General features: G+C 69.1%; 106 protein-coding genes, 1 pseudogene and 1 riboswitch (1 of these 108 running past the window's edge). Of the genes and pseudogenes, 50 read left to right on the top strand and 57 right to left on the bottom strand.

The window, feature by feature from the left end; all coding sequences use genetic code 11:
- Positions 1-765 carry the 3' portion of an MBL fold metallo-hydrolase gene (locus tag ABZV91_RS08030; RefSeq protein WP_355237190.1) on the top strand. The gene continues 42 nt to the left of window position 1, outside the view, so the window shows 765 of its 807 coding nt (coding positions 43-807); the start codon falls outside the window, past its left edge; the stop codon is at positions 763-765.
- Here ABZV91_RS08030 and ABZV91_RS08025 read toward each other — a convergent pair.
- Complete coding sequence (locus ABZV91_RS08025) at positions 749-1,561, bottom strand: GNAT family N-acetyltransferase (protein WP_355237187.1); 813 nt, start codon at positions 1,559-1,561, stop codon at positions 749-751. The genes ABZV91_RS08030 and ABZV91_RS08025 overlap by 17 nt on opposite strands.
- Positions 1,562-1,707: 146 nt before the next feature.
- Here ABZV91_RS08025 and ABZV91_RS08020 point away from each other — a divergent pair, with 146 nt between their 5' ends.
- The 5 genes from ABZV91_RS08020 (at position 1,708) to ABZV91_RS08000 (ending at position 7,941) form a co-directional block, all read left to right on the top strand.
- Positions 1,708-3,024, top strand: coding sequence for a ferric reductase-like transmembrane domain-containing protein (locus ABZV91_RS08020; RefSeq protein ID WP_355237184.1), 1,317 nt, complete (start codon positions 1,708-1,710; stop codon positions 3,022-3,024).
- Positions 3,025-3,234: 210 nt separating this feature from the next.
- Positions 3,235-4,770 (top strand): ABC transporter substrate-binding protein, encoded by a 1,536-nt coding sequence (locus ABZV91_RS08015; protein WP_355237181.1) that lies wholly within the window; start codon positions 3,235-3,237, stop codon positions 4,768-4,770.
- Entirely contained in the window at positions 4,755-5,696 is a 942-nt protein-coding gene (locus ABZV91_RS08010; protein ID WP_355237178.1) for an ABC transporter permease, read from the top strand. Before ABZV91_RS08015 ends, ABZV91_RS08010 begins: the two co-directional genes overlap by 16 nt.
- Positions 5,697-5,701: 5 nt before the next feature.
- Positions 5,702-6,496 (top strand): ABC transporter permease subunit, encoded by a 795-nt coding sequence (locus ABZV91_RS08005; protein WP_355237175.1) that lies wholly within the window; start codon positions 5,702-5,704, stop codon positions 6,494-6,496.
- Positions 6,493-7,941 (top strand): ATP-binding cassette domain-containing protein, encoded by a 1,449-nt coding sequence (locus ABZV91_RS08000; protein ID WP_355237172.1) that lies wholly within the window; start codon positions 6,493-6,495, stop codon positions 7,939-7,941. The genes ABZV91_RS08005 and ABZV91_RS08000 overlap by 4 nt, the downstream gene beginning before the upstream one ends.
- A gap of 128 nt (positions 7,942-8,069) precedes the next feature.
- Here ABZV91_RS08000 and ABZV91_RS07995 read toward each other — a convergent pair whose 3' ends face one another.
- From ABZV91_RS07995 to ABZV91_RS07985, 3 genes are all read right to left on the bottom strand, one after another.
- Positions 8,070-9,536, bottom strand: a complete 1,467-nt coding sequence (locus ABZV91_RS07995) for an aldehyde dehydrogenase family protein (protein ID WP_355237169.1) — start codon at positions 9,534-9,536, stop codon at positions 8,070-8,072.
- Positions 9,537-9,711: 175 nt separating this feature from the next.
- Positions 9,712-10,893, bottom strand: a complete 1,182-nt coding sequence (locus ABZV91_RS07990; RefSeq protein ID WP_355237166.1) for a 4-hydroxybenzoate 3-monooxygenase — start codon at positions 10,891-10,893, stop codon at positions 9,712-9,714.
- The gene (locus ABZV91_RS07985) at positions 10,890-12,131 is read right to left on the bottom strand and encodes an aromatic acid/H+ symport family MFS transporter (protein WP_355237163.1); all 1,242 of its coding nucleotides are present in this window, start codon (positions 12,129-12,131) and stop codon (positions 10,890-10,892) included. Before ABZV91_RS07985 ends, ABZV91_RS07990 begins: the two co-directional genes overlap by 4 nt.
- Positions 12,132-12,255: 124 nt before the next feature.
- Between ABZV91_RS07985 and ABZV91_RS07980 the strand changes: the two genes are divergently transcribed.
- A complete protein-coding gene (locus ABZV91_RS07980) occupies positions 12,256-13,164 on the top strand; it encodes a LysR family transcriptional regulator (RefSeq protein ID WP_355237160.1) in 909 nt (302 codons plus the stop codon).
- Positions 13,165-13,189: 25 nt separating this feature from the next.
- On the opposite strand, the gene ABZV91_RS07975 is transcribed toward ABZV91_RS07980, so the two are convergent.
- Positions 13,190-13,846, bottom strand: coding sequence for a CoA transferase subunit B (locus ABZV91_RS07975; protein ID WP_355237157.1), 657 nt, complete (start codon positions 13,844-13,846; stop codon positions 13,190-13,192).
- Positions 13,843-14,589, bottom strand: a complete 747-nt coding sequence (locus ABZV91_RS07970) for a CoA transferase subunit A (RefSeq protein WP_355237281.1) — start codon at positions 14,587-14,589, stop codon at positions 13,843-13,845. The genes ABZV91_RS07975 and ABZV91_RS07970 overlap by 4 nt, the downstream gene beginning before the upstream one ends.
- 148 nt (positions 14,590-14,737) lie before the next feature.
- On the opposite strand from ABZV91_RS07970, the gene pcaH reads away from it, so the two are divergent.
- From pcaH to ligD, 7 genes are all read left to right on the top strand, one after another.
- The gene (gene pcaH, locus ABZV91_RS07965) at positions 14,738-15,460 is read left to right on the top strand and encodes a protocatechuate 3,4-dioxygenase subunit beta (RefSeq protein WP_355237154.1); all 723 of its coding nucleotides are present in this window, start codon (positions 14,738-14,740) and stop codon (positions 15,458-15,460) included.
- Complete coding sequence (gene pcaG, locus ABZV91_RS07960) at positions 15,453-16,079, top strand: protocatechuate 3,4-dioxygenase subunit alpha (RefSeq protein WP_355237153.1); 627 nt, start codon at positions 15,453-15,455, stop codon at positions 16,077-16,079. Before pcaH ends, pcaG begins: the two co-directional genes overlap by 8 nt.
- Before the next feature lie 9 nt (positions 16,080-16,088).
- Positions 16,089-17,441 carry a lyase family protein gene (locus ABZV91_RS07955; RefSeq protein ID WP_355237150.1) on the top strand — a complete coding sequence of 451 codons (1,353 nt, stop codon included), beginning with the start codon at positions 16,089-16,091 and terminating at the stop codon, positions 17,439-17,441.
- Positions 17,442-17,477: 36 nt separating this feature from the next.
- Complete coding sequence (gene pcaD / locus ABZV91_RS07950) at positions 17,478-18,710, top strand: 3-oxoadipate enol-lactonase (RefSeq protein WP_355237148.1); 1,233 nt, start codon at positions 17,478-17,480, stop codon at positions 18,708-18,710.
- Entirely contained in the window at positions 18,707-19,486 is a 780-nt protein-coding gene (locus ABZV91_RS07945; protein ID WP_355237146.1) for an IclR family transcriptional regulator C-terminal domain-containing protein, read from the top strand. The genes pcaD and ABZV91_RS07945 overlap by 4 nt, the downstream gene beginning before the upstream one ends.
- 18 nt (positions 19,487-19,504) lie before the next feature.
- Positions 19,505-20,716 carry an acetyl-CoA C-acetyltransferase gene (locus ABZV91_RS07940; protein ID WP_355237143.1) on the top strand — a complete coding sequence of 404 codons (1,212 nt, stop codon included), beginning with the start codon at positions 19,505-19,507 and terminating at the stop codon, positions 20,714-20,716.
- A gap of 315 nt (positions 20,717-21,031) precedes the next feature.
- Positions 21,032-22,060 (top strand): non-homologous end-joining DNA ligase, encoded by a 1,029-nt coding sequence (ligD, locus tag ABZV91_RS07935; protein ID WP_355237140.1) that lies wholly within the window; start codon positions 21,032-21,034, stop codon positions 22,058-22,060.
- 22 nt (positions 22,061-22,082) lie between these two features.
- Here ligD and ABZV91_RS07930 read toward each other — a convergent pair whose 3' ends face one another.
- Positions 22,083-22,298 carry an abortive infection family protein gene (locus tag ABZV91_RS07930; protein WP_355237278.1) on the bottom strand — a complete coding sequence of 72 codons (216 nt, stop codon included), beginning with the start codon at positions 22,296-22,298 and terminating at the stop codon, positions 22,083-22,085.
- A gap of 197 nt (positions 22,299-22,495) precedes the next feature.
- Here ABZV91_RS07930 and ABZV91_RS07925 point away from each other — a divergent pair, with 197 nt between their 5' ends.
- Positions 22,496-22,768, top strand: coding sequence for a hypothetical protein (locus ABZV91_RS07925; protein ID WP_355237138.1), 273 nt, complete (start codon positions 22,496-22,498; stop codon positions 22,766-22,768).
- A gap of 276 nt (positions 22,769-23,044) precedes the next feature.
- On the opposite strand, the gene ABZV91_RS07920 is transcribed toward ABZV91_RS07925, so the two are convergent.
- From ABZV91_RS07920 to ABZV91_RS07865, 12 genes are all read right to left on the bottom strand, one after another.
- Positions 23,045-23,173, bottom strand: a complete 129-nt coding sequence (locus tag ABZV91_RS07920) for a hypothetical protein (RefSeq protein ID WP_355237135.1) — start codon at positions 23,171-23,173, stop codon at positions 23,045-23,047.
- 711 nt (positions 23,174-23,884) lie between these two features.
- Positions 23,885-24,325 (bottom strand): DUF1931 family protein, encoded by a 441-nt coding sequence (locus ABZV91_RS07915; protein ID WP_355237275.1) that lies wholly within the window; start codon positions 24,323-24,325, stop codon positions 23,885-23,887.
- Positions 24,326-24,338: 13 nt separating this feature from the next.
- Positions 24,339-26,066 (bottom strand): FAD-dependent oxidoreductase, encoded by a 1,728-nt coding sequence (locus ABZV91_RS07910; protein WP_355237132.1) that lies wholly within the window; start codon positions 26,064-26,066, stop codon positions 24,339-24,341.
- Complete coding sequence (locus tag ABZV91_RS07905) at positions 26,044-26,310, bottom strand: UBP-type zinc finger domain-containing protein (protein WP_355237129.1); 267 nt, start codon at positions 26,308-26,310, stop codon at positions 26,044-26,046. The genes ABZV91_RS07910 and ABZV91_RS07905 overlap by 23 nt, the downstream gene beginning before the upstream one ends.
- Positions 26,307-26,759, bottom strand: coding sequence for a thioredoxin (trxA, locus tag ABZV91_RS07900; RefSeq protein WP_355237126.1), 453 nt, complete (start codon positions 26,757-26,759; stop codon positions 26,307-26,309). The genes ABZV91_RS07905 and trxA overlap by 4 nt, the downstream gene beginning before the upstream one ends.
- 13 nt (positions 26,760-26,772) lie before the next feature.
- Complete coding sequence (gene clpB, locus ABZV91_RS07895) at positions 26,773-29,406, bottom strand: ATP-dependent chaperone ClpB (protein WP_355237123.1); 2,634 nt, start codon at positions 29,404-29,406, stop codon at positions 26,773-26,775.
- Positions 29,388-29,717 carry a chaperone modulator CbpM gene (locus ABZV91_RS07890; protein ID WP_355237121.1) on the bottom strand — a complete coding sequence of 110 codons (330 nt, stop codon included), beginning with the start codon at positions 29,715-29,717 and terminating at the stop codon, positions 29,388-29,390. The genes clpB and ABZV91_RS07890 overlap by 19 nt, the downstream gene beginning before the upstream one ends.
- A complete protein-coding gene (locus ABZV91_RS07885) occupies positions 29,714-30,634 on the bottom strand; it encodes a J domain-containing protein (protein ID WP_355237272.1) in 921 nt (306 codons plus the stop codon). Before ABZV91_RS07885 ends, ABZV91_RS07890 begins: the two co-directional genes overlap by 4 nt.
- A 6-nt stretch (positions 30,635-30,640) precedes the next feature.
- Positions 30,641-31,165: a nucleotide exchange factor GrpE gene (locus ABZV91_RS07880; RefSeq protein ID WP_355237118.1), complete on the bottom strand. Its 525-nt coding sequence runs from the start codon at positions 31,163-31,165 to the stop codon at positions 30,641-30,643.
- A gap of 8 nt (positions 31,166-31,173) precedes the next feature.
- Entirely contained in the window at positions 31,174-33,054 is a 1,881-nt protein-coding gene (gene dnaK / locus ABZV91_RS07875; RefSeq protein ID WP_355237117.1) for a molecular chaperone DnaK, read from the bottom strand.
- A gap of 1,499 nt (positions 33,055-34,553) precedes the next feature.
- Positions 34,554-35,387, bottom strand: a complete 834-nt coding sequence (locus ABZV91_RS07870) for an acyl carrier protein (protein WP_355237115.1) — start codon at positions 35,385-35,387, stop codon at positions 34,554-34,556.
- A 374-nt stretch (positions 35,388-35,761) separates the two neighbouring features.
- Positions 35,762-37,051, bottom strand: a complete 1,290-nt coding sequence (locus ABZV91_RS07865) for an erythromycin esterase family protein (protein WP_355237112.1) — start codon at positions 37,049-37,051, stop codon at positions 35,762-35,764.
- A gap of 337 nt (positions 37,052-37,388) precedes the next feature.
- Between ABZV91_RS07865 and ABZV91_RS07860 the strand changes: the two genes are divergently transcribed.
- Both ABZV91_RS07860 and ABZV91_RS07855 read left to right on the top strand, forming a co-directional pair.
- Positions 37,389-38,135 carry a histidine phosphatase family protein gene (locus ABZV91_RS07860; protein WP_355237109.1) on the top strand — a complete coding sequence of 249 codons (747 nt, stop codon included), beginning with the start codon at positions 37,389-37,391 and terminating at the stop codon, positions 38,133-38,135.
- 58 nt (positions 38,136-38,193) lie between these two features.
- A riboswitch (FMN riboswitch) is annotated at positions 38,194-38,359 on the top strand.
- A gap of 75 nt (positions 38,360-38,434) precedes the next feature.
- Positions 38,435-38,881 carry a 6,7-dimethyl-8-ribityllumazine synthase gene (locus ABZV91_RS07855; RefSeq protein ID WP_355237106.1) on the top strand — a complete coding sequence of 149 codons (447 nt, stop codon included), beginning with the start codon at positions 38,435-38,437 and terminating at the stop codon, positions 38,879-38,881.
- Positions 38,882-38,948: 67 nt separating this feature from the next.
- Here ABZV91_RS07855 and ABZV91_RS07850 read toward each other — a convergent pair whose 3' ends face one another.
- Complete coding sequence (locus tag ABZV91_RS07850) at positions 38,949-39,023, bottom strand: hypothetical protein (RefSeq protein ID WP_355237269.1); 75 nt, start codon at positions 39,021-39,023, stop codon at positions 38,949-38,951.
- Positions 39,024-39,046: 23 nt separating this feature from the next.
- Between ABZV91_RS07850 and ABZV91_RS07845 the strand changes: the two genes are divergently transcribed.
- Positions 39,047-39,274, top strand: coding sequence for a hypothetical protein (locus ABZV91_RS07845; RefSeq protein ID WP_355237103.1), 228 nt, complete (start codon positions 39,047-39,049; stop codon positions 39,272-39,274).
- Between the two features lie 36 nt (positions 39,275-39,310).
- Here the strand turns inward: ABZV91_RS07845 and ABZV91_RS07840 are convergent, their stop codons facing one another.
- Positions 39,311-40,414, bottom strand: a complete 1,104-nt coding sequence (locus ABZV91_RS07840; RefSeq protein WP_355237100.1) for a spore photoproduct lyase family protein — start codon at positions 40,412-40,414, stop codon at positions 39,311-39,313.
- Between the two features lie 163 nt (positions 40,415-40,577).
- Between ABZV91_RS07840 and ABZV91_RS07835 the strand changes: the two genes are divergently transcribed.
- Both ABZV91_RS07835 and ABZV91_RS07830 read left to right on the top strand, forming a co-directional pair.
- Entirely contained in the window at positions 40,578-41,036 is a 459-nt protein-coding gene (locus ABZV91_RS07835) for an SRPBCC family protein (RefSeq protein ID WP_355237097.1), read from the top strand.
- 163 nt (positions 41,037-41,199) lie between these two features.
- A complete protein-coding gene (locus tag ABZV91_RS07830) occupies positions 41,200-41,505 on the top strand; it encodes a hypothetical protein (protein WP_355237094.1) in 306 nt (101 codons plus the stop codon).
- A gap of 74 nt (positions 41,506-41,579) precedes the next feature.
- On the opposite strand, the gene ABZV91_RS07825 is transcribed toward ABZV91_RS07830, so the two are convergent.
- From ABZV91_RS07825 to ABZV91_RS07810, 4 genes are all read right to left on the bottom strand, one after another.
- The gene (locus ABZV91_RS07825) at positions 41,580-41,825 is read right to left on the bottom strand and encodes a 3-hydroxyacyl-CoA dehydrogenase family protein (RefSeq protein WP_355237091.1); all 246 of its coding nucleotides are present in this window, start codon (positions 41,823-41,825) and stop codon (positions 41,580-41,582) included.
- Between the two features lie 92 nt (positions 41,826-41,917).
- Entirely contained in the window at positions 41,918-42,829 is a 912-nt protein-coding gene (locus tag ABZV91_RS07820; RefSeq protein ID WP_355237088.1) for a serine hydrolase, read from the bottom strand.
- Positions 42,830-42,940: 111 nt separating this feature from the next.
- A complete protein-coding gene (locus ABZV91_RS07815) occupies positions 42,941-43,399 on the bottom strand; it encodes a hypothetical protein (protein ID WP_355237085.1) in 459 nt (152 codons plus the stop codon).
- A gap of 332 nt (positions 43,400-43,731) precedes the next feature.
- Positions 43,732-44,757, bottom strand: a complete 1,026-nt coding sequence (locus tag ABZV91_RS07810; protein WP_355237083.1) for a YafY family protein — start codon at positions 44,755-44,757, stop codon at positions 43,732-43,734.
- 63 nt (positions 44,758-44,820) lie between these two features.
- On the opposite strand from ABZV91_RS07810, the gene ABZV91_RS07805 reads away from it, so the two are divergent.
- Entirely contained in the window at positions 44,821-47,067 is a 2,247-nt protein-coding gene (locus tag ABZV91_RS07805; protein ID WP_355237080.1) for an ATP-binding cassette domain-containing protein, read from the top strand.
- 81 nt (positions 47,068-47,148) lie between these two features.
- Here ABZV91_RS07805 and ligA read toward each other — a convergent pair whose 3' ends face one another.
- Both ligA and ABZV91_RS07795 read right to left on the bottom strand, forming a co-directional pair.
- Positions 47,149-49,140 carry an NAD-dependent DNA ligase LigA gene (gene ligA, locus ABZV91_RS07800; protein ID WP_355237078.1) on the bottom strand — a complete coding sequence of 664 codons (1,992 nt, stop codon included), beginning with the start codon at positions 49,138-49,140 and terminating at the stop codon, positions 47,149-47,151.
- A gap of 97 nt (positions 49,141-49,237) precedes the next feature.
- Positions 49,238-51,070 carry a GAF domain-containing protein gene (locus ABZV91_RS07795; RefSeq protein ID WP_355237075.1) on the bottom strand — a complete coding sequence of 611 codons (1,833 nt, stop codon included), beginning with the start codon at positions 51,068-51,070 and terminating at the stop codon, positions 49,238-49,240.
- Between the two features lie 191 nt (positions 51,071-51,261).
- Here ABZV91_RS07795 and ABZV91_RS07790 point away from each other — a divergent pair, with 191 nt between their 5' ends.
- The 6 genes from ABZV91_RS07790 to ABZV91_RS07765 all read left to right on the top strand — a co-directional run bounded on the left by ABZV91_RS07790 (position 51,262) and on the right by ABZV91_RS07765 (position 58,123).
- Entirely contained in the window at positions 51,262-52,749 is a 1,488-nt protein-coding gene (locus ABZV91_RS07790) for an aldehyde dehydrogenase family protein (protein WP_355237072.1), read from the top strand.
- Between the two features lie 99 nt (positions 52,750-52,848).
- Positions 52,849-54,258, top strand: coding sequence for an MFS transporter (locus tag ABZV91_RS07785; protein WP_355237070.1), 1,410 nt, complete (start codon positions 52,849-52,851; stop codon positions 54,256-54,258).
- Positions 54,255-55,445, top strand: a complete 1,191-nt coding sequence (locus tag ABZV91_RS07780; RefSeq protein ID WP_355237067.1) for an FAD-dependent monooxygenase — start codon at positions 54,255-54,257, stop codon at positions 55,443-55,445. The genes ABZV91_RS07785 and ABZV91_RS07780 overlap by 4 nt, the downstream gene beginning before the upstream one ends.
- 29 nt (positions 55,446-55,474) lie before the next feature.
- A complete protein-coding gene (locus tag ABZV91_RS07775) occupies positions 55,475-55,936 on the top strand; it encodes a hypothetical protein (protein WP_355237064.1) in 462 nt (153 codons plus the stop codon).
- A complete protein-coding gene (locus ABZV91_RS07770) occupies positions 55,933-56,916 on the top strand; it encodes an amidohydrolase family protein (protein ID WP_355237061.1) in 984 nt (327 codons plus the stop codon). Before ABZV91_RS07775 ends, ABZV91_RS07770 begins: the two co-directional genes overlap by 4 nt.
- A 52-nt stretch (positions 56,917-56,968) precedes the next feature.
- A complete protein-coding gene (locus ABZV91_RS07765) occupies positions 56,969-58,123 on the top strand; it encodes an NADH:flavin oxidoreductase/NADH oxidase (RefSeq protein WP_355237058.1) in 1,155 nt (384 codons plus the stop codon).
- Between the two features lie 191 nt (positions 58,124-58,314).
- Here the strand turns inward: ABZV91_RS07765 and ABZV91_RS07760 are convergent, their stop codons facing one another.
- Positions 58,315-58,962 carry a LysE family translocator gene (locus ABZV91_RS07760; protein ID WP_355237055.1) on the bottom strand — a complete coding sequence of 216 codons (648 nt, stop codon included), beginning with the start codon at positions 58,960-58,962 and terminating at the stop codon, positions 58,315-58,317.
- Between the two features lie 110 nt (positions 58,963-59,072).
- On the opposite strand from ABZV91_RS07760, the gene ABZV91_RS07755 reads away from it, so the two are divergent.
- Complete coding sequence (locus ABZV91_RS07755) at positions 59,073-59,318, top strand: hypothetical protein (protein ID WP_355237052.1); 246 nt, start codon at positions 59,073-59,075, stop codon at positions 59,316-59,318.
- Between the two features lie 109 nt (positions 59,319-59,427).
- Here ABZV91_RS07755 and ABZV91_RS07750 read toward each other — a convergent pair whose 3' ends face one another.
- The 3 genes from ABZV91_RS07750 to ABZV91_RS07740 all read right to left on the bottom strand — a co-directional run bounded on the left by ABZV91_RS07750 (position 59,428) and on the right by ABZV91_RS07740 (position 63,632).
- Positions 59,428-60,543 carry a GGDEF domain-containing protein gene (locus ABZV91_RS07750; protein ID WP_355237049.1) on the bottom strand — a complete coding sequence of 372 codons (1,116 nt, stop codon included), beginning with the start codon at positions 60,541-60,543 and terminating at the stop codon, positions 59,428-59,430.
- A gap of 267 nt (positions 60,544-60,810) precedes the next feature.
- A complete protein-coding gene (locus ABZV91_RS07745) occupies positions 60,811-62,211 on the bottom strand; it encodes a wax ester/triacylglycerol synthase family O-acyltransferase (protein WP_355237046.1) in 1,401 nt (466 codons plus the stop codon).
- Entirely contained in the window at positions 62,208-63,632 is a 1,425-nt protein-coding gene (locus ABZV91_RS07740) for a wax ester/triacylglycerol synthase domain-containing protein (protein WP_355237043.1), read from the bottom strand. Before ABZV91_RS07740 ends, ABZV91_RS07745 begins: the two co-directional genes overlap by 4 nt.
- 308 nt (positions 63,633-63,940) lie before the next feature.
- On the opposite strand from ABZV91_RS07740, the gene ABZV91_RS07735 reads away from it, so the two are divergent.
- Entirely contained in the window at positions 63,941-64,837 is an 897-nt protein-coding gene (locus ABZV91_RS07735) for a universal stress protein (RefSeq protein ID WP_355237040.1), read from the top strand.
- A 308-nt stretch (positions 64,838-65,145) separates the two neighbouring features.
- Here ABZV91_RS07735 and ABZV91_RS07730 read toward each other — a convergent pair whose 3' ends face one another.
- Positions 65,146-66,126, bottom strand: coding sequence for an NAD(P)H nitroreductase (locus tag ABZV91_RS07730; protein ID WP_355237037.1), 981 nt, complete (start codon positions 66,124-66,126; stop codon positions 65,146-65,148).
- Between the two features lie 288 nt (positions 66,127-66,414).
- Between ABZV91_RS07730 and ABZV91_RS07725 the strand changes: the two genes are divergently transcribed.
- The 5 genes from ABZV91_RS07725 to ABZV91_RS07705 all read left to right on the top strand — a co-directional run bounded on the left by ABZV91_RS07725 (position 66,415) and on the right by ABZV91_RS07705 (position 72,029).
- Entirely contained in the window at positions 66,415-66,684 is a 270-nt protein-coding gene (locus ABZV91_RS07725) for a hypothetical protein (protein WP_355237034.1), read from the top strand.
- Between the two features lie 31 nt (positions 66,685-66,715).
- Positions 66,716-69,013 (top strand): phosphoenolpyruvate synthase, encoded by a 2,298-nt coding sequence (gene ppsA / locus ABZV91_RS07720; RefSeq protein ID WP_355237031.1) that lies wholly within the window; start codon positions 66,716-66,718, stop codon positions 69,011-69,013.
- Positions 69,010-70,524, top strand: a complete 1,515-nt coding sequence (locus tag ABZV91_RS07715) for an AAA family ATPase (protein ID WP_355237028.1) — start codon at positions 69,010-69,012, stop codon at positions 70,522-70,524. Before ppsA ends, ABZV91_RS07715 begins: the two co-directional genes overlap by 4 nt.
- Positions 70,521-71,552: a 1-phosphofructokinase family hexose kinase gene (locus ABZV91_RS07710; RefSeq protein ID WP_355237025.1), complete on the top strand. Its 1,032-nt coding sequence runs from the start codon at positions 70,521-70,523 to the stop codon at positions 71,550-71,552. Before ABZV91_RS07715 ends, ABZV91_RS07710 begins: the two co-directional genes overlap by 4 nt.
- Before the next feature lie 219 nt (positions 71,553-71,771).
- On the top strand, positions 71,772-72,029 hold the full coding sequence (locus ABZV91_RS07705) for a DUF1918 domain-containing protein (protein ID WP_355237022.1): 258 nt from the start codon (positions 71,772-71,774) through the stop codon (positions 72,027-72,029).
- Here the strand turns inward: ABZV91_RS07705 and otsB are convergent.
- Complete coding sequence (gene otsB / locus ABZV91_RS07700; protein WP_355237019.1) at positions 72,008-76,036, bottom strand: trehalose-phosphatase; 4,029 nt, start codon at positions 76,034-76,036, stop codon at positions 72,008-72,010. The genes ABZV91_RS07705 and otsB overlap by 22 nt on opposite strands.
- 134 nt (positions 76,037-76,170) lie before the next feature.
- Positions 76,171-77,154: a hypothetical protein gene (locus tag ABZV91_RS07695; protein ID WP_355237017.1), complete on the bottom strand. Its 984-nt coding sequence runs from the start codon at positions 77,152-77,154 to the stop codon at positions 76,171-76,173.
- Between the two features lie 319 nt (positions 77,155-77,473).
- Here ABZV91_RS07695 and ABZV91_RS07690 point away from each other — a divergent pair, with 319 nt between their 5' ends.
- A complete protein-coding gene (locus ABZV91_RS07690; RefSeq protein ID WP_355237014.1) occupies positions 77,474-78,340 on the top strand; it encodes a universal stress protein in 867 nt (288 codons plus the stop codon).
- An 82-nt stretch (positions 78,341-78,422) separates the two neighbouring features.
- Here the strand turns inward: ABZV91_RS07690 and ABZV91_RS07685 are convergent, their stop codons facing one another.
- Positions 78,423-79,418 carry a zinc-binding alcohol dehydrogenase family protein gene (locus ABZV91_RS07685; RefSeq protein ID WP_355237266.1) on the bottom strand — a complete coding sequence of 332 codons (996 nt, stop codon included), beginning with the start codon at positions 79,416-79,418 and terminating at the stop codon, positions 78,423-78,425.
- An 11-nt stretch (positions 79,419-79,429) separates the two neighbouring features.
- Positions 79,430-79,879: a pyridoxamine 5'-phosphate oxidase family protein gene (locus ABZV91_RS07680; RefSeq protein ID WP_355237263.1), complete on the bottom strand. Its 450-nt coding sequence runs from the start codon at positions 79,877-79,879 to the stop codon at positions 79,430-79,432.
- A 405-nt stretch (positions 79,880-80,284) separates the two neighbouring features.
- On the opposite strand from ABZV91_RS07680, the gene ABZV91_RS07675 reads away from it, so the two are divergent.
- The 8 genes from ABZV91_RS07675 to ABZV91_RS07640 all read left to right on the top strand — a co-directional run bounded on the left by ABZV91_RS07675 (position 80,285) and on the right by ABZV91_RS07640 (position 90,433).
- Entirely contained in the window at positions 80,285-81,151 is an 867-nt protein-coding gene (locus ABZV91_RS07675; protein WP_355237011.1) for a GyrI-like domain-containing protein, read from the top strand.
- A 141-nt stretch (positions 81,152-81,292) separates the two neighbouring features.
- Entirely contained in the window at positions 81,293-81,937 is a 645-nt protein-coding gene (locus tag ABZV91_RS07670; protein ID WP_355237009.1) for a response regulator transcription factor, read from the top strand.
- Between the two features lie 57 nt (positions 81,938-81,994).
- Positions 81,995-83,734, top strand: coding sequence for a GAF domain-containing sensor histidine kinase (locus ABZV91_RS07665; RefSeq protein ID WP_355237006.1), 1,740 nt, complete (start codon positions 81,995-81,997; stop codon positions 83,732-83,734).
- Between the two features lie 359 nt (positions 83,735-84,093).
- Complete coding sequence (locus tag ABZV91_RS07660; protein ID WP_355237003.1) at positions 84,094-85,125, top strand: hypothetical protein; 1,032 nt, start codon at positions 84,094-84,096, stop codon at positions 85,123-85,125.
- A 260-nt stretch (positions 85,126-85,385) separates the two neighbouring features.
- Positions 85,386-86,093: a DUF2267 domain-containing protein gene (locus tag ABZV91_RS07655; protein ID WP_355237000.1), complete on the top strand. Its 708-nt coding sequence runs from the start codon at positions 85,386-85,388 to the stop codon at positions 86,091-86,093.
- Positions 86,090-87,031, top strand: a complete 942-nt coding sequence (locus ABZV91_RS07650) for a universal stress protein (protein WP_355236997.1) — start codon at positions 86,090-86,092, stop codon at positions 87,029-87,031. Before ABZV91_RS07655 ends, ABZV91_RS07650 begins: the two co-directional genes overlap by 4 nt.
- 10 nt (positions 87,032-87,041) lie before the next feature.
- Positions 87,042-89,738, top strand: a complete 2,697-nt coding sequence (locus ABZV91_RS07645; RefSeq protein WP_355236994.1) for a cation-transporting P-type ATPase — start codon at positions 87,042-87,044, stop codon at positions 89,736-89,738.
- 131 nt (positions 89,739-89,869) lie between these two features.
- Entirely contained in the window at positions 89,870-90,433 is a 564-nt protein-coding gene (locus ABZV91_RS07640) for a CBS domain-containing protein (protein ID WP_355236991.1), read from the top strand.
- A 15-nt stretch (positions 90,434-90,448) separates the two neighbouring features.
- Here ABZV91_RS07640 and ABZV91_RS07635 read toward each other — a convergent pair whose 3' ends face one another.
- The gene (locus ABZV91_RS07635) at positions 90,449-90,856 is read right to left on the bottom strand and encodes a DUF302 domain-containing protein (RefSeq protein WP_355236988.1); all 408 of its coding nucleotides are present in this window, start codon (positions 90,854-90,856) and stop codon (positions 90,449-90,451) included.
- A 31-nt stretch (positions 90,857-90,887) separates the two neighbouring features.
- The gene (locus ABZV91_RS07630) at positions 90,888-91,154 is read right to left on the bottom strand and encodes a metal-sensitive transcriptional regulator (RefSeq protein WP_355236985.1); all 267 of its coding nucleotides are present in this window, start codon (positions 91,152-91,154) and stop codon (positions 90,888-90,890) included.
- A gap of 277 nt (positions 91,155-91,431) precedes the next feature.
- Here ABZV91_RS07630 and ABZV91_RS07625 point away from each other — a divergent pair, with 277 nt between their 5' ends.
- Positions 91,432-92,034 carry a disulfide bond formation protein DsbA gene (locus ABZV91_RS07625; RefSeq protein ID WP_355236982.1) on the top strand — a complete coding sequence of 201 codons (603 nt, stop codon included), beginning with the start codon at positions 91,432-91,434 and terminating at the stop codon, positions 92,032-92,034.
- Here the strand turns inward: ABZV91_RS07625 and ABZV91_RS07620 are convergent.
- The 8 genes from ABZV91_RS07620 to ABZV91_RS07585 form a co-directional block, all read right to left on the bottom strand.
- On the bottom strand, positions 92,007-92,519 hold the full coding sequence (locus tag ABZV91_RS07620; RefSeq protein WP_355236979.1) for a hydrogenase maturation protease: 513 nt from the start codon (positions 92,517-92,519) through the stop codon (positions 92,007-92,009). The genes ABZV91_RS07625 and ABZV91_RS07620 overlap by 28 nt on opposite strands.
- Positions 92,516-93,808 (bottom strand): nickel-dependent hydrogenase large subunit, encoded by a 1,293-nt coding sequence (locus ABZV91_RS07615; protein ID WP_355236976.1) that lies wholly within the window; start codon positions 93,806-93,808, stop codon positions 92,516-92,518. The genes ABZV91_RS07620 and ABZV91_RS07615 overlap by 4 nt, the downstream gene beginning before the upstream one ends.
- On the bottom strand, positions 93,792-94,565 hold the full coding sequence (locus ABZV91_RS07610) for an oxidoreductase (RefSeq protein ID WP_355236974.1): 774 nt from the start codon (positions 94,563-94,565) through the stop codon (positions 93,792-93,794). Before ABZV91_RS07610 ends, ABZV91_RS07615 begins: the two co-directional genes overlap by 17 nt.
- Positions 94,562-95,371, bottom strand: a complete 810-nt coding sequence (locus ABZV91_RS07605) for an FAD/NAD(P)-binding protein (protein WP_355237260.1) — start codon at positions 95,369-95,371, stop codon at positions 94,562-94,564. The genes ABZV91_RS07610 and ABZV91_RS07605 overlap by 4 nt, the downstream gene beginning before the upstream one ends.
- A 41-nt stretch (positions 95,372-95,412) precedes the next feature.
- The gene (locus ABZV91_RS07600; protein WP_355236971.1) at positions 95,413-95,904 is read right to left on the bottom strand and encodes a cyclic nucleotide-binding domain-containing protein; all 492 of its coding nucleotides are present in this window, start codon (positions 95,902-95,904) and stop codon (positions 95,413-95,415) included.
- Positions 95,891-97,000, bottom strand: a complete 1,110-nt coding sequence (locus ABZV91_RS07595; protein ID WP_355236968.1) for a 4Fe-4S dicluster domain-containing protein — start codon at positions 96,998-97,000, stop codon at positions 95,891-95,893. The genes ABZV91_RS07600 and ABZV91_RS07595 overlap by 14 nt, the downstream gene beginning before the upstream one ends.
- A gap of 100 nt (positions 97,001-97,100) precedes the next feature.
- Positions 97,101-97,295 (bottom strand): hypothetical protein, encoded by a 195-nt coding sequence (locus tag ABZV91_RS07590; RefSeq protein ID WP_355236965.1) that lies wholly within the window; start codon positions 97,293-97,295, stop codon positions 97,101-97,103.
- 99 nt (positions 97,296-97,394) lie between these two features.
- Positions 97,395-97,976 (bottom strand): CBS domain-containing protein, encoded by a 582-nt coding sequence (locus ABZV91_RS07585; RefSeq protein WP_355236962.1) that lies wholly within the window; start codon positions 97,974-97,976, stop codon positions 97,395-97,397.
- A 269-nt stretch (positions 97,977-98,245) separates the two neighbouring features.
- Between ABZV91_RS07585 and ABZV91_RS07580 the strand changes: the two genes are divergently transcribed.
- Positions 98,246-98,497, top strand: a complete 252-nt coding sequence (locus ABZV91_RS07580) for a hypothetical protein (protein WP_355236959.1) — start codon at positions 98,246-98,248, stop codon at positions 98,495-98,497.
- A 168-nt stretch (positions 98,498-98,665) separates the two neighbouring features.
- Here ABZV91_RS07580 and ABZV91_RS07575 read toward each other — a convergent pair whose 3' ends face one another.
- The 7 genes from ABZV91_RS07575 to ABZV91_RS07545 form a co-directional block, all read right to left on the bottom strand.
- A complete protein-coding gene (locus ABZV91_RS07575) occupies positions 98,666-100,702 on the bottom strand; it encodes an erythromycin esterase family protein (protein ID WP_355236956.1) in 2,037 nt (678 codons plus the stop codon).
- A 56-nt stretch (positions 100,703-100,758) separates the two neighbouring features.
- Positions 100,759-101,670, bottom strand: coding sequence for a universal stress protein (locus ABZV91_RS07570; protein ID WP_355236953.1), 912 nt, complete (start codon positions 101,668-101,670; stop codon positions 100,759-100,761).
- Positions 101,667-102,062, bottom strand: coding sequence for a hypothetical protein (locus tag ABZV91_RS07565; RefSeq protein ID WP_355236950.1), 396 nt, complete (start codon positions 102,060-102,062; stop codon positions 101,667-101,669). Before ABZV91_RS07565 ends, ABZV91_RS07570 begins: the two co-directional genes overlap by 4 nt.
- Before the next feature lie 162 nt (positions 102,063-102,224).
- Positions 102,225-103,625, bottom strand: a complete 1,401-nt coding sequence (hydA, locus tag ABZV91_RS07560) for a dihydropyrimidinase (RefSeq protein WP_355236948.1) — start codon at positions 103,623-103,625, stop codon at positions 102,225-102,227.
- Positions 103,622-104,008 (bottom strand): gamma-glutamylcyclotransferase, encoded by a 387-nt coding sequence (locus ABZV91_RS07555; RefSeq protein WP_355236945.1) that lies wholly within the window; start codon positions 104,006-104,008, stop codon positions 103,622-103,624. Before ABZV91_RS07555 ends, hydA begins: the two co-directional genes overlap by 4 nt.
- A 16-nt stretch (positions 104,009-104,024) precedes the next feature.
- Positions 104,025-105,173 (bottom strand): FAD-dependent oxidoreductase, encoded by a 1,149-nt coding sequence (locus ABZV91_RS07550; RefSeq protein ID WP_355236942.1) that lies wholly within the window; start codon positions 105,171-105,173, stop codon positions 104,025-104,027.
- A complete protein-coding gene (locus tag ABZV91_RS07545) occupies positions 105,163-105,684 on the bottom strand; it encodes a dihydrodipicolinate synthase family protein (RefSeq protein WP_355236939.1) in 522 nt (173 codons plus the stop codon). Before ABZV91_RS07545 ends, ABZV91_RS07550 begins: the two co-directional genes overlap by 11 nt.
- 26 nt (positions 105,685-105,710) lie before the next feature.
- Here ABZV91_RS07545 and ABZV91_RS07540 point away from each other — a divergent pair.
- Positions 105,711-105,977 (top strand): annotated as a pseudogene (locus ABZV91_RS07540) (ectoine/hydroxyectoine ABC transporter ATP-binding protein EhuA); the annotation flags it as partial.
- 76 nt (positions 105,978-106,053) lie between these two features.
- On the opposite strand, the gene ABZV91_RS07535 reads toward ABZV91_RS07540, so the two are convergent.
- Together ABZV91_RS07535 and ABZV91_RS07530 are read right to left on the bottom strand one after the other, a co-directional pair.
- Positions 106,054-108,342, bottom strand: a complete 2,289-nt coding sequence (locus ABZV91_RS07535; protein WP_355237257.1) for a heavy metal translocating P-type ATPase — start codon at positions 108,340-108,342, stop codon at positions 106,054-106,056.
- Positions 108,343-108,472: 130 nt separating this feature from the next.
- On the bottom strand, positions 108,473-108,703 hold the full coding sequence (locus ABZV91_RS07530) for an SHOCT domain-containing protein (protein ID WP_355236936.1): 231 nt from the start codon (positions 108,701-108,703) through the stop codon (positions 108,473-108,475).
- Positions 108,704-109,080: 377 nt separating this feature from the next.
- Between ABZV91_RS07530 and ABZV91_RS07525 the strand changes: the two genes are divergently transcribed.
- Together ABZV91_RS07525 and ABZV91_RS07520 are read left to right on the top strand one after the other, a co-directional pair.
- Complete coding sequence (locus ABZV91_RS07525) at positions 109,081-110,331, top strand: Nramp family divalent metal transporter (protein ID WP_355236933.1); 1,251 nt, start codon at positions 109,081-109,083, stop codon at positions 110,329-110,331.
- A 58-nt stretch (positions 110,332-110,389) separates the two neighbouring features.
- Positions 110,390-111,007: a GNAT family protein gene (locus ABZV91_RS07520; protein WP_355236930.1), complete on the top strand. Its 618-nt coding sequence runs from the start codon at positions 110,390-110,392 to the stop codon at positions 111,005-111,007.
- Positions 111,008-111,083: 76 nt separating this feature from the next.
- Here ABZV91_RS07520 and ABZV91_RS07515 read toward each other — a convergent pair whose 3' ends face one another.
- Positions 111,084-111,500: a hypothetical protein gene (locus tag ABZV91_RS07515; RefSeq protein ID WP_355236928.1), complete on the bottom strand. Its 417-nt coding sequence runs from the start codon at positions 111,498-111,500 to the stop codon at positions 111,084-111,086.
- 252 nt (positions 111,501-111,752) lie between these two features.
- On the opposite strand from ABZV91_RS07515, the gene ABZV91_RS07510 reads away from it, so the two are divergent.
- A complete protein-coding gene (locus ABZV91_RS07510) occupies positions 111,753-112,430 on the top strand; it encodes a class I SAM-dependent methyltransferase (RefSeq protein WP_355236925.1) in 678 nt (225 codons plus the stop codon).
- Between the two features lie 11 nt (positions 112,431-112,441).
- On the opposite strand, the gene ABZV91_RS07505 is transcribed toward ABZV91_RS07510, so the two are convergent.
- Positions 112,442-112,708 (bottom strand): hypothetical protein, encoded by a 267-nt coding sequence (locus ABZV91_RS07505; protein WP_355236922.1) that lies wholly within the window; start codon positions 112,706-112,708, stop codon positions 112,442-112,444.
- Between the two features lie 544 nt (positions 112,709-113,252).
- On the opposite strand from ABZV91_RS07505, the gene ABZV91_RS07500 reads away from it, so the two are divergent.
- A complete protein-coding gene (locus ABZV91_RS07500; RefSeq protein ID WP_355236919.1) occupies positions 113,253-113,591 on the top strand; it encodes a glycine zipper domain-containing protein in 339 nt (112 codons plus the stop codon).
- Positions 113,592-113,933: the final 342 nt, after the last annotated feature.

Below are 113,933 nucleotides of genomic sequence, written 5' to 3'. Positions count from 1 at the left end.
CGTTCGGCGATCTTCATCGGCCACGGCCACTTCGACCACGCCGCCGACGCGGGGCGCGTCGCCCAGGCCTCCGGCGCGGTCGTGCACGGCACCGCCGAGCACTGCGCGAATATCGCCGCACAGGTCACCGGCCCGGCGTTCCCGACCGTCGCACACGGTGACGCGGGCACCCCGATCGGCACCCGGGAAGACTGCACCGTGGGCGAGGTCGAGGTGACCGTAGTGCGCCACCTGCCTTCCGCGCGCACCCCACCCGACCCCGTCGACGGATCACCCCGCTTCTTTCCCCGCCCGGAACCGGGCATCGTGTTCACCCACCCACCGGCGCTGAGCGGCCTGCTACAGAATTGGCCGCGCCTGCGCGATCCCGAAGGCGGGGTCCTGCTGTACCAGTTCCGGGTGCCGGGCCTGCGCCTGGTGTGGCACGACTCCACCGGGCCCCTCACCGAACGTGCCCCGCAGGTGTTCGACACGCTCGCCGCGCTACCGGCCACCGATATACAGATCGGCGCGGTACAGGGCTACAACCAGATCAGTAACGGCCTGCGCGATCCGCGCACCTATATCGAAGCGCTGAGGCCGGGGCTGTTCGTCCCGAGCCACCACGACAACTGGCTCCCCGGGCTCACCGCGAGCGCGGCGACCTACGACGCCCCGCTGCGCGCGGAACTGGAACGGATCGCGGCGCCACGGCGACCGGAGCTGCGCGCCCTACACGACCCGGAGGACCACCTGCGCCCGCAGCGGCTCACCTTCGCGCTGTGAGCGCGTCCACGCCACCGGCCGGGGACGGCCCCGACCACACGCGAGCAGCCCGACCGGCACCACCCGCGCGGGGCCAGGGGGTGCGGTACCCCCGGAAGGTCACGGACACCCGAGTCCGGAATCCGAGCCGCTCGTAGAGGTCGATCGCACCCGTATTCCCTTCGGCGACATGCAGGAAAGGCCGTTCGCCGCGGCCCTCGATACGGGCGACGAGTGCACGCACCAGGTGCGCCGCGTAGCCCTTCCCGCGCGCCTCGGGGGCGGTGCAGACCGCGCTGATCTCGGTCCACCCCGGCGGCCGGAGCCGTTCACCGGCCATGGCCACCAACCGGCCGTTGTCGCGGATACCGAGGTAGGTGCCGAGTTCCCGGGTGCGCGGCCGGAACGGGCCGGGCCGGGTGCGTTCGACGAGGTCGAGCATTTCGGGCACGCTGTCCGCGCCCAGCTCGACCGTGTCGTGATCGAGCGGCGGCGCGGGCAGGCCGGCGCCGGAAAGGATCATCTGCCGGCCCGCGAGTGTGAAGACCTCGGCCCAGTCCGCCGGCGGCGGCGCCGGACAGCTGAACAGGTCGGCGAGTTCGCCCGGACCGAGCAGTTGTGCGAGATCACTCCAATCCCGCGGATCCGGGTCCCTGCCGACCGCGGCGAAGGTCGCGACTTCGGGCAGGTAGGTGACGGCTCGCCCGGCCCGGCGGGCCAGATCCGCATGGTGTCCGCGCAGCGATCCGCCCACCGGGTCGTCCAGCTCGGCGGTGTCCGGGGCCACCGCGGTACCGCATATCTCGTCGTTCGCCACCTGCCGAGTATGCCGGGACCGCTCACCACGACCGCGGGGGCCCGGACACGCAGAGAGCCGTGACACCCGGATCGGCGCCCGGAGGGGGCTAGCGTGGGATCGCGTGCCGGCGGGCACAGCGGAACGCCCTTCGACGGGAGGTAGCGGTGTCTGTGGTGGTTCGGGGGATCGGATGGATCGCGCTGTACGTGGCGGTGGCGGTGGTGCCGCTGGTATTCGCCGTGATCGGACCGGTCTCGGGCGGCCGGGGATTCTGGGTGGAGTTCTCGGTGGCGCTGGGCTTCGTGGGAATGTCGATGCTCGGCGCCCAATTCGCGTTGGTCGCCCGTTTCCGGGCGGTCGCGGCACCGTTCGGCGAGGACGCGCTGGTGCAGTTCCACCGGCAGGTCTCCTATGTGGCACTGGCGTTCGTTCTCGCCCACCCGATACTGCTCCAGATCGGTGGGGTCGACATCGTGGCACTGCTGAACCTCGCCGAGGCGCCGTGGCGGGCCCGCTGCGCGGTGGCTTCCACGGTGCTGCTGCTGATCGTGGTGGTGACCTCGGCGTGGCGGCGGCGGCTGCGGATCCGCTACGAGGTGTGGCAACTGGCGCACGGCGTGCTCTCGGTGGCGGTGGTGGGCCTGGCGTTGGGGCATATGCTGCTGGTCGGCTATTACCTCGACGCCACCTGGAAGGTGTGGTTGTGGACGGTGATGACCCTCGCGCTGATCGGGCTGCTGGTGTGGGTGCGCGTCGTCGCGCCGGTCCGGCGGCTGCGGCGGCCGTGGCAGGTCGAGCAGAACCTCGCCGAACGGGGTGACGCCAGGACGCTGACGCTGGCCCCGGCCGGACACGACGGCCTGCGGTTCCGGCCGGGACAGTTCGGGTGGCTGACCGTCGGCCGATCCCCCTTCGCCGTCACGGCGCATCCCTTCTCGTTCTCCTCCAGCGCCGAAGACCCCGGCCGCGTCCGGATCACCATCAAAGCGCTCGGCGATTTCACCTCCACCGTCGGCGACATCACGCCGGGCACTCGCGCCTTCCTCGACGGCCCCCACGGCGTGTTCACCCCCGACCGTCACGAGGGCCCGGGATTCGTCCTGATCGCGGGGGGTATCGGTATCACCCCCATGGTCTCGATCCTGCGCACCATGGCCGACCGCGGCGACCGCCGCCCGTTCCTGCTGTTCTACGCGGTCCGGACCATGGACGAACGAACCTTCGACAGCGAGATCGAGATGTTGGCCGGGCGCCTGGATCTCACCGTGGTGCCGGTGCCACAGGACCCGCCACCGGAGTGGGACGGCGAGCGCGGGTTCGTCGACCGCGCACTGCTCCGGCGTCACCTGCCCGACCGGTACAGGCACAGGCAGTATTTCGTCTGCGGACCCGCACCCATGGTCACCGCTACCGAGGACGCACTCACCGCCCTGGGTGTACCGGCCGATCGACTCCACACCGAGCGCTTCACCTTCGTCTGATCCGGAGACCGACTGTGCGACATACCTACACGACCCGTGCCGTATGGGCGATCACCCTCGTCCTGCTCGCCGCCTGCGTCTGGTTCGCGCTCGCGCTCGCCTGAGTCCGCACCGGCCGACCGAAGCTGTTGTCCCGGTACGGATAGCGCGATAACCTCAATCGAGTTAGCGGAGGCTAACCTCTGATCGAGCAGGCGGACGGGGTCGGGTATGGATATCAACAGGCGCCGACTGTTCCGGGCGGGCCTCGGTCTCGGTGCGATCGTGGCGGTCGCCGCATGCGGAAGTGGCTCTCCCGGTTCGGGCGAGAGCGCCGGTGGTCCGCCCAGACGGGGCGGAACGCTACGCGTCGGCGCGCTCGGCACATCGTCCAAGATCGAGCGCGACCCCCATGCCACCTTGAGCAACGACAGCGATTTCCTGATCATGTCGCTGCTCTACGATCCGCTGACCGTGCCCGGCGCCGACCCCAATGTGGTGCCACGGCTCGCGGCTCGGTGGGACGCGGACACCGAGCAGCGGACCTGGACCTTCACCCTCGCCGAAGGCGCGCGTTTCCATGACGGACGGCCGGTCACCTCGGCCGATGTGGTGTGGTCGCTGCGCCGATTGCGCGAGATCGCCGGGGAGACCAAGGTTCCGGTGTCCTCGGTGGCCGATATCCGACCCGCGGGTCCGAATGCGGTGGTGCTGACCTGCGCGGCGCCGAACAGCCAACTGCCGCTGCTGCTGCGGATGATGACCTTCGTGGCGCCCGCGGGCACCACCGATTTCACCAGAGGCGTGGGCAGCGGGCCGTTCCGGCTCGAATCCTTCGACCGCGGCAATGCGCGACTGGTGCGCAACGAGGCGTGGCACGGCGGCCCGCCGCTGCTCGACGCGATCGAGGTCACCCTGTTCGAGAGCCCGGAGTCGCTGTCGAACGCGATCATGGCCCGCCAGATCGATCTGGCCTCCAGCGTCGGCGCGGTGGCCGGGCGCACGGCCGAACGCCGGGGTGATCTGAAGGTCGTCCGGCGGCCCGACGATGTGGCGGTGGCGATCGCGATGCGTACCTCCGATGGGCCGTTCGCCGATCCGCGGGTACGGGAGGCGCTGCGCCTCATCGTCGATCGCGACGCCATGGTGGCCCAGGTCCTCTCGGGTTACGGCACGGTCGCCAACGATGTGCTGGGTACCGCGGATCCGAGCTTCGATACCACCCTTCCGCAGCGGGCACGCGATCTCGACCGGGCGAGGACGCTGCTGGCGGAAGCAGGATTCGACACCTCGAAGACCTACGAACTGGTGACCAAACAGGAGGCCGCCGGCGAAGTCGAGTCCGCCCGGGTCTTCGCCGCCCAGGCCGGGGACGCCGGCCTGAAGATCGAGGTCGTAGTCCAGGAGGCCAACGACTTCTACGACCGGACGTGGCTACAGGCGCCCTTCTACACGGTCAACTGGGGCACCAACGATTCGGTGGTGTTCTTCGCCAGCAAGGTCATGACGTCGCGGACCGCCTGGAACGAGACCCATTTCGAGGACCCCGCCTTCGACAGGGCCTACGCCCGGGCCCTCGCCGCCCCCGGCGGTACCGAGTTCGTCGCAGCGAGCCGGGAGATCCAGCGAATCCAGTACGAGCGCGGGGGGTACATCGTGTGGGGTATGGCCGACGGTATCGATATCGCCGCCGGCTCGGTTCAGGGGCTGCCCGACCTCGGCGGGTACGGCCGGGTGCAACTCGAACGAGCGTGGTTGTCGAATTGAGGAAGGTCGCCGGTCCGGTGGCACGCCGGCTCGCTCTGCTGTTCGTTCTGCTCGCCCTGGTGTTCCTGGTGGTCGATCTGCTGCCGGGCAACGCCGCACGGGCCGTGCTCGGGCGGGACGCGGACGCGGACCGAATCGCCGCCAAAGAACACGAACTCGGTCTCGACCGCCCTCTCCCCGAGCGTTTCCGGTCCTGGCTCACCGGTGCGGTGACGGGCGATTTCGGTACCACCGCGCATGGGCAGTCGGTGAACGAGTTACTCGCCGCGCACTTCCCCCAGACGCTGCTCCTGGCCTCGATCGCCATGCTGGTCACCGTGGCGGTCGCCCTGCTGTGCGGAATGTGGTGGGCGGCGCGACCTTCCGGTCTCGCGGCCCGGGTACTGCCGCCGGGCACGGCTTTCGTCACCGCGATCCCGGAATTCGTCGTGGCGATCGTCATGGTGCTGGTGTTCTCACTGTGGCTCGGCATCCTCCCCTCGGTGACCTTCACCGATCGGGCGGGATATCCGGCGAGCGCGGAGATGCTGGTGCTGCCGGTCGCCGCGCTGGCGATACCGCAGGCGGCCTGGAACACCCGAGTCGTTCGGGGCGCGCTGCTCGACGCGGCGACGGCACCCCATGTCGACAACGCGCTGTTGAACGGAACACCGGAGCGGACGGTCCTGCTCCGGCATGTGGTGCCGTTCGCGCTGCCGGCCATCGCGGCATCCTTCGCCACGTCCGTGGGCACCTTGTTCGGCGGCGCCCTCGTCGTGGAGACGATATTCAACTACCCCGGTGTGGGCGCGCTGATCGCCGGCTCCGTCGCCGACCGCGATACCGCACTGGTCGCCGCGATCGTAGCGCTGACCGGCACAACGATCATGTGTGTCCTCCTCGCGGCCGATGGAATCCGCCTCTGGGCGAATCGGGGCCGGCGATGATGCCCGTGCTCACTCGCCACCGCGTCGTGGTGGCCGTAACCCCTGCCGTACTGGTCGCCGTGCTCGCGGCGACCGGTCCCTTACTCGCGCCGCATCCGGTCGATTATCCGGTGGGCATCGCGTTCGAGAAGCCCGGCGGTGGCGCCTGGCTGGGCGGTGACCGCCTCGGCCAGGACGTCACCAGTCAGTTGCTGCACGGCGGCTGGGGGTTGCTGGTGCTCGCCGCGCTCATCGCCGGGCTGGTCACCACCTGTGCGGCGGTCCTGGGTTCGACGGCGGCGCTGCACCCGCGCGCCGGCGCGTGGATCGAACGCGCCACGGACCTGTGCATGCTGCTGCCACCGGTGCTGGCGATTCTGCTGTTCATGCTGTCGTGGCCCGAATCCGGCACCGCGGGAGTGATCACCGTCGCGGTGGTGGCGGGAACGCCGTATTCGGCGCGCGTATTCGCCGCGGCCGCGAGTGGTGTCGCGCGCACCGGCTTCGTCGAAGCCGCCCGGGCACGCGGGGAACGGCTGGGCTACCTGGTGTTCCGCGAATTGCTGCCGAATCTGCGTCATACACTGCTCACCCAGCTCGGTCTGCGGTTCGTGGAGGCCATCTACATCGTCAGCACCGTGTCGTTCCTGCAGTTGCCCACCTCGCTGGGCGCCGCCAACTGGGCGGTCATGGTCCGGGAGAACGCGCCGGGCATCCTGCTCAATCCCGCAGCGGTGCTGGCCCCAAGTCTGGCCATCGGTCTGCTGGCGGTGAGCGTCAACAGCGCCGTGACCGTGTTCGCCGGGGAGCGGTCGTCATGAGCGGCGGCGTAGTCGTCGACGATCTGTCGATTCACGCACTGTCCGGCGCCGAGCTACTGGCACCGATTTCGCTGCGCGTGCCGCCGGGGGCGGTGACCGCGTTGACCGGCCCGTCCGGGACCGGCAAGACCACGCTCATGCGGGCTCTGCTCGGGCATCTGGGCCCCGGCACCACCCGAACGGGCGGCACCGTGCACATCGCCGGTCGGGATGTCTTCGCCTTGAGTCCTGCCGCCCGGCAGGCGTTCCGGCGCCGCACCATCGCGTTCGTCGATCAGGATCCCGGCGCGGCACTCAACCCCACCATGCGGGTGCGCACCCTGCTCCGGGAAGCCGCGGCCCGGCCGAGCGACAGCACGCTCCGTGCCGCCCTCGCCCGGGTGGACCTGCCCGAATCCTTCCTGCGCCGGCGCCCCGGCGAATTGTCCGGCGGCGAACAGCGACGTGTCGCGCTCGCTGTCGCGCTCGTGCGCGAGGTGGGTGTCCTGGTCGCCGACGAACCGCTCGCCGGTCTCCACGGGAACCTGCGCAATGCCATCGCCGACCTGCTGCGCTCACTGGCCATCGACGACAAGATCGCGCTGGTGGTCTCCGGGCACAACACCGGAATCCTGCACCGGCTCGCCGACGACGTCGTCGAACTCGGTGCACCGCCGCGGTCCGCACCGGCCCGGATCGCCGCCCGCGCCACAGAGCAGCCGGCCGCCGGGCCACCCACCCTCGAAGCCACCGCGATCTGCGCGACCGCCGGGCGCGCACACCTGCTCCGCTCCGTGGATCTCACGATCCCGGCCGGAGGATCGGTGGCACTGGCCGGCCCGTCCGGGGCCGGGAAAACCACACTGGCACGGGTACTCACCGGGATCCACACCGAGGCCGGCGGAACCCTCGTGGTCGACGGCCGGCCGCTGTCCGTCGGCCGGGCCCGCCGCAACCGGCGCGACCGGCGCCGCGTCCAGTTGGTCCCGCAGAACCCGCTGTCCACGCTGAACCCGAAACACACGGTGCTGCAGACGCTCTCGCGACCACTACGCCTGAACGGGAGCACCGCCCGTTCCGAGGTCGCCGAGCGCGCGGCCGGGCTGCTGCGCAGCGTCGACCTCGAGCCCGACCTGCTGCACCGCTACCCCGGCGCACTGTCGGGTGGCCAGCGCCAGCGCATCGCCATCGCGCGTGCACTCGGCGCCGAGCCCGATATCCTCATCTGCGACGAGATCACCTCCGCGCTCGACGACCGGACCGCCCGCTCGATCATGGATCTGATCGAGCGCACCCGGCACACCCGCGGTATCGGCACACTCGTCATCAGCCACGATATGGCCGTGGTCGCCGCCTACTGCCCCCGGATCGTGGTTCTCGGCGACGGCGCGGTCGTCGAACAGGGCCGCACCGCCGACGTCCTGTCCGCCCCGCACGCACTGGAGACCAAGGCGCTGCTCGCCTGATATCCCCGGCGCCGGGTACCGGCCGGGGCGCGGCGCCACCTTCGGCCCTGCGTCGATCCCGGGTCCGACGGAACCCGGCCGGCACCGCGCCGGCCGCCGACGGTCGGTGGCCGGCCCGCGCGGCACATTCAGAACGGGTACCGTTGAATCTCGGATTGCACGGTGATCCACTGGGTTTCGGTGAACGTATCCAGATTGGCGGTCGGCCCGCCGAATCGGCCGCCGACTCCGGAGGCCTTCAGACCGCCGAACGGGATCGGCGCCTCGTCGTCCACGGTTTGATCATTGATGTGCACGGCGCCCGCGACGATCCGGTCGGCGAGTTCGTAGGCACGGAAGGCATCGCCGGTGAGGATGCCCACGGAGAGCCCGTATTCGGAGGCGTTGATGATATCGACGGCTTCCTCGACAGTGTCGTAGACCAGCACCGGCGCCACCGGACCGAAGATCTCCTCGGTCCATGCGGGGTTGTCCGGGGTGAGGCCGGTGAGCACGGTCGGCCGATAGAACAGATCCGTGAACCGACCGCCCGCGGCCACCGTCGCCCCCGCCTCGACAGCGGCGGTGACCAGTCCGTGCACCCGGTCGCGCTGGCCTACGTCGATGATCGGGCCCAACGCGTTGTCCGGGTCGGCAGGGTCGCCCACCGGAATGTGGCGCGCTTTGTCCGCCAAGGCGGCCACGTACTCCTCGGCGACGGACCGGTGCACGAGATGCCGGCCGGTGGTCATGCAGATCTGTCCCTGGTGCAGGAACGATCCCCAGGCACCCGCCGACGCGGCCGCCTGCACATCCGCATCGGGTAGCACCAGCAGCGCGTTGTTGCCGCCCAGCTCGAGATGCACTTTCTTGAGCAGCGGCCCGGCCGCCGCGGCGATCCTGCGCCCCGCCGCGGTGGAACCGGTGAAGGACAGGCACGGGATCCGCGGATGTTCGACCATCGCCGCGCCCAGTGCACCACCACCGGGCAGCACATGCAGCACCCCGGCGGGCAGTCCCGCGTCCCGCAGCAGTTCGGCCAGGACCAGCCCGCCCGAGATAGGAGTCCGCGGGTCCGGTTTGAGGATGACCGCGTTGCCCAGGGCCAACGCCGGCGCCACCGAGCGCATCGACAGGATGGCGGGGAAGTTGAACTGCGAGATCACCCCCACGACCCCCACCGGGATGCGGCGGGCCATCGACAGGCGCGGTTTCCCGGAGCGCAGCATCTCTCCGTACGGGTGCGCGGCCAGGGCCGCGGACTCCTGCAGTTCGCTCGTCACCAGGCCGACCTCGAACGCCGCCTTGCCCTGCCCCGAACCGGCCTCGGCGACCAGCCAGGAACCGAGCCGGTCCGGGTTCTCGCCCAGCGACTGCGCCGCGCGCAGCAGCACGGCCACCCGCTCGTCGTAGGTGCGGGCCGCCCAGTCCCGCTGCGCCGCTGTCGCCGCGCGCACCGCTGTCTCCAGTTCGGCGGTGCCGGCTTCGCCCACGGTGTCGAGCACCGTGCCGGTGGCGGGCGAGAGCACGGGCAGCGTGCGGGAGACGGGGCGGAAGGTGCCGTCGAACAGCGCGTCGCGCCACGCGGTGGTGGCCGAATCGGCGGTGGTGGTCATAGGGGGACTCCTGAAGTGCGGTGTCGTGCGTAGGAGAGAGTGGCCGCGAGGACGAGTATCCTCGCCGCACCCGCCGGCTGTGTCGATTGCGCTACATCCGGCGCCGCGGGCCGGGCCCGGCCCGCGCTCGCGCGGAAATCCGGCAGCGGCGGCCCGGATGGGCGAGCCCCCGGGATCAGGCCGCCTGCTGCCACCCGGTGTACGCCTCCGCCAGGTAGGCGGCGCCGTGCCGAGAACCGGTGACCAGCTCGAGTTCGCCCCGCTGCCGCGCTGTATCGAACGGCGACGCCCCCTCCACGGAGTGGAGCATGGTGGTCATCCAGTAGGAGAAATGCTGAGCCTTCCATACCCGGTCCAGAGCCCGGTCGGTGTAACGGTCCAAGGCCTCCTCCCCGGCGCCCGCCAGGAAATCGGTGATCGCCTCGTGCAATACGCGGACATCGGCGAGCGCCAGGTTGAGCCCTTTGGCGCCGGTCGGCGGTACGGTGTGCGCGGCATCGCCGGTGAGCAGCAACCTGCCGTGGCGCATCGGGGCGGTGACGAAGGAGCGGAACGGAAGCACCATCTTCGCGCTGATCGGCCCCTCGTGGATCTCGAACCCGTTCCCGTTGACGCGGCGGCGCATCTCCGCCCAGATCCGGTCGTCGTCCCAGTCCTCGGGCCGTTCGCCGGGCGAGCACTGGAAATACATCCGCTGCATGGTGGGCGTGCGCTGGCTCACCAGCGCGAAACCGTGCTCGGACTGCGCGTAGATCAGTTCCGGATGCGAGGGTGGCGCCTCGGCGAGGAACCCGAACCAGGCGAACGGGTACTCACGGAACCACTCACCGCGGGTCCCGGCCGGGAAGGCCTTGCGGCAGATGGACCGGGAGCCGTCGGAACCGACCACCAGGTCCGCCTCGATTCGGCCGTGGCGCCCCGCGGAATCGAGGAAGGTCACCACGGGCCGCATCCCGGAGATGTCGACCGCGGTATCGGACACGCCGTAGCGCACATCGCCGCCGTCGGTCTCGCGGCGGGCCGCCAGGTCGGCGAAGACATCGTTCTGCGGGTACAGCCAGACGGATTCGCCGACCAGCTCCTGGAAGTCGATGCGGTGGTTCTCGCCGCCGAACCGGAACACCACACCGTCGTGCCGGTCGCCGTCGGTGATCACTCGATCCGACACCCCGGTATCGACCAGGGTGCGCACCGAGCCCGCCTCCAGGATTCCGGCGCGGATGGTGGTGGCGATATCGTGCCGGCTGCGGATATCGATGACCACCGAGTCGATTCCGGATCGGTGCAGCAGATGGGAGAGCAGCAGCCCGGCCGGGCCCGCGCCGACAATCGCTACCTGGGTCCGAGTGGTGGTCACAGTGCGTACTCCTTCGTCTCGCCGGGTCCGGTGAGGGGTGCGGGGGCCGAGGATTCGGTGTGCCGGGCGGCCAGGCGGGGAACCGTCGCCAGCGCGAGCAACCCGATCGCGGCGACCACCGCGAAGAAGTAGAAACCCCACGGATGGGCGGAACCGGCCACGATGAGCGCACCGGTGATACTCGGCCCGAAGATGGCACCGAGGCGGCCGACCGCGGAGGCGAGACCGAGCGCGGTGGCGCGGACCTCGGCCGGGTAGGCCTGCGTGACGTAGGCGTAGACGAGCACCTGAGCCGAGAAGACGAAGATACCGGTCACCAGCACCAGGGCGTTGAGCAGCACGGTATTCGGCACCTTGATGCTCAACAGCGCGAGCAGCACCGCGGCCGCGCCGAACCAGATCAGGATGGTCGGTTTGGTGCCGCGCCGGTCCGCCAGTGTCCCCGCGACGATCAGGCCGATGATGGCGCCGATATTGAGCACCAGCAGGAGGGTCAGCGACGTGGACATGTTGTATCCGGCGTCGCGCATCAGTTTCGGCAGCCAGGTGTTGAGTCCGTAGACCAGCAGCAGCCCCATGAACGAACCGACCCACACGCCGAGGGTGGTGCGCAGGTACCTCGGCTGCAGGACCACGGTGGGGCCGACGCGTTCGGTTGTGCCCTGGGCCGCGAGATAGGCATCGGATTCGGGCAGCTTCCACCACATGAGCGGGAGCAGCAGGAATCCGGCGATCCCGCCGGCATAGAACAGGATCTCCCAGTTCGGCACGAGCCAGAGCGCGAACAGCGAGGCCAGGACCGCGCCGAAGTGGTAGCCGGTCATGGTGAATGTGCTGGCGAACGCCCGGCGTGAGGCGGGCATGTGCTCGGCCATGAAGGTGAGCGCGGTCGGCATACAGGCGCCGAGCCCGAGCCCCGCGAGCAATCGGAAGGCGGCGAACACGGCCACCGATCCGGCCCACGGCACCGCGATGGTGAATACCGAGAACAGGGCGATCGAGGCCAGCAGGACCGAGCGGCGGCCGTAGCGGTCGGCGAGCGGACCGGCTCCGGCGGCGCCGATGGCGACGCCTACCAGGGAGATGGTCGCGGCGAAGGTCGCGCCCGAGGCGGTGAACCCGGCGTGGTTCTCGTCGATCAGTGTCGGAATGACCGCGCCGAGGACGACGAGGTCGTACCCGTCGAGGAGCACGGTGAGCCAGCACAGCGCGGCCGGCCACGACAGCAGTTTGTTCATGATGGGGTTCTCTTCTGATCTTCGGGTCGCCACGATGCGACCCGGACTGTGGCGGCACTCACGCTAAGCTCCGCTTCATAAGAAATCCAATAGATGATTTTCAGAAGTGGAATAGAGGAGATCTATGACATCCGAGGTGGACCTGAACCTGGTGCGGACATTCGTCCTGCTCTACGAGACGCGCAGCGTCACCGCCGCGGCCGATCTGCTGGGCGTGACCCAGCCGACCGTCAGCTACGGACTGGGCAAATTGCGGAGGCGGCTCGACGACGAACTGTTCGCCCGGGGGCCCGGCGGCCTGGTGCCGACCTCGGAATCCGAGCGGCTGTACCCGCCGCTGCGCGCGGCACTGGCGGAGGTCACCGAAACACTGGGCGCGGCGACGGAGTTCGACCCGGACCGGCCCACCCGTTTCACCCTCGGGCTTTCGGACCTGGGTGAGGTGACGGTGCTCCCGCTGGTCCTGGCGAAGCTGACGGCCCAGGCGCCACGGGCGGGCCTGCGGGTGCAGGCGTTCGACCTGGATACCGCGACCGACCGGCTGGCGCGCGGCGAGATGGACGCCATCGTGGCCAGCCCGGTCCTCGATTCGCCCCGGTTGCGGCGCACACCGTTGTTCACCGAGGGATACGCGGGGATGGTCGCCGCCGACCATCCCCGGCTGCGCACCGGCACTCCGGCGCACGCCGATCTCGAGCGAGAACGGCATGTGGTGGTGGACGGGGCCAGTGGGCATCCCGGACCACGCCGGGCACTGGTCGAACAGCGGCTGGAAAGTCGCATCGCGGTCCGGGTCACCCGGTTCGCGACTCTTCCGTACGTGGTGCAGGACAGCGAACTCGTCGCGATCGTCCCGGAGCGGGTCGCCCGCGCGCTGGCCCGGACCCATTCCGTGCGGATCTTCGCGCTGCCCTGGCCCATCGAACCGGTCGAGGTGGCCGCCTACACCCGGCACGCACCCGGACGCAGCGCCGCGCAGCGCTTCTTCCTGGAGGTGATCCGGACGGCCATGGGCAAGCTGCCGGCCCTGTGAAGAGGCCGGAGCCAGGACATCGTCCTCAACCGACCCGTTCGGCCAGTGCGGCGTCCACCTCGACAGCCGCACCCGTGGCCGCCCGGACCTCGGCGACGGTCACCCCAGGAGCGGTCTCCACCAGCACCAGTCCGCGTTCGGTCACGTCGAGCACGGCCATATCGGTGATGATCCGGTTCACACAGCCGAGGCCGGTCAGCGGCAGGGTGCACTCGTCGACGATCTTGGGCTCCCCCGACCGCGAGACGTGCTCCATCATCACGATCACCTGCCGGGCGCCGTGCACCAGGTCCATGGCGCCACCCATCCCCTTGACCATCTTGCCCGGAATCATCCAGTTCGCCAGATCGCCGCGAGCGCTGACCTGCATGGCACCCAACACCGCCACATCGACCTGGCCGCCGCGGATCATGCCGAAGGACTGCGCGGAATCGAAGAACGAGGCGCCGGGCAGCACGGTGACGGTTTCCTTGCCGGCATTGATCAGTTCGGGATCGAGTTCGTTCTCGGTCGGATACGGGCCCACCCCGAGGACACCGTTCTCCGAATGCAGCACGACGGTGATGTCGCCGGGCAGATAGTTGGGCACCAGCGTCGGCATGCCGATGCCGAGGTTGACGTACTGGCCGTCTTCGAGTTCGGCGGCGACCCGGGCCGCCATCTGTTCGCGGGTCAGCGTCATGCGCGCACCGTCCTGTTCTCGATTCCTACTTCGACCTTGCCGACGGGTACGACCCGCTGAACCTGGATCCCCGGGGTGTGTACCTGATCGGGGTCCAGTTCGCCGGGTTCCACCAGGTGCTCGACCTGGGCGATGGTGATCCGGCCCGCCGCGGCCGCGGGCGGGTTGAAGTTGCGGGCGCTGGCCCGATAGACGAGGTTGCCGTGCCGGTCGCCCTTCCAGGCGTGGACCAGCGCGTAGTCGGTGACGATCCCCCGCTCGAGCACATAGGTGACACCCTCGAACACCCGGGTCTCCTTCGGCGGCGAGGCCACCGCGATCCCACCCGCGCCGTCGTAGCGCAACGGCAGTCCCCCCTCGGCGACCTGGGTTCCGACGCCGGCCGGGGTGAAGAAGGCCGGGATCCCGGCACCCCCGGCCCGCATCCGCTCGGCCAGGGTGCCCTGCGGGGTCAGCTCGACCTCGAGTTCGCCGGACAGGTACTGGCGCGCGAATTCCTCGTTGGCGCCGACGTAGGAGCTGATGGTGCGGCGGATCCGGTGGGCCGCGAGCAGCACACCGAGACCGAAGCCGTTGGTGCCGCAGTTGTTGCTGACAACCTCCAGTTCGGTGGCGCCCTGGTCGAGTAGCGCGTTGATCAGTAGTTCCGGGATCCCGACCAGCCCGAATCCGCCGACGGCCAGGGACGCGCCGTCGGGGATATCGGCGACCGCCTCGGCGGCTGTGGGAATGACTTTGTCCATCACGCGCTCCACAGTAACCAGGTTTGTGCGGAATGTGAACTCATGTGCGTATAGTGAACCCGATGCACGGCGATTGATCCGGCCCGAGCCGGGCCCTATGCTGTTCGCATCCCGTAGCAATGTCCACATCCCGAACGCGAGGTTGCGCATGCTTCAACTGCCCCCGCGGTACCGCGGTATCGATAAGGACGAGGAAGCACCGCTCGACTTCGCCGATTACCGCACCACCGCCCTCCGCCACCCGAAACAGCCGCTGATCCCGCTCCCCCAGCGACTCGGCGAACTCACCGGTCCGGTGCTCGGCGAAGGCCGGATCACCGAGGCGGACGCCGACCTGACGCTGGCCCGCGGGGGCGAGGCGGCCGGGCAGCGCATCGTCGTCCACGGCCGGATCCTCGACAGCGACCGCACACCGGTACCGAACACCCTGGTCGAGGTCTGGCAGGCCAACGCCGCCGGGCGCTACCGGCACCAGGGCGACCAGTGGCCTGCCCCGCTGGACCCGCATTTCGACGGCGTCGGCCGGGTACTCACCGACAGCGACGGACACTACTCGTTCACCACGATCAAGCCGGGCATCTATCCGTGGCGCAACCACCACAATGCGTGGCGCCCCGCCCATATCCATTTCTCGCTGTTCGGGCGCGCCTTCACCCAGCGCCTGGTGACCCAGATGTATTTTCCGGACGACCCGATGTTCTTCCAGGACCCGATCTACAACTCGGTGCCCGACGGCGCCCGCCAGCGCATGGTGAGCGCATTCGACTACGAGGCCACCACCGACAACTGGGCGGTGGGCTACCGGTTCGACATCGTGCTGCGCGGCCGCGACGCGACCCCGTTCGAGGAGGACGACGACCACGATGAATGACATCGATTTCGCCCCCCGCTATCCGCAGACACCCGGCGATTTCACCACGGTGGATTTCGGCCCCACCCCGTCGCAGACCGTGGGCCCCTTCCTCCATATCGGACTGCCGTGGCCCGATGGCCCCGACGTGGTCGCCCCGGGCACGGACGGCGCCATCACCGTCACAGTGACGGTGAGCGACGGGGCCCGGACCCCGATCGCGGACGCGCTCGTGGAGGTCTGGCAGGCCAATCGCGACGGCGTGTTCGAGCACCCCGACGACCCGCGCCCACAGACCGACCCCGCGTTCCGCGGTTTCGGCCGCTGCCCCGCCGACGCGACCGGTACCGTCCGGTTCACCACGGTGAAACCGGGGGCCCTGGTCGGCGGCCACGGGGAAACCGAAGCGCCGCATCTGAACGTGTCGATCTTCGCGCGCGGCATGCTCAACCGTCTGGTCACCCGGCTCTACTTCGCCGACGAGGAGCTCGCGAACGCCGCCGATCCGGTTCTGGCCGCGCTGCCGGCAGCCCAGCGGCACAAACTGATCGCCGCTGCCACCGCCACGGGTTACCACCTCGACATCATCGTTCAGGACGCCGATCCGGACGGCGCCGAGACGCCCTTCTTCCACTTCTAGGAGATCCGAGTGCCGCGTGGAGAGCTGTTCGATCCGCTTTTCGGGGCGGCCGAGCTCGGCGCCATCCTGTCCGACCGCGCCTGGATCACCGCTCTGATCCAGGTCGAGTGCGCGCTGGCCCGCGCCCAGGCCGCGACCGGTGTGCTCGACCCGGAATACGCGGACGCCATCGACGCGGCCGGGCCGGAGCTGGCCGGGCGACTGGACCCCGAACGGCTCGGCGATGCCGCGGTGGCCGGCGGTAACCCGGTCATCCCGCTCGTCGGCGAACTGCGCCGGACCTGTGCCGCGGCCGACGTTCCACCGGCGGCCGTCCACAAGGGCGCCACCAGCCAGGACATTCTGGACAATGCCCTGTCGCTGCTGGCCCAGCGGGCCGGGACACTGATCGTGGACCACCTGCGCACCGCGGCGAACTCCGCCGCGACCCTGGCCCGCGACCACCGGGACACCCCGATGGCCGCGCGTACCCTCGGCCAGCAGGCACTGCCCACCACCTTCGGTGCGCTGGCGGCCGGATGGTGTGTCGCCCTGGACCGGGCGGCCGGCTCGGTCACCGCCGCGCTGGCCGACCTTCCGGTCCAGTTCGGTGGTGCCGCGGGGACCCTCGCGGCGCTGTACCCGCACGGCCCGGCGGTCGCCGACGCGCTCGCGGCGGAACTGGGGCTGGCGCCGCAGCGGGTCCCGTGGCACACCGACCGCACTCCGCTCGCCGAACTCGCCACCGCGCTGGGCGTGGCCGCCGGTGCGGTGAGCAAGATCGCCACCGATATCGTGATGCTGTCCGCGACCGAAATCGGTGAGGTGAGCGAGGATTCGCCCGGCGGTTCGTCGGCGATGCCCCATAAACGGAATTCGGTCGCCGCGATCACCGCGCGCGCCGCGGCCCGGCGCGTCCCCGGCCTGGTCGCGACCGCGCTCGGCGCGATGGACCACGAAATGCAGCGCGCCGCCGGAGCTTGGCACGCCGAATGGGAAACCGTCACCGAATTGCTCCGCCTCACCGGCGGCGCCGCCCACCGGCTGGCCCAGAGCCTGGCCGGGTTGCGGGTCTATCCGGCGGCGATGTCGCGCAATCTCGCGGTCACCGGCGGGTTGCTGCTGGCCGAGCGGGTGACCGCGGCACTGTCCGAACACACCGAGCGGGCACGCGAGATCGTCACCGCCGCGGCCACCGCCGACCCACCGGCATTGGACAGTGACCCCGAGATCGTCGAATACCTGGGCGCGGACCGGATCCGCGAACTGCTGGACCCCGCCGGATACCTGGGGCACGCGGCCGATTTCGTCACGCGGGTACTCGACGAACGCGGGAACGAGACCGGTGGGCCGGACACCCACGAAGCCGCCGGGCCACAGTGACCCGCGACCGAGAACGAACCGAACGGAACAGGTGATATGTCGTCGACCGCAGCGGAACCGACCACGACCGTCGAACTCTCCTACCGGGCTTTCGGCCCCGCCGGTGACGCGCCGACCGTCGTCCTGCTGGGCTCGCTCGGTTCGGACCGGTCGATGTGGGACCCGCAGATCGCCGCGCTGGCCGCCGGCCACCGCGTACTCGCCGTCGAGCTGCGCGGGCACGGCGAATCCCCCTCTCCTACAGGCGATTACACCGTCGCCGAACTCGCCGGTGATGTCCTCTCGCTGCTGGACCGGCTGGGCCGCGACGCGGTGCACCTGGTGGGGTTGTCGCTCGGCGGCGCGGTCGCTCAGCGGATCGCCGCCTACCATCCCACTCGGGTCCGCACCCTGACCCTGCTCTGCACCGCCGCGAAATTCGGTACCCGGCAGGCCTGGCTCGACCGGGCCGCCGCGGTACGCGCCGAGGGCACCGGGTCTCTCGCCGAAGCCGTGGTGGGCCGCTGGTTCACCGACGGCCTCGCCGCCCGTGACCCCGAACTCGTCGCCCGCAGCCGAGCCATGGTCGCCGCCACACCCGACGCGGGCTACGCCGCCTGCTGTGTCGCCCTCGCGCGCTGGGACGGGCGGCCTGACCTCGCCCGGATCACCGCACCCACGCTGGTGATCGCCGGTGCCCAGGACCCGGCCACCACCCCCGCCGATATGCGCGCCCTCGCCGACGGGATCGCGAACTCCGTACTGCACGTGCTCGATCCCGCCGCGCATCTGGCCAATGTCGAACAGGCCGGACCGGTCTCGGCGCTGATCACCGCGCATATCGCCGGCCGGCGCGAACGTGCCGCGGCCTTCGAACAGGGGATGCGGGTGCGGCGGTCGGTGCTCGGGGACGCCCACGTCGACCGCGCCGTCGCCGGAACCACCGAATTCACCGAGCCCTTCCAGGATTTCATCACCCGCACCGCCTGGGGCGATGTCTGGAGCCGGCCCGGCCTGGATCAGCACACCCGGCGGCTGCTCACCCTCGCCGTGCTCACTGCCGTGGGCAACACCCACGAACTCGATATGCACATCCGCGCGGCCCTGCGGGCCGGACTCGAGCCGGCCGAGCTCGCCGAGGTGTTCCTGCACACCGCGGTCTACGCGGGTGTGCCGAACAGTAACCTCGCCTTCGGACTCGGCAAGGCGGCGCTGGCCGACGGTGTCGGGTCCCGCCCGGCCGACGACACCGCGGCCGGCCCCGCCGACGAGGAAATACATCGACCATGACCGAACCCTCACCGGACTACGTGCAGTCGCTGGGCCGCGGCCTCGCCGTGATCCGCTCCTTCGACGCCGGCCATCCCCGGCGCACCCTCAGCGAGGTCGCCAAGGCCACCGACCTCACCCGCGCGACCGCGCGCCGGTTCCTGCTGACCCTGGTGGAACTGGGATACGTGCGCACCGACGGCTCACTGTTCTGGCTCACCCCGCGCGTCCTGGAGCTCGGCTACAGCTATCTGTCGAGTCTGAGCCTGCCCGAGGTCGCGGGCCCCCATCTGGAGAGCTTGGCCAACCAGGTCCACGAATCGACCTCGGTCTCCATCCTCGACGGCGAGGACATCGTGTACGTCGCCCGGGTTCCGGTCAGCCGCATCATGACCGTCTCGATCACCATCGGGACCCGCTTCCCCGCGTACAGCACCTCGATGGGCCGGGTGCTGCTGGCCGGGCTCACCGAGGCGGCGTTCGAGGAATACCTCGCGAAAGTCACCCTCACCCCGCTCACCGACCGCACCGTCCTCACCGCCGACGAACTGCGCGACCAGGTACGCCGAACCCGGGAAGCCGGCTACTGCCTGGTCGACCAGGAACTCGAGCAGGGGTTGCGCTCGATGGCCGCTCCCATCCGCGACCACACCGGCACGGTGTGCGCCGCGGTCAACATCTCCACCCACGCCGCCCGCTACACCGCCGAGAGCGTACGGGCCGACCTGCTGCCCCCGCTGATGGCCACGGCCGCGGCCATCAGCACCGATCTCGCGCAGGTACAGAACCGCGCCTGACCACGACGAAGGAATGCCATGATCGACGCCGTCATCTGCGAACCCCTGCGCACCCCGGTGGGCCGGTTCGGCGGAGTGTTCAAGGATCTCGCCCCGGAAACCCTGGCCGCCGGCCTGATCACCGAACTCCTCGAGCGCACCGGCCTGACCGCGGATCAGATCGACGACGTCGTCCTCGGCCAGGCTTCCCCCAACGGCGAGGCACCGGCGATCGGCCGGGTCGCGGCGCTGGACGCCGGGCTCGGCGTCGCGGTGCCCGGCCTCCAGGTGGACCGGCGCTGCGGCTCGGGACTACAGGCCGTGTTGCAGGCGTGTATGCAGGTAGCCACCGGCGGCAGCGATCTGGTGCTGGCCGGCGGTACGGAATCCATGAGCCGGGCGGAGTTCTACGCCACCGATATGCGCTGGGGGGTCAAAGGCGACGGTATCGCCCTCAACGACCGGCTGGCCCGGGCCCGGGTCAGCGCGGGCGGCACCAATTTCCCGGTGCCGGGCGGCATGATCGAAACCGCCGAGAATCTGCGCGCCGAATACTCCATCGGCCGGGCGGAGCAGGACGCGCTGGCAGTGCAATCGCACCAGCGGGCCGTCGCCGCCCAGCGCGCCGGCCGGTTCGCCGACGAGATCGTGGGGGTGGCGGTGCCGCAGCGGAAATCGGACCCGATCCTCATCGACACCGACGAACACCCCCGGGCCGACACCACCGTGGAAGCCCTGGCGAGACTGCGCCCGATCCGCGGCGGTGTCGATCCCGACGCCACGGTGACCGCGGGCAACGCCAGCGGCCAGAACGACGGCGCCGCACTCTGCATCGTCACCACCGCCGCCCGCGCCCGTACCCTGGGCCTGCGACCACTGGCCCGCCTCGCCTCCTGGGCCGTCGCCGGCGTACCGCCACGCACCATGGGCATCGGCCCCGTCCCCGCCACCGAAAAAGCCCTGGCCCGCCTGGGTCTCACACTCGACGACATGTCGGTCATCGAACTCAACGAAGCCTTCGCCGCGCAGACCCTCGCGGTCCTGCGCAACTGGAAGATCGAACCCGACGACGAACGCCTCAACCCCAACGGTTCGGGCATCTCCCTCGGCCACCCCGTCGGCGCCACCGGAGCCCGCATCCTCGCCACCCTGCTGCGCGAACTCGACCGCCGCGAAGGCCGCTACGGCCTGGAGACCATGTGCATCGGCGGCGGACAGGGGCTGGCGGCGGTCTTCGAACGCCTCGCCTAGAGCATTCGCACTCGGCATCCCGCGGACCGGGCAAGCCGTTGCCGGGCCGGGACCCGGCAACGGCTCGGGGCTGTCGACCCGAGCGGACAGCCGCACAGCGGGGCGGACGTAGCCCGGTTCTCCGAACGCCGCGACGATAGCCCGATCCGGTTCTCGGATCGGCGACCCCCTCGGCACGTATCCCGCGTGTCTGCCCGGTCAGCGCGCGTACAGGCCGTATTCTGCGCCCGACCAGGCTTTATCCGGCTTCGTCGAGCGGGAGGTGGGCATGGCGGGCGATGTCGAACGCGGCCAGGACAGGGCCGTGGCACTCCGGTGGCGCCCGAGCGCGCCCGCGGCCGTGGTCACCTACCGGATCACCGGCCGCTGAGCCCCGCCGACCGGGCGGCGGTCCCGGCGCCGATGCTGGCCACCTCGGGCCGTCCACCGGACGACCCGGACTGGGCGGTGGAGATGAAATGGGACGGGGTCCGCGCCATCGTGATCTGCTCGGGCAGGGACTGCCGCCTCTACAGCCGCAACCGTCGCGAGATCACCGGCTCCTACCCGGACCTCGTCACGGCCCTGACCGGCCATCTCGGCGGCCGTGACCTGGTGCTCGACGGTGAGATCATCGCCCAGACCCCCACCGGTGTGCCGTCGTTCCATCTGCTGCAACGCCGCATGCATGTCGGGCGACCGAGCCGGGCGCTCATCGGCGCGGTACCGGTGCAGTTGTTCCTGTTCGACATCCTCACCGACGCGGGCGCGGACGTGACCGGGTTGCCATACCCGAGCCGTCGCGACCACCTGCAGGCGCTCGCGTTGAACACCGCTCCGCTGCAGACCCCGCCGTACTGGGTGGGCGCGTCCGCCGACCGTTTGCTCGCCGCGGCGCGGGACAACGGGTTGGAAGGGATCATCTCCAAACGCCTCGACTCGACCTATCAACCCGGCCGTCGCTCCCGGTCCTGGATCAAGACCCCGATCCGCAAGACCACCGAGGCCGTCGTCGCCGGCTGGACCGCCGGCAGCGGCTCGGCGGGCGCGACATTCGGCTCGCTGATCCTCGCCGCGCACGACGCCGACGGCCGGCTGGTGCACATCGGCAATGTGGGCACCGGTTTCACGATGGCCGACCGCCGGGCCCTGCGAGCCCGGCTCGATGAGATCGCCCGCCGCGATGCGCTGTTCCCACTGACCCCGGGACGCTTCGGGCGCCCCGGGGTCCCGCACTGGGTGGATCCGGTGCTCGTCGCCGATATCGAGTACCGCGAGTACACCGGGGAAGGTCTGCGGCACCCCTCCTTTCGCGGGGTGCGCACCGATATCGCGCCGGAAGCTGTCCAGATTCCGGCGGAGTGAGTGCTGCACCGCAGTTGCTGCGTTACCGAACGTAGCCTTTGGCGGCCACGATCCGGCGGGCATGCGCGCGGGCCGTGGCCCGCTGCCAAGGAGCTTTCGGGTCGGCGAGCGTGTCGAGCATGAACTGGCACCACAGTCGCGCACCGTTCACGGCCGGTCGCGCGTGACGGGGTCCCAGGCCTGAAGGTGTCGTATCGCGTCCATGACCGGTGCCGTAGTCGTTTCGCAACTCGGCGATGCCGCTTCACCATCAATGATGTCGACGACGCAACCCCGACCGTGTTGAAGTGCTCTCACCGCTGGTGCGGAAACCGTGCCGGACATGCGGTTCTACTACAACGGCATGGATATACGGCCCGAGCGGCGCAACGTAGATGGCTGGGGAACCAGCGTCGAGCTGGGCGGCGTGGTGCAACTGACCGGTACGCGGTCGCGTTGTCCGGCAGCAGCGTCCACCGCCTCGACTGCCGAGTGGTCCGTGAGGCTGCCCGCACGATGCACTTCGCCGGGGGCAACGAGGACGATGTCGAAGACCGTTTCCGGTCCGAGCTCCGTATGCTCACCCACAAGGATTTTCGCCCCGGTCTGCCCCGTCTGGCCTTGACACTCGACGAATACGACCGGTGGCGCGCCGAGCGCACCGGCCCCGCAGGCGGCCTGCGGTACCCGTTGTGCAAGGTCTGCGATCCCGATGTGCCGTTGGCCTGAACTCGTATTCGCCCCCCGGCCGCCACACACCGAGACATGGCGACCCACCGACGCAAGTCGCACGCCGACGTCTTCCGGGAATGGCGGAGAAGGGGGTGAAGGTCCGCCGCGGCTGGAGACGGAGGTGACTGTGATGGGTGACTTGGAGATCCGGCACATACCGGATGAGGTGCTGCGTGCGCTACCGGCCCGCGCCGCCAGGAACAACCGAGGCGCCTCGGACGAAGCTCGCGCACTACTCCCGCGGCGATGTCCTCGGATATCCGACTGGGATCGCTACTCACCGAAATCGGCGAGGAGATCGAGTTGACCGACGAGGAACACGCCCGCGGCGAACGCCGAGAAACAGAAGGACAGGACGACGACCGTGCGCTGGTTACCGCTGAAACCGTGCCGCACCAGCACCGTGGTGAGGACCCTTCTTATGCGCGGTCGCCGACCACACCGCAGTGGCAGGTGTGCGTTCGGTAGCGCCCGCCGTTGGGCGCCCTGGTCGCGTCGGCCCCTCGAGTTGACCCCGCTCGCTGCGCGGGCCCGGGCGGGCCGGCCGCGATTCCGAGCAGCAATTCGGCGCGATCCGGCGCATGTTCTCGGTCGTTGATCCTGGCGTCTCCAAAACCGGTCGACCGGTACGGCACGGAGGGGTTCGCTGACCAGCCGCGGGCGGTCCGCTCCGCCGTGGCGGTCGCGTCCAGATGACGCTGGTAGGTTCTGAGGTAGGAACCGTCGGCGTTCACGGCCGGTCACGCTCCGAGGTTGAGGCCGTGGAGGATTCGTCACTGGCCGCGCGCCGGACACATACTTCACGAACGAGTTGGTGGCGAATGCTCCGATGAAGCAGGAGGCCGGCGCCAGATCAGGCGGCGTCTCGAGGTTCCCTGTGGCGCTTACATGATGGGGCGTTGGTGGTGGACCTTCCGAGGATAATCATCGTGCAGACTGGTTCGCCGGTATAGGGAGCCGGGATGGCGGACTTGACGTGGCACCGTGAGGTGGCGAGGAACTACCAGTGTGCTGGCGTGGCAGACTGGATACATTGTCGCCCAAGCTAGTGCGTAGCGGATGAGCCGTCGCGGCAAGCGGTGATCTACCGGATCGCCTGCCGGCGGACGGTGGTCAGAGCAGGAGGTGGAAGATGTCGAAGGCGACCTTCCATTCGGCGGTCCCGGGGTTCTTACGGTCCGGCTCGATCGTGACGAGTGTGTGCGCCAGCGCCACGCTCAATCCTCCGGCAATCAGCGGCAGTCGCTGCTCGGTCGCCTCGGAGAGGGCCACGTCCAACGGTGGCCGGGCCGTCAGTTGATCGAGTATGGGCTGTAGTTCGATCTCCTGGTCCAGTTTCTCGAACCGGTGGATACTCTCCTGTAGTCCTTTGGTGATCGGGAGGTCCCACGGTTCGATCACATCCCTCAGATTCGCCTTCGCCGACGCCTTGCCGATGAGGATCAGGTCATAGATCTTGTCGTCGATGAAATCCGTATACCGGTCGAGATCGTTCCGGTCGACTTTCAGGCCGGCCGCCGCCCGGAAGAATTGCTGAAATTTCACGGTACCCATTACTGGCATGTCGTCAGCTCCTGTCGAAGTATTCGTGGATTTGGCGAACCGCCATCGCGCCTTCGCCGACAGCGGATGCGACCCGCTTCACGGAGCCGCTACGGACATCACCCGCGGCGAACAGGCCGGGCAGACTGGTTTCGAGTGTCCTCGGCGACCGGGCACCGGTCCGCTGTGTGCCGTCGCCTCGGGCGGGGACCGCGCCCATGCCCGTGAGGACGAAGCCGTGATCGTCGAGTTCGATCGTGTCGGCCAGCCATCCGGTGTAGGGCATCGCACCGATGAAGACGAACAGGGCGCGCACCCGGAAAGTGTCCTGCTCCCCCGTGCGATTGTTCTCGACCACGATCTCTTCGAGGTACTTCGCCCCGTGGACCATACGAACCTCGGTATTGCGGTGCACGGTCACCCGCGGGTGACGCTCGATCTGGTCGACCAGATACCGGGACATGCTCTTTCCGAGGTCACTGCCGCGGATGAGCAGATGAACACGGGAGACACTGCCCGCGAGAAACACGGTGGCCTGTCCGGCGGAGTTTCCGCCGCCGACGATGGCCACCGGGTCGGTGCCGCACATCCGCGCTTCCTGGTGGGTCGCGGCGTAGTACACGCTGGTTCCCTCCATCGCCTCGATCCCCGGGACCGTCAGCTTGCGGTATCGCGCCCCGGTGGCCAACACGACGGCCCGGCCGCGAACCACACCGCCGTCAACGAGCGGGAGCGCGTGGTGCCCGTCCTCGGGCACCAGACCGGTCACCTCCGCCGACACCAGCAGCCGGGCACCGAACTTCCCGGCCTGGATCACGGCCCGCTCGGCCAATTCGGCGCCGGAGATACCGGCCGGGAACCCGAGGTAGTTCTCGATCCGGGAGGAGGTACTGGCCTGCCCGCCCGCGGCGATCGATTCCAGTGTCACCGTGTTCAGTCCGTCCGAAGCGCCGTACACGGAAGCGGCCAGACCGGCCGGACCCGCGCCCACCACGACGAGGTCGCACACGTCCTGGGTCGCATCCCGGACCGGGTCCGGAGCCGGAAGCCCGACGATACGGGCGAGTTCGGCGTTGGCCGGATTCCGCAGCACCTTTTCGCCGTGCCAGATCACGACGGGTGTGTCCTCGGGAGCGACGCCGAGGCTGCGCAGCAACTGCTCGGCCCTTTCGTCCTGCTCCACATCGATCCATCTGTGGGGCAGCCGGTTTCGCATGGCGAACTCGCGCAGCCGCAGCGTATCGGGTGAATAGCAGGAGCCGATTATCCGGAACCCGGAACCGAGCCCGATCAGCAGGTGCCGGCGCACCAGGTAGGCACGCAGGATCAGATCGCTGAGAACGAGATCGTGAGCCACCAGTTCACGGACCCGCGCGGCCGGGACGACGAGGATCTCGCCGTCCTCGATCGCCTCGGCGGTGAAGAACGCCACCTGGCCTTCCAGCAGCCCGAGCTCGCCCAGGAATCGGCCGGGTCCGTGCACCCGCAGTATCCGGCGTTCGCTTTTTTCCGCATCCTCGTCGATGATCGCGACCTTGCCCGAGAGGATCACGAAGAAATCCTTACTGGGTTCGCCCTCTCGGATCAGTACCTCGCCGGCGCGTACCGGTCGGCGCGCGCCACCGGCTTCGAGCGTCGCGATCTGGTCGTCCGTCAGCCGTGGGAATGCTCCCTGCTCGTCCGGGGTCTCGTCGTCGGCCTGCGGGGTGTCGGGGACGGGCATGGTGTCCTCAGACGAGGTTCTGGTCGACATAGCACCAGCGCCAATCTTCACCCGGTTCCATCGACTGGACGATCGGATGGCCGATGACGCGAGCGTGCGCGCTCGCGTGCTTGCCCGGTGAGGAGTCACAGCAACCGACGTGTCCGCATGTCAGGCACAGCCTCAGATGTACCCACGGAGTGCCGAGGCGAAGACATTCCTCGCAGCCCTGCGGGGTCCGGGGTACGACGGGCTGGATGGCGGTCACGTGTGGGTCCACCGGGACAGAAGTCATGGCCTGGTCTCCTTGCCTGCCTTTTCCGCGAGCGCCTGATCGAGCCAGGCCCGCAGTTGTGGTACCGGAGCGGCGCCCGCCTGACGTGCCAGGACCTCGCCCCGGTCCATCACCAGCAGAGTCGGCACGGCGCGGACGGCGAACCGTTCGGCGGTCCGCGGCGCAGCATCCACGTCGGTCTTCACCAGCTTGATCCGACCCGCGCGTTCCCGGGCGAGCTGCTCGAGCGCCGGACTGACCATGCGGCACGGGCCACACCAAGTCGCCCAGAGGTCGACGAGTACAGGCACCGAGGACGTCTCGGCGATCTCCGCGAAGTCGTCATCTGCTGCCGAGGCGATCCAGGGCAGCGGCTCATGGCAGTTACCGCAGCGCGGTGTGCCTGCCCCTGCTGCGGGGACCTTGTTCATCTTGCCGCAGTTCGAGCATTTCACCCTTTCTGATCTCATGACGGCCCCCTTCTCACGCCGCCGCGACAGCGGGTTCGGCGTAGGCGACGAAAAGCTCGCCGCCGTCCACCGTGACACGGATGACGCCACCCGGTTCGATCTCGCCACGCAACAGTGCGCGACCTATCCTGGTCTCGACCTCGTGAGCGATGTATCGCCGCAGCGGCCGCGCACCGTAGACCGGGTCGAAACCGTGTTCGGCGATGAGCCGGCGTGCTTCCGGGGTGATATCCAGATGTATCTGCCTCTGTGCCAACCTATTTCGTAGTTCGGTCACTTGTAGCTCCACGATGTGCTCGATCTGGGACAGGGTGAGCGGGGTGAACAACACGATGTCATCGACCCGGTTGAGGAATTCGGGCCGGAAGTGACCGCGCAGTTCCGCCAGCACCCGCTCGCGCGCGTCCGGCTTGATCTCGCCGGTGGCTGTGACTCCGTCGAGGAGGTGATGGGATCCGATATTGGAGGTCATGATGATCACGGTGTTGCGGAAATCGACCTGCCTGCCCTGGGAATCGGTGATCCGGCCGTCATCGAGCACCTGCAGCAGGGTATTGAAGACGTCGGTGTGAGCCTTCTCGATCTCGTCGAAGAGCACCACCGAGTACGGCTTGCGGCGTACTGCCTCGGTGAGCTGGCCGCCCTCGTCATAGCCGACATACCCGGGGGGCGCGCCGATGAGCCTGCTCACCGTGTGGCGCTCCTGGTACTCGCTCATGTCCAGGCGCACCATATTGTCTTCACTGTCGAAGAGCGCCCCGGCCAGTGTCTTTGCGAGCTCGGTCTTTCCCACGCCGGTCGGGCCCAGGAAGATGAACGAGCCGATGGGCCGGCGGGGGTCGCGGATCCCGGACCGCGCCCGGATCACCGCGTCGGCGACCAGTTGCACCGCCTCGTCCTGGCCGATGACCCGTTCGTGCAGAATTTCGTCGAGCTTCAGCAGCTTCTCCCGCTCACCTTCCTGCAGCCGGGCGACCGGGATGCCCGTCCATGCGGCCACGATCTCCGCGATCTCGTCTTCGGTGACCACCTCACGCAGCAACGGATTCCCGCCTTGTCTGGTGGCCAGTCGCTCTTCCGCCGCCTCGAGCCTGCGTTCCAGCTCGGTGATCTCGCCGTATCGCAGCTGGGCGGCCCGATCGAGGTCGTAGTTGCGCTCCGCTTCCTCGGCTTCGTGGCGGAGTCGTTCCAGCTCTCCGCGCAGCTCCTGCACCCGCCGGATCGACTGCCGCTCCGCCTCCCACTGAGCGTGCCGGGCGTCGGCTTCGGCGCGCAGGTCGGCCAATTCCTTGCGCAGCTCTTCGAGGCGGGCCTTACTGGCCGCGTCCGCTTCCTTGGACAGCGCGGCCTCTTCGATCTCCAGCCGGGTGACTTTACGGGTGAGTTCGTCGAGTTCGGCAGGCATCGAGTCGATTTCGGTGCGCAGCCGCGCGCAGGCCTCATCCACCAGGTCGATCGCTTTGTCCGGGAGGAAGCGGTCGGTGATGTACCGATGCGAGAGAGTCACAGCGGCCACCAGTGCGCCGTCCTGGATCTTCACACCGTGGAACACCTCGAGGCGTTCCCGGAGGCCGCGCAGGATCGAGACCGCATCCTCGACAGTGGGTTCGTCGACCATCACGGTCTGGAAGCGGCGCTCCAGGGCCGCGTCGGATTCGATGTGCTTGCGGTACTCGTCGAGTGTGGTGGCACCGATCATATGGAGTTCGCCGCGGGCGAGCATCGGTTTCAGCATATTGCCGGCGTCGAGTGCCCCCTCGCCGCCGACCGATCCCGCGCCGACAACGGTATGCAATTCGTCGACGAACAACAGGATGCGGCCCTCTGCTGCCTTCACCTCGGACAGCACCGCTTGTAGTCGCTCTTCGAACTCGCCGCGGTATTTCGCACCGGCCACCAAGGAGCCCATATCGAGCGAGAAGATCGTCTTGTCACGCAGGCCCTCGGGCACGTCGCCGCGGACGATGCGCTGGGCGAGGCCCTCGACGATCGCGGTCTTGCCCACACCGGGGTCGCCGATCAGTACCGGATTGTTCTTCGTCTTCCGGCTCAGGATCTGCGTTACTCTGCGGATCTCGGCATCCCGGCCGATGACCGGATCGAGTCTGCCTGCCCGTCCTTCGGAGACAAGGTCACGTCCGTACTTCTCCAAGGCCTCGTAGGCACCTTCCGGGGTTGCCGAGGTGACGCGCTGATTGCCACGCACCGCGGTCAGGGCGGTGAGGAAGGACTCACGCGTGATCCCATGACCGGCGAGGACACGTCCGGCCGCACTGGCCGACCCCTCCTCGGCGAGGGCCATCACGAGATGTTCCACCGAGACATAGGAATCCCTGAGTCGCTTCGACTCCCGTTCCGCGGCATCGAGCAGCTTGGCCAGGCGCTGGGTGATCATCACCTGACCGGGCGTCGCGCCGGGTCCGCTGACCTTCGGCCGGCGCGACAGTTCACGCTCCAGATCGGATCGCAGGGCATCGACGTTCGCGCCGGCCTGCTCGAGCAGTCTGGGGACCAGTCCTTCCGGCTGGTTGACCAGGGCCAACAGCAGGTGCTCTCCGTCGACCTCGGTGTGACCCATTCTGGTCGCGATATTCTGTGCTTCCTGCAGGGCTTCTCGTGACTTCTCGGTCAGGCTGCCGGTGTCCATGGGGGCGTCCTCCTTCTGCGGGAAGCGGCTTCGAGTTCTTCGATTCGATCCAGCAGATCGAGCACAAGCCCGATTGCCGAGTAGTTCAGTCCCAAACCGGTTCTCAGCCGTTGGATGCGGGCGGCGTGGGCGACCGCGGATGGTTCGAACGACATCTCGCCGCCGGCATCGCGGTGGGCGTCGAGCAATCCGAGAGCGACCAGTTTCCGGGCAAGGTCGGGGTGTAGTCCGGTTCGTTCGGCGAAGGCGTCCAGCGACAATCCGGTACGGCGAACCAAGACGTACCGCGCGCCCGGCAGTGGTGTGCTCATTTCACTTTCCTCGGATCGAAGTTCGATTCGGCGGCCAGTTGCTCGAACAGGTCCCGTTCGCGTGCTGTCGGTTTCGACGGCACCATCACTTTGATCTCGGCGTAGAGGTTGCCGGCGGCGCCACGTGGATTGGGCATTCCTTCTCCGCGCAGCCTCAGCTTCCGCCCCGTCGACGAGCCCGGCACCACTTTGACTTTCGCCTCACCACCCGGGGTGGGCACGACGACGGTCGCTCCGAGGACTGCCTCCCAGGGCGACACCGGCAGGTCGACATAGATGTCGCGACCCTGCACCCGGAACCGGGGATGCGGCCTGATCCGCACCACGAGATACAGATCTCCGGGCGGCGCGTCACCACCGCCCCGGCCGCCCTGCCCGGCCAGCCGGATTCGCTGCCCGTCCAGGACACCGGCCGGAATGTCGACGTCGTACTGCCGTCCATCCAGTCCGAGAGTGCGTTTGCCGCCCCGATACGCCTCTTCCAGCGTCAGTTCCAGTTCCGCTTCCTGATCCGCACCGGGAATCGGCCCGTACCCGCCACCGCCGGTGAACATCTGCCCGAAGAGATCCTCGAAGTCGACCGGACCCTGGCCACCGAAGCCTCGACCGAAGTGCACCCTTCCGCCCCCGCCGCCATATCCCCCACCACCGTATCCACCGGCGCCTGTCCGGACCCGTTCGTCGTAGTCCTCGGGCACTCGCCGGAAGTCGTCACCGAATCGGTCGTAGCGTGCGCGGGTATCGGGGTCGGACAACACGTGGTAGGCCTCGTTCACCTCCTTGAATGTGTCCTCCGCGGTGGGGTCCTTGTTCACATCGGGGTGATACTTGCGAGCCAGCTTCCGGTACGCCTGCTGGATTTCATCGGTGCCGGCGCCACGCGGGACTCCGAGGACTTCGTAGTAATCGCGCGCCATCACTGCTCACCCCTCGGGTCGGCTGACGACCACCGCGGCGGGACGCAACTGCCGCCCGTTTTCGCCGTAGCCCGGGCGCACGACCTCGATCACGGTCCCGGAATCCAGGTCGGGGCGGTCCACCACGCCGACCACTTCGTGCAGTTCCGGGGAGAACGGCACACCGACCTCGTCGTGGCGCTCGAAACCGAACTGTGACAGCACCTGCACCGCCTGATCCCGGATCGCCTTCACGCCCTCGACAACAGCCTGCGGACCACCGCCGGCATGGGCCAGCGCGAGCTCCAGATTGTCCAGCACCGGCAGCCACGCCGCGGAAACCTTCGCCGCCTCCGCAGCGCGTTCCCGGCCCAGATCCTTGGCGTAGCGTTTGCGCAGGTTGTCCAGATCCGCGAGGGCCCTGCGCCAGCGGTCCTCGAGTTGAGCCGACTCGGCCTCTGTACCGGTGTGATCAGGCGGTGTCTCGGCCTGATCCCGGTCGGTACGCTCGGTGGCCGACTCGGTCGTCGAACGATCTGCAGACCTCTCCATCGCGTACCTCAGCTCCGGTCGAATTCGGCGTCGATCACGTCGTCGTCACCCGACGACGCGGTGTCTCCGCTGCCTGCCCGGTGGCCGTCGCTGCCTGCCTGGACCGGTGCGAGCCCGTACAGCAATTGCTGCAACTCCGAGGTGAGCGGCTGCACCTCCGCCGGTGAAGCACCGTCGTTCACAGCCTTCCTGGCGTCGGCGATCAGCATCTCGGCGCGTGCCCTGTCGTGCGGCGGGGCACTGTCACCGAGTTCGGCGAGCCGCCGTTCCACCTGATAGGCCACCGAATCGAGCGCGTTGCGCGCATCGACCGCCTTGCGTAGCGCCTCGTCCTCACTCCGGTTCCGTTCGGCCTCGGCCAGCATGCGCTCGACCTCGCCCTGATCCAGATTGCCCTGCTCACTGATCGTGATGCTCTGTTCCTTACCGGTGTCCTTGTCGCGAGCGGTGACATTGAGGATGCCGTTGGCGTCGATATCGAAAGTGACTTCGACCTGGGCCTCACCCCGTGGCGCGGGGCGGATGTCTTCCAGCCGGAACCGTCCCAGCACCCGATTGTCAGCGGCTCGTTCGCGTTCGCCCTGCAGCACCACGACATCCACTGCCGACTGATTGTCTTCCGCGGTGGAGAACACTTCACTGCGCCGAGCCGGGATCGTGGTGTTGCGCTCGATGATCTTGGTCATCACCCCGCCCTGGGTTTCGACGCCGAGGGACAACGGGGTGACATCGAGCAGCAGCACATCGGAGACCTCGCCCTTGAGCACGCCCGCCTGGACCGCGGCGCCGAGCGCAACGACCTCGTCGGGGTTGACGCTCATATTGGGGTCCTTGCCGCCGGTGAGCCGGCGCACCAGTGCCTGCACCGCCGGAATACGCGTCGAACCGCCGACCAGGATCACCTCGTCGATATCGTTGGCGGTGACCTTGGCGTCACTCATCGCCTGCTTCACCGGACCGAGGCAGCGTTCCACCAGATCGGCGGTCAGATCCTCGAACTTCGAACGCATGATCGTCGTGGTGAGATGCTTGGGACCGTTCGCGTCAGCAGTCACAAAAGGCAAATTGACCTGCGCCTGCGTCACCGAGGACAACTCGACCTTGGCCTTCTCGGCCGCCTCGAACAGGCGCTGCAACGCCTGCGGATCCTTGCGCAGATCGATATTCTCCGCACTCTGGAATTCGTCGGCGAGGTAGTCCACCAGCCGCCTGTCGAAGTCGTCGCCGCCGAGGTGGGAGTCACCGGCCGTGGACCGCACCTCGACCACCCCGTCGCCGACATCGAGCAGGCTCACATCGAACGTGCCGCCACCGAGGTCGAAGACCAGCACGGTCTCATGGGTCTGCTTGTCCATGCCGTAGGCCAGCGCCGCGGCGGTCGGCTCGTTGATGATCCGCAGGACTTCGAGGCCTGCGATCCGACCGGCGTCCTTGGTGGCGTTGCGCTGCGCGTCGTTGAAATAGGCAGGAACGGTGATGACCACTTCCTTGACCTTCTCACCGAGGAATTTGCTCGCGTCGTCGACGAGTTTGCGCAGCACCAAGGCGCTGATCTCCTCCGGCGCGTATTTCCTACCCCGCACGTCGAATCGTGCCTCACCGTTGTCCCCCGGCACGACGTCGAAACTCACTGCCTTGGCTTCCTCGGAGATCTCGTCGAAATGACGTCCGATGAAGCGCTTCGCCGAGTAGATCGTGCCCTTCGGATTCAGAATCGCCTGCCGGCGGGCGAGCTGACCCACCAGGCGCTCGCCGCTCTCGGTGAACGCCACCACCGACGGCGTGGTGCGTGCCCCCTCGACATTGGAGATGACCACCGCCTCGCCGGCTTGCCAGCTCGCGATGACCGAGTTGGTGGTGCCCAGGTCGATGCCTACTGCAGTTGCCATGACTCATTCCCTTCGATCGGTCCGGCCGGTGAGCAGGCAGACGGCTTCGTCCACAGCGTCGAGTCGGCGAGGACCTCGTAGTGACATGGTTGTGACCGGATCGATGTGCAGTTGCGCCGACCGTCCTGCAGCACCCGACGAGCGGGCCGAGCGCAGCGCCGAACACCCACCTGCGCGGTGCCCGAGGCCTGTGAGCAGCGGCTGGACTCACCCGAGTAACAGCCGAACAGTATGCACGCAGCGGCGACTCGCGCCGCTTCTCATCCGTAGTCGCACCCGCTCCAAACGGCTCGGCAGCACGGCCGACGATCACCGGTCGTGCACCGCGCAAGGCCGGCCGGAGAGGTAGTCGACGTCGCTTCCGGCGACGGCACAGCTATCCACGTCGCCCACCGATGATGCCGGTCGGCTCGGACCGGCCGTCGGGGCCCCGGCACTGGACTCTGACATCACGCCCCTTCGGCGTCGATGATTCGAGGCTCACCGAACCGCGCGCATACCGATTCGGTACCTGGTCGGTCAATGGTTGAACTCACGCGCGACCCAACCGTAAAAGTTCTTCATTCGCCTATGGACATACGACGAACCGGAGACGATATGCGGGAGCATTATCCAGCGACCGATGCGTTGAGCGTGCCCATACGAGCCGCATGAGCAGCAGGGCTCCCGATACACAAATTATCGCAGCGGATGCATTGTGTGACAAGTTTCGATCGAGCCGGAGTCCCGGACGGTTCAGCCCTGACAACCCTCCCTCCGAACCGTGCGAAATACAGCCGCCTCAGCCTCAGGTAGAGCATCAGGCCGTCGAAGGTCGACAACAATACCCGGTCGCGGGTTCCAATTCGGTTTCAGGACGGCGGCAACTCGGGCATCGTTGTCACAAGACGTCGCCAACCTTTCGAAGGGGTCGGAATTCTCTGCGGAATCAATTCGGTGAAACTTCGCCAGCGTGCATCGAAAAACTCCAGTTCGATACGGTTCACACCGCCAAGATCTCACTGCGACAGCTGAAGCATGATCCAACGCGGTGACCACGAGCCCGGAATTCCTTCTCGAGTCGAGCATCCACGCCACGGACGGATCGAAGTCGGCAAGCCACAGCGTTGGATCAAACGGACCCTCAGGCGTTCGGCAGACTTGGCAGTGGCGGGAACCCTGCCGAGCCGAGGTCGCGGCTGGCGCTCACTGGTCGTGGCCGGATATTCCACTGGCCTGTTGACCTACGCCGGCTGTGTCGGATGTGGCCTCAGCGCCGCGAAACGGCGTGCCCTGCAACCATTGGTCGACCGGCTCACTGTCGCCGAGTCCCCTTGGACGTGCCGCCTCCCCCGTCGGTGGCCGCTACTGCGACGTGGCTTCGCCCCTATCCGGTCGGCGAAGTGGAATATTGCGAGTTCACAGGAGTTCCATACGCCACTCGGTTTTGTTGCCCGGGTTCAACATTGACTATCGACCGAATACGGGAACCGAGTTCCGGGTCTCGGACCGCTCCGGGTCTATGAGCGTGGAACTCGTTCAGTGGCTATCAGATCGGCGAGCTCGTCGATGGTCAGTTCGTACATGGACTGGATGGTCCACAAACCGCCGCGGCGCAGTCCGAATTCGACTTCGGCCCGATGGAAGATGCGGACCAACTCCAACGAACTCATCCCGTGGAGCACTAGGGACGATTTCGGGTCGATGTCTTCTATCGCTGGGCCGAACTCGCTGCTGATCAACGTCAGAAGCCACTGGAGTTCCGTTGCGGAGCCATTCCGGCCCCGAACTGCCTCCCGGCCGTTCGACGGCCGAGGTGGCGGCGCGGCACCCCCCAACGCCTCGCGTGTCGCCGCGGAGAACTCGTCCAGCGAAGCGTGGATCTGGGGATTCCAGCGGGCACAGATTTCGAGGTTCAGCTGTGGGTCCCGTCCCGACTCGAGATCCTCCACCGTTCGGTACAGGAACCGCTGGAATAGAACCACAGCTTCCTCAGCGCGACGTGCTGAGGCCAGTACTGCGTCCGGACCCAGTACGAATACCGTCGCGCACGAACGTCGTACGTTCTGGACCAGCGAATCGGCCGTATGCAGGCGACCCCTGATCGTGGCGGCATTCCGTCCCGGCCCGTGTATAGAACGCAACACTCCAGCCAGCTCGTCACGGGCTTGGACACCGGCATCGAGGAACGCGCTGTAGGCGTCGCAGCGCTTTTCGCGATGCCATTGCGCCTGGGTGCCGGTGACCTGCTGGCCGACCTGCCGTCGATTGAACCAACCGGTGACAGTCGCCGCCCCGCCCACGCCGGCTGCCCCGACGGCTGTCCCGATCACCGCTATCCACGCCGGATCCATTCCCAGAGACTATGTCGGCCAGCGTATTCGGCAGCCCACTACGGCTGATCGAATCGGCTCGAAGCTGTTTCGAGTACCTCTCACCCGCTGTACATGCTGATCGGCTCGAGCCACAGCCACAGAATTGGCGGTTCTCTGGCCACTGACCGACTGTGCGCAACCGAGCCGGCGAGGCCTGCGCGACGACAAGACCCCCGACGAGGTGGACCTCCCGGGCTCGCACTGAGCCCGCCGCGGCCGCGTCGATGCTTTCCGTCAGACCACCGGGCCACGACGGCCGAGGCGGCCCGTGTTCGGGCACTCGTGAAGCGGACAAAGGCTGCTCACCCCGAATCGACTCGGAGACGGCCCGGCTGGGCGGGAATCCTACGGCGTCACACCGAGGCTTCGCGGCTCTCGACGTCGGACACGGTCGAGGTGGCCGTGGCGAGGACGGCGTCGAAGGCGTTCACGACGGGGGTGTGGACGTAGGAACTCTGGATCCGGATGCGGTCGGGGCAACCGGACGTGTGCGCCCGAGCCCGGCGGAGATCGGCGAGGCCGAGATCGAGGCCGGCGTCGGCGAACGCGGCCTCGACACTGCCCGGCTCCGGTGGCGGCAGTGGTGTGTCCTCGATGGCGAATCCGAAGCGCGCGTCCTCGTCGGGGCGCATATCGGCGGTGTTTCCGGTGATACCGGTCAGCGCGAGGGCGAAGTAGTCGTCGCCCAGGCGGTCGTGCAGGTACTGCCCCATGGGCAGTCCTGTGAGGTTGCCGTCGAAGAAGACCGGCGTCCGCTGGATATGCGCGTTGTGGGCCGCCAGCACGACGCGGGCCTCGGGTCCGGAACGTTCCAGGTGCCACAGCACCGATTCGGCCATGAAGGCGTCGCGCGCCGAGGTGTCGGCGGTCAGCCCGCTGCCGGAGTACAGGCCGGCCATGGCCCGAAACCCGTAGTCGGCGTGACAGGCAGCCTCGAGCCGGCGCCGGGCGATCTCGTACTCACGCTGGTCACCCCGGGCTGTGTACAGCGGTGCGAGGGCACGGACCCGGATGAGCAGACGCGCCAGGATCGCGCTGAGAGCGTTCTGCTCCGCGGAGGCCAGACGGGCCCAGGCCGGTGCGGCCGCGGCCGCGGAGGCGCCGGCGAAGGACCCGGCGATCCGCATGGCCTCCCGGATCGCCGGGACCACCTCGGGATCGACCTGGCTCAGGTAGTCGGCGACCGGGGCCAGCGCGGGCAGCAAGGACCCGCCGGCCGCCGGAATATCTATCCCGGCGAACCGCACCGGCACCTCGGCCGTGGCGTTGTACCGGCGTATCCAGTGCAGCGGTTCCTCGACTCCCACCGGAATCGCCGCGGCCAGATGCGCCGCCAGGTCGTCGTCGGAACCGGCCCCCCGGCCCCAGGCGTCCAGAGCGAAGCCTTCGCTGAATCCGTATTCGAAGGCCAGGACGGTGAACCCACAGCGCTCGACCAAGAACCGCAGGATGCGCCGGCGCAGCAGCGAGAACTCGGTGATGAAGTGGGAGTTCTCGCCGATCGCGACGACACGCGCGGCGCCGATGGCGCCGCGCAGCGGCTCCAGGTCGTCCAACGGTGCCGCCGGGTCGAGATGCGCGAGTTGTACCGCATGGTCGCGGAGCAGGTCGGCGAAGGAGACAGGAGAGGACGGGGCGGGCATCCGGACGGCTCGATTCTGTTGTCGGAACGCGTAACAGGCGGTTCGGCGGGCCGTCGCACCAGGCCTGCCCGGAGCCGACCGGTGCGACCGTGCCCGTTCCTCGGGGGAACGCGCGGTCGGTGCCGACGCCGCGGCGGGCCGGCCGGGCCGCGTTGCCATAAGTGCGACTGTTGTCGCATTAAGATAGCGGCACGACTCACCGCGAGCAACCGCATTCACCGCGCGGACTCCTCGGGCACCACGACTCGCCCTCTGCCGACCGGCTGTCCGCGGCGGCGAAGTAGCCACTATCCGGAAATTCCGGACACCCGGGCGTCGACCGGTACATCCTCTGGGTATGAGTAAGCAGCCGCCCGCCGACCCCGAAATTCCCGGCGCGACCGGATCTCCCTGCGCGTATCGCGACACCGCGAGCCCCCGTCTGCTCTACGCCGTCCGGCACGGCCAGAGCACCATCAATGCCGGACTCCGGCCCGCCACACCCACCGAAGCCGACGATATGGTCGTCGAACTGACCGACCTGGGAGTGCGTCAGTCCGTCGCCCTCGGCCGATGGGCTGCCGCGCTGCCGGCCGGACAGCTCCCGGAAATCGTCCTGTGCTCACCGTATCGCCGGGCGGCGCGCACGTGGCAGCTCGCCGAAGCCGAACTCCGGGCAGCAGGCGTCGCGCTGCCCTGCCGCATGACCGACCCGCGGTTGTACGACCGCTTCCGCGGCACACTGGCGCATATTCCCGTCTCCGAGGTACGAGAGCGGTATCCCGAGCAGTATGCGGCCGAGCAGGCCGACCCCCTCGGCTATCGGCCACCCGGCGGTGAATCCTTCCTCGATGTCGCCGACCGCGTGCGGGGGGTGCTCGACCGCATCGCCGCCGATACCCGCCACCACCGGGTATTGATCGTCGCGCACGACGCGGTGATCCTGCTGCTGCGCCGCCTGCTCGAGCACCTCGACGACACCGCGACGCTCGCCGTCGCCGACCGGGGGCTGGCCGGAAACGCCTCGGTGACCGCGTGGGCGCGGGAGGCCGACGACTACCGCCTGCTGTACTACGACCACCGCGAGCATCTCCCGCGGACCTGACCGTCCGGCCGGACGCCGGCTTGTCCCGCGGTCGCGGCATTGTTACTGTCCGATTCGTACACGTTCTCAGGGCGGGGTGGAATTCCCCACCGGCGGTCATGGCATCCGGTCGGATCCGGTGCACGAGCCCGCGAGCGCCACGGTGTCCTCGGACACCGTGGGTCGAGCAGATTCCGGTGTGATCCCGGAGCCGACGGTCACAGTCCGGATGGAAGAGAACGCGGCATCGGAGCGCCCCCACGGGCGGCTCCTGTTCGCGTCGTCATGCCCTGGGTGACACAGCGAGCAGGAGGAACAGAATGTCACCCACACCGAACCGCATCGCCCTCGTCGCCGCCCGGTGGCACGCCGAGATCGTCGACCGGGCCGTCACGGCCTGCCGCGCCGGGCTCACCGAGCGCGGAATCGTCGATATCGACGTGATCGAGGTTCCAGGCGCCTTCGAAATACCGTTACGGATCCAACAATTGGCCGCCACCGGCCGGTACGCCGGCCTGGCGGGCTGCGCCCTGGTGGTGGACGGCGGCATCTACCGGCACGACTTCGTGGCGGCGACCGTGGTGGACGCGTTGATGCGCATACAGCTCGACACCGGTGTACCGGTCTTCTCGGCGGTCCTGACCCCCCATCACTTCCACGAACACGCCGAGCATCTGGAGTACTTCACCCGGCATTTCGAGATCAAGGGCGCGGAACTGGCCGCCGCGATCGCGGCCACGGTGTACGCCGAGCCGGCCGCCGTCTGACCCGAACGCGGAACGCCGCCGGTCGGGCACACCCCGGCGGCGTTCCGGTCCTCCGGATCGGAGCACCTCAGAGCGGCGAACCCCCGCCGTCCACGACGAGTTCGGCGCCGGTCGTGTAGGTGGCGTCGAACGCCAGGAACACCACCGCCCGCGCGACTTCGGCCGGTGTCCCGGACGCAGCATGTGGTCGCCGACGGGCGGGCCCTCGCCATCGTGCCTGTCGACGACCGGCGCAGTACGCTCCGCGCCGATCTCGCCGTGATCCCGATCGACGGCATCGAGCCGTGCCGGGTCACCGTGTTCACCCGCCGCGGCGAACGCGACCCGCTCGTCGCGAGCTTCCTGGGATCCGCGAAGGAGCATCTCCGCCGCGACCCCCACCGCGCCCGCTGACCGTTCCGGGCACGGTCCCGGTCGGCGCCGGACGGCTCAGAACGCGTAGCGCACCGTCAACCAGGGCGTCCGCTCGGCGATGAGACCGGTGAGGGTATCCACTCCGGCGGCTTTGACGTGGTTGCGGTAGCGCACGTTCCACATCCCCGAACCGGATCGTTTGGCCTGCTGGGCGGCCGGCTGCCACAGCAGGTCCTCGGCCTTCGGATGCCAGCCGAGGTTGACCTCGTGCAACTGTTCGTTGTGGGTGAGCATGATGATCTCCGCGGCCGCCTGCGCCTTGAAGGCGGACCCCGTGCCGTCGCACAGCTGCTCCAGCAGTTCGGCCCAGTCCCGCTCCCAGCCGGGGCGGACGACGACCGGGGAGAAGTTGACGTGGACTTCGTAGCCCGCCGCCACGAAGTCGTCGATCGCGGCGATGCGCTGCCGGATGGGCGTGGTGCGCAGATCCAGCAGCCGGGCGTCGGCCTCGGGCATGAGCGAGAACCGGATCCGGGTCCGGCCCCGCGGGTCCAGATCGAGCAGGTCGCGGTTGACGTATTTGGTGGCGAACGAGGCCTTCGCGGTAGGCCAGGAGCGGAACGCCGTGATCAGGTCGGCGACATTGTCACTGACCAGTGCGTCGATCGAGCAGTCGCTGTTCTCCCCCAGGTCGTAGACCCACGCGTGGGGATCGCACTGGTTCGGCACGGTCTTGGGCCCCTGCCTGCGCACATGCCGGCCGAGGTAGCCGACGATCTTGTCGATATTGGTGAATACCGTGATCGGGTTGGCGTAACCCTTGCGGCGCGGAACGTAGCAGTAGGCGCACGCCATCGCGCAGCCGTTGGATGTCGAGGGCGCGATCCAGTCGGCCGAACGCCCGTTCTCCCGGGCCGTCAGCGACTTCTTCACCCCGAGCACCAGGTCCTCGGTCTTGACCCGGATCCAGCGGTCGATATTGCCCGCGTTGCCGTGCAACCGGTCGATCTGCCAGTGGGACGCGACCGGAATGATCTCGGCATCGGGGAAGCGCGCACGCACCTGGCGGCCGCGCGGGCTCGCCAGCGCCTCCGGTTCGGCCCACAGGCGACGGACGTCCAGCAGGCGGGGTCCGGGTGTGGGCCGGGTCGGGCCCTGGGCCGCGGAAGAGGCAGTCATGATCCCTGCCTACTCCACACCCCCGACATTCCGGCGCCGACCGACTGCCGCGTGTCGGGAGACACTGCCGACACTCCCCCGGACGCCGCTCGCTTCCTATCCTGGAAGGACACGCGTAGTTCCTGGTCACCGAGACGAAGCCACCGCCAACACAGGAGCACCCATGGCCACTCTCCATTTCACGGAAACGACCGACGCGACACCCGAACAGTTCATTGCCGCGCTCACCGATTTCGGGCCGGGCCGCGAAAAACTGTTCGGCAACAGTGCCGACGAATACCTCGAGGTGCACCACCGCGGCCCCACCGAAGCCGACGTCACGGAGGGGTCACGCGGAATCTGGGAACGCCTGCACTACGACTGGTCGGACCCTCACCGGGTCGTCATGACGACCACCGACTCCAATCTCTGGGGTGGCCACTCCGGCCACACCTACACCTTCACACCCCGCCCCGACGGTAAGACCGACGTGGACGTCCTCGTGGTGCGCGAGGGCAAGAACCTGACGGGCCGGGCGCTCGGAGCCGTGGTCGGGTCCGTCGGCCGGGGCGTCCTGAGGAATGCGTTCCACAAGACGATCGAGGCCGTCGAAGCCCGCGACAACGGTACCGGCCGGAGCTGAGATCCGGCGCGAAAAGGCGGCGGTACCGGACGCTGCCGAGCGCCACGGGGCAGGTCGGCAATCGAAGGGGATCCGCCCGAAACGCCCTGCGTGTACCCGGACAGACCTACGATGTGAGCAGAGGATGGCATCCACTGTTTGCTGTGCGTCGTAGGAGCCGGCCATGAGCCCCCGAATCGTGCACCCGAACACACGACCGCAGATACCGCCCCGGCCGCCGCCCGGAGGACGGACCGGTGGCTCGCTGTCCGCCGAGCGCCCCGACGCGCCCCGTACCGACGATCGGAGCGTCGGCAGCCGGCTCGCCGGCCTGGATCGCGGCACGCTATTACTCGCGGTCGGTACCTGCCTGCTGTTCGGACTCTGCGTCACCGCGATATCGCATTCGGCGGTGCTGGCGACGACCGCTGTCGCCTGCATGGCAACCGGCGTGGCGGCGGTGCTGGTCATCCTGCGGCCCCCGTGCTGAACAGCGAGCCCGATGCTCCCGGCGGGCCGATCGGTCGCTCCCGGAACACGGCCGGCCGCCCGGGTCGTAGCGCGTCACCAGGTGTAGAAGCCCCTGCCCGGTCTTCCGGCCCAGATGCCCTTCGGCGACCTTCTCCCGCAGGATCCCCGTGGCGCGAATCGGGCACCGACCTCACGGGCGAGGTGTTCGGCGATGGCGAGCCGGACATCCAGACCGACCACATCGGTCGTACGCAGTGGACCCATCGGGTGTTTGTAACCCAACGTCATCGCCGCGTCGATATCCGCGGCGGAGGCGACGCCGTCCTCGAGCATGCGCATGGCTTCGAGTGCGATCGCGACACCCAGCCGTGAGGAGGCGAAGGACCGTCGCGGCCCTGCTACGTCGCGATCGGCGGCGGACGACCGCCCGGTCAGCCGACGGGCAACCCGCTGAGGATCGGGACGAAACCCCAGTCCATCACGCGTGCGGCGTCGGCCGCCGCGGCGGCCAGATCGTCGGGTGAGCTGTTCAGGACCACACCAATCAGCCGTTGCGCACCCCGGGAGGCTTCGAACAGCAGGCAGGTTCCGGCGGCATTCGTGGACCCGGTCTTGATTCCGGTGGTGCCGGGATAATCCCGGAGCAGCCCGTTGGTGGTCTCCCAGACGTGGTCCCGGTTCGCAGGACCCGCGGACAGGTGGTGGACCTGCGATCCGACGATCTCCCGAAAGACCGGATCGGCCATCGCGTGCCTGCCCAGCCGGACCAACTCCGCCGGGGTCGAGTAGGTGGCGAAATCATCGGGGGCCGGTAGGCCGCTGGGGTCGCTGAAATGTGTGTTCGGCATCCCCAGCCGCTGCGCGGTGGCGTTCATCTCGGCAATGAACGCGTCCGGCCCCGGCCCGAAAGCCTCGGCCAGGGCATAGGCGGCGTCGCACCCCGAGGGCAGCATCATCGCGTACAGCAACTCGCGCGCGGTGAGCACCTCACCGGGGGCCAGGCCCGCGGTACTTCCGCCGTAGGCGGCGGCATAGTCGACGGCGGCGCGCGACACCGTGACCGGACGCTCGAGATCGCCCGATTCGAGCACGACCACCGCCGTCATCACCTTGGTGATACTGGCGATCGGGACGCGGGTATCCGGCTGCCGCGACCACATGATCACACCGGTACCGGCTTCGGCCAGCGCCGCCGCCGGGGCCCGCACTCCCTCCGGTTGCAGTGTCAGCGGGAACGGAAGCTGAGCCGAGCCGCCGGGAACCGGGGCGGCCGCGACGGTGGGCGCGAAGACGACGAGTATTCCGGCGACGGCCGCCGTCAGTACACGGACATAGGTTCGCATCGCCATATTGTGTCGGCCGACCTCGCCGAACAGCGGGATTTGCGACGGGAGTCGCGATCGCTCACCCGGTCGACGAGACCGACCGCCGGCCGCCCCCGGCACCTGCGGCTGTCAGGCGTTCTGCCTGATCTCCGCGAAGCTCGCCCACTGGACTTCGGCGATATCGTTCGCCTCGTCGTTGAAGGTCGTATCGATCCACTCGATGATCTGATCCTCCACGTTCCGCAAAACGGACTCCGGCACATCGACCGGGGAGGTCATCTCGAGGGAGAAATAGGTGCGCTCACCCGGATCCTGGCCGGGATGCTCCTCGGCCCAGTCCAGATGCATCCGGTGCTCTCCTTCGGCTTTCGGCGCCAGTTCTGTTGTCGCCCGGTCGAATTCGGGGAACTTCGCCAGTTCGCCGACCGCGGCCGAGCGCACGGAATCGGCCTGCGCGGGAAGGCAGTACAGCTGGACAACCAGATAGCTACTCACGCTACCGGCCACATCCTCTCGGTTGATCGCATGGCAGTGCCGCTCGATCCGTGGAATCGGTGAACTCGCGGCCACGGCAGCATATCTCGGCATCGGCCCACTGTCGGCGGCGGCTCGAGTGCCGGCGTGCCATCCGTTCCCTCCACCGACAGACCGCGTCCCGATCGGCCGAGGAGGTGGCAGCCGAGGACCGGGCAGCGGAACCGGTCGGCGCACGGAAAGACTCGGGATATCGGTGGCCCGCGTACACCGTCCTACCCGGCGACCGGGTACCGCCGCAACCGCCCGGTGCCGGCACGGCCTCGGCCCTCGGCGTGTGCGGCGTCGCGCTGGTCGCCGGCTCGCCACCGCGACGGCACCGGCGACGACCGGCGCGAGCAGCGCCGGGATCGACGACCGGTTACGCCGACGACGACCTCGTACGGTTACGGGTCTGCCGGGTACCCGGCCGGGCCGGCGCGGCCGGCGGCCTCGTCGGATCGGACGCGCGCCCGGTCGGTGACCGCCGTGAGCAGGCGCCTCGCGAAGACTTCGAACCCGGTCCGGAAGTCCGCGGGCGCTCGTACGGTGAAATCGGCGTCGAGGAAAGCCAGTGCGCCGACCAACCACTGCCAGGTGTCCAGCCGGACTGTGACGCAGGCGTGCCGGTCGTCGTGGGCGGCGATATCCGCGTGCTGATAGGTCAGCACATCCGCGACCCGTTCCGGCGGCGCCGCGACCAGCAGGTCGACGCGCTGTTTACCGGAGTCGAGGCCACGCTGCAGGTACTCGACCGCGGAATCGGCCGGTAGTGGACGCGGCTCGTACCGCCCGCCGGTTCGTAGCAACTCGCCCATCCGGTCCACGCGGAATACCCGCCAGTCCGCGCGATCGGTATCCCAGGCCAGCAGGTACCAGCGCAGATGCTGATGGACCTGGCGGTAGGGGTGGACCCGTCGAGGGCTCGTCACCCCGCGGACATCGGTGTAGGTGAAAGTCACGATCTCACGGTCCGCACTCGCGGCGGCCAGCGTGGCGAGGTGGTCGGGCGACACCCCGGGCGCGGCGCGCCGACCCGTATCCAGACCGGCGCGTATCGCCGCCACGCGCGGCCGGAGCCGGGCGGGCAGGAACTGGTCGATCTTGCCGTAGGCGCGGTTCGCGGCGTCGTCGAGCCCGCCGGCGGTCGCGGGGCCGGTGGCGCCGAGCGCGGCGAGACCGAGCAGGGTGGCGATCGCCTCGTCGTCGTCGAGGAGCAGGGGCGGCATCGTGCGGCCGGCTCGCAGCCGGTAGTAGCCGCCCGGACCCGGGCGGGTCTCCACCGGATAGCCGTAAGCGCGGAGTCGCTCGATATCGCGGCGCAGCGTTCGCGGGCTGGTATCGAGCCGCCGGGCCAGATCCTCACCGGAGTAGGCGCTCCCGGTCTGCAGTGTCGACAACAGCGCCAGCATTCGTTCGGTCACATCCGCCACCCCGCCGATTCTTCCGGGAATCGTGGTCAGGAACCGGCCACATCTGTCCCTAGCGTCGACTGCATGGATACGAGCAGCATCACCATCCGTGGCGCGCGCACCCACAACCTGGCCGGTCTCGATCTCGATATCCCCCGCCATCGGCTGGTCGTTTTCGTCGGCCGATCCGGCTCCGGGAAATCGTCCCTGGTCTTCGACACCGTGGCGGCCGAGGCCGGCTACCAGCTCAACGAGACCTATCCCCCGTTCGTGCGCAATCGGTTGCCGAAATGGGCGCGACCGCCGGTCGACCGCATCGACGGGGTGTCGCCGGTGGTCGTGATCGATCAGCGGCGCATCGGCGGCAACGCCCGCTCGACGGTCGGTACGATCACCGACACCTGGACCTATCTGCGGCTGCTGTACTCGCGGATCGGTGAGCCGTGGGTCGGGGATTCCGATCACTTCTCGTTCAACGAACCGGCGGGCATGTGCCGGACCTGCTCGGGGTTGGGCGAGGTGGTGGTCAGCGCGACCGAACGGTTTCTCGACCTGGACAAAAGCCTCGCCGAGGGGGCGATTCTGCTGCCCGGATTCGGCCACGGCGGCTACTGGTACGACCAGTACGCGGGTATCGGCGTCTTCGACCCCGATACGCCGCTGCGGGAATGGGGACGAACCGAGCGTGACGCACTGCTGTACGGCGGCGCCGCCGCGGCGCGGCTGGGCAACCGTCCGCCCGGGGACTACGAAGGAATAGTCGAGCGGTTCGAACGAATTCATCTGCACACCTCCGACAACCTGTCCGAGCGCAAACAGGAGACGATCCGCCGGTTCACCCGCGCCGAATGCTGTGCCGCGTGCGGCGGTGACCGGCTGAACGAAAAGTCGCGCGCTGTCACCGTGCTGGGTCGCACGATCGGTGAGATGGCCCGGATGGAAGTGGGCGAACTCGCCGGACTCGTGGCGACCCTCCGAGTGCCGCGGGTCGCGCCGGTGGTCGAGGCGCTGTGCGCCCGGCTGGACGCGATGACCACCATCGGACTCGGCTACCTCACCCTCGGCCGCGCCACCACGACACTGTCCGGGGGCGAGTCGCAACGCGTCAAAACGGTGAAACATCTCGGTTCGAGCCTCATCGAAATGACCTATGTGGTCGACGAACCGACCGTCGGCCTGCATCCCACCGATGTGGCATCGATGACCCGGCTGCTCGCCCGGCTCCGTGACAGCGGCAACAGCGTGCTGGTGGTCGAACACGATCCGGCCGTGATGGCGTGTGCCGATCAGATCGTGGAACTCGGTCCCGGCGCGGGCGCCGAGGGAGGCCGGCTGGTGTTCCAGGGCGCATTCTCCGACCTGCGCGACGCGGATACACCGACAGCGCGCGCACTGGCGCGGCAACGCACGGCCCGCCGGGAGCCACGGCAGGCGACCGGCAAACTCACCGTGGCCGAGGCGTACCGCAACAATCTGCGGGGGGTCACCGTCGATATCCCGACCGGCGTACTCACTGTGCTCACCGGCGTCGCGGGCTCCGGAAAATCCAGCCTGGCCGCCGAATTCGCCGCCCGGCACGAGGCGACGGTGCTCGATCAGAAACCGGTGAGTGCCACGCGCCGATCCACTCCGCTCACCTACACCGGGATCGCTCCCGCCGTCCGCAAACTCTTCGCCCGGCGCAATCGGGTACCCGCCGCGTTGTTCAGCGCCAACTCCGCGGGGGGCTGCCCGGACTGCGGCGGGCTCGGTGTCGTCCATACCGATCTCGCGTTCCTCGACGGGCAGGAGACCATCTGCGACAGCTGCCACGGGCGACGCTTCACCCCGGAAGCGCTCTCCCACACGGTGGACGGCCTGTCCATCGCCGATATCGACGACCTCACCGTCGCCGAGGCCATCGCACGGCTGCCCGAGCCGGCGATCACCCGGGCCCTGGAGCGGCTCGCCGAAGTCGGCCTCGGATACCTGCGGCTGGGCGAACCGCTGAGCGGACTGTCCGGTGGCGAATGTCAGCGGGTGAAGATCGCCAGAGAACTCCGGGAAGCCGCCGAACCCGCGGTGTATCTACTGGACGAACCGACCACCGGTCTGCATCCGGCCGATATCGAGACACTGTTGCATGTGCTCGACGCCCTGGTGGACGCCGGCCACACCGTGGTCGTCATCGAGCACAACCCCGAGGTGATCCGGCACGCGGACTGGCTGATCGACCTCGGTCCCGGCCCGGGCAGACACGGCGGAACGGTGCTCTTCGAAGGACCGGTGGCCCACTACACCGGCCACGCGTCGCCCACTTCCCGCGCACTCGACGCCGCGCACCGTGCGTAGCCGGTCGGCGCGGGGCGCGCGGGTCCGACGACCGCGGCCCCACACCGGTTCGCCGGCTCTTTTCGGCCGGTCCGCCGACGTCTAGACGACGTTGGCGGCGATCAGCAGATTCCAGATCTTCTCCTGATCGACGACTTCCACGCCGAGTTTCGCGGCCTTGGTCAGCTTGCTCTCGCCCACTCCCGCGCCGGTGACGAGCAGATCGGTGTTGGCCGAGACGGAGGAGGCCACCGTGGCCCCCGCCCGCTCGCACAGGCGTTGGAAGGTCGGGCGGGCGACCTTCTCGCCGGAGCGTGGGTCGCTGATCGCGCCGGTGATCACCACCGTCGTGCCGTCCAAGGGCGCACCGGCCGCGACGACCGGTGGCAGGTCCTCGTCGAGCACGTCCAGGTTCACGCCCGCGGCGCGCAACCGTCGCAGTTCCGGACGCAGCCGGGTGAGGTGCTCGACCAGGGACGCCGCGACCTTCGGGCCGATGTCCTCCACCGCCACGAGTCGTTCCTCACCCGCGTCGGCGACCTCTTCCAGGGACCGGAAACCCGCCCGGGCCAGGCGGGCGGCGGTGCCCTCCGAGGCCATCGGGATCGCCAGACCGATCAGCGCGCGGCGCAGACCCACTCCTCGGGAGGCGTCGACCGAGTCGATCATGCGTGCGGCCGAGGTCTCGCCGATGCGGTCGAACTCGAGCAGGCGCTCGGCGGTCAGCGTGTAGAAATCCGAGGGACGCTCCAGAATGCCCGCCTCGGCCAGGCGTTCGATCCATACCTGGCCGAAGGCCTCGATATCGGCCGCCGGCCGCGACGCCCAGTGGATGAGCCTGCGTACCGTCTGCGCGGGGCAGGAGACATTGGTGCAGAACAATTCCCGGCTGTTGCCCTGCTCGGTCACCGGCTGCGCGCAGGACGGACAGTCGGTGGGCGGCACGATCTCGCGCTCGGCGCCCGTACGTTTCGAGGCGTCGAGGACGCCGGCGACGAACGGGATCACATCACCCGCGCGGCGGACCAGCACGGTGTCACCTACCTTGATATCGCGGGCGCGGATCACCTGCTGGTTGGCCAGTGTCGCTTTCGTGACCGTGGTACCGCCGACGAACACCGGCTCCAGCCAGGCGACCGGGACGATCTTGCCGGTCTTGCCGACATCCCAGACCACCTCGTTGAGCAGGGTGGTCTTCTCCTCGGCGGCGAACTTGAACGCCAGCGCGCCACGGGGGCTGTTGGACCGGGTCCCGGCCGCGGCGTAGGCGTCGCGGTCGGCCAGCCGCAGCACGGCGCCGTCGATGTCGTAGTCCAGATCGTTGCGGCCCTGCTCGATCACGGTGATCGCCGCCTGGGCCTGCTCGGCGTCGGCGCAGATCCGCATCTGCGCCCCCGCGATCCCCAGCGCCCGCAGCCCCTCCGCCAGATCGGCCGCGGCACCGCCGGCGGAGGTATCGAGGTCGAAGCCGAAGAACCGCAGCCGCCGCTGCGCGACCGTGGCCGGGTCTTTTGCCCGCAGGGTGCCCGCCGCGGCATTGCGCGGATTGATCAGCGGCTTGTCCGGGTGCGCGGAGTTGTAGCCGAGGAAGGTCGACCGCAGCATCACCGCCTCACCACGCACCTCCACCCGGCCCGGCAGGTCGATCCGCTCGGGAACACCGTCCACCAGCGCCCGGACCAGCATCGTCACATCGTCCCCGGTGGTGCCGTCACCGCGGGTCACGGCACGCACGAACCGCCCGTCCTCGAAAACCAGGGCCAGCGACAGGCCGTCGAGCTTGGGCATCACCACCACCGGCTGGCCGGGAAACCGATCGAAGAACGCCGCGACCTGATCCGTGGTGGTCGCCTTCTCCAGCGACAACATCGGCCGCGAATGCCGGATCGGAGCGTGCAGCACGGCGGGCGCACCGACCTGCTCGAGGGGGTTCGGGTCGGGCGCGAGATCGGGATGCGCCTCGATCAGGCCTCGTAGTTCATCCTCGATCGCGTCGTATTCCGCGTCGGCGACCAGCGGCGAGCCCCGGTAATAGGCGTCCCGCAGCGCCACCACACGGTCCGCGAGCTCTCGGATACGTTCCCCAGTGTCCACACCACCAGACGCTACCGAGCCCCACCGACACTCGGATCGCCCTGCCCGCCCGGACGGCCGGACCGCGGCGGCTGCCCGGGGTGTCCCGGACGGCGAATCATCGGCCCACTCCCCCGACCGCCGCCGGTGCGGCGTCACGGCCGGCGTTCGCGACATCGCGGAGAGTGAGAGCGGTACCGAAAGTCACGACCGTCTCCAGATCCGCGAAGTCGCAGTGGGTGAGCTCCTCGATCCGGTGGATACGCTGTTTCACGGTGTTCATGTGGATGTGCAGTGCCGCTGCCGTTTCGGGCCGGTTCAGTCTGCACCGGAGGTACGCCTCGAGGGTCTCGACGAGGTGGGTCCGATGGGTGCGGTCGTAGGCGGTCAAGGGCGCCAGGACCCGATCCGAATAGGCCGCCAGCTGGGCCGGGTCGTCGAGTTGCAGCAGCAGGCCGGCCAGGCCGAGATCGCCCAGTTCCACGACCGCGCCTCGATTGCCCGACCGGGCGGCGACTTCGAGTGCGCCCCTGGCGACACGGTAGGACTGCGCCCAGGTACCCCCGCCGTCGGCGAGCGCGACACTCGCGGTGACCGACCGCGACGCCGTCGCCAGCGCTGCCCGGACGCGCTCGGCCACCCGGCGGCCCACCACCTCGACGGCACCGGCTTCCGTCTCGGCGCCGTGCGGCCACAACACCACGATATGCCCACGGTGCATGGCTGCCAGCGGTCGCGGATGGTAGCCGCGGACCAGTTGGGTCACCGAGGTGAGGGCGCGGGAATAGGTGCGGAGGTCGGCTTCCGCGCCGTCGATCGTCATCGATCCCACGATCGCGCAGTGCGGGCGGGACAGGTCGTGGCCGAGCCGCTGCGCCCTGCGTATCGCCTCCTCGGTGACCTCGCCGCCGGTGAGCAGTTCCGCGAGCAGTTCACCGCGGAGCCGGTGCTCGACCTCTGTCCCGGTGCGGACACGGAAGAGTTCGAGCGAGATGACCAGCGCCGCGTGCTCCACCGCGCGCTCGCCCAGCGCGTCGAGCGGCCCCCGGTCGCCCGGGTACCAGAGCCGGGCGACCACCTCACCGTCGAGACGTACCACCGACACCCAGAACGTGCCCGGTTCCGTCGAGACCGCGACGGGTTTCGCCGAGACGGCCGCCGGGATATCGGCGTCGCCGCGGTAGCGCGGATCGGGCAGTCGCGCGAGGTCTCCCGTCGTCGCGAGCACGGCTCCACCGGCGTCCTCGACGAGCAGCGGTCGCGCGATCAGCTCGCCGAGGACCTCGGCGATACCCGGCAATCCCCCGGACCGGAGTGTCACGTCGAGCAGCCGCTCGTGGATCTGTTCCGATCGGGTCAGCACGTCGCGCTGGGCGCGTAGAGACGCGTTGAGCCGGCTCAGCTCCGCGAGCCGGCGCGCGGAGGTGAGGGCGATCGCCGCGTGGTTCGCGAGCAGCGACATCCGCTCCGTCTCGTAGTGGGTGAAGGTGTGAACCGGTTTGTAGTACCCGTTGAGGGTGCCGAGGACATGTCCCGCCGCGACGAGCGGCACCGACACCATGGCGCGGTATCCCTGGTCGCGGGCCACATCGCCCCACGGGCCGAACCGCGGTTCGGCCGCGATGTCCCGGATGACCACCGGCCGGCCGGTCCGGAACGCGCGGGTGGAGGGCGCGGTGCTGTCCAGCCCCACCGGCCGGTCGGCGTTGATCCGGGCGACATAGTCGTCGGACAGCCCGCTCCAGCCGGTGATGAGCAGACTCTCCTCGGTAACACCCGGGGTGAGGACGCCGCAGAAGTCGAAACCGAGTAGTGAGCGGGCCGTCGCGGCCACCAGGTCGAGCACCTCGCGCAGCCCGTCGCCCGACACCGCGGCCGCACTGAGTGTGCGCAGGCTGCGCAACCAGGTCACCAACTCGGCGGAGTGGCCGCCGCTCTGTCCTTCGCTCACCGGCCCAGACTGACACACTGTGTACTGATCGGACATACATTTCTGGCAACTGTGTAGCTCGAGACATTGAGGTGGCGCACGCCGGATTCGATACTCGATGGGCGCCCACGGTGTGACGTGGTTCTCTACCAGAGCACCAGTCGTCACGTCCGGGCGCTCCCATCGACACACGATACGAAGGGCTCGGCGCCATGACCGACACCACGACCGACCTGTCCCCGGACCGGAGCGCGGCAACCACACGCGAAATCCTGGATCCGTCCACCGGTGCGGTGATCGATATCGTGGCCGAACAGGGCGCCGACGCCGTCGACGAGGCAGTCCGGACCGCCCGCGCGGCATTCGAGTCCGGTCCGTGGCCGGCTCTGCCGCGCAGCGAACGCGCGAAACTGCTGCTGCGTATCGCGGACGCCGTCGACGCCGCCGCCGAGGACCTGTTCCGGCTCGAGACCCGCAACAACGGCCGGCCGGTCACCGAAACCCGCGCCCAGCTCTCCCGAGTGCCCGAATGGTTCCGTTACAACGCCGCGCTGCTCGCCGCCCAGCGCGACGCCGTCCTGCCCGGTGACGGACCGTATCTCACCTATCAGCGCCGCGCGCCGCTCGGCGTATGCGGCATCATCACGCCGTTCAATCATCCGATGCTGATTCTCGCGCGCAGTCTCTCGGCCGCCCTCGCGAACGGCAACACCGTGGTGGTCAAGCCCTCGGAGACCACGCCGCTCACCAGCCTCGCGCTGGCCCGGATACTGCGGGAGGCCGGACTCCCCGACGGAGTCGTCACCGTCGTCACCGGCGGCCGCGCGGCCGGCGAGCGGCTGACCCACCACCCCGACGTCGCGAAGATCACCCTCACCGGGGGCACCGAGGCCGGCCGTTCGGCCGCCGTCGCCACCGCGTCCCGTTTCGCGCGCGTCACCGCCGAACTCGGCGGGAAGACACCGATCATCGTCTTCGACGATATCGATCCGGTCGTCGCGGCCGAAGGCGCGGCATTCGCGGCGTTCGTCGCCGCGGGCCAATCCTGCGTCGCCGGATCCCGGTTCCTCGTCCAGCGCGCGGTCTACGACGAGTTCGTCACCGCACTCGCCGCGCGGGCCCGCGCCATCCGGATCGGCGATCCCGCCGCACCCGGCACCCAAATGGGTCCGCTCATCAGCGCACGCCAGCGCGACCGCGTCCGCGAACTCGTCGGTATCGGTGTCCGGGAAGGCGCTCGCCTCGTCGCGGGCGGCGGCGTCCCCGACCTGCCCGGGCCGCTGCAGGGCGGGTTCTTCCTCGAACCCACCGTGCTCGCCGACGCCACCAACGACATGACGGTGTCCCAGGAAGAGATCTTCGGCCCCGTCGCCGTCGTCATCCCGTTCGACAGCGAACAGGAAGCCGTCGCGATGGCCAACGACAACCGCTACGGACTCGGCGCCGGCGTGTGGACCCGCGATATCGCCCGCGGACACCGCGTCGCGGACCGGATCGTCGCCGGCATGGTGTGGGTCAACGATCATCACCGGCTCGAACCGTCGCTGCCCTGGGGCGGGGTCAAGGAGTCCGGTATCGGCAAGGACGCGGGAACCGAGTCCTTCGACGACTTCTCCTGGATCAAAACCGTCGTCGTGCGCATCGCCGACGACCACGTCGACTGGTACGGCAGCCCGGACGACAACACCCGCCTCAACTGATCCACCGACGCCACGTCCACCCCGGCGACCCCGCCCGGGGCGATGCCGCGCGCCCACCTCCCCTTTTTCGACCACGCGACCTTCGCGGAAGGAGCGTCGATGATGACGCAACAGACCGGTGCGGGCACCGTGCGCACCGAGATCAGCCGGATGCAGTGGCTGGTACTCGTCGGTACCACCCTCGGGTGGGGCCTGGACGGGTTCGCCGGCAGCCTCTATGTCCTGGTCCTCGGACCGGCCATGTCCGAACTGCTGCCGCACAGCGGAATCACCGCCGACAGCTCGGCGATCGGCTTCTACGGCGGCCTCACCGTCGCGCTGTTCCTCCTCGGCTGGGCGGTCGGCGGGATCCTGTTCGGCATGCTCGCCGACTATTTCGGCCGCACCCGGGTCCTGTCCCTCGGCATTCTGACCTACGCGGTGTTCACCGCGGTCGCCGCGTTCGCCGATACCTGGTGGCAGATGGGCATCCTGCGCTTCATCGCGGGCGTCGGCTCCGGCGTCGAGGCACCCGTCGGCGCCGCGCTCATCGCCGAGACCTGGCGCAACCGGTATCGCGCCCGGGCAGGCGGTGTCATGATGTCCGGCTACGCCGCCGGATTCTTCGTGGCCGCGGCCACCTACGCGTTGCTCGGCGGTCACGGCTGGCGAATGATGATGGCCCTCGCGGTCGTTCCCGCGCTGCTGGTCTGGTTCATCCGACGCTATGTTCCGGAACCACCCGAGATCGAAGCGAGCATCCGGGCGCGCAGGCACCGCAAGGATCGCGAGAAGACCACCGGCGAGGACGTATTCGTGCTGCGGCGCCTGTTCTCGGGGCAGCTGTTGCGGCCCACCCTGGTATGTACCGCGCTGGCAACCGGTTCGCTGATCTCCTTCTGGAGCGTCTCGACCTGGTACCCGCAGATCATCCGGCAGATGACGGCGAACGACGCCGCGGTACCCGCCGGCACCGCCGACCACCGGGTGGCACTCGCCTCGATGCTCTTCAACGCGGGCGGGATCCTCGGTTACGCGTCGTGGGGTTTTCTCGCCGAAGCGCTCGGGCGGCGCCGCACCTTCGCCCTGAGCTTCGTCCTGTCGGCCGTAGCGATCGGCTACGTATTCCCCTTCGACCACGATTATCTCGGCTTCCTCATCGCCATGCCGGTACTCGGTTTCGGATTGTTCGGCGCCCTGTCCGGCACCTTCATCTACGGCCCCGAGGTCTTCCCACCGAGCGTGCGGGCCACCGCCCTCGCCGTGGTCAACAGTGTCGGGCGGGTGATCACCGCGGCCGGCCCGCTGGTCGCCGGCGTGATCGCGACGTCCTGGTTCGGCGGTGACCTCGGCCTCGCCACCGCCGCGATCGCCGCATTGGGCCTCGTCGCTTTCGTCGGACTCGCGTTCGCGCCCGAGACCCGCGGCGAACCGTTGCCCACCGACCCTCCGCCCCCGGTCTCCACCGGCACACCGGAGCCCTCCCATCCCTCCGCACCGGCCGCGGGCCGAGAAGAGAGCCACTCATGAACACCTACGACTGCGCCCGGGCGATCGTCGTCGGCGGATCCATCGGCGGACTGACCACCGCGTTGCTCCTGCGCGACCTCGGGTTCTCCGTCGATGTCTACGAACGCACGCCGACCGCCCTCGACGGGCGCGGCAGCGGCATCGTCCTGCAACCCGATACGGTGCGCTGGTTCACCGAGCGCAGCACCCAGCAGCTCGCCGACCTGAGTACATCGACCTCGTACGTGCAGTACCTGGACCGGGCGAACACCGTCGTCTACCGGGAGGAACGCACCTGGACCTACACTTCGTGGGGGACCTTCTACCGGGCGCTGCTCGCGGATTTCGGTACCGAGCACTATCACCTCGGCGAATTCGCCTGCGGCTTCGATCAGGACGACGACGCGGCCACCGTCCGGTTCGTCAGCGGCCGTACCGAAACCGCCGACCTGGTGGTCTTCGCCGACGGCATCACCTCGGTCGCCCGCGCCCACTTCGACCCGGACGCGACGCTGCAGTACTCCGGCTATGTGGGTTGGCGCGGGACCGTCCCCGTCCGCGACGTCTCCCCGGCCACATCGGAACTGACCGGGGATGCCATCACCTACAGCGTGGTGCCGAACTCCCATCTCACGCTGTATCCGATCCCGGGTGATGAGGGCCCGGGACCGGAGCACCGGCTGATGAACTATGTCTGGTACCGCAATGTCCCCGCCGGCCCGGAGCTGACCGAACTGCTGCTCGACAAACGCGGTTTCGCGGGGACGGTATCGGTCCATCCCGGCCAGGTACAGGATCGCTTCATCGCGGAGATGAAAGAGACGGCGGCGGCCGTGCTGGCGCCGGCCGTCGCGGAGGTCGTCACCGCGACGGAGCAGCCCTACCTCCAGGTGGTTTCGGACTGTCGCGCCGCGCGCACCGCTGTGGGGCGGGTGGCGTTGATCGGTGATGCCGCCTGTAGCGCGCGTCCGCACGCGGCGGCGGGTACCGCGAAGGCCGCGGCGGATGCCTGGGCACTGGCCTCGGCACTGGCCGACGCCGACGGGCATATCGCCGCGGCCCTGGCGAAATGGGAGCCCGGCCGGCTCGAACTGAGCGCGTCGCTGCTGGCCCGGGTACAGGCGATGGGCACCCGCTCCCAGTTCACCAACACCTGGACGCCCGGCGATCCCGCCCTGCGCTTCGGCCTCTACGGGCCGGGGCACTGACCCACCTTCCTTTCGAGACAGGAGAAGATATGACCGACAACAGGTTCCTCGACGACCTGCCGATCGCGGGCGAACTCGTCGCCACCGATTTCGACAGCTGGCCGGACTGGCTGCGTACCGAGTTCGCCGATCACGCCTACGACGGCCACGTCGGCTCGGCCCTGCTCAGCGAATCGCCCCGGGTGCGGGTATGGGAGATCCGGCTCGCCCCGGGTGAGCGATGGCATGCCCACCGGCACGTCCTCGACTACTTCTGGACCGCCGTCGAGGCCGGCCGCAGCCGACAGCACACCCACGACGGCACCGTCCGGGAGGTGTCCTACGCGGCCGGCGAGACCCGGCACTTCCATTTCGGCCCGGGCGAATATCTACTGCACGATATCGAGAACATCGGCGATACCGACCTCGTCTTCACCACGGTCGAACACCTCGACAGCGCGAATCCGCCGCTGCCGCTGAACCACGCCGGTACCGAAGGCGGCCGGGGATGATCGAGTCCGATATCGCGCCCGGCGTCGTCGATGTCCACGCACACTGGCTGCCGCGCGAACTCTTCCACCTGCCGCCGGGTTCTCCGTTCGGGCGGCTGCACGACCGCGACGGCGAGCTGTATCTCGGGAACGTCCCGTTGTCGATCCGGGCCACGGCGATGAGCGATGTGCCCGCGATCCGCGCGGATATGCGCCGCGCGGGGGTCGGCGTCCGGGTGCTTTCCGCACCACCGTTCGCCTTCCCGGTGCACGACGCCGATGAGGCCGAGAACTACGTCGCCGCGTTCAATACCGCGCTGGCCGGAGTCGTCGCGTCGTCGGAGGGCAGCCTGGTGGGCCTCGGCATGGTCACTTTCGGCCCTCCCGGCCGGACCACCGCGCAGCTCGAACAACTCGCCGGCACACCGGGTATCGCCGGAGTCGCGATCCCGCCGCTGCTCGGCAGCGACTCCCTCGATCGAGGTCCGCTGCGCCATGCGCTCGCCGAGGCCGCCCGGCTGGATCTGGCGGTGCTGGTGCACCCGATGCAACTCCCCCGCCCCGAATGGCCGGACCACTACCTGGTCAATCTGATCGGAAACCCGGTGGAGACCGCCACCGCGGTGGCTTCGGCCCTGCTCGGCGGCGTCGTCGAGGAACTCCCGCGACTACGCCTCTGCTTCGTGCACGCCGGTGGCTGCTCGGCCGGGCTGCTCGGCCGCTGGACTCACGCGTGGCACGCCCGCGCCGATGTCCGGAGCGGATCCACGCGGCCACCGGCGGAGTCGTTCGAGAAGCTCTGGTTCGACACCGTCGCCCACGATCCCCATCTGCTGACCCTGCTGCGCGGCCACGCGGGCGCCGGCCGGATCGTCTGTGGTAGCGACTATCCCTTCGATATGGCGGAGCCGGATCCCGTCCGGTTCGCCGTCACTCACGGTGTCACCGACGCCGCGCTCGTCGCGTCCGCCCGGGAATTTCTCGGCCTCGCGCCGCTGTGACAGGCAGCGGGCACATCCTCCGCGTCCCACCGAGCAACAGAACAGGCACGCCATGAGTCAGCTCTTCACCCCGATGACCCTGCGGGAGATCACCCTCGCGCACCGGGCGTGGATGTCACCGATGATGCAGTTCGCCGCCGTCCCCGACGGCCCCGACGTGGGCACCGCGACCGACTGGCACCTCCAGCATCTGGGGTCCCGGGCCGTCGCGGGTGCGGCGCTGATCATGGTCGAGGCCACCGCCGTCACCCCCGACGGCCGCAGCAGCGACTACGACCTCGGGCTCTGGAACGACCGGCAGGCCCAGGTGCTGCGCCGCCACACCGATTTCCTGCGCGCCCAGGGCACGGTGCCGGGTATCCAGCTCGTACACGCCGGGCGGAAGGCGGCGACCGGGCGGCCGTGGCCCGATCCCGACCGCGCGCAGCGGACCTGGCCCACGGTGGGGCCGAGCGCGGTGCCGTTCGGGCGGTTGCCCGCCCCCGCCGAGATGAACATCGCCGAGATCGCCGCCGTCGTAGACGATTTCGCGGCCGCCGCGCGCTGTGCCGCCGCGGCCGGGTTCCAGGTACTCGAACTCCACGGTGCCCACGGATACCTCATCCACCAGTTCCTGTCGCCGCAGTCCAACACCCGCACCGACAGCTACGGCGGAAGTTTCGACAACCGCATCCGGTTCGCGCTCCAGGTCGTGACCGCGGTCCGCCGCGAATGGCCGGCGGAACTACCGCTGTTCTTCCGCCTCTCGGCCACCGACTGGCTCGCCGGAGACACCGAGGACCCCCGGCCGGGATGGACGGTCGCGGAATCGATCGCGCTCGCGCCGCATCTCGAGCGGCTCGGAGTCGACCTGGTGGACGTGTCCAGCGGCGGTTCCGTGCCCGATGCGGCGATCCCGGTGCGACCGGGATATCAGGTTCCGTTCGCCGCGCGGTTACGCGACGAAGCCGGGGTACGCACCAGTGCGGTCGGCATGATCGTCGACCCCGAGCAGGCGGAGCAGGTCATCGCGCAGGGGCAGGCGGACGCGGTCTTCCTCGGCCGGGCCCTGCTGCGCGACCCCGCCTGGATCCGGCAGGCCGCGGACCGGCTCGGTGCGCGGTTGCCGCACCCGCCCCAGTACGACCGCGCCTTCCGGGCTCCCGCGCCCGCGGCGGAGTCGAGCGAACGCGGCAAGCGGCAGCTCACCGAAGCTCGTGCGGTATGAGCAGGCCTCGTGCAGCACGGGAGCACACCGTTTCGTCGGCCCGGAGAAGTCGACAGCGTGGATCACCACAGTCGACGACCCGACCCCGGCCGGGTCGGTGTCGCGTGGCTGCCCGGATTGCGCCGGGTCGGCATCGGATCGCGTGAGCGCCGGTAGCGGAACGATGCGGTGTACGACCGGCGCCGCCCGGCTCACCGGCGCGCGAACGCGAGCCCGCCCGCGACGACGAGCATGGTGACGCCGGTGCCGCGATCCAGGTAGCGCCGGGTGCGCGGCGCCAGGTCGAACGAGTTGAGGGCTCCACCCACCCCCGCGTACACGGTCGCCGCGACGAACTCTACGACGAGGTAGCCGAGGCCCAGGGCGATCAACTGCGCGGGTACGGCCCCCGCGGCGTGGTCGACGAACTGGGGCAGGAGCGCGGCGAACAGCAGCAGCGCCTTGGGATTGGTGAGCGCCACCGTGAACTCCTGCCGGATCAGCCGGCGGCGCGTCCGGCGTAGCGGCGACGTGTCCGGCGCCGGGTTGCCGGACACGTCCGGGGTGCCGGTGGCGCGGCTCCGGTAGAGCATGGTCACACCCAGGTACAGCAGATACGCCACACCGCACCATTTCACGATGGTGAACACCGGCTCGGAGGTGAGCAGCAATTCCCCCAACCCCACCGCTGTCGCCGACACCAGGAACAGGAAGGCCGACAGCCGGCCGGACACGGCCACCAGGGCATCCACGGTGCCCTGCTGCACCGCGTTGCGCAACGACAGCAGTTGGTTCGCACCCGGAGTGAACGCGATCAGCGGAGCAGCGATCAGGAACGGCTGCCAGTGCGGAGTCGGCATGTCCCCTGTATACCGCCGGTGGCCGGGGGCGGAACGGGCGGTCACCGGAAAGAATCCGTCGCGGGCCCCGGCTCCCGCCGCCCGAACAGAGCGGTACCGACGCGAGGAGGGTGCCAACGAGCGCACCAGTTCTTCGACCACAATCGGATCCCGCCTTCACCGAGAAACTCGCCGCCGATTTCCTGGTCACCCGCGAGGGGCAGACGGCGCTGTCGACCGGCTGTGCCGCCGCCCTGTCCGATATCGAGGGCGCCGTGGCACGGGCTCATGATGTGCCCTACCCCGATACCGCCGCCCTCATCCCGGACGCCGTCACCCGCTACCAGCAGACGTGGCAGGGAATATCCCAGCGCTGATCACCCGGACGGCCGGTTCTCGTGCTGCCGGGCGGCGGGCACAGGTATGCGAACGGAGGCGGGAGCGTCGATCGTCTCGTGGCCGTGCGTGACTTTCGCCGCCGGAGCACTACAACCCGAGTGATCCGGGAGCCGGATGGTGGTGGTCCAGCGATGGGGTGAGTTCGTCGACCACCACCAGATTCCCGCCGGACTGTTTGGCCCGGTACATGGCGGCGTCGGCGGATTGCAGCAGTCGATCCGGGGTCGGGCGCGGGCACCCGGGACAGATCGTGGCGTCGAAGACCGCGACACCCACACTCGCGGTGACCTCCACCGCGGTCTCCGGCGGGTCGGCGACGGCGCGGCGCAGGCGTTCGGCCTCGACGCGCGCGGCCGCCGCGTCCATCGGTGCGGCCACCACGAACTCCTCGCCACCCGTCCGCGCCACCACCGCCGTCTCCCCCGCGGCGTCGTGCAACCGCCGAGCGGTCCGTACCAGGACGGTATCGCCGACGCGGTGGCCCCAGGTGTCGTTCACGCTCTTGAACCGGTCCAGGTCGAAGCTCATGACGCAGAATGCGGGAAACCGGTCGACCAACTGCGGCAGCCGGATCTCCAGACCCCGGCGGTTCAGCAGTTCGGTCAGCGGGTCCGACAGCGATTCGGTGCGCAACAGCCAATAGAGGATCTGCAACGCGGGCAGCGCGCTGACCACCGAGACGAACAGCAGCAGCCCGACCGCGCAGGCCAGCCGGATATCGCCGCCCCCGGTGGCGATCCGCACCGAGAACACGATCACCGACAGCAACGACCACACCGAATGCGCCGCCAGGGCCCGAGCACTGTGGAAGAAGCCCAGATAACTGCCGGTGACCACCAGCAGCACCGCCCCCATCGCCCCGAACAGCCGATCCGGCACCTGGAGGAACTCCACTGTGAACAACACATCCGCGCCGCCGATCAGTGCCAGCGACTCGGTCTTGCCCGGCCAGGGCAGCAGCCACCAGCGCAGCGCCCACAGCGTCCCGCACAGCACCCCGACCGTCGAAGCGAGTCCGGGATCACCGGCCGGCCCCACCGGCGTACCCGCGATCACCGAACCCATCACCGCGATCGCCGCGCCCGCGACGCCGACCAGCACTTTCAGTGGACCCAGTGCCGACCGCGCCGCCAGCGTGCGCACCAGCCAGCGGTAGTCGACCGGGTCGTTCCACCAGGCCCGCAGTGTTTTGCTGTCATTCATCGACTCACCCTTGGTCCCGACCGCGTTACCCACCGTCGCCTGTACCGAGTGCGGACGATCCGGGAGATCTCACCGGTTGATCCCGGGCAGCCCGGCCCGGACATTGTGCCCGAGGCCGGAACGGCCGGACCATGAAGACGGAAGTGTTCCACGGCGAGGTGTGCACCAGCCGACCGTAGCCCGGCCGGTGCGCCGGCAACCGGTTTTTCCGCTGCCGCCCGCGGCCGGGAGCCGGTCCCGGCCGCAGCGGGCGCGCAAGGTCCGCGATCACCGCCTGCCGGGCGACCGGGGTTCCGGCGCCGGTGGGCGGGACGGTGTCCGGTCCGGAGGGGCGTCCGCCGCCATACCGCAACCGGCCCGCGCGGCGAGTTCCCGCACGGCGCCGCGGATTCCTGTCGCGAGCACGTCGATATCAGGGGTGGAATCGTAGTCGCCGGTGATGCCGAACACCAGGTGATCGTGATAGCTCAGGATCGCGATGGCGGTACGGAGGCGCATGGCGATCGGCACCGCGGGCAAGAGTTCCAGTACCGGCCGGCCCCGCAGGGTGAGCGCATGCCGGGGGCCGGGCACATTCGTCGCCAGGCCCGCGACCCCGTGCTGGGGAAACCGGGCCACGAGCCGCAGCGTCCATGCCACAGCGGCGAACGGCAGCCCGCGCGCCAGCTTCAGCACGAGGTGTTCGGCGCCGGGTGCGCCGCCCGACTTGTGCGCTTTCATGGTCATGTGGACCACACGGAGCCGGTCGACCGGGTCGGCACGGTCGACGGGCAGGTCGGGCAGCACCGCCGAGACCCGGTTGTCCATGACATATTTCGCGTGACCGGAGCGCATGGAGACCGGGACCAGAATCCGTAGCGGGTGTGCCGCCGGCTCCTCGCCGCGTCCGCGTAACAGTTCCCGGTATCCCGTGGTGATCGCGGCCAGCACGACATCGTTGACGGTCACGTGGTAAGCGGCACCGATAGCGGAGACCACCGGCAGCGGCAGACGCACCGCGGTATATCGGCGCCGGTGCCCGATCGGACCGTTCAGCGACGACACCGGCCCCTGCCGGAGCACCGCGGCGCCGACCGGAACGAGGCTGCGGACGGTACCGAACACCGCCGCGGGTAACGCTGTGGGCAGCTTCGCCCACCCCGCGTGTTCCGGCCGTTTCCGCACCGGGCGGCCGCGACGCGCCGGCGCGTCGTCCACCGGTCCTGGATCGCAGAGGGTTTCGAACACAGCCAGTCCCGAGACGCCGTCCACCAGGCTGTGATGGGCCTTCAGGATCACCGCCCAGCGATCGTCGGCCAAGCCCTCCACCACCACGCACTCCCACAGAGGACGATCCCGGTCGAGTCGCTCCTCGATCTCGGCCGCCACCAACTCACACAGCGCGCTGTCCTGTCCCGGCCGCGGGAGTGCCGTCCACCGCAGGTGATGGCCGAGATCGAAAGCCGGGTCGTCTTCCCATTCCGGTGCGGCAAGGTCGAGCACGGTGCGGCGCACCCGCTGGCGCATCCGGGGCATTCCGGCGATTCGCGCGGTCAGCAGGGCCGCGAACTCCTCACGTCGCGGGGGCGGGCCGGCCAGCACCGCGGTCACCGCGATGCCGAGACTGATCCGCCGGTCGGCGTCCTCCAGCTCGATGAATCCGGTATCGAGCGGCCGTAGCTCGTTCACGACGCGCCCGAATGCTCGACGGAGCCCGCCACGACCCCGTCGCGACGCGGGTCCCGGTGTGGCGCGAACGCGGCCACCTTGCGGAAGCCGGAGGCCAGGCATTCGGTGAACTCCGGTAGATCCGGCACCGCCGCGGTGTCGGCGTCGATCCCCACCGAGCACGTTCCCCTATGGGAGATCAGCGTCGCGTTGAACGCGGTGCCGATGGTGGGCCCGAAGGCGTGTATCCGCTCGACCTCCGCGCCCGCCAGATACAGCGGAACCGGCGAGCCGGGCACATCCGAGGCCACGAAGTCGACATGCCTGAGCATCTGCGCGACGGCACCCGTGGGAAGCCGGTTGAATACCGCCGCCACCGCGCTGGACCAGGGGATGGCCGGTTCCCGGCGCCAACGCTCGACGAGGTCGCGCACCACCCACATCAGTTCTCCGACATCGTCGGTGCCGGTGGGAACGGCGAACCTGGCCAGGGTGATGCGGTTGCCGCCGGGCGGGTCGTCGGCGGTCCGGGTACTGATCGGCACGGTCACCCGGACCCGGGTGAGCGACACATCGTAACGCCGGTGGTAGGAACGCAACCCGAGCAACAGCGCGGTGAGAAAAGCGTCGTTGACGGTGCACCCCGCCCGAACCGCGGGGTCTTCCAACTGGGCGAGTGGCACTTCCAGCACGGTCAGCCGCCGGCCGAGTCCGCGCCCGGTCATCACCGGCGACAGGGTCTCGGTAACCGGACGGGCCAGGCGAGCCAGTGAGGAAACCATCGCGGCACCGTCACGAACGGCCCCCACCGGATCGGCCGCGGCACGCACCGATGCGGTGGCGGCCGCGGAGACGCCACCCCGCACCAACCCCCATCCGGCGGACCAGTTCCACGCGAGTACATCGGCGACCGGCGCCGCCCGCTGCGGTTCCCGTTCGCGCACCGGGCCGCGCTCGGCCCCCTCCCGGGTGAAGTCCAGTACTTCCGTGGCGATCTGCATACCGCCGACGCCGTCGGTGAGGCTGTGATGAACTTTCAGCACCGCCGCGCTTCCGCCGCCGGGCAGGCCCGACAGCAGTGCGAAGGTCCACAGTGGTCGCACCGGATCGAACGCTGTCATCACCTCGTTGCGGGCGAATCCGAGCACCGCCGCCTGATCCGCCGGTGGCGGTAGGGCGATGCGCCGGAGATGCCAGGAGAGATCGAAGTCCGCGTCGTATTGCCAGCGCGGCGGGGTGAGCCCGAGCGGCGCCGCGGCCAGTACATGGCGGAAACCGGGCGCGACGCGTGTCCCCCGGTCGAAGACGCGGACCAGCCGGTCCCACTCCGGTTCCGAGTCGAGGACCAGTACCGAGACGATTGTCGACCGCAGCGCGGGGTCCTGTTCCATGCTCCAGGTGAACAGGTCCGACTGGGTCATATGGGACTCGCGAGCACCCATGCGCAGCCGCCTTCATCGGTCGGAGTCGTTCCCTGCGGAGCCGACCTCCCTACTGTCGCGCCCGTCGCCGCACGGCCGGCAGAGGCAAAGGTCACCGATTCGGACGACCGGGGGTCGAGCAGCGCGCGGGTCGACCCGGGCCCGCGGTCGTCCGGAGGACTTACGGCCCCGGCGCCTCCGACATCGGGCTCTTGCCCGCAGGCCCGCGTCGGAGAACGCTGGTCTCACCGCTGCACCGGGTCGGGCAGCCGGACATTCGAGGCCATGCGTTCGGAGGACGCCATGCGAATACCGGGCGATGACGAGTCGTGCCGAGTACCGGCGCCACCGTAACCGTGGACGAATGGCTGGGGGACGACCGGGTACCTCCGGTGATCCTCGGTACCGACGGCTCGTCCGCGTCGTTGAACGCCGCGCGCTGGGCCGCATATATCGCCGGAGCACTGCACGCCCCTCTTCTGGTCGTACACGTCCTTCCTGGTCCCGGGCACCGGCATACCCCAGATACGCGACCATGGTTCCACGGGCCACGCCTCGCGGACCCGGACCCGGCGGTCGTAGTCCGCCGGACCGCGTTGATCATCGGCACCTGCTCCGCACCCGCCGTCGCGGATCCGGCCACCGAAATCGCCACCGGGTCGGCCGCGGCGGTCCTCACGGAGCGCAGCCGCCGAGCCCGGATGCTGGTGGTGGGCGCCCAGACGGCGTTCGGGGAGAGGCGGACAGGCCCGACGACGACGGGCGTCGTCGCACGGGCATACTCCCCGGTGGCCGTGTGGCGGGGTATGCCGGGCCATCCGATCCCGCGGGAGCGGCCGGTGGTCGCCGCGTTCGACGGCAGTGAGTCGACAGTGCCGGCGCTGGTCCAGGGATTCGAGTTGGCGGAAGCACTCGGCGCGGGCCTCGAGGTACTACGCCCCCGGTGGGGTGTGCCCGGCGGTCGGTACGGCGCCGCGGCCGTGGTACCGCCGTCTCGGATCTCCGGCTCGATGGCGGGGATGGCCCGCGAACATCCTGCGGTCAGGTCGAACGAAACCACCGTCGCCGGTTCGCTCGCACATGTCCTGGCCCGCAGATCGGCAACGGCCCAGCTTCTGGTCGTCGGCGACCGGCGCGCAACCGGTGCGTCGGCGGCACCCGGCCCGACTGTCATGTTCCTACTCCGTCATTCGAGGTGCCCGGTGCTCATCTGCCGTCCCGGGTGAGCACACCCGCCGCCGGCTCAGCCTGATCCGGTCCGGAAATCGACACACGACCGGATCATGGCCGGCCTCGGATAGTCGCTTTCCTCGATACGCCGGGAGCCGACGGAGAGGCACGGTCTCGTACCGCACCCACTCCGCATCGGCACGCAGCCACTCGGCTTCGGGCTCGTCCACGTCCGGGTCGCGAGTCCAACGCAGCGGAAAAGCACACAATGCGATCAGTCGCCCCGCCCGCACAGGCTTGCCTCCGGCCCGGCCCACGCCGCGGCACGAAACCACGGCCCGGAACCATCGACCGCTGTCGTGGGCTACCGCAGCCGGCCGACCACTTCGGCGAGCGGGCGGCGGGGCGAGACGGGCACGGTGCCGGCGGCGACTTCCGCCCAGCCGACGCGAATGATCAATTGCGCGAACCCGATACCGTCGAGAACATCGCGCTGTACCGCCGCCCGGGTATCGGGCAGTTCCAACGCCTCGCTCATGGGGCAGGTCGCCATTCCCAGAACGGTCGCCGAGAGCAGTACAGCGCTCCCGGCTTCGCCTGCCCGTAGCCGGGACAGACGATCATCCGCGGGGGTGTGGATCAAGAGGAGACTGCCGCCCTGGGTCATCTCCCGCACCCCGGCTTCGCTGAGAGAGGCTTCCGCGAACTCCCGGGTGAACGGATCGTCGTCCGCGACCGGTACCGCATTGCGCGCGGGCACTCCGTCGTCGGACGCGTGCCGCCCGCTCCACATCGACAGCTCCGCCCGGTACGAGGGGTCACTGCGATGCTGCCCGGCCGCACGGGTGAATGCCGACATCAGGGCGCCGCGCCCTGGGCCGGCGGTGATCTCCCGGACCTCGGCGCCCTCCTCGGTGCCCGCGGCCAGCAGCGTGGCCAGATCGCCGGGTGGAGTCTCCCACGACGAAACCCGTCGGCGGTCGGTATGCCTGCGGTTGATCGCCCGGGCCAGTTCCTCGTCGTCCGCGGTCGGAGTCACATGGGCGAATTCGATCGCGGCCAAGTGCGCCGGATCGGCGGGGTTGGGTACGCGGTGCACGATCGTCCGCCAGCCGAGGGATTTGGCCGCGACCCGGAAATGGTGCAGCGCGGCGCCGCAACTGAGGATTTCGTCGCGCCCGTCCGGGTCGGCGCAGGCCAACCGTCGGCTCTCATCGGCGTACAAGTGCACTGTCCGGTCACCCACCCGCCATTGCCAGGGTTGCGTATTGTGCACCGATGGGGCGCGGACGGCCAGCGCGAGAGCTGCACGCACGGCCTCGGCATCGGGGTGAATCCCGCTCATAACACGTCCTCGCTCTCGAATCGGTCCGCGCCCGTCGGCAGGGGAAGGCCGCGGCATACACCCCGCCCCGGGGTGATTGCGGGCAGGTGCTCCGCTTCCCAGCTTCGCGGCCGCCCGCGCGCGCCGAGACAGGCGAAAGTCACCTGTCGCAGTGTCCTCCGGCAGTACCTCCACAGGCTGGTGCCGAATGCCCGGCGCGGCCCCGCCGCCTCCGCTCGGGTCCATGGTCCCGGCGGCGGGGGTACCAGGACCCTCCTCCCGTACCGCGACTCGTTGGACCCTGAGGACATGACACCGAAGCGCCCGCATATCGCAGTCCTCTATGCCACCGAGGTGGGTTCCACCCGTTATTTCGCCGAAACCGCCCGGGATTACCGGACGTGCGCCGAGTACTACGAACGCCTGGGGGTGTCGTTCGAGGCTCGTGCCCTCCACCGGCTCACGGGAGTCGGACGCTATGGCGATCTGCGCGACCGGCCCGCGATCATCGCCTGGTCCACGGGCCTCGGCGACTCGCTCGGCCTGCCCCACGCCCCCGTGACCGTCATTCATCCCTGAGACATCGCCGCGCACCTCCGGAGGAGCGACCATGGGCCGATATGTTGCACCGTTCGATCAGCTCGGCATCGGGGATATAGCGGAGGCAGGAGGCAAGGGAGCCAACCTCGGCGAACTCGTGGCGGCGCGGCTGCCGGTTCCGCCCGGTTTCGTCATTCTGCGTGCCTGCTACGAACACGTGATCACCCACGGCCGCCACGGTGCCGAATTGGACCGTCTGCACTCCGCGGCGCTCGACGCGGTCACCGACGGGGCCGAACTGGCGAAACGGTGCCGCGCGATGCGCGAGCTGATCCACGACACCGTCCTCGAGCCCTCGGTACGCGAGGTCATCGGCTCGGAGTATCGGGGACTCGGCACGGATATCCCGGTCGCTGTGCGTTCTTCCGCGGTCGGAGAGGACAGCGCGACCGCTTCCTTCGCCGGGATGAACGCGACCCTGACCAACGTGCGCGGTGAACAGAAGCTGCTGGACGCGGTGATCGAATGCTGGGCTTCCCTCTTCACCCCGCGCGTGCTGGCCTATCGGGCGCGACGCAAGATCACCGACCGTCCGCAGATGGCCGTGGTGGTGCAGGAAATGGTGACCGCGCGGGTGGCCGGAGTCGCGTTCACCGCCGACCCGGCCACCGGACGACAGGACCGCGTCGTGGTGGAGGCCGCGCGCGGCCAAGGGGAGGTGGTGGTTTCCGGCGCCACCGAACCCGATACCTACCTGCTCGACGCCGCCGGGCCGACACTGCTCAGCACTCGCGGGGGCCACCAGGAGTACGCCGTGGTGGCCGGCGCCGACGGTGACCGGCGGGTCGCGCTGTCCCCGGCCGAGACCACCGCACCGGTCCTGCGCGAATCCGAGGCCGTCGCTGTCGCACGAATGGCTCTGGCCGTGCAGGAACATCATCACGGCACACCTCAGGATGTGGAGTGGGTCTTCGACGCCGAGCGATTATGGCTGGTGCAGGCTCGGCCGATCACGACCCTGCCCGGGCGGCGCTCCGCCGATACCGGCGGTACGGCGGGTGGTTCCGGGATCCTGGTCCGCGGGCTCGCGGCGGCTCCCGGCTCGGCCACCGGAACGGTCCGGATCCTCGATTCCCCCGCCCGGGGCGACACACTACGCGAGGGCGAGATCCTGGTCGCGCCGATGACGAACCCGGATTGGCTGCCCACCTTGAGCCGCGCCGCCGCCGTGGTCACCGACAGCGGTGGTATGACCTGCCACGCCGCCATCGTCGCGCGGGAACTCGGCATACCCTGTGTCGTCGGCGCACGCACGGCCACCACTACCCTCACCGATCACGCGCTGGTCACGGTCGACGGCGCGACCGGCGAGATCCGTGCCGGCGCGGGACGTGGCGGTGCGAAAACCACCACGGCCCGCGCGCCGGACGTCGCCACGACCGCCGCAGCGGAACCGACCGCCACGCGGGTGTATGTCAACCTCGCGCTTCCCGAAACCGTTGAGCACATCGCCGCGACCGATGTCGACGGCGTAGGGCTGCTGCGCGCGGAGACCCTGCTGACCCGGGCCCTGGACCATAGGCACCCACGTGACCTGATCGCCCGCGGCGAGCAGGAGCGGTTCGTGGGCGGCATGTCCGAATCGCTGCACCGCATAGCGACGGCCTTCCGGCCCCGGCCGGTGGTGTACCGGGCCAGCGATTTCCGCAGCAACGAGTTCCGCGGACTGGCCGGGGGCGACCGCTACGAACCCTTCGAGAACAACCCGATGATCGGCTACCGCGGCTGCTACCGTTACGTCCGCGATCCCGAGGTGTTCCGGCTCGAGCTGGCGGCGCTGGCGCGGGTGCGCGAGCAATCACCGAACCTGCACCTGATGATCCCGTTCGTGCGCACCCGCTGGGAACTCGAGTCCTGCCTGGAACTGATCGACTCGAGCCCGCTCGGAAGCCAGCGCCATCTGCATCGCTGGGTGATGGCCGAAGTACCGTCGGTGATGTACTGGCTTCCCGAGTACGCCGGACTCGGTATCGACGGCGTCTCCATCGGCAGCAACGACCTCACGCAGCTCATGCTGGGCGTCGACCGCGACTCCGAGCAGTGCAGCGAGTTGTTCGACGAATCCGATCCAGCCGTACTCGACGCGATCGGACAGATCGTCACGACCGCCCGCGCCGCGGGCATCACCTCGTCACTGTGCGGCCAGGCGCCGTCGAATCATCCGGAGTTCACCGAGCACCTGGTGCGGATGGGGATCACCTCGGTGTCGGTGACGCCCGACGCCGTTCCCGCGGCCCGCCGCGCGGTCGCCGCCGCCGAACGCCGCCTGCTGCTCGACCACGCACGGTCCGCGGCGGCACCCCGATGACCCTCTCACCGCCGGACTCCGCCGAACCGGTCCCGCCGGAGACCCGCACTCAGGCGGCCGGACTACGGGAAACGCACACCGGCATGGTCGTCCTGTTCGGCGACCGCGCGTACAAGGTGAAAAAGCCGATCACCACCGATTTCCTGAACTTCGCCACGTCGCAGAACCGGGAACGGGCGTGCCGCCGCGAACTCGAACTCAACCGGAGGCTCGCTCCGGATGTCTACCTCGGTCTCGCACATCTCACCGATCCGACCGGCGGCGCGAACGAACCGGTCGTGGTCATGCGCCGCATGCCCGAGAACCGCCGGCTGTCCGCTCTGCTCGCCGATCCCGGCCGTCCGGTGAGCGATTTGCGCCCGCTGGTAGCCACTCTCGTAGCTTTCCACGAGAGCGCCCGGCGTGGCCCGGATATCGATCGCGCCGGGACGGGTGCGGCGCTGCGTGACCGCTGGCGGAGCGTTCTCGGCCCACTGCGCGAGCAGTCCTCCGCGGTCGTCGATGCCGGCCGCCTCGCCGCGATCGAGAAACGCGCCCTGGACTACGTTCGCGGCCGGGATCGGCTGTTCGCCCAGCGGATCGCGGGCGGGTGGATGGTGGACGGGCACGGCGACCTGCTCGCGGAGGACATCTTCGACCTACCCGACGGGTTCCGGATCCTGGACTGCCTGGATTTCGACGACGAACTCCGCCATATCGACTGTCTGGACGATATCGCCTTCCTGGCCATGGATCTCGAATTCCTCGGCCATCCCGGGTACGCGGCCCGCCTGCTCACGGACTACCGGCAACTCGGCGGCGACCAAGCGCCGCCGTCGCTGGACCATCACTATCGGGCCTATCGTGCGGCGGTGCGGGCGAAGGTCGATGTGATTCGCTACGGCCAGGGCGACAGAGCGGCACGAGACCGGGCCGGGCGACACCTGACGCTGGTCGAACAGCACCTGGAGTACGGCGCGATCCGGCTCGCACTGGTCGGCGGGCTCCCCGGCACGGGCAAGACCACGGTCGCCGGACAGCTCGCGAAAGCGACCGGTTCCCATCTGCTCTCGACCGATTCGATACGCCGGGAACTGATGCACACAGGCGAGATAGCCGGTGCTGCCGGCGCCTATGACGCCGGAGCGTACGCCCCGGAGAGCAGACACCGGGTATACACCGAATTGCTGGAGCGGGCCCGCCTCTTGTTACAGACGGGAGTACCGGTGGTACTGGACGCCGGTTGGCCCGCCGCCGACGAGCGGCGCCGGGCCCGCGAACTCGCCACCACGCACGGTGCCGAGCCGGTGCAATTACGGTGCGAATGTCCGCGCGACGTCGCCGACCACCGGCTGCGGGATCGGCCCCGCGGCGAATCCGACGCCACCCCGCCGCTGGCGCACGCTATCTCGGCGACCGCCGCGCCCTGGCCCGAGGCTGTCGTGCTCGACACCCGGCGACCGCCGGCTCTCGTCGCGGCCGAGGCGCTGCGCCGGTGGCACGACAGCGGGGACCACCGGGGTCGGCCGTGAGCTGCACATCGGACGGAGCGGTACGGGTTCTCACAGTCACGCTGAACCCGACCATCGACATATGCCTGGAAGTGAACGAGCTGATCGCGGAGGGCAAGAACCGGGCGCGGGTACGCTCCGTCCGCGCGGGCGGCGGCGGTATCAATGTGGCGCGCTGTATCCGGCGGCTCGGGGGTTCGGCCACCTCCCTGTACCTGTCCGGCGGGGATACCGGGCTGCGGCTCGACCATCTACTCGCGGACGAGGGCATGGACAGGCGCCGAGTACCGGTCGAAGGTGGAACACGGGAAGCCTTCGTCGTAGCGGAGACCGGGACCGGGCACAGCTACCACATCGTCCCGCCGGGTGCGACGATCACGGAGCAGGAAACGGCCGGTGTGCTCGCGGCGATCCGGGCCGGGCTCCCCGGCAGCGCGGCACTCGTCATCACCGGCAGTGTCCCACCGGGGATCCCCGACGACTTCACGGCGACCGTGGTCCGCCAGGCCCGCCCGGGCCGGATCCCGGTACTCATCGATGTGACGGGCGGGCAGCTGCGCCGGTTACCCGGCGAGGATGTATTCCTCATCCGGCTGGACCGCAAGGAGGCCGCCGGGCTGATCGGCTCGCCCATCCACACCTTCGACGACGCCCGGCGGGCGAATCACCGGCTGCTCGACTCCGGCGCGACGCGGCACGCCGTAACCACCGTGGGCGCGCTCGGGGCCGTGTATTCGGAATCCGGCGTCGATTACGAGATCTCCGCGCCACCGCTGCCCGGCCGGGCACGCAGCGACGCCTGCGCCGGCGACAGTCTCGTGGCCGCCCTCACCTATCGCACCCTCCGCGGCGACGGTTGCCTGCGCGCTTGTGAGTTCGGTGTCGCGGCGGCGGCCGCCACGGTATCGCAGCCGGGCACCGACGTTTTCGAACCCACAACCGTCGGCGAGCTCGTCCGGCGGGTCCGGATACGCCGTGTCACGCGCCGGGCGGATCCGGCGGGCGCGGATCGACCCGGCACCGATGTGGGAGCCGGTCTGGACAGATAGGCCCACAACCACTCCGATCACCACCCATCCCGTTCGGCGGAGGACCTAGTGCCCCGCGGTCGATGACGATCGGGCCTCCCGGTCATTCCCTGCCGAGCGGAAGCTGAAAGCACTTCGGCAGGTCGACGGGGCGGCCCGGCGGATACCCGGCGGTCGGTTCACCGCCGCTCCCGCATACCGCGCCACCGATCGGTTCCAGCGCGAGGAGGTCGTCGATCCATGCGAGCCACACCCGGAGATTGGCTGATAGTCGAAGGACACGCGGTCGGGGGGACGGTGCGGCGCGGTCTGATCGAGGAGATACACGGCGCCGACGGAGGCCCGCCCTATCTGGTGCACTGGGCAGACACCGGCAATCGCGCGCTGACCTTCCCGGGACCGGACTCTCGAGTGGTCACCAGCGCGGAACTACGTGCGCAAGAGGAAGTCGTGGCACATCACTTCTCGTCGAGGCACTACCCGGCGCCGGGCTCCTGAGGACGGCCTGTCGCAAATTCCCGTCCGGGCTCCGGATACGGCGCCCCGGTGGGTGGATGATCGACCAGCCGGACCGTCTCACCGGGCTCGAGCCACACCGGCCGGTCCCGGCAGACCACTTCGATCGGCGGCGCGTTTCCCGGCTCCGATCCGATCTCGACTCGGCGGCCGTCGACGCGCACGATCAGCCGGTGGCCCCGATACATCATCGGAAAGGACAGAGTGCCCATGCTTTTCGGCCAGTACGGGCAGAAGATGAGCTGGTCGCGCCGTATCTCCAGACCGGTGAAACAGCGCTGCAGCAGATCGACGCTGCCCGCCATCGCGGCCAGATGGATACCTTCACCGGTGGTCCCACCCTGGATATCGGCAACATCGGAACGAACCACCTGCTCGAAGAATTCCATGGCACGGTCGCGGTGGGCCCGGGCGAGCACCCACGAATGCACCAGGGCGCTCAGCGTGGATCCGTGCGAGGTCCGCGCCGTGTAATAGTCGATCGTCCGCGGGATCATCTCCCCCGGCAGCTCGTAGCCCGCACGCGTGAACAGTTCGCGGAGTTCGTCGGCGGAGAACAGGTAGAAGAGCATGAGCACATCGGCCTGTTTGCCTGCGCGATAGCGGCCGATATCGTCGCCCTCGGCCTCCAGTATCCGGTCCAGCCGCTGGATATTGCCGTAACGGCGCCGGTAATGCTCCCAGTCCAGTTCCCGTAGCCGCTCGTAGCCGTCGAACTGGCTGATCACGCCATCGTGGAACGGCACATACATCCGATGGGCGACCTCGCGCCATCGGGCCGGCTCGGCCGGGCCCACCCCGAGCCGCTCCAATAGTTCGGCGCGAACCCGTGGGGCGAGCGTATCGAGGGCTTCGAGCGCGCAGGTGATGGTCCAGGCGGCCATGACGTTGGTGTAGGCGTTGTTGTCGACACCCGCCAGAGGAGCGTGCGGATAGCCCGTATGGAATTCGTCGGGACCGATGACACCACACAGCACATACCGCCCCCGCCGCGGGTCGTAATCCGCCAGCCCGGCCCAGAACCGGGCGATCTCCACGAGCAGCTCGGCGCCGTGGTCGGCGAGGAATTCGAGATCGCCGGTGGCCTGATAGTACTGCCACACCGTGTAGGCGACGGCGGCGCCGATATGGTGCGCCCGCCGACTCGGATCCGGATTCCATCGGCCCGAGAGCGGGTTCAGATGCAGTTGCTGGCTCTCCTCACGTCCGTCGCCACCCGACTGCCAGGGAAACATCGCGCCCGGCACGCCGGCCGCCGCGGCTGCCCGCCGGGCCTCCGGCAGCCGCCGGTGGCGGTAGCGCAACAGCGAGCGGGTCAGCGCCGGGATACGCGGGTTCAGCACCGGGAAAACGAACAGTTCGTCCCAGAAGACGTGACCGCGATAGGCCTCACCGTGCAATCCCCGGGCCGGCACACCCACGTCCAGTTCCACGGTGTTCGGGGACAAGGTCTGGATCAGGTGCAGCAGGTGCAGCCGCAGCACACGCACCGACCCCGCGTCGTCGTCGAGATCTATTCGCATCCTGCCCCAGATCCGCTCCCAGGCCCGGGTGTGTCCGGCGAAGAGCGCCGCGTAGTCCGGCGCCGCCGCCAGCAACCGTCCGGCCTGGTCCGCGGGACCGGATGAGGCCCGGTCCCGCCCCGTGCACACCACTGCCGTCTTCTCGAGGGTTACCGAGCCGCCCTCTCCGATCTCGAGTCCGAACTCGTGACCGATGCGGCTGCGCTCCCGCACCTCCACGGCCCGCGCGGGCGCACCACGCAGCAGGTCGCGGATCGCCACGGCCAGCGGGATCTCCGAGTCGCCGGTGCGTGCCGCGAGAAGTACGGCCGCCTCCGACAACCGGGCCGTTCGCACCGCGTCCAGATGTACTCCGGACAGGGCCCGGTAGCGTTCGACCAGGCTGTTGTTCACCTCCCCGTCGATCATCGAGCGCAGCTGGAGGATGCCCGACCAGTTCTCGGCCGTAACAGTCGTGACGAGGGCTCCAAGGTGCGGACGGTGCATCGCCGCGAATCGCCGCTGCTCTACCCGGGTGATCCGGCCCGCGCCGTCCCGGAACCGGAACCACCGGACCAGTTCGGCGCGCCGCAGGTCCAGACGCTGCCGGTAGTCCAGCAGGTCGGCGGTGTCGAGATCGAACCAGTCACCGTCGGCGATCCGGAACGTCACAGGCAGCCAGTTCGGCAGGTTGACCATGCTCTCGTTGACGACCGTCCGGTCGTTCACCCGGTCCCGGAGCCGGTTGTAGATCCCGGCCACATAGGTGCCGGGGTAATGACAAGGTCCCGCCCGGCTCTCCGGTGCCGCCCCGCGCACGGCGAAATAGCCGTTGCCGACAGTGCAGAGCGCCTCGCGCAGCTTCTCCTGTTCAGGGTCGTAGCCGTCGTAGGCGTACGACCACGTCTCCGATTCCGCCGCGGCCGGACCGGTGCCGATCAACCGCACGCACCGGGCGAGCAGATCCGAGACCCGGCGAGGGCCGTCCACCGAGAAGTGGGCGGAGGTGTATCGGCCGGTGTTCTCCGCGGCCCGCACCACGACGGCGACCCCGTCCGGCCCGACGACGTCGAAGGCATCCTCATCGGTCATATCGTCGCCGAGGTACAGCGGGACCACCGGTCCGTCGATTCGTTCCAGGATCCAGCGCAGTGCGTCTCCTTTTCCCCAGGCCACATCCGGCCGCAGCTCGATCACCTTGCGCCCGGGAGTCACCCGCAGACCGTGGACGCGCCCGGCCGCGCCGACGAGGGTGATCGCCTCGGCGGCGTCCGTGTCCGTCGCTGCCCGGAAGTGCACGGCCACGGCGAACCGTTTGTGCTCGACAGTGACCCCCGCGATATCGCCCAGCCGTACCCGCAGATCCGCGGCGGCACGGGCGAGGTCGGCCTCCGTGCCCGGTAGCGCGCCGGGCAGGTGGCGGGTGCCGTCGGGCGCCATCAGTTCGACCCCGTGGCTGCCCGCGAGCCAGACACCGGGAACCGGCATTCGCGCCTGTAGATCGTCGAGCCCGCGGCCGCTGAGCACGGCAACCGGGCACCGCGCGGCCAGATCCGCGAGGGTCGCGGCCGCGCCCTCCACCATCTCGGCCGCGGCCGGATCGGTGACGATCTCGGCCAGTGTGCCGTCGAAGTCCATGAGTACAGCGGGTTTCTCGGTTTCCAGCAGATCCGCGAACCGCGGCCAGTACTCGAAAACATCGGGGACCTCACCGACCCGCCGGAATCCACCGCGCACACCGATCCGCGCGGCGTCGTCGACCACCGTATCGGCCCCCGCGGACAGCAGTCTGTCCCCGTCACCTACCCGGTCGATGCCCACCACCAGTCCGAAACCCCCGTTACGGCCTGCCGCCACACCGGCTTCGGCGTCCTCCACCACGACGACCCGGCCCGGCGCGCTGTGCAGACGCGCCGCGGTTTCGCGCAGCACGGCCGGGTCCGGCTTCCCCGGCAGGCCGAGCTCTTCCGCGTCCCCCCCGTCGACCCGGACCTCGAAGAGGTGGGCGAGACCGGCCGCGGCGAGCACCTGCTCGCAATTGCGGCTGGCGGTGAACACAGCGGTCCGGACGCCTTCGGAGCGGAGCCGGCGAACCAGCGCGACGGTGGAATCGAACGCCACGACACCGTCGCGCGCGATGCGCTCGCGGAACAGGTGGTCCTTGCGGTTGCCCACACCGCATACGGTCTCGGCCGATTCGGGATCGGCCGGGACGCCCCACGGCAGCCGGATATTGCGGGAGGCGAGAAAATCGGCGACACCTCGGTAACGGGGCTTACCGTCCACGTACTTCAGATAGTCGACCTCGGTGAACGGTGACCGGTCCTGTCCGGGGGCGGCCGGCCGAGCGGCGAGGAAGGCATCGAACAATTCGGTCCACACCGCAGCGTGTATCGAGGCGCTGTCGGTCACCACCCCGTCCATATCGAAGATCACCGCGTCGTGACGGCGCGTATCGATCCGCGGTGCGGCAGCACTGTGAGCCACCAATCGAGTCTGACCGGCCGGGTGCCCGGCCGACAGAGGCAAAGGTCCGCTCTTTCATCCGACCCGGAACTCCCGGCCCTGGGTGCCGCCCCGCGCGGGGTCTGCCCGGCGGCGGCCGCACGGGTCGTGACGGCTCACCCCAGCGAAGAGATATCGAGCACCTCGTCGGTATCGCGCCGCGGGGTACGCGATGGTGGCGGCGCGAGCGAACGCCCCAATCGGACGAGCATCTGCGGAAACCGCGGACCTACCAGTTCGGCGACTCTCGCCCGGGCCGAGGGGAGCTCGGTGACATGGGTGAGAACGCAGGTCGACAAGTCCTCGACAGTGCACTCCAGCAGTACCGCCGACAACGCCTCCCCGCACCACAGCAGCGACTCGACCGTATCGTCGCGGCTGGACAGTACAACGATCATCGCCTCGTCCGGGCGGACGTCCTCATCGGCCGCGCCCAGCGCACCCACCGGGAAACTACGATTGACCGGCACCCGGCCCGATAGATCGGCCGAGGGCAGCCGACCGGCCGGGATCCCGGCACCGCCGTGGGTACCGGCACCGGCCCACCACAGCAGTTCCCTCTGATATCGGGGATCGTGCCGGCGCAGCTTCGCAGTGGTCCGGGAGAGACTGTCCAGATCGGCGCGCAGACGCGGGTCCACCACGTGCAGTGCGGTATCGCGGTACCGGCACAGACTCTGCAGCACCGGCTCGAGCTCGGCCCAGCCATCGGGGGCGGCCATGGGTGCTCGGTCGGTGTACCGGCTGTCGATGGCGGCGGCGGACAGCATCTCGATCTCGAACGGCTCGCGCCGCCCCGCGAACGACAGCGCGGCCAGGTTCGCCCGCACAGGGGGCTCCGGGAACCGGGTGACACGCACATCCCAGCCGGCGGCGGCCCACGCGACGAGGGCATGGTCGAGCAGCGCACCACAGGCGAGAATGCCCTGGCGGTTCAAGGGATCGGTACCGGGCAGCAGCCGTTCGGCGTCGACGAAGAGTTCCAGCGTGCTGCCATCCCAGCGCCAGCGCCAGGGTTGACTGTTGTGCAGGGACGGTGCGCGGCAGGCGCGCTCCAGCACCGCACGGACCGTGTTCTCATCGGGCCTCTGCTCCCGCATGCCGACACCTCCGCTACCCCGCACGCACCTCCGGGTCGCCGCGGCGACCCCGCTTCCTGCATACTGACCGACCCCGGCAGGATCGCGAGAGTGCCGAAGGTCCCCCGTCCCGGAGGATCAGGGCCCGGTCTCTCCGGGCCCGCCCCCGAATATCACCGCCGGGAATCGACTTTGGTCTCTTCCGGCCGGGACCAACGCCCCCATCGTCGGCGTGGTCCGCGCTTTAACCTCGCTGTATCCGGAGGAACCGGAGCGGCGGAGAAACCGTGGCCGGCAGAGCCCGGATTCCGGAGCCGATGAGTGAGAAGGTGGGCCCACCGTGAGCACATATACCCGAGAGCCCGTGGTCGTCGGCGTCGACGGCTCCGCCGCGTCGTTCGCCGCCGTCCAGTGGGCGGCCCGGACAGCGGCAGGACACGGCGACCCGCTGCACCTGGTGTACGCCGTCGGGGCGCCGCTGGATTTCGGGCCCGGACTCGGGGTCGTCGCCTTCGACAATCAAGCGCTGCGGGCCGATGGCGAGGCCGTATGCGCCTCCGCCGCGAAGATCGCCCGCGAGATCGCCGGTGAACTGGAGATCAGCACGGTCGTGGTCGATCCGGACCCGGCCCCCACTCTGATCGAGAGATCCCGGACCGCTCGCCTGGTCGTGGTGGGCACCCATGGCCGTAGCGCGATCGGACGGGGGCTGCTCGGCTCGGTGAGCACCTCCCTGGCGCGGCACGCGCACTGCCCGGTCGCCGTGGTCCCGCAGAGCTACGCCGAACACGGCGACCGGCCGGGTGCGCCCGTGGTGGTCGGGGTGGACGGGTCACCGCGCAGCGCCGAGGCCATCGATCTCGCCTTCGCCGAGGCCTCCCGGCGCGGGACCGGTCTCGTCGCGGTCACCACATGGTCGGAATTCTTCCGGTACCTGTCGCGGCCCGAGATGGAGGAACAGGCCCGCGCGCTACAGGCCGAGAGCTTGGCCGGACACACCGAACAGTACCCCGACGTCGCGGTCACCCGCGTCGTCGTCGAAGACCGGGCCGCACGGAGGTTGCTGTACGAGGCCGAAGACGCGCAGCTGGTTGTTGTCGGCAGTCACGGTCGGGGCGGTTTCGCCGGGATGAGTCTGGGCTCGACCAGCCAGGCGGTGTTGCACGGGGTATCCGTACCGCTGATCATCGCCCGGTCCCGAACCTGAGCAGAGCGAGCCCGAGAAGGCGGCCTGGAAGCGGGCCACCTCGCCACCCGCCCCGATCATCGGCACCGGGCAGCTCCCGGAGTCATGGCAGTAGCACGGCGGCGCCGTCGAACCGGCCGTGCGCGAGATCGGACAGGGCGGCGTCGGCCCGCTCCAACGGGTAGGGATGGGTCGTCACCCGCAACCGATGGCGCGCCGCGAAGGCGAGAAAATCGCGGGCGTCGATGCGTGTATTGGACGTGACGCTGCGGATCTGCCGCTCCCGGAACAAATGGCGCCGATAGTCGAGCGGGGGGATATCGGTGAGATGGATTCCCGCCACCGCCAGGGTCCCGCCCGGCCCGAGGGCTTCCAGTGCCGGTGGTACCAGCTCGCCCGCCGGGGCGAACAGAATGGCCGAATCCAGGAGCTCCGGCGGCGGATCCGCGGCGTGCTGTACCGACGCGACACCGAGACCGAGCGCGAGTTCGCGTGACGCGGCGCCGCGGGTCATGACATGGACGCGCGCGCCTCGGGCGAGAGCGACCTGAGCCGTCAGGTGGGCGCTGCCGCCGAATCCGTAGATACCCAGTATTCCGCCCGCGGGTACGAGAGCGCGGGTGAGCGCCCGGTAGCCGATGATGCCCGCGCACAACAGCGGCGCCAGCTCCCGATCCGGATATCCGAGCGGCAGCGCCAACGCGAATTCCTGTGGAACCGTGACATATTCGGCATACCCGCCGTCGGCGTCCCATCCGGTGTACCGCGATTCCGGGCACAGGTTCTCCGCACCCTTCCGGCAGAATGCGCACACCCCGCAGGTGTGTCGCAACCACGGGATCCCGACGCGATCCCCCACCGTGAAGGCACCCCGTTCCGCGGTGGCGACGACCTCGGCGACGACCTCGTGCCCCGGTACGATATGCGGCCGGTGCACGGGCAGGTCGCCCTCCACCACGTGCAGGTCCGTACGGCACACACCGCAGGCCAGCACCCGGGCGAGCAGCTCACCGGGCCCCGGTCGCGGAAGCGGCTCCCGCCGCGCGGTGATCGGTTTCCGGTCGACACTTCGGGGCGCGTCCACCCGCCACGCCCGCATGGTCGCCGGGTTCACACCGCGACCCCCGCGATCAACCTCGTCCCGGTGACCAGGGTGGGTTCGATACCGATGACGACGCCGCTGTCCGGGTCGTCCCAGGGGCCGAGCCGCCGTGCGTACTCCGCGGCGAGTTCCCCAGCGGTGACCAGCCGCGCCGGCCCGGTGACCAGCACCGACCATCCGACCCGCCGCACCGGGTCGATCTCGTCGGCGTGATAGGCGACGATGGCGGACCGGCCGAGCGCCGTCCGGGCCAGCCCGGCGAACGGCTGGGTCCGCACGATCACCTCCCCGCCGTCGCCGATGAGATGGTTCACCGGCCGCACCGCGGGCAGCGCGTCGGCGGTGAACACGAGGCGCCCGAAAGGGGCGGTGGCGAGCAGGCGCAGGGCTTCGGCGCGTTCCAGCGGCACGGTTCGCCGCGGAGCCCCGCCGTAGCCCGGGGCCAGTTCGGGACCGATCACCTCGTTTCCCCGCTTCCTCTGTCGGCATCTCTCCTCAGATCACCACCACGGCAAGGAACTGGACAGGGCCGAATGCCCTCTGCCACCGCTCACCAAGTACCTCCCAGCCCACCGCGGCCGCGGGCACGCCGGCGGATCCGAACGCCGCCTCCCGTCTCCGGGCCACGGAAGGCCCATATCCCTCGGGCCGGGACGAATGGCCCCGGCACGGGAGCCGAGCGACCCTGGGGATACCCGGCCGGCCCCGGATATCGTTCGAAACATCGTCGCGCGCAGCGAGACGAGGTAGCGGGTACGGCGCCCGGTCAGGGCGGCAAGCCCGTTCGGTCAGGGGTGTGCGCGCATTACTCGGGCTACGCTCTCCGCCACAGCGGCCGACGGCGCCGAAAGGACCTGCACGTCATGGCATATCAGGTGGATCTCCACGAATCGGCCCCGCACACCGTTCTCACCATCCGCCGGACGATACGGGACGACCGAGCGGGTGACGACATCCGCGACGGCATGACGGACCTGTATCGCCTCGTCCGGACCCTCGGTCTGCTGCCGGTCGGCCCGCCCGCGACCACCTACCACGGTGATTTCCGGTCCGGTGCGGCCACCGAGGCGGAGCTGATCCTTCCGGTCGCGGCCGCGGCGCCGGGGTCCTCGAACGGCGAGTTCACCCTCCGCCGTACCGAACCCCGGTGCTATGCGCGCACCTGCCATTACGGCGACTACGCGAGCATCGGCGCGGCCTATCGCGCGCTCGACGACTGGCTCCGGCACTCCGGTCTCCAGACGACCGGACCGCCCACCGAGATCTACCGGATCGCGCCGGACGAGGCCGTCACCCCCGCCGACCTGGTCACCGAGATACACGTCCCGGTGACCACCACCATGCTGAGCGTACGGATACCCGCTTCCGTCGCGGCCGTCGCCGGGACGGTCCGTACCGCACTGCGGGACAGCGGTTTCGAGATCTCATACGAAGTGGCCGTCCCCACCGATCCGGAGCGGCGGTCGGGCGCAGATCCGGCCGAGCACCTGCTCCTCGGGGCCTTCGCCCGGGACCTCGCAGTACAGGCGGCCCGGGTCAACGGACGGATCACCCCACTGTTGCCCTGCGATATCGCCGTACGCCGGACGGAATCGGTCACTGTCGTCGAAACGACGGACCCCCGACTGCTCGTGGAATGCAGTGGGCAACCCGCACTGGGGCCGGCGGCCGAGCAGATCGGTGAACGCATCACGACGATACTGGCGGCGGTGGCACACGTGTACGAGTAGTGCGATCGCCTCGGCGCGACCTGCATAGAACGATCGGCCGGTCAAGTGCCGTTCGTCGTCGAATGCGAGGCCCATACCGCCACCCTGCGGGCTCTTCACTCCGTACGCTGAGTACAACTCATATCCGAGAGAGGCGTGACCATGGTCAGGGTGTTTCTGGTCGATGACCACGAGATAGTACGGCGCGGGGTCGCCGACCTGATCGAGGCGGAAACCGATCTGGAGGTCGTCGGTGAGGCGGCCAACGTCTCCCAGGCGCTGGCCCGGATCCCGGCGCTACGGCCCGATGTCGCCGTCCTGGACGTCCGCCTGCCGGACGGCAACGGCATCGAATTGTGCCGGGAACTGCTGTCGGCGAATACAGGGCTCCGGTGTCTGATGCTCACCTCCTTCACCGACGACCAGGCCATGCTCGATGCCATCCTGGCCGGTGCCAGCGGCTACGTCGTCAAGGACATCACCAGCCTCGAACTCGTGCGCGCCATTCGAGAGGTGGCGGCCGGCAGATCCCTGCTGGACAACCGGGCGGCGGCCGCGCTCATGGCGAAATTCCGGGCCGAGGCCGAAACCGCGACGGGTCCGCTCGCCGGACTGACCGAACAGGAGCGCACCCTGCTCGCGCTGCTGGGCGAGGGGCTCACCAACCGCCAGATAGCCGGTCGCATGTTCCTGGCCGAGAAAACCGTCAAGAACTACGTCTCGCGGTTGCTCACCAAACTCGGTGTCGAACGCCGGACCCAGGCCGCGGTACTCGCGACCAAGATCATCCCGCCCGACCGCAAGTGACCCGTGAACAGGTCGGACGGTAGCGGCGGACGCCAGGCCAGTGGAAGAATATTGCGTATGGAACGCCAGGTGCCCGCGACGAGTGACCGGCCCCCGGTGACCGAAACGCTGTCCCAGCTGCGGCTGCACGAACTCCTGGACGAGGTGCAGGAACGTATCGCCCAGATCGTCGATGTACGTGACCGGATGGACCGGCTGATGGAGGCGATGCTGTCCATCACCGCGGGCCTCGATCTGGACGACACCCTCCGGTCGATCGTGCACACCGCCATCGAGTTGGTCGACGCCGGATACGGCGCACTCGGTGTCCGCGGCACCGAGTCGACCAGTGACGAGTTGGCCGAATTCGTCTACGAGGGCATCGACGATGCCACCCGGCAGCGGATCGGCGATCTGCCCCGCGGCCACGGGGTGCTGGGAGTACTCATCCAGCAACCCGAGCCCATCCGCCTCACCAATATCTCCGAGCACCCGGCATCGGTCGGTTTCCCGGCACACCACCCGCCCATGCACAGTTTTCTCGGGGTGCCGGTCAAAGTGCGCGACGAGGTGTTCGGCAACCTCTATCTCACCGAGAAGATCGGGGCCAAGGAATTCACCGAGGACGACGAGGTCGTAGTGCAGGCCCTGGCGGCAGCGGCCGGTATCGCCATCGAGAACGCCCGCCTCTACGAACAGTCCCGGCGGCGCCAGCACTGGCTCGAAGCCACCCGGGATGTCGCCACCGAACTGCTCGCGGGCGGCGAACCGCAGGACATCCTCGATCTGGTCACCGAACGGGCCCGCACCCTCACCGGCGCCGCGTGCACATTCGTGGCGCTGCCCGATGATCCCGACCTCCCCGGTCACGAGGTGCGCGAACTGACCATTGCGGCGGTATCCGGTGGACAAGCCCACGCACTGAGCGGACGACGGCTGCCACTGCACGGTTCGCAATCGGGCAAGGTGTTCCGGCACGGGCAGACCATCGCTGTGGATCAGCTGGCCACCGACGTGTCACCGGGAATCTCCGAGGATTTCGGGCCGGCCCTCGTCCTTCCGCTGCGCGCCGAGGACACGATCATCGGCGTGCTCGCCACCGTCCAGCCGTCGGGCGGCAATACCTTCGATCCCGCCGTCCGGGCCATGATGACGGTGATCGCCAACCAGGCCGCCTTGGCCCTGCGGCTGGCGGAAACGCAGCGCCGGATGCGGGAACTGGATGTGGTCGCCGACCGCGACCGGATCGCCCGCGACCTGCACGACCACGTCATCCAGCGCCTTTTCGCCCTGGGTCTCGGCCTCCAGGGCACCCTGCAGCGTGCCCGCAGCGACGAAGTGCGGGCACGACTGGGTGAAACCATCGACGACCTGCAATCGATCATGCAGGAGATCCGGCACTCGATCTTCGATCTGCACAGCACCACGACCACCGAATCGGCCGGCTACCGCCGGCACCTGCACGGTATCGTCACCGAACTGACCGCCGAGACCGACCTGCGCACGACGATCCGGCTCAGCGGGCCGGTCACCGTCCTGGTCCAGCCCCTGTCCGACGATATCGAGGCCGTCCTGCGCGAGGCGGTCAGCAACGTGGTGCGGCACGCCCGCGCGACTACCTTGTCGGTCGAGTTGCGCGTGGGCGACGAGGTGACTCTCGAGGTGGCGGACGACGGCATCGGGCTGTCGCCCGAAATCCGGCGGCGCAGCGGGCTGGCCAACCTGCGGGTCCGCGCGGAGCGGGCCGGCGGGCACTGCACGGTGAGCCGCAAACCGACCGGCGGCACCGTCCTGTGCTGGAGCGCGCCGCTGCCCTGACCCGGGCGATCCGCCGAACCCGTCCCGCGGCTACCCCCGCCGGGATGTGCACACGTCGGCGACCCGTCGGCCTCTTCCACGCGCGCCCACCCCGAAGGCCACTGCAGCACACGGTCCGGGTCACGAATCGTCGGGCGCCCACTCCCAGCACGCCGTCGGACATCGGGCTCGGGGGATCCCGTACCGGGTACCGATCACGCCGTCGGCAACCCGTCCGGGGATTCGGTACCGAGAGTGGAGGCCACCCCCGACAGGGTCCAATGTCGTGAAACCGAAGGGCCCGCAGACCCCGGTTTCTGTGTCCCGCGTACCGTCGACCGGCCCTGCCCGATACCGGGGTACGCCTCCACACTGGCGATATGACCGACAACGACGTCCCCGGCGCCACTCACGCACCCGACCGCGCCACCCTGTTCGCGGCCATGCGGGTAGCGCAACGCGCGCCGTCGGTGCACAATACGCAGCCCTGGCGGTGGGTGTACCACGATGGCCGGCTGCGCCTCCGCCGCGACGACGAACGGCTGCTCACATCGGCCGATCCCAGTGGCCGCCAACTCGTGATCAGCTGCGGCGCCATGCTGCACCACGCCCGCGCCGCCTTCGCGGCAGCCGGGTGGCGGACCGGAGTCGAGCGCCTGCCCGATCCCGACGACCCCGGCCTACTGGCCGTCCTCACCTTCGCGCCGTGGCCGGACGCACCGACCCCGCCGCGCACCCTTCCCGAGGTCATTCAGCGTCGCCGCACCGACCGCCGCCCGCTGAGGGATCCCGGCGACCTGTCCGGCCGGGCCGAAGCGGCCCGGCTCCTGGCCCGCGAGTACGAGGTGGAGCTGGACGTCCTCGACGCGGAGGCGGCCGCCCGGTTGAGCCGTGCCTCGGAACACTCGGCCGCGCTCCGGCACTACGACATGCCCTACCACAGTGAACTCCAGTGGTGGGCCGGTCACGAGAACCTTCCCGAAGGTGTGCCCGCCACGGCCTTGGTCTCGGAGGTGGAAGCGGCCCGAGTACCGCTGGGGCGCAAGTTCCCGACCCCGGCGCGCGCCGTACACGGCGGCGAAGAGGAGGACCGAGCACAACTCTGGGTGCTCGCCACCGCCGACGAGTCCGATCTCGAGTGGCTGCGGACCGGCGAGGCGCTGTCGGAGATCCTGCTCGAATGCACCGCGGCCGGGCTGGCCACCTGCACGCTCACCCATATCACCGAACTCCCCACCACCCGGCGCATCGCATCGACCCTGATCGGTGGGCACCGCACAGCGCAGGTGGTGTTGCGAGTGGGGCTCGCGCCCCACCGGGCGGACCAGGAGCCGACCCCCCGCAGACCGGTGACCGATTTCCTGACCGTCCACCCCGACGCCTTCGCCACCGGCGACGCGGGCATCCGCTAGCGCTCGGCGACCGTCTCGCCGGCGCGTGGCAGCGTCGTCGGTGTGCGCGGAAGCGGCGGACTCCGGCGCTCGCCCGGAATCCGGGCCGACCGCGGCTCGCGATCCGACGCACCGGCCACCGGTGACTTTCTGCTCTGTCAGGAGCTGTTCCCGAGCGCGAGACTGGCCAATACAGCGTCCGCGACGAATTTCCGCAACCCGGAGAGAGCGGATCGAGGAGACGCCGCGGTAGCCCGCCCGACCGTAAGCGAGGACCTCCGATGTCTCATCTCCATGATCCCGTGGCAGCGGCCGCGGACACAGCGCACGAGTGGATACGCGCCGTAGCTACCTCCCTCGGAACCGACGAACCCCGCGCCTATCGTGTCCTGCGGGCCTGGTTGCACTCCGTGCGCGATCAACTCGGGGTCGCCGGATCGGCACATCTGGCCGCACAGTTACCGGAGCTGCTGCGCGGCACCTACTACAGCGGCTGGGTGCCGAGCCGGGTACCGCTTCGGCACGACGCGGAGGGTTTCGCGACCCGGTTCGCCCGCGAGGCCGGAATCGAGCGCGGCGAAGTCGGTTACACCGCCGGCGCGGTGACCGGGGTACTCGCCGGCAGGTTTTCGCCGGGGCAGCTCGGCAGGGTCTTCGGAGTGCTGCCCGAACCGCTGTGCCGGTTGCTGTCCCGCGCGGCGCCCGCGTCCGCCGACGGGTCCGGGCGCCGGAAGCAGGTCCACAGGCCCGCCGCGGACCTGAGCGCATCGATCCGCGCGCTGGGTGAGGCCGTCGGTGTACTCGCCCGGGGGCTCGAAGGCTCTCCGGTCGAGTCGGACGAGGCCGACGACGCCCGGATGCGCGCCGCCGCCCAGCAGGCCCAGCGCATCCTCCTGGCCGCGGGGGTGACGGCCCCACCGGAGCTACAGCAGGACCACGACCGGATCACGATCACCGCCCCGGGCCGTGCGCCCGGAGACGGGCGATGAACCGGGCGGGTGCAGCACAGCCGGAACCGGAACCGCTGGAGAATGCCTCGTCCGCGCGGCCCGGGGAGATCGTGGTCGGCGCCGACGGTTCCGCGGCATCCGATCTGGCGGTGCGGTGGGCGAGCGAGACAGCCGCGCAGCGGCGGCGGACATTGCGGATCGTGCACGGCTACAACCCGGCCGCGGCCCGGACCCTCCACAAAGTGCACGACGCCATGCGACCGCCCGTGGTCGACACCATCCGCCGCCGGGGCGCCGAAATCCTCGCTATCGCACGCGAAGAGGCGCTTCACATCGACCCGTCGCTGCCGGTGGAAACCGAACTGTCCGAAGTGGGTGCGGTCCGGACCCTCATCGAGCGATCGGCCACGGCCGACCTCACCGTCCTCGGCGCGTCCGGTAACGGATCGACACTCACCCATCTCGGTTCGACCCTGCTGTCCGTGGTCGCCCACGGTCACGGCCACGTGGTCGTCGCACGTGGTGCCGCCCCAGGCCGGCCCGAACACCGGCACGGGCCTGTCGTCGTCGGCCTGGACGGTTCCCGCTGCAGCGAAGCCGCCACGGCGGCCGCCTTCGCCGAGGCGGACGCGCGCGGCGCGGCCCTGATCGCCCTCCACACCTGGCACGATCTGCGCGCTCACTGGTTCGCCGGGATGCCCGAACTGATCGAGGATCCGCCGATCGCGGAGGCGGCCGATGCCCACCTCCGTACATGGCTGGCCGGCTGGAGCGAGAAGTATCCCGGTGTCCGGGTGACCCGCCGGATCTACCTTGCGGGTCCGGATCTGCACCTGATCCAGTGGTCGGAGTCCGCGCAGCTGATCGTCGTCGGAAGTCGCGGACGCGGTGGCTTCCGCGGGCTACTGCTGGGGTCCAAGAGCAATATCGTGGTCCAGCGCGCCCACTGCCCGGTTCTCGTCGCCCACGCGACCTGAGCACATCGGCGTGCCTTTCGTAACCGAATCCGCACATCCGCCCGAGCAGGTGCGCTCCGAGGCGGTGGTCGACCCGCGGGAACCCGTCTCGGCCCTGATGCGGGACCTGCGGACAGGCCCCGGAGGACTCACTTCCCGCGAGGCCGGCCGCAGACTCGAATTGTACGGCCCCAACGAACTCCCACTGCGTCGCGGACAGCCCTGGTGGGTGGCACTGGGCCGGCAGTTCAGTCACCCGCTCGCCCTGTTGCTGTGGGTGGCGGCGGCACTCGCCCTCGGCAGCGGGGCGGTCGCGCTCGGCATCGTGATCCTGGTGGTCATCGTGCTCAACGCCGTTCTCGCCTTCTGGCAGGAAAATCAGGCCGAACACGCGGTCCGGGCGCTGGGCCGGTTTCTGCCCGCACAGGTATGGGCGGTGCGCGACGGAACCCGGACCCGGGTGCCTGCCGGACAGCTGGTACGCGGGGATGTCCTGCTCCTCGAAGAGGGCGAACGCATCCCCGCCGACGCACGGATGATCGACGGACATGTCGAGGTCGATATGTCTGCGCTCACCGGCGAATCCGAGATCCTGGACCGTCGCGCCGGTGCCCCCGATCATGCCGACCGGTCGCTGGATTCACCCGTACTCGTCTTCACCGGCACCGCCTGTGTGGGCGGAGCGGGTCGTGCGCTCGTGCACGGCACCGGTGTGCACACCGAACTCGGCCGAATCGCGGCCCTCTCCCAGCACGTCCGGCCCGAGGAGAGCCCGCTCGAGCATCAGGTGCGCCGGGTCGCCTGGCTGATCGCCGCGGTCGCCGTCGGCGCGGGCGCGGCCTTCCTGCCGCTCGGGCTGCTGGCCGGGCTGTCGCTGGGATCCGCTTTCCTGTTCGCCATCGGCCTGCTGGTCGCCAACGTCCCGGAAGGCCTGTTGCCCACCATCACGCTCGCGCTGGCGGCCGGCGTCCGATCCATGGCACGGCGCGGTGCGGTGGTCAAACGGCTCTCCGCGGTCGAAACCCTGGGCTCGACCACAGTGGTCTGCACCGACAAGACCGGCACCCTCACCATGAACTCGATGCGGGTCGCCGAGATCACCGGCGCACCGCGGGAGACCACCGAGATCGTGGCCAGATGCGCTACCGCGGAGCTGGGCGACCACGCCGGCGGTGACCCGATGGAACTCGCCCTCCTGCACTACGCGGCGGACAGCGGCCACCTCCTGTCCCCGGCACAACGGGACGCCGAGCGGTCGGTGCTGAACGCGTTCGACCCGGAGCGGAAGATGATGTCGACGGTGGACTCCGTCGACGGAACACTCCGTGTGCATGTCAAAGGCGCGCCCGAAGAGGTACTCCCCCGCTGCACCCGGTGGCCGGCGGACACGACGCCGCAGCGGGTCCGGGCGCAGATCGACGATTTGGCCGGTCGGGGGCTGCGGGTGCTCGCGGTGGCAACGCGCCACTGGGATCCCGGCACACCCACCGACCCCGGGCACGTCGAGCGCGACCTGGCGCTGGTAGGCCTGGTCGGTCTGCTCGACCCTCCGCGACCGGAGGTCCCCGCCGCCGTACGAGCCGTCCACGCCGCCGGTATCACGGTGCACGTCATCACTGGCGACAACGGCCGGACCGCCGCCGAGATCGCGCGGCGGGTGGGGCTCGGGGCCGACCGCGTCATCGACGGCACCGCCGTGGACGCGATGTCCGACGACCGGTTGGATACCGTCCTCGCCGAACCCGGGGAGATCGTCTTCGCCCGGACCACCCCGGAAATGAAGCTGCGCATCGCGGACGCGCTCCGCCACAACGGCGAAGTGGTGGCCATGACAGGAGACGGAGTGAACGACGCTCCGGCCCTGCGGCGCGCGGATATCGGTGTCGCGATGGGGCGCGGTGGTACGGATGTCGCCCGCGAAGCGGCGACCCTGATCCTCACCGACGACAATTTCGCCACCATCGTCACCGGTATCGAGGAAGGGCGCCGGGTATTCGACAATGTCCGGAAATTCGTGCTGTACATCTTCGCGCACGCCGTCCCCGAGGTCTTCCCCTTCTTGCTGTTCGCGCTGTCCGGCGGTCTGATCCCGCTACCACTGACAGTCTTGCAGATCCTCGCGATCGACCTCGGCACCGAAACCCTGCCGGCGCTCGCCCTGGGCCGGGAACCGGCCGAACCGGGTCTGATGGACCGCCCGCCGCGCCCGCGGCGTGAGGGTGTGATCACCGGGTGGCTATTGGTGCGGGCGTGGGCGCTGCTCGGCGTGGTCTCGGCCCTACTGGTGACCGCCGGTTTCTTCATCGTCCTGTGCGCCGCCGGCTGGCGCCCCGGTGACCCCGTCGGACCGGACACGCCGCTGCACCATGCCTATATCCAGGCCACCACTGTCACTTTCACCGGAATCGTCGCCTGCCAGCTGGGCACCGCGTTCGCCGCCCGCACCGAATGGGCGTCGCTGTTCTCGGTCGGTCTCACGAGCAATCGGCTGCTGCTGGCAGGCTGCGCGTTCGAGATCGTCTTCGCCGCCGCACTCGTCTACGCGCCACCGCTGCAGCAAATCTTCGGTACCACCGGGCTCGCTCCGTGGATGGTCGCTCTGATACTTCCCTTCCCCGTCGTGGTCTGGTCCGTCGACGAGGCGTTGCGATGGCGCCGCCGCCGAGGACCGACCGGGCACACAACGCCTCGTGGGGGCTCAGGGTCTGGGACTTCGGTCCCCCGATAGAGGTATTCGTGCACTGGTGGTGGCGCGCGCCGGGAGCGAGTCTGAACAGGAAGGCGTTTCGCGGTGCCTCCCGCCCGCGGACGCCGCGGTCGCCGTTCCTGTTCCTCCCGGAAAGCAGTGAGGTCGTCACGATGCGCGCACGCGATATTCTCAGCCGCCCGGTGGTCACCGTCCGTCCGGAGACACCGCTCCCCGAGGCGGTCGCCCTGCTGACAGGTCACGGTTTCGCCGCGCTGCCGGTGGTGGACGACGAGGACCATGTAGTGGGCATACTGTCCGAATCCGACGCCATGAGCGCCGAAACGAGGACCGCCGCCGTGGAAACCGCCATGACCGTACCGGTCGAAGTGGTCGGGCCGACGACGGACGCGGCCGCCGTGGCCGCATCCGCGCTGGAACACCACGTACGGTCACTGCCGGTGGTCGAGGCCGGAATACTCGTGGGTATGGTCTCCCGCCGCGACCTGCTGCGGGCACTGGTGTGCGACGAAGCCGCGATAGAGGCCAAGGTGCGGGCCCTGCTCGACGACTACGCCGGCAGCCATCGCCAATGGGATATCGACGTCGGCCACGGTGTGGTGACGATCCAGGGAATCTTCGCCGACGAATCCGAACAGCGGGTCGTGGCCGCGATGGCCCGCACGGTCGCCGGCGTCGGCGAAGTCCGTATCGTCGACACGGTCACCGAGAGGTGATTCCGCCGCGACCGGTCAGTTCTCGGCGCTGTTCAGCGACTCGAGGGCCGCCCGCAGTTTCGCGGTGGCCTCCTCGGCTACCGGTTCCAGTGCCTTCTCCTCGGTCACCTGGACCATGACCTCCGGATTCATCGCCTCGACGAGTACCGCGGTGTCGGAGTCGCGATCGCGGCGCACCACCACATTGCAGGGCAGCAGCAGACCGATCCGGCGGTCGACGCCGACGGCTCGGTGGGCCAGAGGTGGATTGCATGCGCCGAGAATCAGGTAATCCTCCATCTTCTCGCCCAGTTTGGCCTCGAGCGTGGCCCGCATATCGATCTCGGTGAGCACCCCGAAACCTTGCTCGGCGAGGGCGGCGCGGGTGCGCCGGACGGCTTCCTCGAAGCCGGTGTGCAGAGTAGTGGACGGACCGATCTCCATATGTCGGCCTCCTTTCGGATGCTATTGCCGGTCAAGCCAGCGCGAGGAACAACTTCTCCAGTTCGTCGACCGTCATGGGGTCCGAGTTCTCCCCGGACTCGGTGAGACATTCCCGTAGGCCGGTGGCCACGATCTTGAACCCGGCGCGATCGAGTGCGCGGGCTACAGCGGCCAGCTGAGTCACGACATCCTTGCAGTCGCGGCCCTGTTCGATCATCGTGATGACCCCGGACAGCTGCCCGTGGGCCCGTCGCAATCTGTTCAGCACATCGTTGATCGCGGTCTCGTCGCCGACCATGTTCCACCTTCCTGTCCCACTCGTCCATCATACCCCCAGGGGTATATCGACGACACACCGGCAGACCTCGGTCGCCGCCGCGAGAGTCGCGCTATCAATGGTCGCACCGGCCATTACCGCCTCTTCGCCTTCGACGACTCCCGCTGCGACCCCGCCGACACCGGGGTATATTGGTACGAGAATATACCCCCGGGGGTATATCGGCAACGTGGCCGAGCTTCGGATCACCCGCCCCGGGGTTCTGCCGTCGAGAACAACGACCGGAAACGAGGAACCGATGGCCGAAATCGCTCTCTACGTGGACCCGGTGTGCCCCTTCGCATGGGTCACCGCGCGCTGGCTGCTGACCAGCGCCGGAGACCGGCACACCGTCACCCTCGAACAGCTCAGCCTGGCAGTGCTCAACGAGGGTCGTTCCCCGGATGACGCGGGTCAGCGTGCGATGCTCACCCGTTCACAACGGATCGGGCGGGTATTCGCCGCGGCCGTGCGGTCCGCCGGCCCCGGGGCGTTCACTCCGCTCTACCTCTCCACAGGCACCCGGTTGCATCCGCGCGGACCGGACCTCGACGACGAGTCGGCCGTCGCCGCCGCCCTCGCCGAAGCAGGCTTCGACCGGGCCCTCGTCGATGCCCTCGACGATCCTGGATACGACGCCGAGGTCGCCGCGGCGCACCGCGCGAGCCAGACTGCGCTCGGTGGGCCGGGCGGCAGTCCGATCATCACTGTCGACGGTCACGGATTCGCCGGCCCGGTGCTCACCGCCCCACCGGCCCCGAACCGGGCCACCCAGCTACTGGACGCACTGGTCACTGTCGCGACCGCACCCGAATTCGCCGCCCTGCAACGCCCTTACGACGGACCACCGAAGCTCGGATAGGGCCGGGCCGCGCGACGCCGGCCGCGCGCGAACCGCTCGAGTTCGGCGCATATCGCCGCGATCAGCCGTGGTACCGCGGCCGCCACCGGCGCGGACAGGCCGATTCCGAAATCATGTCGTTCGACGTCGACGGCGAAGATCACCAGGCGGTCCGGCAGGCGGCCGAGTGCCCGGCCCAGCCGCACGGCCTCGGCCACGCCGAGCGAATGCGAACTCGTGACAGCGGTCGGTCCGCGCAGGCACTGCTCGTCCACCCGGCGGACCCGCCCCGGCCGCGACGAAGTGCCGACCACCGCGTCGACCACGACCGCCAGGTCCGATCCGGACCACAGATCGAGCAGGCCGGTGCATTCTCCATCCGATATCGCCACCCGCACGCCCGGAATGCGCAGGACGGCGATCCGCGACGCGACCTCCGGGCCGACGCCGTCGTCACGGCGACAGCCGTTTCCGATACCGATGACCACGGCGCGCCCGGCGGTCATCTGCCCGTCACATCGAGGGTCAGGAAATGCGCCGAACAGGAAATGCACGGATCGTAATTGCGGATCGTCCGCTCACAGAGTTCGGTCAGTGCCGGATCCGGCAGGTCGAGGTGGGCCCCCACCGTCCGGCGTAGGTTCTCCTCCATCACCGCCTGGTTCTGTGACGTCGGCGGCACGATGGTGGCGGACCGCACGAGGGCGTCGGCACCGATGTCGTACCGGTGGTACAGCAGTCCCCGGGGCGCCTCGCTCACGCCGTAACCGGTCCCCGCGCGCGGTCGCACGGGAACCGCGGGGCGAGGCGGGCGCCGGTAGCCGGCGATGAGTGCGAGCGCCTCCTCCATCGCGTAGGCGACCTCCACCAGCCGGACCAGAATGCTGCGGAACGGATTCCGGCAGACGCTGCCCAGCCCGACCTCCGCCGCGAGCCGGCGGGCGACCGGCGACAGCCGAGCGGAGTTCAGTGCGTAGCGGGCCAGCGGACCGGTGAGGTACCGGCGGCCGTCGAAGGTGGCGTACAGCGCCGTGGAATGCCGCACCTGACGCTCGACCAGATGGGTGGCGAAATCGTCGGCGGGGAAGCACAGACCGCCGCTCGTCCGGACCGTACCGGTTTCGATCGCGTAATGCGCCGCATCCGTCGCCGACACGAAGTCGCAGTCCAGCTCGGCCTCGGGGAAATCGAAATCGGCCACCCGCCGGGTAATACGCACCGCACTGTCCAATCCGCGGCGCAACTGCTCGGCCACCGCGGCGAATTCCCGTGGCTCGGGCGCCGAATAGAAGCCGCCCAGGCGCACGTTCACGGGATGGATCGCGCGGCCGCCGATGAGCTCGAGCAGCATATTGCCCGCTTTCTTCATCGCCAGCCCCTGCTCGACCAGCTCACGCTCGGCCCGGGCCAGTGCCACCGCGTCGGGAAAGCCCAGGAAATCGGGGATGTGCAGCAGGAAGATGTGCAGGCAATGGCTGGCGATCCACTCTCCGCAGTAGAGCAATCGGCGCAACTCGCGCAACGGTGGATCCAACTCCACTTCGCAGAGCTGTTCCAGGGCATTGCAGGCGCTCACCTGGTAGGCCACCGGGCAGATTCCACAGATGCGGGAGGTGATATCGGGCGGCTCGGTGTAGGCCCGCCCGCGCAGCAGTGCCTCGAAGAACCGCGGCGGCTCGTAGATCCGGAGTTCGGCGGCCTCGACGGCACCGTCGCGCACGACGATGTGCAGCGCCCCTTCGCCTTCCACCCGCGCCAGCGAATCGACGATCAGTGTTCTACGCCGGGTCGTCACCACGATGCTCCGCGAATTCGGGTGCGCCACACGCGTAGGTCCGGAAGGCACGGTCGACCTCGTCGACGGACATCCCGTTGACCCGGAGAATCGGTAGCAGCGCATGGATATTGGGCCGGGCCATCGGGCCGAAGCAGCCGAAACAGCCCCGGTGGTAGGCCGGGCACAGCGCCCCGCACCCCGCCTGGGTCACCGGCCCCAGACACGGAATCCCCTCGGCGACGGTTACGCAGGTGGTGCCGCGGCGTTTGCATTCGGTGCAGACGCTGGTGTTCGGGATATCGGGTTCCCGCCCGGCCAGGAAGGCGCACAGCGTATCGAGCAGCTGCCGGCGATCGATCGGACAACCGCGCAGCTCGAAATCGACCGGGACATGCTCGGAGATCGGAGTGGACGTGGACAGGGTCGCGATGTATTCGGGCCGCGCGTAGACGACCGAGGTGAATTCCTCGATCTCGGCGAAATTACGCAGCGCCTGGATACCGCCGTGCGTCGCACATGCTCCGATGGCCACCAGGATGCGCGACTGTTCACGGATTTCGGCGACCCGCCGCAATTCCTCGGGGGTGCTCACCGAGCCTTCGACCAGGGAGACATCGTAGGGACCCGGTTCCACCGCGCTCGACGCCTCCGTGAAATGCACGATGCGGATCCGGCCCGCGAGCGCGAGTAGTTCGTCCTCGCAGTCGAGCAGGGTGAGCTGGCATCCGTCGCAGGAGGTGAATTTCCAGACCGCCAGAGTTGGTGGGGCGCTCATAGTTCCCGCACCGCCAGCAGCGGCTCGGCCACCGCGTAGTCGACGATCGGACCGTCCCGGCACAGTAGCAGGGGGCCGAGCTGACAGTGCCCGCACCGGGCGACACCACATTTCATATTCCGCTCCAGCGATACCCGGATACGGTCGCCGGGCACCTTCTTGCCGAGCAACGTCTGGGCGCAGAAGCGCATCATCGGTTCCGGGCCGCACAGAAAACCTGTGGTCCGGGGCGGGTCGATATCCAGCTGCGCCAGCGGCTCGGTGACGAAACCGATCCGGCCCGTCCAGCCCGGGCAAGGATGGTCCACGGTACGCAGCACGTCGACAGAACCGGTGCGCGCCCACCGATCCTGCTCCTGCCCGAACAGCACTTCCGCGGGTGAGCGCGCCCCGGTGATCACCGTGACCCGCCGGTAGTCCGCGCGGGCGGCGAGCACGGCGAGCACGAGCGGTCGCAGCGGTGCCAGCCCGAGACCGCCGCCGACGACCACGATGTCGCCGCCGGCGGCCGCTTCCACATCCCATCCGGTGCCGAACGGCCCGCGTACCCCGATCAGCCCGCCGAGCGAGGTGTCGCTCAGCGCACGGCTCACCGCGCCGACCGTGCGGATCGTGTGCTCGAGCAGCCCGTCCGCGGCGGAGGGGTCACCGCTGAGCGAGATCGCGATCTCCCCCACCCCGAAGCTGTAGAGCATCATGAACTGTCCGGCCCGGAAAGGTCCGGCCCGGCGATGGACCGGCCGGAGCAGCAATGTGACCGTGTCCCGGGTCCGTAATGTGCGCCGTACGACCCGATACGGCAGCATCACGTCGTTCGCGGCGGACAGGTCGGACCGCACCACGCTGGTCACGATCCACCACAGCTGGGGTGCCAGGGCTGTTCGGCCGGGTTACGGTACAGGTCGATCAAGCGAGCCCGCGTGGCCTGTAACCGGACGACCAACACCTCCGTCAACGCGAGCAGCAGCGCCCGGCCGAACCGCGGATCGTCAGCAGAGAGCCGATTCAACGCGATCGCGTCGAATTCGACCGCCTCCACCGCTTCGGTGGCCAGCGCACCGAAGTGCCAGCGATACGGGGGCACCAGCCACGACCAGCCGAGCAGGTCACCGCGGTGCAGTGTTTGCAGAGCGATCTCGGTGTGCCCGCCCACCCGCGTGTCGAGCCGTACCTGCCCCCCGCGGATCAGCCAGCACCGGTCCGCCGGCTGCCCCTCCTGGATCATCCGGTGGCCGGGCGGAAACGCGACCTCATGTCCCGCCCGCGCCAGTGTCCGCAGCTCCTCCCGGTCGAGGGCCGCCAGACTCGGAAACGCCGACAGATCGTCAAGGACCGGCATCCGCGGTCTCCTCGGCGGCCGCGGCGAGGCTCGCCACCTCCGCCGTCAGGTCGATACCGGCCGGGCACCAGTCGATGCATCGTCCGCAGCCCACACAGCCGGAGCTGCCGAACTGCTCGTGCCAGGTGCCGAGTTTATGGCTCAGCCATTGCCGATAGCGGCTCTCTCCGCTCTGCCGCACATCTCCGCCGTGCACATAGGAGAAGTCCAGTTCGAAGCAGGATGCCCACCGCTCCCAGCGCTCGGCGTGGTCGCCGGTGAGGTCGGTGATGTCCTCGGTGGTGGTGCAGAAGCAGGTGGGGCAGACCATCGTGCAGTTTCCGCAGGTGAGACAGCGCGACGCCACATCCTGCCAGTGCGGGGATTCCCGGGAGTCGCGCACCAGGCGCGGTAGATCCACATCCGGCATCGTCCGGCCCATCTTCCCGGCCGCCGCCGAGACCGCGTCACGGGCCCGCGTGACCTCCTCCTGCCCGGCTTCTCGCGCGGACCCGAGTTCGGCGAGCACCTCCGCGCCGGCCTCAGAACCCACGTCGACCACGAATCGGTGCTCGGGTTCGGTCTGCTCGGTCAGTGCGAGGTCATATCCGGCCGTCACCCCCGGCCCGGTGCCCATGGATGCGCAGAAGCACACCCCACCCGGTTCCGTGCAGTTCGCGGCCACCACGAACAGATCGCCGGTGCGCGCGGTGAACCCCGCATCCGGGTGCGCGCCACCGCCCAGCACCCGGCGCAGTATGCCCATGGCCGCCAGATCACAACCGCGGACACCGAGAAAGGCGGAGCGGGTGGGTACCGCCTCCGCCGGTTCCGGTTCGAGATCGGGGCCGATGGCGGAAATTTTGCGCCGAGGCGGATGCAGGAACTGTTTCCAGGAGCCCGGGCCGGCGGAATGCGCGAACACGGCGTGGTCGGCGCGACGCCGGAGCCGGTAGTACCCGGGGGCGGTCTCCACTCCCCATCCATCGGGCAGCTCGGATCCCGATTCGAGTTCGTCGAGCACCACTGCACCGTCGCGGACGCGCGGTCCTATCACCCGATATCCACGCGCACGCAGCACCTCGACCAGCCGATCCAGGCCCGCACGATCGATCATTGCCGTCCCAGCCGGCATCTCACCACCTCCGATCGGTCCGAACACCCGCTTTCGAGTCTGGACCGGTCGGACAGCTCCTGCGAGAGAAGAAGGTCACCTATCAGCACCGCAGTGCGCGTGGGGCCGCCCCGGTGGGCAGGTACAGACGCCTACCGCGCGATAAGTCGACCGCGAGCCAGTTCGGCGACCCGTTCCATGGCTCCGGTTCCGCGAAGAAATGCGTGGCGCCGGGCACCACGACCCACTCGGTGTCGCCGGGTATCTGCCGTACCTCCGACCGGTTGCGCTCGAGCACCTGCGGATCATCACCCCGACGATCGACAGTGTGGGCACGTGCACCGCCGCCGGCGCCGGCCCGGCCGGATCCGGCCGGGCCGGGCCCCGTCCTGGAACGTCATCCGGCGGACCGAATGTGCGCGGTATCCACCACTCGGGCTTCCTCGACCCCGGCGACCGTTCGGATCATGGCCGTCAGGACGCGCCGCTCGGCCTCGTCGGCACAGGAACCTCGGACGGTGACCGTCCCGTCGACGACCTCGACTTCCCATCCGCGGTGGCTGCCCGAATAGTCGTCGAGCAGGGAGCACACCCGCGCCTCGATCACACCCTGGTTCAATGCGAAGGCACGGAGCAGATCACTACGCGATATGACGCCGACGAGCACCCCGGCCGCGACGACCGGAAGCGACCGGCGATGGTGATCGAGCGCGGCCTTCACCACGTCCGATACCTCTGTCGTGGGCTCGACCACCTCCACCGGGGTCGACATCGCCACCCCCACCACCGCCGAGGCGTGCCGGGATTCGAGCGCGGCCATGGCATCGGACTCCGACAGGAGGCCGACCACCCGCTCCCGGTCGTCGACCACCGGCAGCGCCGCAAAACCGTAACTGGTCAGGAGCCCTACCGCTTCCGAGAGCGGTGTCTCCCGGTGGACCGTGACGACGGGACGGCTCATTATGTCACGTGCACGCACGGTGATCAGCTCCCTCCGGCGGACCTGTCCCACAGCAGCCCCCGTTGCCGAAACGGCGGAACATACTGTTCCTCACCACATTCGTCATCGGCACTCATGGCCGATAGTGCGGAAGGTGCACCGGGACGAGGACCAATGTCATCGGCCACCGCCTGTCGGAGCCGTGTCGGCACCGGTATGGTCCTGCACATCACGGAATTGGCCACGGTAGGCCTCTGGCCCGGCGGGACCGGACAGCTGTTCTCGGCCACCCTGCCGGGGGCCGGACCGTGCTGATCGGTGCCGGCATCGCGGCGGCGATCTCCGGGCTGATCGTCGCGATCGCGGTGCGGCGGACGGAGCTGCTCCGCGACGCGCGCGACACCCTGCGTTCGATGATCCGCCTCCTCCGGCAACCCCACCGGGCGCCGCTGTTGCTCGGCGGTCAGTTGGGCGTGAACCTCGCGTACATCGCCGCACTGGGCTTCGCGCTGCATGCCTTCGGGCAGGACGTGCCCCCGGGCCGGCTGGCCGCCGCATAGTCGCGCCGCGGGTCCGCACGACCGTCGCGATCGTGAGCTGTCGCGATCGGCTGCAGTCGGGGTCACCGGGGATTACGACACCACGCCCGATATCCAGACGATCCCCTCGGGTATCGAGACCGAGATAGCGGGTTGCCGGCGCACGCGCGCAACCGGCGGCCGACGGGTTCACAGACCGGTCGGGTAGCTCTCCGGCACGGTGCCCGGACTCCAACGTGCGCTCGGTTCGAGTGGCCGGAGGGCTGTGGTGGACTCGATGTGGACGAGCCCGTCGAACTGCCGCGCCGCGCGGGTATGGAAATAATGGCTGCGGCGTTCGGTTCCGGGGCTGTAGACCACGCCGATCGCCCGCTGGATCCGCGGCATATCCAATAGTTCCGTCGCCGCGGACGGACGGTCGAGCCGAAGCAGGAACGCGGGCTTCCCGGTATCGCTGAGTTGGCTTTCCACGCTGCCTGGAAGGGGCTGACGTACGGTTTCGCGTAGGGCTGGGCCGCCCCACTCCTGGGCAGCAGTGACCGTCCCCGAGGCGGTGCTGAAACCGAGGAGGCGGCAGTGGCGCCCGTGCCGCTCCCTGACGAGCTGACCGACGGTGACCTGGCCTTCGGCACCCATTTCGGTGGCCCGGGCGTCGCCCACGTGCGAATTGTGCGCCCACACCACGATCCGGGGTTCACGGGAACTACCGCCGCATCCACCTTGCCGTACCAGATGCGCGGCCAGCGCGTCCAGGGTTCGGGCCATATGCCGGTCGCGGAGATTCCACGAGTGCACGCGTCCGGAGAACATCGCGCGGTAGTAGGCCTCGGCGTCACGAACCGACCAGGCGTTGCGGAGCACATCGAACTGTTCCTCCGCCGTCCGGCCGTGCGTCAACGTCGCGGCCAGCAGTTCCCGCTGCATTTCGACGAGCTGTTCGATCGCCTGGTTCTCGCAGGACCGGCCGGCGCCGAACGCCGCCGCGAACCCATATGCCTCGCCGTCGTCGCCCGACACCTGGTCGAAGCACGCGTAGCGGGCCGCGGCGCGGCGCGCGGCGCGCGGATCCGCGTCTTCGAGGTAACGGATCACTTCGCGCATCGAACGATGCAGGCTGTACAGATCGAGACCGTAGAACCCGGCCGACGGGGCGCCGGCGGTACGGCACCGGGTGTTGTGGGTGTGCAGCCAGGTGACGAAGTCACGCACAACCGTATTGCGCCACATCCACGCCGGAAACCGCTCGAATCCGGCCAACGCGTCGGACGCGTCCCGATCGTCCCCGTGGCCACGGACATAACGGTTGACCCGATAGGCGTCGGGCCAGTCGGCCTCGGCGGCCACCGCGGTGAACCCGTGCTCCTCGATAAGCCATCGAGTGATCTGCGCACGGGCGGCATAGAACTCGTGCGTACCGTGCGAACTCTCCCCGATCAGCACGAACCGGGCATCACCGATCAGGTCGGCGAGGTCGTCGAAAGCTGGTACGCCACCGGGCGCGTCGATGGCCGCCGCGCGCAGTATCTCGGCATCCGAGCGGTGCCGCGACGGAGCGCCGCCGGTCGGTGTCGCCATCAATTGCCGGACCTGCTCGTCGGTGACCTGTATGAAATCCCAGTATGATTCCCCGACCGCACGGAACGGCGAGGGCATCGTCGCACAGACGAGTTCGTCCACCGCGACGCCGAGTTCGTGGCAGGTGGACTCGGGTGCGGCGGGCAGGGCCACGACGATCCGCTTCGGTTCGCCGCTCCGGATCGCTTCGACGGCGGCGACCATGCCCGCGCCGGTGGCGAGGCCGTCGTCGACGAGGATCACCGTCCGGCCCGACACATCCAGTGGGCCGCGGCCGGCACGGTAGACCGCTTCCCGGCGAGCCAGTTCCGCCGCCTCGTCACGCGCTATTTCCTGCACCGTGTCGGTGGATAGGCGCAGCGCCCGCACGATGTCGTCGTTCAGGACCACGCGCCCGCCGGAGGCCAGGGCCCCGATCGCGAATTCGGGGTGGTCCGGGAGGCCGAGCTTGCGCACGATGAGCGCATCCATCGGTGCCCGTAATGCGTCGGCGATCTCCCACGCGACCGGGATCCCACCATGTGCCAGCCCGAGCACCAGGACCTCGGGGTCGCCGCGATACCGCTCCAGCAGCCGCGCCAGCGCCCGTCCGGCATCGCTGCGGTCCTCGAAAATCCGTGACCGGGTATCCGGCTGTTCCGGTGTTCGCACAGCAATCTCCTCCGATGTTTCGAGCGGCACGCCGGGACCTACTCGGCGAGAATGTGTCAGCGCTGGCCGCGCGCGCGAACGATGACGATCGGAGTCTCCACGGCGTGCAGCAGCGCGTTGCTGGTGGATCCCAGCAGCATGCTCGCGAAACCACCCCGGCCGTGGCTACCGACGACGACCAGCTGAGCATCCGCCGACGCGTCGAGCAGCGAACGCACCGGGCGGTCCGCCGTGACGAGGCGCTCGACCGGCACATCCGGGTACTTCTCCGCATACCCGGCGAGGTTCTCGGCGAGCAGCGCCATGGCCGAGTCCCGCGCACCGTCCCGGTGCCGGAGCGGGATCTCGTATCCACTGGTATCGCTCCAGGCGTGCACGGCGACCACTCCGACTCTCCGGCGTGCTGCCTCGTCGAACGCCAGTTCCACGGCCGGGACGCTGTTTCCGCTGCCGTCGACACCCACCAGCACCGGACGAGTCGCCGCGGCCACGTCCAGCGGCGCGTCCGCGTGGATCACCGCGACCGGGCATCGAGCGTGCTGGGCCACGGCGGTGCTCACCGAGCCGATCAGCCCCCGCTGGAAGGCTCCGAGTCCCCGGCTCCCGACGACCAGCATCCGGGCCGAATCCGACCGCTCGACGAGAGCCGGCACGACGAGCTTGTCGATCGCCTCGGTGGTGATCACGAGGCCGGGATCCGACGCGGCGGTCCGGGCGACGTGCTCGGCCCCGGCCAGCAGCCGGCCGGCCTCGTCGTGCAACACCCGCAGGTCGTCCTCGGTCAGGGTGGCTTCGGGCCCGAAGCCGACCGGCAGTATCCACGAGTTGAGCAGGTGCAGACCGCACCCGTGGATACTCGCTTCGACGGCGGCCCAGGCCACCGCCCGATTCGAACCGGGTGAACCGTCCACCGCCGCGACCACCGGCGGCGTGGTGTGTTCTCCGGAACCGGATACCGAGTCGGTCATGGGCTGCCTTCCTGTGTGTCTCCGGGGGAGCTGTTCTCCGCCGCGCGGACGAACGAACGCCAGTGGCGGTCCCAATAGCGGTCCCGGCGGCGGGCGGCGAGGCGCGCACTGCCGAACATCAGACACCACGCGCTCAGCCAGCCCCCGGCGACGATCCCGAGGCCTGCACAGACACCGGTCACCGCTGTCGCACCGTTCGCATAGACCACCGTGCCGACGGTCCCGGCGACCGGAACCACCACCAGTACGATCACCGCAGCCACCAGGAGCACGACGGACTCGATCCGGTCGACCGGGCGCAGCAGCGCATTCGGATTGCTCGGCCGCAGGGCCCAGAGATGCCGGAGGATCATCCGATATTGCAACCACTGCGCCGCCGCCTGCTCCGACATCCTTACCACCCTTTCCGGGCCGGCTCCTTCCTCGATGTTCCTACCGACGCACGCCACGGGTCAGAGAAGAATGTCACCGAGTTCATGGGCTCAATGCCCGGATCGACCGGCTGGAGGTTTGCCGGCGCCGAGCGTGCGGGCACCGCCGGATCCGCGGGGTGCTCAGCCCACGTCGACGAGTGTCGGAATGGCCTCGAAGTCCAGAGGCGCCGCCTCGACATGACGTCCCCGGGGCGTGGGGTCGACCAGTTCTCCGTCGTGCACGACGACCGTGCCGCGGACGAGCACGGTGACGGGCTTGCCCCGCAGCCGTCGCCCTTCGTACGGGGTGTAGTCGGTCGCCATGTGCAGCGTGTCGACCGTGACGGTCCATTCGAGGTCCGGATCCCACAGGGCGATATCGGCGTCCGCGCCGGGCATCAGCGAGCCCTTTCGTGGATACAGACCGTTCGTGCGGGCCGGGCCGGCCGCGGTCAGTTCGACGAATCGGCTCGCGGACAGGCCGAGGCCGCCGACGTAGCGGGAGTAGATCACCGGCAGGCGGGTCTCGACCCCGGGTAGCCCGTTCGGCATATGCCGGACATCGTGACTGTGCCGCTGTTTCTGGGCGGTGTCGTAGCAGCAGTGATCGGATCCGATGGTGGTGATGTGGCCGGTGAACAGGTGGCGGCCGAGTGCTTCCACGGTCGCGGCCGAGCGCAGCGGCGGGCAGCACACGAAACGCTCCGGTTGCGCGCCGCCGTATTCGGAGTCGTCGAGTATCAGGTGGTGGGCGACGGCTTCGGTGAAGGCCACCAGCCCCCGCTTCCGTGCGTCCGCGACCAGCTCGACGGCCGCCGGTGTCGATTGATGGACGAAGTAGACGGGGGCCCGCTGCGATTCCGCGATCGCCAGAATCGCCGCGACCGAGGCGGTTTCGGCCAGCTCCGGCCGGGTATCGGCCATATGCGATGCGTCGACACGGGCCGCGGCGGCGGCCAGATTCTGCGCGTCGGTGACGATGGCGTCCGATTCGCAGTGGATGACGACCCTGCCGCCGAGATCGCGGGTGGTCTGCATCGTATTGAGGATGGTGTGCTCGTTCGCCATCGTCTCGCCCGCGTAGGTGGTGAACATCTTCACCGTGCGGATGCCGGCGGCGGCCAGGGCGGCCAGTTGATCCGCGGTGGTGTCGTCCCATTCGACGACGCACGCGTGCAGGGCCGAATCGCACAGTCCCTCGACCGCTTTCGCGCGCTGTCTCTCGGCCGCGTCGAGCGGTCGCTGACCCGGCCGGGGGATGGCGAAGTCGACGATCGTGGTGGTGCCGCCGAAAACCGCCGCGGTGGTGCATTCGCGGTAGGAGTCCAGGGAGGTGAACTCGCCAGAGGTGAATCCGACATGGCAGTGCGGGTCCACGCCGCCGGGTAGGACCAGTTTCCCGGTGGCATCGATGATTTCCGCCGCGGCATCGACCTCGGTGCCCGGCGCGAGCACCGCCACGATCCGGCCGTCGTCGATCACCAGATCCGCCGGTGCCGACCAGTGGGATTCGACGACGGTTCCGCCGCGTACGACTTTCACGACATCTCCTTCCGATACGCGACCCAGCCGCCGCGGTCGCTGATATCGATCACACCCGGTGCGTCGAGGGCGCTGCGGCGCATCCGCATCGACAGCGAGCCGCTGCCGTCCGCCAATTCGATGACACCGAGCTCGAGTTCTTCCGGCTCCCGCGGGAGCAGCTCGTCACGCAGTAGGTCGTACTCGACCTCGTAGAGTTCTCCCGGCACCGCGACGCCTCCGCTGGTGACCGGGTGCAGACCGGGGAACTCGCCGCGCACGGAATAGAACCGGTACCTCGGCGCGGTGTCGACCGCGCCGAGGAACCGCGCGCGGTGCAGCGCGTCGTGCAGAGTGCCGCCGGACATCGCCTGCCCGTTGACGAACATCGTGACCGAAGCCATGCCAATCCTCTTCTTGTCAGTGTGTCGGTAACTGGACGAGTCGAGCGGGAGAGAACGCCGAGAGATCGATATCGGTGGTGTTCCCGTGCACCATCGCGGTGAGGGCCTGCGCCCACAGCGGCGCGAAGGTGAAGGAATACGTACCGCCCGCGACGAAAAGTCCTGGCGCGTCGTCGAGCCCGCCGATGACCGGCATCTCGTCCGGTGTCGTGACAACCGGTCCGGTCCAGGTGGCGCGCAAGGGATATCGGTGCAGAGATGGGAGCAGGCGCTCGACCTGCGCGAGATTGCCGACGGTGCTGTCGTCGCGGATCGGTGCGGCGTGGTGCTCGTGGAACGGTCCGGCGGGCCAGCCTCCCCCGAGTACGAGCCGATGCCGCCGATCCTGTTTGATCGACATCCCCTCGCCCACATGCTGTACCAGTACGTCGAGAGTGTTCGGCTCGGCATCCAGCGCGTGCATCTGCAGCGAGGTGGGTGCGAGATCCAGGGTGATTCCGGCCGGCGCGACGATCGCAGCCAGCCACGGTCCAGCCACGTCGATCACCACCGGCGCCCGCCAGGTTTTCCCCGGTGTCGTCACGACCCATTCACCGCCCGTGCGTTCCAGGCCGGTGACCGGGGTATGCGGGTGCAGGGTGGCGCCCTCGGCGATCGCCTGCCGCAGCAGCGCCGGACCTGCCATATCGGGTTCGGCGTATCCGTCCCAGGCGCACCAGGTGGCGGCTTCGACGGTCGGCCCGAGCAACGGCAGCGCCCGCCGGGCTTCGGCACCGGTGAGGACCTCGGTCGGTATGCCGGCGGACTGTTCCCACCGGTATTTCCTGTGCAGCGCGCGTACCTGTTCGTCGGTCTCGGCGACCATGAATCCGCCACATCGGTTGAGGCGGAGGCCGGGCACGCTCTCGCCGAGCATGTCCCACAGTCCACTCGCGGCCTTCTGCAGCGGGAGCAGCTTTTCGACGTCCACCGGTGTGCCCTGGCCGGGGCGCCGGGTGTGAATGGTCTGGATGTGCAGATTCCCGGCAGTAGTGCCGGAACCCGCGGTGTTGGGTGCCGTGCGGTCGAGTACGGCGACACGGGAACCCGCGCGGGTCAGCGCCAGCGCTGCCGCCGCACCGACAATTCCCGCGCCGACGACCACCGCATCGAGTTCACGCCGCACGGCCGGCTCCTACGGCGCGGGCGGACGCGGCGACGATACCGGAGGCGGCGACGATATCGCGGAGGGCGTCGAGTGTCGCCGGATCCGTGATGGGCAGCAGGGGTTCACGGACCTCGCCGCCCGGCTGCCCGAGGAGCTTCATCACGGCCTTCAGCTGCGGAATGGGTGAGGCGTACACACCGCTGTAGTCGGGGTTGACCAGCCGCCCCGACAGAGCTTTGTACTTGTCCACCCATTCGCGCGCGGTCCCGGCATCGCGCGCCGCGACCGCGCGGTAGAACGGCACCGCGTAGGGTGCGCCCACGCCGCCACCGTCGATGTTCCCGTCGCCGCCGAGTTCGAGGAGCGCGGCGAGGCCGCGCCGGTGCAGGAAACTCCCGAATACCCGTACCCGGTCCGACACTGTTTCGACGGTATCCAGCATGGCGAGCCAGTCACCGGTGCTGTCCTTGATCGCGACGACCTGGTCCAGGTCGGCCAGGCGGGAGAACAGGCCCGGAATCGTACCCATCTCCAGGGAGACCCCGCGCGGCCACCATGCGACCGGAGGTCATGCTGTTCGACGAACCCACCTCCGCGCTCGACCCCGAGATGGTCAACGAGGTCCTCGACGTCATGCTGCGCCTGCGCGACGAGGGTATGACGATGGTCGTCGTGAGCCACGAGATGGGCTTCGCGAAGGCAGCGGCCGACCGGGTGGTCTTCATGAGCGACGGAAAGATCGTCGAGGAGGCGCCGCCGGAGAAGTTCTTCGGAAACCCCGAACACGCGCGCACCCGCCAGTTCCTCAGCCGGACTCTCTGACACCGGATTCTGTTCCGGTCACTGTCGAGGACACTGCCGACTCACCTCCTCCATACAACCGTGTTCGCCACGGTGGTCATTGCTGTAGGGAAGGTGCGGTGGTGTGTGGTGGTGCGGAGTCGTCGTCGGCGAGCGTGAAGTAGTTCTCTTCTTCCTGCAAGAAGTGCAACTGCAGCAGAGTGTGCAGGCCGTAGAGGCAGGCGAGCAGATCGTCGATCTGGTCGGTGGGAATATGTCCGGTGGCACGTGCCAGCCGGAGATGGGTGCCGATACGGAGGACCAATCGCTGGATCTCGGCATGGGTCCGGCTCATGGTGGCGGTGGCTTCGCTACTGCCGAGTGGTCCGGCCAATGCCGGATACAGCTGGGTTTCTTCGGCCGTTTCGTGCGGTAACAGGCGATCGACGAGGAACCGGTGCGCGTCTTCCACCGCGGACAACGCCGCCCGGTCGGGGCGTCGGGCGAGCCGGTCGGCGGCGGAACGGAGCAGGCCGAGGGTGTCCCGCAGTTCGTCGTGTTCGCCCGCGAAGCGGTACAGCAGTTGTCCGGTTTCGGGAGGCAGCTGTACGCGGGCAGCGGGGTTGCCCCGTAGCGCGCGCAGAGCGTTGACGATGACCGCCACGTCGATGACCTCCTGTAGTAATGCGCCGGCTGCCGGCGGCAGCAGGCCGAGTGCCGCGACGATCATCGCCATCAGCGACAAGCCCATACCGGCCACTGCGCTCTGGATCGCGATGTGGCGCGACCAGCGTGCGGTGTCCATCGCGTCGGCGAGACGGTCCAAGCGGTCGGTGGCCAGCACGATATCGGCGGCTTCGGAGGAGGCGGTCGAGCCGCGCGCGCCCATGGCGACGCCAACCGTGGCCGCGGCGAGCGCCGGTGCGTCGTTGACGCCGTCGCCGGCCATCACCGTGACCGCGACCTCACGTTCGCGCCGCACCGCGTGCACTTTGTCGGCGGGGCTCTGTCCGGCGTACACCTCATCCAGGCCCAGGACGGTGGCGACCTCGCGGGCGGGTTCGGGCCGGTCGCCGGTGAGCATGACCAGCCGGTCGAGCCCGGCTCGGCGTAGGCGACGCACCGTCCGTGGGGCGTCGCGGCGGAGCGGGTCACGCAGCAGTATCGCGGCGGTGAGCCGGCTGTCGACGGCGATCCACGCGATAGCCGCTGAGTCCAGGGCCGCCCTGTTCAGCGCCGCTCGCGCCCACTGTTCGCCGGTCACTGTGTCGAGTAACTTCCCGACCTCGACACGGTGCCCGTCCACCACACCCCGCATTCCGCGTCCGGGTTGCTCGCCGACATCCGACGGCAGCGACAGCACCAGGCCGCGAGCCAACGCTTCGGTGACGATCGCTTCGGCCAGCACATGCGGCGACAGTTGATCGAGCGAGGCCGCCAGCCGAAGCGCGTCGGCGGGGTCGTCGCCGGGCGCGGCGATCACGTCGGTCACCGCCGGTCGGCCGGCGGTGAGCGTACCGGTCTTGTCCATGACCAAGGTCTTCGCGTGGCCGAGATTCTCCAGTGCCCCGCCGCTGCGGATGATCACCCCTTGCCGGGAGGCGCGAGAAAGCCCCGACACGATGGCCACCGGCGCGGCCAGGAGCAAGGGACACGGTGTCGCCACCACCAGGACCGCCACCGCGCGCACCAGCGAGCCGCTGAATACCCACGCACCCACTGCGACCAGCAGGGTGAGCGGCAGGAACCAGGTCGCATACCGGTCGGCCAGGCGCACTACCGGCGCGTTCTCGGCACCGGCCTGCTGTGCCAGTCGCACGATGCCGGCGTAGGTGCTGGCCTCCGCAGTCGCGGTGGCGCGGATCTCGAAGGTCGCACCGGCATCGACGACCCCGGAGCGCACCGGCTCCCCGATATCGCGTTCGACCTGCAGCGGCTCACCCGTCAGCACCGACTCGTCCAGGACCGCGGGCGGTCCGAGGATCCGCCCGTCGACCGGGACCACCTCGCCGGTCGCGACAACCACGATGTCGCCGACGGCTATATCGTCGAGCGCGACCGTGGTCACCTCACTGCCGCTGCGGCGCCGCGCGGATCGCGGGACATGCTCGAGCAGCGCTCGCAGATCGTGCGCGGCCCGCCGCTGCGCGGCGGCGTCCAGCGTGCGACCGGTCGCCAGCATGACAGCGATCAACGCACCGGCCAGATACTCCCCCACCACCAGGGTGCCGACCAGGGACAACACCGCGATGAGATCGACCCCGGCACGTCCTTTCGAGATGGTGGCCACCATCCACCACACGGCAGGTATCAACGCCACCCCGGTCGCCACGATCCAGAAGGCGTCGGCGACACCCGACGAGCCGACGGCCCAGGCGATCAGGCCACCGGCCAGCGCCGACGCCACCGACACCAGCAGTCCGGGTTCGATCCACCGCCGGACCCCACGGGCCCATCCGCCGAGCACCGAATACTCCGTCACCGTCGGCGGCACCTCACCAGGGCGGGCCGACTCCGAACGCCTCGACTCCCGCTGTTCAGACATCGGGGTGCGAATCGAGCACTTTCATACGCCGCGCGTACTCGTCGTCGGTGATCTCACCCCGGGCGTACCGCTCAGCGAGCACCTGCCGCGGACTCGCCCACCCCCTGGGGGGCAGTGACGCGGACGAGGCCATGTATCGGACCAGCAGCACGGATCCCGAGACCACCAGCGCCCAGAACAGGATCGTGCCGACGGCCATCAGCCCGATACCCCAACCGCTCATCCCGGTGCCGTACCACATCAACACGGCTGACCCCCACCGTCACCGAGCCCTCGGCACACGACCGGGTTCCGCGTTCTCATGACAACCTCCTCCGCCGCACCAGATCGGTGTTTCCCACCCTCGCCGCCCGTACCGGAATCACGGCAGAGCACGAGGGCCCCGGCAGCGGGTACAACGTCACCGGATTCGGCCCGGCGGTCCGGAGAGCCGCTCGGGTTTCATCCGCGCCGGCGGCGCCGGGCAAACGACCGACCGCCGGTTCGCACGAGCGCCGGTCCGGCCGGCGCGGCGGCGAATCGAATACGCGTGGCCGACGGCATCACCCCGATCCGGCCGCGCGAACCCACCGACTCCGGCCGACCGTACTATCGGGATTCGTGGGCGCGGCCGGTTTCGTGTCTCGACGAGCAACGCTGGTACGAATTCGCTCGGCGGCGGTGCTGCTCGGCCCCGCTTTCGTGGCGGCGATCGCGTATGTCGATCCCGGTAATGTGGCTGCCAATATCAGTGCGGGCGCGCGATTCGGGTACCTGCTGGTGTGGGTGATCGTCGTAGCCGACGTCGTAGCGGGCCTGGTGCAGTACCTGTCCGCGAAACTCGGACTGGCCACGGGCCGGACGCTGCCCGAGCTGGTCCGTGGCCATACCAGCCGCCCGGTGCGGCTGGCGTACTGGGTGCAGGCGGAAACCGTCGCCATGGCGACGGATATCGCCGAAGTGGTGGGCGGTGCTATCGCGTTGCACATCATGTTCGGCCTTCCGCCCGTTGTGGGCGGGGCCGTCACCGGCATCGCTTCGATGATAGTGCTGGCGATACAGAACCGGTTCGGGCAACAGCCCTTCGAACGGGCCGCGATAGGCCTGCTCACCATTATCGCCCTGGGCTTTCTCGCCGGCGCAGTCCTGGCGCGCCCATCGGTTTCCGGCGCGATAGGTGGCACCGTGCCACATCTCGACGGAACCGAGAGTATGGTGCTCGCCGCCGCCATAATCGGCGCCACCGTGATGCCCCACGCGGTATATCTGCATTCCGGGCTGGTCCGGGATCGGCACGGCCGGCCGCGGACACATCCGGAACTCGTTCGGTTGCTACGGGCGACCCGCAGCGACGTCGGTATGGCCATGCTCTTGGCCGGCGCGGTCAATCTGGCGATGTTGCTGGTGGCCGCCGGCACACTGCACGGCCGCACCGAGGCCACCTCTTTGGACGCGGCGTTCGCCGGGATCGGCGACGTGCTGGGTCCGGCGGCCGGAGCGGTGCTCGCGACCGGCCTGCTCGCCTCGGGTGTGGCATCGACCTCGGTCGGCGCCTACGCCGGCGCCATGATCATGCAAGGCCTCCTCCACCGGCACGTAGCGCTGGTCGTGCGCCGCATGATCACACTGATCCCCGCGTTGGCGGTCCTGGTCGCCAGGGTCGATCCGACCCGGGCACTGATCATCTCCCAAGTGATCCTGTCCTTCGGCATACCCTTCGCGTTGATCCCGCTGGTTCGCTTCACCAGCGATCGGAACCTGATGGGTTACGACACCAACCACCGGTTCACCACGGTGGCGGCCTGGTCCGTGGCCGCTCTCGTCACCGCGCTCAACGCGGTACTGCTTTCGCTCGCCGTCACCAGGATCTGATCCCGGCGCGACCGGGCCGGAGTTGGCCGATCGGCGGACCGATCCTCATGATCCGGTGATGACCCAGCTCGCGGATTTTTCTGTCAAACCGGTGCTCACCGGTCGAAAGGTGCAGCTCCGCCCGTTCGTCGACGCGGACCTCGACGCCATCCGTGCGGCGCTGCGCGATCCGGAGGTCCGCCGGCTTACGGGTAGCGTCCACGACGAGGCGGAAGCGTTCGCCCCCGAGGATCCGGCCGAGGCCGCGAAATTCCGCGACTGGTACGCCGGCCGGGCCGCCCAGCGGGACCGGCTCGATCTCGCGGTCGTGGACACCATCGACAGCCGGTGCGTGGGAGAAGCGGTGCTCAACCAGTGGGACCCCGCCAACCGCAGCTGCAACTTCCGTATCCTGCTCGGCCCCGCCGGACGCGGACGCGGGCTCGGCACCGAGGCCACGCGCCTGATCGTCGGCTACGGCTTCGAGCGGCTCGGCGTGCACCGGATCGCACTCGAGGTCTATGCCTTCAACCGCCGCGCCCACCGTGTCTACGAGAAGGTGGGCTTTCGTGAAGAAGGAGTCCTCCGCCAGTCACTGCGCTATCGGGACGAGTGGATCGACGCCACCGTGATGTCGATGCTCGCGCACGAATGGCTGGGTGATCACAGGCCCTCGGATCTCCGGCACACCGTGTGAAGAAGGGGCCGACGGCGCATGATGACCAGGCCGGGACCTCGGACGAGGCGCGGAGGTATAGCTGTGAAGACCGGTCCTACATCTGTTCCGGCCGCCAGGTGGATACCGCCCAGATAACCACCAGATCGATCGCGATGAGCGCGATCGACCACCACGGGTAGTAGGGCATCCACAGAAAGTTCGCGATGATCGACAGCCCGGCCAGGACCACCGCTGTGACGCGCGCCCACAGCGCGCCCGACATCAGGGCCAGAGCCGCGATCACCAGCAGTATGCCCAGTACGACGTGGATCCAGCCCCAGGTGGTGGTGTCGAACTGGAGAATATAGTTCGGTCCGGTTACGAAGAGCTCGTCGCCGGCGACCGCCGAGATCCCCGCCAGAATCGAAAGCACACCCACCGCGAGCAACAGCACCGCGGCGGCGATCGAGGTCACCGCGGCCACGCCCTGCATCACCGGAGCGTCTCCGGGGCCTGTCCGGTAGGTCGTCATATCCCGCCTCCGCCTCCCGAGAAGTGATCGGATCTCACCCAAGTCCGCTTCGCGGCCGAACGCCTCACCCGTTGCGTGTGAACCCGGTCCGCCCATTCATGTGCTGGGGTGCCCGGAACCGCGAATTTCGATAGATACGCATATCTACGTATCGAGAATGGTTCGCCGGTCGGGTAGGTGTCCGCCGCCCCACACCGGAAATCGACCGGCATTCGCGTGCGCCAGGACGGGCCCCGGCGTACGGTCGAACCTGTGAGCAGCGGCGCTGTACCGGCGACGGCGGGGATTGGCTCGAGCCTCTGGGCACGAGTGTTCGCGGCGCTGTACGACCCCCTGCTCTGGCTGGGTGAAAAGTCGGGTATGGCCGATCGCCGACGGGATCTACTCGGCCGTGCACGGGGGCGGACCGTCGAACTCGGCAGCGGTACCGGCCTCAACCTGCAGTACTACCCCCACGGCCTCGACGAGCTGACCCTGACCGAACCGGAAGCCGCGATGCGTATCCGGTTGGCGCGACGGCTGGGCCGTGGGCGAGACAGGGCACGCGTAGTCGACGCCTCGGCGGAACGGCTGCCATTCACGGATGGAACCGTGGACACTGTCGTCTCGACGCTCGTGTTGTGCACCGTGGCAGACCCGGACGCGGCACTACGGGAGATCGAGCGCGTACTGCATCCCCGCGGCCGGCTGTTGTTCATCGAGCATGTACGTTCCGAATCGCCGCGGCTCGCCCGCTGGCAGGACCGCCTGGCCGGCCCGTGGCGCCGATTCGCCGAGGGCTGCCACTGTAATCGCGCGACCCTCCAGTTGATCCGGGCGCGTGGGCTGGAGGTCGGCGAGGTGCAGGAAACCTCGTGGCGGCGCATGCCCCCGATCGTCCGGCCACTCGTCATGGGTGTAGCCACCAAAACGGCACCCGACCCGGGCTGACACTCGCTCGTTCACCGCACGACCTGCTGTTCGTGCTGACGAGCCTCATAGCGCAACACAGCGGCACGTGCCCGTCCGGGCCCGATCGCCCGGGCATCCGATCGCGCATCGGCCTCTCGGCAGGCCTGCTTCGCCCATTCATAGGCATACAACGCCCGGCGTAGCCAGTGCGAGGGGCTGTCCGCGACGGAACCATTCGGGTGCGGATCATCCATGACAAGCGCTTCCATGGCGGCATCGAATCCGTCGGGATCCACTGAGATCTGTCGATCATCCATCACCGTCCCCTCTCAATCAATGGGCTCACGAACCGACCGGAAGCGGTCACGGATGCGACGGTCGGCGCTACCCCATCAGTTTCCGAAATGCGCATCGCCGATGCACCGGTTGGTCGGCCCTGGGTATACCTGTTTCTGTCGGCGCCCCGAGCGTTGCGGACGACGAACTCATCGCTCCGGCATCGCCATCGAATTCTTCCGGAGGTGCCGACCGCACAATTCGATCAGCCGTCGGTGTGAATCGGCCGACCGATGGCGAGTCGATGCGATATTCCGGCCGACCGATCCGCGCAAGAGCCGGGACCGCGCACCGGTACGGATGGACAAGGCGACCGAACGATACACGATGCGATGCCCAGGGTTCAGCCGGACCACGGCGTGCCCTCCTACCCGACCGATCACGAATCCGGCTGCCGCGCATCGTTATCGATCACATTCTTCGTTCGAACCCCGAGCCCGGCTGCCTATGATTCAGGTGGCCGGAGTGCCTCCGGCCGGTGTATCACGCCCTCGCCTGTTCCGAGGGTCGGAGAGGTGAGCTGAAATGATGGGAAACAACTTGGTCAAGGCAACAGGCGTGGTGGCGTTCGGCGCACTGTCGATGGCCGCGACCATAGTCCTCGCCGGTCCGTCCGCCGCCGATACCGCGACCGATCGAGCCACGCCCGTGGCCGGCATTCCCTTGCAGGAGAGCGAGGACATCGCTACCAACCCGCACGCACTGATCCCCGATCCGGTGTTGAACGGCTCGTCCGCGGGAGGCTCGGTCGGTTCCGCCGTGGGGTCGGCCACCGGATCCGGCGCCGGCTCACTTGTCGGCTCCGTGATCGGTGCCCTGGTCGGCCATCTTCGTCCGGACTTGATCCCGCAAGTTCTACCCTGACCGAAATCCGATAGACCGATCGGCGGGTGGAGCGTCGATCGGTGGGGCAGGCTCGCGCTGCCCTGCGGTCGAGCAGCCGATATCGTCGCAGCATGATCGGGCAGACACACACACCACCGGCAGCCGATGGACGAGCCCCCGGATCTTCGGTCACTTGCGCCGGCGACATGGGTCTCCGGAGCAGATGACCACCGCGGCGGCCCGCCGAAGCGTGGAATCGAGACCGTCATCCGACAGCTCAACGATCAGGAGTCTCAATGAAGTTGTCAAGCCGTGAGCGCGACCGGCGGAGCGGGGGTGAATACCCGATCGTCGCGAAGCAACGCCCACAACACCGAGACC

This window comes from Nocardia sp. NPDC004568 (genome assembly GCF_040609955.1).
GTDB lineage: Bacteria > Actinomycetota > Actinomycetes > Mycobacteriales > Mycobacteriaceae > Nocardia.
The sequence above is the reverse complement of the archived record's forward strand: the minus strand, read 5'-3'. Positions and strand labels throughout refer to the sequence as shown.

Excerpts from the sequence above, each read along its gene's own strand:
- ABZV91_RS07630 (WP_355236985.1), bottom strand. The coding sequence starts at position 91,154 with ATGGTCGGCGACGAGACCGCGATCAACGATGTGCTGAACAGATTGCGA.
- ABZV91_RS07715 (WP_355237028.1), top strand. The coding sequence starts at position 69,010 with ATGACCCTCTCACCGCCGGACTCCGCCGAACCGGTCCCGCCGGAGACC.
- ABZV91_RS07860 (WP_355237109.1), top strand. The coding sequence starts at position 37,389 with ATGAGTAAGCAGCCGCCCGCCGACCCCGAAATTCCCGGCGCGACCGGA.
- ABZV91_RS07640 (WP_355236991.1), top strand. The coding sequence starts at position 89,870 with ATGCGCGCACGCGATATTCTCAGCCGCCCGGTGGTCACCGTCCGTCCG.
- ABZV91_RS07600 (WP_355236971.1), bottom strand. The coding sequence starts at position 95,904 with ATGCCGGTCCTTGACGATCTGTCGGCGTTTCCGAGTCTGGCGGCCCTC.
- ABZV91_RS07870 (WP_355237115.1), bottom strand. The coding sequence starts at position 35,387 with ATGGATCCGGCGTGGATAGCGGTGATCGGGACAGCCGTCGGGGCAGCC.
- ABZV91_RS07695 (WP_355237017.1), bottom strand. The coding sequence starts at position 77,154 with ATGCGGGAGCAGAGGCCCGATGAGAACACGGTCCGTGCGGTGCTGGAG.
- ABZV91_RS07790 (WP_355237072.1), top strand. The coding sequence starts at position 51,262 with ATGACCGACACCACGACCGACCTGTCCCCGGACCGGAGCGCGGCAACC.
- ABZV91_RS07970 (WP_355237281.1), bottom strand. The coding sequence starts at position 14,589 with ATGGACAAAGTCATTCCCACAGCCGCCGAGGCGGTCGCCGATATCCCC.
- ABZV91_RS07780 (WP_355237067.1), top strand. The coding sequence starts at position 54,255 with ATGAACACCTACGACTGCGCCCGGGCGATCGTCGTCGGCGGATCCATC.
- ABZV91_RS07635 (WP_355236988.1), bottom strand. The coding sequence starts at position 90,856 with ATGGAGATCGGTCCGTCCACTACTCTGCACACCGGCTTCGAGGAAGCC.
- ABZV91_RS07520 (WP_355236930.1), top strand. The coding sequence starts at position 110,390 with ATGACCCAGCTCGCGGATTTTTCTGTCAAACCGGTGCTCACCGGTCGA.
- ABZV91_RS07620 (WP_355236979.1), bottom strand. The coding sequence starts at position 92,519 with ATGACCGCCGGGCGCGCCGTGGTCATCGGTATCGGAAACGGCTGTCGC.
- ABZV91_RS07840 (WP_355237100.1), bottom strand. The coding sequence starts at position 40,414 with ATGACTGCCTCTTCCGCGGCCCAGGGCCCGACCCGGCCCACACCCGGA.
- ABZV91_RS07890 (WP_355237121.1), bottom strand. The coding sequence starts at position 29,717 with ATGAGCACACCACTGCCGGGCGCGCGGTACGTCTTGGTTCGCCGTACC.
- pcaD (WP_355237148.1), top strand. The coding sequence starts at position 17,478 with ATGTCGTCGACCGCAGCGGAACCGACCACGACCGTCGAACTCTCCTAC.
- ABZV91_RS07565 (WP_355236950.1), bottom strand. The coding sequence starts at position 102,062 with ATGTCGGAGCAGGCGGCGGCGCAGTGGTTGCAATATCGGATGATCCTC.
- ABZV91_RS07940 (WP_355237143.1), top strand. The coding sequence starts at position 19,505 with ATGATCGACGCCGTCATCTGCGAACCCCTGCGCACCCCGGTGGGCCGG.
- ABZV91_RS07555 (WP_355236945.1), bottom strand. The coding sequence starts at position 104,008 with ATGGCTTCGGTCACGATGTTCGTCAACGGGCAGGCGATGTCCGGCGGC.
- ABZV91_RS07995 (WP_355237169.1), bottom strand. The coding sequence starts at position 9,536 with ATGACCACCACCGCCGATTCGGCCACCACCGCGTGGCGCGACGCGCTG.
- ABZV91_RS07670 (WP_355237009.1), top strand. The coding sequence starts at position 81,293 with ATGGTCAGGGTGTTTCTGGTCGATGACCACGAGATAGTACGGCGCGGG.
- ABZV91_RS07820 (WP_355237088.1), bottom strand. The coding sequence starts at position 42,829 with ATGCGAACCTATGTCCGTGTACTGACGGCGGCCGTCGCCGGAATACTC.
- ABZV91_RS07805 (WP_355237080.1), top strand. The coding sequence starts at position 44,821 with ATGGATACGAGCAGCATCACCATCCGTGGCGCGCGCACCCACAACCTG.
- ABZV91_RS07750 (WP_355237049.1), bottom strand. The coding sequence starts at position 60,543 with ATGAATGACAGCAAAACACTGCGGGCCTGGTGGAACGACCCGGTCGAC.
- ABZV91_RS07660 (WP_355237003.1), top strand. The coding sequence starts at position 84,094 with ATGACCGACAACGACGTCCCCGGCGCCACTCACGCACCCGACCGCGCC.
- ABZV91_RS07725 (WP_355237034.1), top strand. The coding sequence starts at position 66,415 with ATGACACCGAAGCGCCCGCATATCGCAGTCCTCTATGCCACCGAGGTG.
- ABZV91_RS07880 (WP_355237118.1), bottom strand. The coding sequence starts at position 31,165 with ATGGAGAGGTCTGCAGATCGTTCGACGACCGAGTCGGCCACCGAGCGT.
- ABZV91_RS07665 (WP_355237006.1), top strand. The coding sequence starts at position 81,995 with ATGGAACGCCAGGTGCCCGCGACGAGTGACCGGCCCCCGGTGACCGAA.
- ABZV91_RS07530 (WP_355236936.1), bottom strand. The coding sequence starts at position 108,703 with ATGAGCGGTTGGGGTATCGGGCTGATGGCCGTCGGCACGATCCTGTTC.
- ABZV91_RS07730 (WP_355237037.1), bottom strand. The coding sequence starts at position 66,126 with ATGAGCGGGATTCACCCCGATGCCGAGGCCGTGCGTGCAGCTCTCGCG.
- ABZV91_RS07625 (WP_355236982.1), top strand. The coding sequence starts at position 91,432 with ATGGCCGAAATCGCTCTCTACGTGGACCCGGTGTGCCCCTTCGCATGG.
- ABZV91_RS07815 (WP_355237085.1), bottom strand. The coding sequence starts at position 43,399 with ATGCCGAGATATGCTGCCGTGGCCGCGAGTTCACCGATTCCACGGATC.
- ABZV91_RS07545 (WP_355236939.1), bottom strand. The coding sequence starts at position 105,684 with ATGGGTACGATTCCGGGCCTGTTCTCCCGCCTGGCCGACCTGGACCAG.
- ABZV91_RS07610 (WP_355236974.1), bottom strand. The coding sequence starts at position 94,565 with ATGAGCGCCCCACCAACTCTGGCGGTCTGGAAATTCACCTCCTGCGAC.
- ABZV91_RS07760 (WP_355237055.1), bottom strand. The coding sequence starts at position 58,962 with ATGCCGACTCCGCACTGGCAGCCGTTCCTGATCGCTGCTCCGCTGATC.
- ABZV91_RS07655 (WP_355237000.1), top strand. The coding sequence starts at position 85,386 with ATGTCTCATCTCCATGATCCCGTGGCAGCGGCCGCGGACACAGCGCAC.
- ABZV91_RS07705 (WP_355237022.1), top strand. The coding sequence starts at position 71,772 with ATGCGAGCCACACCCGGAGATTGGCTGATAGTCGAAGGACACGCGGTC.
- ABZV91_RS07605 (WP_355237260.1), bottom strand. The coding sequence starts at position 95,371 with ATGCTGCCGTATCGGGTCGTACGGCGCACATTACGGACCCGGGACACG.
- ABZV91_RS07905 (WP_355237129.1), bottom strand. The coding sequence starts at position 26,310 with ATGACTTCTGTCCCGGTGGACCCACACGTGACCGCCATCCAGCCCGTC.
- ABZV91_RS07595 (WP_355236968.1), bottom strand. The coding sequence starts at position 97,000 with ATGATCGATCGTGCGGGCCTGGATCGGCTGGTCGAGGTGCTGCGTGCG.
- ABZV91_RS08015 (WP_355237181.1), top strand. The coding sequence starts at position 3,235 with ATGGATATCAACAGGCGCCGACTGTTCCGGGCGGGCCTCGGTCTCGGT.
- ABZV91_RS07985 (WP_355237163.1), bottom strand. The coding sequence starts at position 12,131 with ATGAACAAACTGCTGTCGTGGCCGGCCGCGCTGTGCTGGCTCACCGTG.
- ABZV91_RS07825 (WP_355237091.1), bottom strand. The coding sequence starts at position 41,825 with ATGCGCATGCTCGAGGACGGCGTCGCCTCCGCCGCGGATATCGACGCG.
- ABZV91_RS07515 (WP_355236928.1), bottom strand. The coding sequence starts at position 111,500 with ATGACGACCTACCGGACAGGCCCCGGAGACGCTCCGGTGATGCAGGGC.
- ABZV91_RS07885 (WP_355237272.1), bottom strand. The coding sequence starts at position 30,634 with ATGGCGCGCGATTACTACGAAGTCCTCGGAGTCCCGCGTGGCGCCGGC.
- ABZV91_RS07770 (WP_355237061.1), top strand. The coding sequence starts at position 55,933 with ATGATCGAGTCCGATATCGCGCCCGGCGTCGTCGATGTCCACGCACAC.
- dnaK (WP_355237117.1), bottom strand. The coding sequence starts at position 33,054 with ATGGCAACTGCAGTAGGCATCGACCTGGGCACCACCAACTCGGTCATC.
- ABZV91_RS07500 (WP_355236919.1), top strand. The coding sequence starts at position 113,253 with ATGATGGGAAACAACTTGGTCAAGGCAACAGGCGTGGTGGCGTTCGGC.
- clpB (WP_355237123.1), bottom strand. The coding sequence starts at position 29,406 with ATGGACACCGGCAGCCTGACCGAGAAGTCACGAGAAGCCCTGCAGGAA.
- ABZV91_RS07975 (WP_355237157.1), bottom strand. The coding sequence starts at position 13,846 with ATGACGCTGACCCGCGAACAGATGGCGGCCCGGGTCGCCGCCGAACTC.
- pcaG (WP_355237153.1), top strand. The coding sequence starts at position 15,453 with ATGAATGACATCGATTTCGCCCCCCGCTATCCGCAGACACCCGGCGAT.
- trxA (WP_355237126.1), bottom strand. The coding sequence starts at position 26,759 with ATGAGATCAGAAAGGGTGAAATGCTCGAACTGCGGCAAGATGAACAAG.
- ABZV91_RS07775 (WP_355237064.1), top strand. The coding sequence starts at position 55,475 with ATGACCGACAACAGGTTCCTCGACGACCTGCCGATCGCGGGCGAACTC.
- ABZV91_RS07980 (WP_355237160.1), top strand. The coding sequence starts at position 12,256 with ATGACATCCGAGGTGGACCTGAACCTGGTGCGGACATTCGTCCTGCTC.
- ABZV91_RS07945 (WP_355237146.1), top strand. The coding sequence starts at position 18,707 with ATGACCGAACCCTCACCGGACTACGTGCAGTCGCTGGGCCGCGGCCTC.
- ABZV91_RS07685 (WP_355237266.1), bottom strand. The coding sequence starts at position 79,418 with ATGCGGGCGTGGCGGGTGGACGCGCCCCGAAGTGTCGACCGGAAACCG.
- ABZV91_RS07570 (WP_355236953.1), bottom strand. The coding sequence starts at position 101,670 with ATGACCGACTCGGTATCCGGTTCCGGAGAACACACCACGCCGCCGGTG.
- ABZV91_RS07855 (WP_355237106.1), top strand. The coding sequence starts at position 38,435 with ATGTCACCCACACCGAACCGCATCGCCCTCGTCGCCGCCCGGTGGCAC.
- ABZV91_RS07675 (WP_355237011.1), top strand. The coding sequence starts at position 80,285 with ATGGCATATCAGGTGGATCTCCACGAATCGGCCCCGCACACCGTTCTC.
- ppsA (WP_355237031.1), top strand. The coding sequence starts at position 66,716 with ATGGGCCGATATGTTGCACCGTTCGATCAGCTCGGCATCGGGGATATA.
- ABZV91_RS07835 (WP_355237097.1), top strand. The coding sequence starts at position 40,578 with ATGGCCACTCTCCATTTCACGGAAACGACCGACGCGACACCCGAACAG.
- ABZV91_RS07740 (WP_355237043.1), bottom strand. The coding sequence starts at position 63,632 with ATGGGTGCTCGCGAGTCCCATATGACCCAGTCGGACCTGTTCACCTGG.
- ABZV91_RS07785 (WP_355237070.1), top strand. The coding sequence starts at position 52,849 with ATGATGACGCAACAGACCGGTGCGGGCACCGTGCGCACCGAGATCAGC.
- ABZV91_RS07505 (WP_355236922.1), bottom strand. The coding sequence starts at position 112,708 with ATGGATGATCGACAGATCTCAGTGGATCCCGACGGATTCGATGCCGCC.
- ABZV91_RS07830 (WP_355237094.1), top strand. The coding sequence starts at position 41,200 with ATGAGCCCCCGAATCGTGCACCCGAACACACGACCGCAGATACCGCCC.
- ABZV91_RS07650 (WP_355236997.1), top strand. The coding sequence starts at position 86,090 with ATGAACCGGGCGGGTGCAGCACAGCCGGAACCGGAACCGCTGGAGAAT.
- ABZV91_RS07765 (WP_355237058.1), top strand. The coding sequence starts at position 56,969 with ATGAGTCAGCTCTTCACCCCGATGACCCTGCGGGAGATCACCCTCGCG.
- ABZV91_RS07915 (WP_355237275.1), bottom strand. The coding sequence starts at position 24,325 with ATGGGTACCGTGAAATTTCAGCAATTCTTCCGGGCGGCGGCCGGCCTG.
- ABZV91_RS07910 (WP_355237132.1), bottom strand. The coding sequence starts at position 26,066 with ATGTCGACCAGAACCTCGTCTGAGGACACCATGCCCGTCCCCGACACC.
- ABZV91_RS08000 (WP_355237172.1), top strand. The coding sequence starts at position 6,493 with ATGAGCGGCGGCGTAGTCGTCGACGATCTGTCGATTCACGCACTGTCC.
- ABZV91_RS07865 (WP_355237112.1), bottom strand. The coding sequence starts at position 37,051 with ATGCCCGCCCCGTCCTCTCCTGTCTCCTTCGCCGACCTGCTCCGCGAC.
- pcaH (WP_355237154.1), top strand. The coding sequence starts at position 14,738 with ATGCTTCAACTGCCCCCGCGGTACCGCGGTATCGATAAGGACGAGGAA.